Genomic DNA, 115,343 nt, shown 5'->3' with positions numbered 1-115,343 from the left:
ACACAAAGCGGCGGTTACCGGCGACACCGTCGGCGATCCGTATAAGGATACGGCCGGCCCGGCGGTGAACCCGTTGATCAAGATCATCAACATCGTGGCGCTGCTGCTGGTGCCGTTGCTCTGATCGGGCGCTGACCCGATCGGGCGCCATCCAAAAGGCCGGAGAAACCTGACGTTTCTCCGGCCTTTCTTTCGGGTGCGATCTACGGACCGGCGCCCGACTTCGCCCGTCCTGTCCCGAAAGTCATGGGTAAAGCAGGTGGGGTCTCCGCTATTGTTGGAATTCCGCTCGAATACGGAGTCACCATGCACCGACGCTGGATTGCGCTGGCCGTCGCCCTTACCTTGGGTGGCATGACCCACGCACACGATGCCCCGAAAACCTCCTCCGCCCCGGCGGCCACGCCCGCGAGCGACGATCCCAACCTCTGGCTCGACGATATCGACGGCGCGAAGCAGCTCGACTGGGTCAAGGCACGCAATGCCGACACCGTCGGCAAGTACGCCTCCGGCCCCGAATTCTCGACATTGCAGTCGCGGCTGCTCGAAGTGCTGGACTCGGATGCGAAGATTCCGATGGTCAACAAGGTCGGCGACCATTTCTACAATGTCTGGCGCGACAAGCAGCATCCGAAGGGACTGTGGCGACGCACGACGCTGGCCGAGTACCGCAAGGACAAGCCCGCCTGGGAAACGGTCGTCGACATCGACGCGCTCGCCGCCAGCGAGAAGGAAAACTGGGTATGGCACGGTGCGCAGTGCCTGAAGCCGGATTACCGCCGCTGCCTGGTATCGCTGTCGCGCGGCGGTGCCGACGCAGACGTGGTGCGTGAATTCGACCTTGTCACGAAGACCTTCATCGCCGACGGCTTTACGCTACCCGAGGCCAAGAGCCAGGTCGCATGGATCGACGAAGACCACATCTACGTGGCCACCGATTTCGGGCCGGGCTCCATGACGACGTCGAGCTATCCGCGCATCGTCAAGGAATGGAAGCGCGGCACGCCGCTCGCGTCCGCCACGACGGTATACGAAGGCAAGCCGACGGACATGTCGATCTCCGCCTTTCGGGATCGTACGCCTGGCTTCGAACGCGACTTCGTCCAGCGTGCGCTCGAGTTCTACAACAGCGAGACGTATGTTCGCGGCAAGGACGGCAAGCTCACGCGCATCGACGTGCCGAACGATGCGACCACCGACGTCCAACGCGAATGGCTGTTGATCGAACCGCGCACGGCATGGACCGTGAACGGCAAGACGTACGCGTCCGGCTCGCTGCTGGCGGCGAAATTCGACGATTTCATGGCCGGCAAGCGCGATATCGCCGTCCTGTTCGAACCCGACGCCCATAGTTCGCTGGCCGGCTATTCGTGGACGCGTCACCACCTGCTCGTCAACGTGATGCGCGATGTGGTCAGCAGCATCGAGGTACTCACGCCGGAAGCGAACGGCCCGTGGAAACGCGAAACGCTGGGTGGCGCGCCCGCGCTCAGTACGGTGCAGGCGGGCGGCATCGACGCTGACGATACCGACGAGTATTTCCTCACCGTGAGCGGCTTCCTCCAGCCCACGACGCTGTACTACGGCACGCTCGGCCAGGGCAAACAGGAAGCGCTGAAGCACAGCCCGGCGTTCTTCGATGCGTCGAAGTACGCCGTGAGCCAGCACTTCGTCACATCGAAGGACGGCACTCGCGTGCCCTATTTCGAGATCGCACCGAAGTCGATGAAGGCCGACGGAAACAATCCAACGCTCGTCTACGGCTACGGCGGCTTCGAAATTTCGCTGCAACCCGCCTATTCGGGCAGCGTCGGCCGCGCGTGGCTGGATAAGGGCGGCGTCTACGTCATCGCCAATATCCGCGGCGGCGGCGAATACGGTCCGCGCTGGCACCAGGCGGCGCTGAAGGCGAATCGTCCGCGCGCCTACGAGGACTTCGCGGCGGTGTCGCAGGACCTGATCGACCGCAAGATCACCACGCCGAAGCACATGGGCATGATGGGCGGCAGCAATGGCGGCCTGCTGGCCGGCAACATGCTGACGAAGTATCCCCAGCTGTACGGTGCGGTGGTCAGCCAGGTCGCCCTGCTCGACATGAAGCGTTATACGCACATGTCGGCGGGTGCCTCCTGGATGGCCGAGTACGGCGATCCGGACAAGGCCGACGAATGGGCCTATATCCAGACCTTCTCCCCGTACCAGAACGTGAAAGCCGGCACCAAGTACCCGCCGGTCCTCTTCACAACCTCGACCCGGGACGACCGGGTAGGGCCCGTCCACGCCCGGAAGATGGCCGCGGAAATGCAGTCCATGGGCTTCGACGCCAGCCTGTACGAGAACATCGAGGGTGGCCATGGGGCCGCGGCGGACAACAAGCAGGCCGCATTTATGTCGGCACTGGCGTACACCTATCTGTGGGATCACCTGAAGTAATCCGCCCCCCGGATGGGTCCTGTGCGGGGCGCCAGACGGCGCCCCGCCTTGTTTTGGTATCCTTGTCGGCCAACTTTTCCCCACCGAATCCAAGGAATGCCCATGGGCCTCCATCTCGTTCCAGCCGGCCGTGACGTGCCGAACGAAATCAACGTCATCATCGAGATTCCGAAAGACGCCGAGCCGGTCAAGTACGAAGTCGACAAGGAAAGCGGCGCCATCTTCGTCGACCGCATCCTTTCGACCCCGATGCGCTATCCCTGCAACTACGGCTATGTGCCGGGCACCCTGGGTGGCGACGGCGATCCGCTGGACGCGCTGGTCATCCTTCCCCTGCCGCTGGTCCCGGGCTCGGTCATTCGCTGCCATCCGGTCGGCATGCTCAAGATGACCGACGAAGCCGGCGCCGACGAGAAGCTGGTCGTCGTGCCGATCTCCAAGGTGTTCGCGGGCTATTCGCACATCAAGGACATCAAGGAAGTTTCCGGCCACTGGCTGGAGCGCATCGGCCACTTCTTCGAGCACTACAAGGACCTGGAGAAGGGCAAGTGGGTCAAGATCGACGGTTGGGTCGGCGCCGACGAGGCGAAGGCCGAGATCGAAGCCGGCATGAAGCGCTATATCGCCGACAACAAGTAATGGAAAGGCGTCCCTCGGGGCGCCTTTTTTAGGTTCTTCTCGCATTAGCGGGGACGGCCTGACGTGTCTGGCCGCTCTCCGGTTAAAGATGGCCGCCTCACGCTCGTGCGTCGGGGAAGCCGTGGCCGGGTTGGCCCTTGGGGCCTTCGGCGCCGTCCCTGCGGGAGCGGGCCGTAGCGCCGCCTCCGCTCCGTCACTAGGCATCGCGGCCCTCGGCTAAGGCGGCCCCAAGGGCCAACCCGGCCACGGCACCGTCGATTGCGGTTGGCTGTGGGCAGAGCACGAGCCGAGCACGTGGGTGTAGCTGACCGGCATGCGGTCAGCTACACCCATACGTCGACGCCATGCTTTCCTCCACGTGACCGCAGCGTTCGGCAGAGCCGTCGGCCACCACCCTCGACGCGACTTGCGCAACCGAGCGCGGCGGGCGGAAAAGGCCCGCAGGGGGCGGACCTGGACGGTCCGCCGTTTTTGCTGAGGCAGGGAGGCCGAATCAAAAACCCCCGCCCACAGCGCGGGCGCGACGGGGCGCAGCCATCAGACAAAAGCCGCAAAGCGGCTCTCCCTTCCCGAGCGACGGTGAAGCCGGAGCGTCGAGGGTGGTGGCCGACGGCTCTCCCCGAGGCGTCCGAGCGCTACCGCGATGGCAAAGCCGAGCCGCCCCCCGAAAAGGCGTGAAAAACCTGCTTTTAGGTTCTCAACGAAAGTCCGGGGACCAGAGAGAAGTCACCCCCGCGCCAGCAACGCCCGCAAGTCGATGATCGCTGCATTGGCCCGCGAGATGTAGTTCGCCATCACGAGCGAATGATTGGCGAAGAATCCGAACGGCGAACCATTCAGCACCACCGGACTGCCCAACGCTTTCTGGGACTCTTCCAGTTCGCGAATCACCTGCTGCAATCCGGCATCGGCATTCTTGCTGCGCAGGATCGGTCCGAAGTCCTGGCGTATGGCTTTCAGTTGTTCGAGCAATGCCCAGGTATAGCCACGGGCTTCATAGAAGTTGTCGTCGATCTTGCTCCACGGCGTCCGGACGATCTGACCGCCCGCGGGTACCGGCTTGCCGGACGCATCGACGCTGGGTGCCGCGTCGATCTGCAACTGGCCCACGCTCGCCGAAAGCCGCTGCGACAGCGAGCCCAACCGCGTGGAGACGATCTGCAGGTAGTCGGCGAGATTGTCGGCACGTGCATAGAAATGCGCGCCCGCACCTTCCGCGTCGCCCAGGCGGGACAGATAGCCTTCCAGCCGGTCGATCGCTTTGCCGTATTGCGATTCGGAACTCGGAAGCAGCCAGCGATCGTTCGGACTGGACAGCAGCGGATCGGCTTCGCCCAGATCCTTGTCCTCGATGGACTGGGTCTGCGAACGGCTGAAGTCGTTGCGCAGCGCCCGGACGAGATCGCGCGAGGCGGTCAACGATCCGAATTCCCAGTTGGGCATGTTGTCGAGGAACACACCGGGCGGCAGTTTATCGTTGCTGATGTAGCCGCCACGCTTGTGCAGCAGCGTATCGACGGAGCGGATCAGCGTATACGTCGTCACCGCACCGGTACTCACGGGCCGGTCGATGGATTTCATATGTTCCGTCGTGACGGCTACCGGGTCGAACTGCGGCGGCTCGGTATCCCACCACCACATGAATCCCAGGGTGAGAATCGCGAGGACGAAGATCGTCGCAACGATCGCTGTCGCCAGCGGACGACGACGGCGCGGAGCTGCGGGATTCCGGGTGGACGCTTCCATGGGTCTTCCTTAGCTATGGTGAGGTCGACCGGAAGCTTATACCGTGGAGCCCCGATCGGCGCTTCGACAACGGGGTCGACACGTCCCCGGCCTGCTCCCGTGGGAGCGCGCAAGCGCGCTCCCACGAAAAACCCGGCTTTACGCCTTGCGGTAAACCTCAGAGCCCATCGCGCGGAACTCGGCCGACTTCTCCGCCATGCCTTCGTCGATGGCCTCGAACGCTTCCGTGCCGTGTTCGGCAGCGTAGTCGCGGACGTCCTGCGTGATCTTCATCGAACAGAATTTCGGTCCGCACATCGAACAGAAATGCGCCGATTTGTGTGCGTCTTTCGGCATCGTTTCGTCATGGAATTCGCGCGCCTTTTCCGGATCGAGGCCCAGGTTGAACTGATCTTCCCAACGGAATTCGAAGCGGGCTTTGGACAGCGCGTTGTCCCGTACCTGCGCACCAGGGTGGCCTTTGGCCAGGTCCGCGGCATGGGCGGCGATCTTGTAAGCGATGATGCCGTCGCGAACGTCCTGCTTGTTCGGCAGGCCAAGGTGCTCCTTCGGCGTGACGTAGCAGAGCATCGCCGTGCCGAACCAGCCGATCATCGCCGCACCGATCGCGCTGGTGATGTGGTCGTAACCGGGAGCGATGTCGGTCGTCAGCGGCCCGAGGGTGTAGAACGGCGCTTCGTGGCACTTCTCGAGCTGCCGGTCCATGTTCTCCTTGATGAGATGCATCGGGACATGCCCCGGGCCCTCGATCATCACCTGCACGTCGTGCTTCCACGCGATCTGGGTCAACTCGCCAAGCGTATCGAGTTCACCGAACTGCGCGGCGTCATTCGCGTCGGCAATGCAGCCGGGACGCAGGCCGTCGCCGAGACTGAAGGACACGTCGTAAGCCTTCATGATCTCGCAGATATCTTCGAAGTGCGTATAGAGGAAGTTCTCGCGGTGATGCGCGAGGCACCACTTCGCCATGATCGAACCGCCGCGCGAGACGATGCCGGTGACGCGTTTCGCGGTCAGTGGCACGAACCGCAGGAGCACGCCGGCGTGGATCGTGAAGTAATCGACGCCCTGCTCCGCCTGTTCGATGAGCGTGTCGCGGAAAATCTCCCAGGTGAGGTCTTCGGCCACGCCGTCGACTTTTTCCAGCGCCTGATAGATGGGCACCGTCCCGATCGGAACCGGCGAGTTGCGGACGATCCATTCGCGCGTTTCATGGATGTGCTTGCCCGTCGACAGATCCATGACGTTGTCGGCACCCCAGCGAATCGACCACACCAGTTTTTCCACTTCCTCGGCGATACCCGAACTCACGGCGCTGTTGCCGATGTTCGCGTTGATCTTGGTGAGGAAGTTGCGGCCGATGATCATCGGCTCCGCTTCCGGATGGTTGATGTTGGCGGGAATGATGGCGCGACCGCGGGCGACTTCGTCGCGCACGAACTCGGGTGTGATCAGCTTCGGTAGCGCAGCGCCGAAGGCTTCGCCCGGGTGCTGGTTGCGCAGCGCACTGTCGCGCAGCGCTTCGATGCGCTGGTTTTCGCGAATGGCGATGTATTCCATCTCCGGCGTGACGATGCCGCGCCGCGCATAGTGCATCTGCGTAACGTTGGCACCGGCCTTCGCACGCAAGGGCGCGCGCAGACCGGTGAAACGGAAGGCGGCCAGCTTCGGATCGACGGCACGGGCGCGGCCGAACTCCGAGCTCAGGCCGGCAAGGCGCTCGACGTCGCCGCGCTCGGCGATCCAGACGGCACGCAGCGGGGGCAGGCCCGCGGCCAGATCGACGGCGTAGTCCGGATCGGTATACGGACCGGACGTGTCGTAAACGGTGATCGGGGGATTTTCCTCGCCCCCGAACAGCGTCGGGGTCTGGGCCTGCGAGATCTCGCGCAACGGCACGCGCAGGTCCGGACGGCTGCCCTGGACATGGATCTTGCGAGAGCCCGGTATCGGGCGGGTGACGGCTTCGGAGAGTTCCTGCGCGGCACGCGCGAGATCGGAAGGCATGGCATTCATCGGCTTGCGTCCTCTTGGGGAGTAGACGAAGCGACGGCACCGCGCACGGCCTTACCGCTGGGGCGCGGGCCGTGGACGAAGCTCCCTACACCGGTGCTAACCGGATCAGGTTCGAAGGGACTCTCTCAGCCTTGGTAGGCACCCCCGCTTCGGCGGGTATTCAAGCACGAAGCGGGTGGCGTAAGCGAGCGCCACGGGAAACGCCTAAGCGTCGTCGCGGGGCGCGTAGGCTCGCAGGAACATATCGACGGCGGCCATGGCGTTGGAGGTCACCTCATCGGCGAACTGAACCACGCAGTCCTCGCAACCGAACAGACGGCGCAGAACCAGATCGCCCTTCAAAAGGGAGAGAAACTGCGTGGTTGCGCGAGGAACGTCGGCGATCTCCAGCTGCCCGGCTTCGACAGCGCCCTGGATGAGCCGCTGCAACAACGCATGCATGCGGGCCGGACCTTCTTCCCACAGCAGACGCCCGAAGCGCGGATTGCCGCCCTGCTGGCAGTCGGACAGGATGGCCCGGAAGGTACCCACCGACTCGGAATTCGTCTCCATCGCGGAATGGCGGCGTGCGATGCCGGTGAGCGTGGCCCGGATGTCGGTACCCGGCGGCGCGGAGAACAGGTCGTCGGGCAGGCGATCCTGCACGTGCGAACGGATCACCTCGCGGAACAAATTGTCCTTGTCGCCGAAGTGACTGTAGACGGTGAGCTTGGAGACGCTGGCTGCCGCGGCCACCGCATCCATGCTGGTACCGGCGAAGCCACCCTGCGTGAAAAGCGCTTTGGCGGCTTCGAGAATGGCCGCGCGCTTCTCCATATCCTTTGGACGCCCCGGACCCTGGGTCTTCACTTTCGGGCTGGCGTTCATGGTCGCACCTTCACAAACAGGAAACATGGTTTTATTATACGCGTCGGTTTAGTTATTTCCATAACACCAGCCAAACAGCCTGGCGACCTATTCACTATGTCCAATACCACTTCGGAACTGACCTTGAGCCCGGCCTACCGCCAGTCGCAACGCGCGCTGTCGGCTTGGATCGAGCAGACCGGAGCGGGCGCCCGCCGCCATGCCTTTACAGCGCGGTCCAGCCTCAGCGGACTGGCCGCTTTCGAGCGCGGCCGGCTGGCGAGGTGGATAGCGTGGCTCTGTATCGCGGGCGAATCCCGCGGCGAGCCCTCGCTTATCGGCCGGTTGCGCCGACTGGACGGCGCGCTGTACACAAGTGTTTACGAAGCACTCGACCGGTTGCCTGGGGCAGTGACCGGCATAGCCGGACGGGTCCGGCTGAGTGCCTGATTACCTTATCATTGGTGGGGGCGTTCACGGGCCGCTTCCATAGGTCGGCGTTTCGCCCTACAACTCCGTTCAGGTGTCTGACGCACCTCTCGGACCGCCCCATGAGTACAGGCATGACTTCCGTCAGGTTGCTCCGATGACTTCCGGCACTTCGTCGAGAGTGTTGCAGGCCGCAGCCTTATCTATAGGAACTCGTGCCCTAAGCGCTTATCCTTTCAGCCCTTTTTTCCGATTTCGCAAGGCACCGACATCATGGCGATGAATTTCGAGCAGGCACGGCAGAACATGGTGGAAAACCAGGTTCGTCCGTGGGAAGTACTGGATTTCCGCGTGCTCGACGCGCTGTCCCACGTGCGCCGCGAAGATTATGTGGCTGCCGGACATCGCAATATGGCGTTCGCGGACCTCACCCTTCCGCTGGGCCACGGCGAAGTAATGATGAAGCCGGTCGTCGAAGGTCGCGTGCTTCAGGCCCTGGAACTGCAGCCGACCGACGAAGTGCTGGAGATCGGCACGGGCTCGGGCTTCCTCACCGCCTGCATGGCGCACCTGTCGCAGCGCGTGACCACGATCGACATGCACGCGGATTTCGTCGAAACGGCACGCGAGCGTCTTGGCCGTGCCGGCTTCGCTAATGTTCGTTTCGACGTCGCCGAAGCCGTCAACGGTTACACGCCGAACGCCGTTTTCGATGCCATCGTCGTCACGGGCGCAATGCACGTCGTTCCTGAAAAATTTGTCCGGTGGCTGAAGGTCGGTGGCCGGATGTTTGTCGTACGTGGCGATTCTCCCGCGCAGACGGCGGTTCTCCTCACCCACGAGGGTGATGGCCGCTATCGCGAGGAGTCGCTCTTTGAGACGGACCTTCCCTATCTGGCGCATGCTGCGCCGGTGAAGCGCTTCGTGCTTTGACCCCACGATTTCCCTACACCATTCACGAGGCGACCCCATGCGTTTGAAGCTCCTTACCGTCGCGCTGGCACTGGCCGCGAGCCCGATGCTGGTTCACGCGGAAGATCTGCTGGACGCCTACCGTCAGGCCCGGGCAAACGATCCGGTGCTGTCGCAGGCCGATTCCACCCGTCTGTCCGTTGGCGAAAACGTCGTGCAGTCGCGCGCGTTGCTGCTTCCCCAGGTCTCCGCCCAGCTGTCGCTGAACCAGACCCAGATAGCCGGGCCCACGCCGAGCACCGATGCCGCGGGCAACATCGTGACGCCGGACACCGGTAACTCGCGCAACCGCAGCCTCAACGCAACGGTGTCGCAGAGCGTCCTCGACTTCAGCAAATACGCCAACCTCAAGGCGGCTCATTCGACGGCGGATGCACAGACGGCGACGTACGAAGCGGCGGTACAGCAGCTGTCGACCCGTGTCGCCACGGCGTACTTCAACGTGCTGACCAATGACGACGCGCTCACGTTCGCCAAGGCGAACGAGCAGGCGCTGGCCCGGCAGCTCGAGCAGGCCCAGCAGCGCTTCGACGTGGGTCTGTCCGCCATCACCGACGTGCAGGACGCGAAAGCGCAGCACGATTCGGCGGTCGCCTCCGTCATCACGGCGGAGAACACCCTTTCCGACGCCCGCGAAGCCCTGACACAGATCACCGGCAAGCCGGCGGACAACCTGAAGAAGCTGCGCGAGCAGCTGCCGATGGACGCCCCGGCGCCGAACGATGCGAAGGCATGGGTGGACCAGGCGGTCCAGCACAACCCGACGATCCTCGCGTCCCAGTTCAGCGTCGAATCGGCCGAGCACAGCATCAGCGCCGCGCGCGCGGGTCATCTGCCGACCATCGATGCCACCGCCCAGTACGGCAAGTCGAGCACCTGGAATGAGAACGGCGGCCTGAGCTCCGTTGCGCGGGCCTCCAACGGACGCGGACAGACGACCGTCGGCCTGACCCTCTCGGTGCCGATCTTCTCCGGTGGCGCCACCCAGTCGCGCGTCCGTCAGTCGATCTACGACCGCGATTCGGCGCAGGATTCGCTGGAATCGACCCGCCGCCAGGTGGTTCGCAACACGCTGAACTATTTCCGCTCCGTGGTCGCCGGTATCAGCAAGGTCGAAGCCACGAAGGCCGCCGTCGAATCCGCCGAAAGCGCACGCGATGCCACGCAGGCCGGCTTCGAAGTCGGTACGCGGACCATCGTCGACGTGCTGATCGCGCAGCAGAACCTCACGCAGTCGCTGAGCAACTACTCGCAGGCCCGCCACCAGTTCATCCTCGACAAGCTGCTGCTGAAGCAGAACGCCGGCTCGGTGGACATCAAGGATCTGGAAGCGATCAATTCGCTGCTCCAGTAAGCCCGCCAGTCATGGCAAAAAAAACGGCGCTTTTGCGCCGTTTTTTTTTGCTTGAGATCGATGGCATCCACCCCCCATGACCTCATCCTTTTCACATGGCGAAACGAGTGCCCCACCTACGCACAAACGCCTGCTTCGACGATGCCGCCCCTCCGGCAAAGGAAAGAAACTGACGGCACCTTAAGGGCTCTTCCTTACAGGTGTCCCTCACTTATTCCCATGGAGACAACATGAAGAAGATTTCGCTTATCGCCACCACATGTCTGGCGCTCGCGTTCGCAGGAGCTGCCTGTGCAGCCACCAATAGCCAGGATGGCGTATCGGGCGGCAACGGTAACGGCTTCTCCGGCGGCAATGGCGGGAACAGCAATTTCTCCGGCAGCAACAACGGCTTTTCCGGCGGTAATGGTAACAACGGCTCCGGCAATAGCGATGGTTTCTCCGGCGGCAACGCCATCAGAAACGCATTCACCTATCAGGTGATGGGCCTCGGTAAGACGGAATCCCAGGCATTCCTCGACATGCAGAAGAACCTCGCCAACGAGTGCGTGGCGGTCGACGGTGCTATTACCAACATCGGTGTTGGGTACTTCACGGATTTCAGCGGCAACCCGACGATCCATGCGACCGGGTCGGTGACTTGCGAAACCCCGACCGTTAAGGTCTCCCCGATCGGCCCGGTCAAACCCTGACCAAGGCAGGCAACCGTAAACCGCGGCAGGAATCTTTAGATCCTCGCCGCGGTATCGGGGCAGGCTTATTCCTGTAGCAGGTTATCCACGAGTTTCATCACGCGCTCGACAGAACCACGCTCGCTGTCGAACACCTTACGCGCGGCCTCGCCCATACTTTTGCGACGGACCTCGTCGCGCAACAAACGAAGGACGTCCTCACCGAGCGACTCGGGCGTAGCGACACGCTCGCCGCCACCGGCATCCAGTAGCGCCTGAGTGATTTCTTCGAAATTGAACGTATTCGGACCGACCAGGACCGGCTTGCCCAACGCAGCGGGTTCCAGCACGTTGTGTCCGCCGATGGGTACCAGACTGCCGCCGACAAAGGCGACATCCGACGCCGCGAAGAAACGAAGAAGCTCGCCCATCGCATCAATGACGAAACATTGGGTGTGCAACGACGGCACGCCGTCGCCACTACGGGTTCCCGTCTGGAAGCCCAGGCTACGTATGGACGCCTCGACCGCGCGGAAACGTTCCGGGTGTCGCGGAGCGATCAGCAGCAATGCATCGGGTATGCGCCGGAGCACTTCCAGATGCGCCTGCAACACCGCCAGTTCCTCGCCCTCATGCGTACTGGCTGCGATCCAGACAGGCCGTCCCGCACCCCAGGTCGCACGCATCGTCGTGCCATCGGCGAGGGCATCGCAGGGAACCGGCATGTCGAACTTCAGGTTGCCGCATACGGTGAGCTGGCTGGGTTCGGCACCCAGCAACCGGTAGCGGGCGGCGTCGGTACGGGACTGGGCGGCGATATGGCTCACGCAGCGCAACGCCTTGCGCACCAGCGAACGCATGCGCGCGTAGCCGCGCAGGGATCGTTCGGACAAGCGTGCGTTGGCGATAAGCAGGGGGATGCCGTGCCGGCGACAGGCAAAATAGAGATTCGGCCATATCTCGGTTTCGACGATGATAGCCAGCCGCGGACGTACGCTTCGCAGGAAACGCCGGACCGCGAATGGCAGGTCGTACGGAAGGTAGACGCTGTAAACCGAATCGCCAAAAAGCTGACGCACGCGTTCGGATCCGGTGGGCGTCACGGTCGTCACCAGCATCGGCGCCTGCGGATAGGCCACCATCAAGGCCTTTACCAGGGGCTCGGCGGCATTGACCTCGCCCACCGATACCGCATGCACCCAAAGACAACCATTCAGCCGGGGCGTCGAGAACGTGCCGAAGCGCTCGCGCCAGCGCAGGTGATAGTCGCCGTAACGCATGCCACGCGCCATCAGCCGCAGCATGACCAGCGGCGTGAACAGGTACATGGCGAGGTTGTACAGAAGGCGCAAGAGGACGTTCCGCGTCAGGAGCCATGGATTATAGCCCGAGGGTGGGACCGTACCCGTCCGAACGCGGCACGTTACAATGACAGGTCATGCCCGGTACTCCACGCCCCACGTTCGATCGCCGCCTGCTCGCGCCCCGTCACTGGCCGGCGTGGATCGGTGTCGGCGTCATCTGGCTTATCGCCCACCTGCCCTTTCGCGCGCTGCTGGGACTCGGCCGGATGGCCGGTAGTCTTGCCCTGCACCTGAACTCCGGGCGCCGGCGCATCGCGGCCATCAACATTGACCTGTGCTTCCCCGGACTCGGTCCCCCGGAACAGAAGGCGCTGGTCACGGCGAACCTGCGCGACGTGGGCATGATGCTCGTGGAATTCGCACTGGGATGGCTGGGCACGGATCGCGCCATCGCGAAGGTGCCCGTGACCATCGAAGGACTGGAACACCTGGAAGCCGCACGCGCCGCCGGCCGCGGCGTGCTTCTGGTCGGCGGCCATTTCTCGCATCTGGAGCTGTGCGCACGGCTGGTCTCCCAGCGCATCCGCATCGCGGGCATGTATCGCCGGATGGATTCGGACGTGTTCGAGTGGACGGTGTTGCGTGCCCGCCTGGGTTACGCCGACGCCATGTTCGACAAGGACGACCTGCGCGGCACCGTGAAGTACCTGCGCGGCGGCGGCACGCTCTGGTACGCGCCCGATCAGGACATGCGCAGCAAGGACAACGTCTTCGTCCCGTTCTTTGGCGTGCCGGCGGCGACGATCACCGCCACCCATCACTTAGCGCGCCTGTCCGGCGCGGCCGTCATTCCTTTCTTCCATCGCCGCCTGCCCGGTACCGGCGGCTACGTGCTTCGACTTGGTGCGCCGCTGGAAGATTTCCCCGGCCCGGACGCCGCGATCGATACCGCTCGCGTCAATACCGCCATCGAGCAGATGGTACGGGAAGCCCCGGAACAATATCTGTGGGTACACAAGCGCTTCAAAACGCGACCGCCCGGCGAGCCGTCCGTTTACTGAATCGGTGTCGCGACAGTTTTCTAAAGAAAGTTTCATGAAAACTTTGGCGCGTAAAACGTTCATGTCCCCCTTTGGTTGACGGATCTTCCAATGTCGTCGCTCTCCCGTTTCATCCGCTCGCTACGTGGCAGAAGCCAGTGGCACAGCACCCGCCTGCGCGGCGCGGAAGCTGCTGTCAAATATGCCGCCCGTTGCCTGCGTGCCTGGAAGCCCCATGGCCGCTGGCTGGCTTTCCTCGATGAGACGCCCGGCATGGCCGGCGTCGTTGCCGTGGACCCGACGCTGGTCGAACGCTACCAGCACCGCTTCATCAGCCGCAGCCTGCGCACCCGTCGCAGGCTGGCGATCCTGAGCGATCACTACGCCTTCGCCGCCCAGCACTTTCCGCGGGAACTGTTCGACGCCATTTATCTGCGTCGTACCGTGGACATCGGCGCCATCGCCCTGCGCGACGGCGGAGCGCTCCGGATCGTACTCAAGGCTCCCGCGCTGCGTGGACGCGAGGGCGAGCTATCCATTTACCTGTTCGACGAAAACGGCCTGCAGCTGTCCTTCGCCACCGTGACCATCGCGGACGACGGAAGCACGCTGCTGATCGGATGCATTCAGGGCGCGGCGGCGGGCGCGGGGCGCGAGGTTATCCGCGATCTGACGAAGCAGTGCCACGGCCTGCGTCCGAAGAATCTGCTGCTGTCGCTGATCTATGCGCTCGCCGAAGGATTCGGCATCAAACGCATTCGCGCCGTGGGCAACGCGGTGCATCCGTTCGCCGGCATCGCGAACAAGATCAAGGCCGACTACGACGGGTTCTGGTCCGAGAATGACGGGATTCTTTCGGACGACGGCCTGTTCGACCTGCCGCCTTCCGAACCGGTGCGCTCGGAACTCGACGTGGAAAGCAAACATCGCAGCGCGTTCCGCAAGCGAGAGGCATTGCGTCGCCAGGCGTGCACCGTGGTGGCCATGGCTTTCCAGCATGCCGTCCGCGACATATCGATGGCGGCGTGATCAGCCGCGACGCCGGCGCTCGTACAGCTTCGCGTACTTCAGGAACGCGTAGAACGCATGCACCCGGGCGGCGACGAAGCCCGCCCAGCCTGCGCGATAGTGACCGCGCAGCACGTAGTAACGGATGAACGCGACGGCGGGATAAAGCACCATGCGCAGCCTGAGGAAACGTGGCGCGCGGGTGTGTCGGTCATCGACCTGCAACGTGGAGTAGCGGTTGGCTTTCTCGACGCGGCCGGCGATATCGCGTTCGCCGTAATGATCGATGGTGGCGTCCAGTTGCGCGACGGGTCCGTCGACCACGACGCTTTCGTGCACTTCGTGGCCACTCATGCGCGCACGGGTACGATCGAACAGGCGCACATAGTGGTTCAGGCGTGTCCGCCCGGCCTGCCAGCGCCAGAAAACCCATTCGCGCCGCCACAGCTCGAACCCGGCCACGGCAGGGTCGGCCAACGCCTGCTGGATCGCCTCGACGGCAACCGCGGGAAGCGCTTCGTCCGAATCCAGCAACAGCACCCAGCGATGACTCGCCAGATCGATAGCCGCCTGCTTCTGCGCGCTGTATCCCGCGAAGGGCTGCGCCCGGACCCTGGCACCGTACGAATCGGCGATGGCGAGCGTGCGGTCGGTAGAACCCGAATCCAGGACCACGATCTCGTCGGCCCAACGTACCGACGCAAGGCACGCGTCCAGCGTGTCCTCGTTATCGAACGTGGTCACGACAACGGACAGCGGCTCACGCATGCGCCGACTCCGCATCCGGTACATCGGCATAGAGCGCCGCGCACCACACCGCCAGCAACCACCAGAACAGCAATCCCCACCACGCGGAATAAAACGCCATGTGCGTATTGAGCGGGAACAGGATGGATGCCAGCGCGACGGTTGCCGGGAAAGCGCGCTCACGCCCGGCATAGCCAACGCGCCGCCACGCGCGCCATGCCATGACGACACCGGCCAGCCAGCACGCCAGACCGATAACGCCGGTTTCCGTCGCTACCTCGAGGATCACCTGATGGGCGTGACACGCGCCCTCGCCCTCGCTGCATTTTTCGGCCGTGACGAAATGATCGGTCGCCGTCGTATAGGACGGATAGGCGTAGCGGAACGAGCGAACCCCGACACCGTTGATGGGGTGATCCGCGAACATGCGCAGGCTGGTTCGCCAGATATCGAGACGCCCGGTCAACGCGGCATCGAGAGACGCGGTCGAGCCCTGCGCGACCACCAGTGTGCGTTCGATGCGGTCGTGGACGCGAGGCGACACCTGCCAGGCAAGTGTCCCAGCCAGAAGCAGGGTCACGAAGCCGCCGGCGCAGAACACCAGGAAACGTAACGGCGTACGACTTTCGCGCCACAGGAACGCGAGACCGACCAGTCCGTAACAAAGCCATGCGGCGCGCGAACCGGCGAGCAACACCGGTCCCAGGGTCAACAGGTAAGCGACGACAAGACCGCGCCAGCCCCAGCGTTCGCGAGCGGCCCACAACAGGAACGGTGCGCACGCCGCCAGCGCGGGACCGAGCTTCAGGTTATCGGCACCGAACAGCCCGGACAGGCGCTCGGCATTCGACAGACCGCGCAGCCCCCAGCCCGTCAACGCCTGCACCCACGCGTCGAGCACCCACAGCGCGACCACGGCGGCCGTAGCGATATACAGCGCCCGCACTTTGGACGGTCGCCGCATCGCGAAACACGTGTAGATACCTAGCGGTGCAAAGCGCAGCAGGCCCGCCACGGTGCTCCAGCTACGGCCCGGCGCCACGGCATCGACCGCCGAGACAAGCGCGGCGACAACGTATGCCCCGAACAGCCAGAGGAATAGCCGGGCACCGGCGTGGGTTTCCAACGCACGCGGCTCGCGCACCAGCAGCAGGACGGCGCCCACCAGCGCAAGAAACACACCCAGCTCGGCGCTACGGCCGAACGGCAGGAGCGCCGGCACCAGCCAGATCGGCAGAAGGGGCGAACGGAGCGCGGCTTTCAGCGTCATGGGATGACCGGGGTGAGGAGCGGTCGATTATAGGGTGCTTGCCGCGATGCGACCCCCTGCTTGCTCTCTAGTGGGAGCGCGCCCGCGCGCGAAAGCCCACGGAGCGAAGAAACGGACCGGTCGCAACGCAAGCCGATACTCCCGGCTGCGAAAGCTTCGCACAGCGTCACCGTTCCATAGGCTTTCGCGCGCAGGCGCGCTCCCACAGAAGCCGCCCTGATCGACGGGGATTACGAGCCAACCACCTCGGCATACAACGCCAGCGTCGCCGTTTGCATATCCACCAGGCGATAGCTGCGCGGCGGTGGGATCGGCGGCGCGAAGCGCAGCAGTTCCGCCGCGCGCTCGACCAGTTTCTCGCGATCGCCCAACGGCACCCGGCCCGCCGGATAGAGCTCCGCCAGCAGCTCGCCGACGCCGCCGTGGGCATAGCCCATCACCGGCCGGCACAACGCCAGGGCTTCGACCACCGTCCGCCCGAAGGACTCGGGCCGGATCGACAGTTGCAGGATCAGGTCGGACATGGCGTAAACGTCGCGCACGTCCGAACGGGTCGGCGAGATGACGACCTTGTCGTCGAGTCCGCGCTCGTGGATCAGTTCGCGAAGTTCCGCGATATAAGCCTCGCGCCCCGGCTCGTCGGCCCCAAGCAGGAGCAGGCGCGCATCGATGGCACGGTGTTCGAGGTCGGCCAGGAGTTCGATGGCATCGCGATGCCCTTTCAGGCGTGTGCCACGGCCGGGCAGCGTCAGCAGCGGCGCGCCGGCCAGTTGCGGATACTGCTCGAAAAAGGCCTGCTGCCAGCTGTCGTCGGGACGATAGCCATAGGGAAAGGCTTCGGTGTCGATGCCCCGCGGAACGACGGCGATACGCGCCGTATCCAGTTTCGGGTAATGCCGCAGCACGTAGTCCCGCAGGGTCTGCGACACCACGATGACCCGCTCGCCGCGCATCAATACGGCACTGTAGTGCCCCGGACTGTTGAGTCCATGCACGGTGGTGACGAAGTGCGGACGCGGTTTCACCCCGCGCATCGCCCACCAGCCAATCCACGCCGGCAGGCGCGAGCGCGCGTGGACGACATCGGGTTTCAGCTCGCGCAGAACCCGGCGCAGCTTGCCGACGGTAAACAGGGTGGAGAACGCCTTCCGGCCGATCGGCAAGGCGATGTGCCGGCTGCCTTCCGCCTCGAGCTGGTCGACCAGCCGTCCGCCAGCCGACACCACGACCGAGCGATGCCCCGCCTGGACGAGCGCCCTGGCGATTTCCAGCGTCGAGCGTTCCGCTCCCCCGGCATGCAGCGCGGGGATCAGCTGAACGACCGTCATCGCCTTCGGGCTTTGGGTAACTTCGGCGGCCAAGGTGGGGTATCCGGAATGGTCTGCCGAAACGGCAAGCAGGTTACGTGCCGACTTTCGTCGAATCAGTCACGCAGGATGTAGCGGGCACCGCAATAGGAACAAACCGACTCGCCGCCATCGTCTTCGATAGGCAGATACACCTTCGGGTGTGAATTCCACAGATGCATGCCCGGCATCGGGCAGGACAACGGCAGATCCGCGCGCGTCACTTCGTAACGATTTTCGGCGTTTGCCAGTTTCAGCGGCAGCGCCGCGTCGGTCGTAGTCATGAAAAATGCTCCGAAGAAAGCGATTCGGTCAGGGCGCAGATGTTAGCAGGGCCGGATGGCCCTGCGGGGCAGGCAAAAAAAACCCGCGCCGTCGCCGGCGCGGGCTGAAGCTGAGGCTACGGGAGCCCCTGAAACTTACTTACCGCCCATCTTCGCCTTATAGGCTGCCGACTCGAGACCCTCGGTCGTGATGCGGATCTTGATGTCGTCGGAGACGTTCGGCACATAAGCGCCGACGCCGAAGTCGGAACGCTTGATGGTGGCGGTGGCGTCGAAGCCGGCGGCCGGGGCCTTCAGCATCGGGTGTTCGCCGACCTTGTTCACCGTCACGGCGAGGACAACCGGCTTGGTGACACCGTGGATCGTCAGGTCGCCCGTGACGTTCAGCTTGTCTTTGCCGGCTGCCGCGACCTTCGTGCTCTTGAAGGTAACGGTCGGGTACTTGTCGGCGTCTAAGAAGTCCGGCTTCTTCAGGTGCTCGTCGAGGGCCGGCACGTGGGTGTCGAGGCTGGTCAGCGGCAGGGTGACCTCAACGGACGACTTGGTCGGCGCGGCGGCGTCATAAACCAGCGTGCCCTGGACGCCACCGAGATTGGCGGTCGGGTTTGAGTAACCGAAGTGGTTCCAGCTGAACAGGACCATCGTGTGGCCCGGGTCGAGCGTGTAGGTAACCGGAGCGGCCTGAGCCGAACCGGCGGCGATCAGACCGGCGAGAGCGAGGTAACGGATTGCGCGCATGGTTTTCTCCAGCTGCGGGTGGGTACTGCCAGGGATGGGCGGATGCCGGGAGGCGCCCGCCTGGAATCAGGCGATGGTAACGGCTTCGTCGAAATCCAGACGCGGAAGGCGTCCGAAAAGATTCGTACTGGCGTCGCCGTAGCCGATATTAACGAGGAAATTGGACTTGATCTGGGTGCCGGCGAAGAACGCCTTGTCCACGGTTTCATTGTCGAAACCGGACATCGGACCGCAGTCCAGACCGAGCGCACGGGCCGCTACGATCAGGTAAGCGCCCTGCAGCGAGCCGTTGCGGAAACCGGTGGACTGGATCGACGCGTCGTTGCCGACGAACCAGCTCCGAGCGTCCGCGTGCGGGAACAGCTTCGGCAGCTTTTCGTAGAACTCGAAGTCCGTGGCGACAATCGCCGTGACGGGGGCCACCATCGTCTTGGCCTTATTGCTCTCCGAAAGTGCCGGCTCGAGCTTCGCCTTGGCTTCTTTCGACTTCACGAACACCACGCGCATCGGCGACGAGTTGGCCGCGGTCGGACCGAATTTCGCCAGTTCGTACAGACGATGCAATTGCTCGTCGGTCACTTCCTTCGGCAGCCACGCGTTATAGGTGCGGGCGGCCAGGAACAACTGGTCGAGGGCGGCATCGTTCAGCGGAGCACTCATGGGTATCCTTTGGGTCTGGTCTGTCGTTGCCGATCCAGTCGGCATCCGGACAGTGTAAGCGCGACAATGCCATCGTGAACCATGGCTCCAGGGAACGTAGTGTGCGAAATACGATAACAATCGCCCTGCGAGCGGGGCCCAGAGGGTGACGATTCCGGGCGAATGCTGGGTGGTCACCGACGGTGCGGCGGGTAACCGGCGCCAGGCGCTGGCGCTGGCCGAAGCGCTGAAGATGCCTGTGCGCGAACTCATCGTCACCCTACGGGCACCCTGGTCGTGGTTCGCCCCGCGCATGCTCCCCGGCGTCGACATTGCCTGCCGGCGCGACGGCTCGGGCTTCTCCCCTCCCTGGCCACCGATCGTCATCGGTTGCGGGCGGGCTTCGGCCTTGCTCACCCGGCGCCTGCGCGCCCGCTCGGAGGGGCGAACGTTCGCCGTCCAGATTCTCGATCCGCATATTTCGCCCAGGCACTGGGACATGGTGGTCGCCCCCCGCCACGACGGGCTCGAGGGGCCGAACGTACTCACGCCGATAGGATCGCTCAATCCGGTCGACGATGCCTGGCTCGACGACGGACGCGAAGCGTTCGCCTACCTGACCGACCTCAAGGGTCCGCGCCTGGCCGTACTCCTCGGAGGCCCCCGTCGCGGCATGCCATTCGACGGACCTGCTATCGCCGGATTTGTCGATGCCGTCACCAGACGGCATATTCTCGATGGTGGCAGCGTCATGGCCGTCGCATCGCGGCGTACGCCGCCCGACGCCATCGCCGCATTGCGCGAAGCGCTCGACGGAGTGCCGGGCTTCATCTGGGCTAACGAAGGCGACGGTCCGAATCCTTATCCGGGCGTGCTCGGCTGGGCCGACCGGTTTCTGGTGACGCCCGATTCGGTGAACATGCTGTCGGAAGCCTGCGCGACGGGGCGGCCGGTGCATACGATGACCCACGGGACGCTGCCTTCCAGGATTGCGCGGTTCCACCGCGAGCTACGTGAAAGCGGACGACTGCACGACGTGGGCGCTGTTACGCCGGCGAGCCAGCCGGCGTTGAGAGAGACCGAAGCTATCGCCGCAACGGTACGAACGAACCTTCGGACGCGACATGGGGCGACCCCGCGTTAGACACGACGGCTACAGGCACCTGGTCACGTACACGATCCGAATCGCGCCGGACGTATATTCCCGGGCGCCTGCCTGCACCCTTTCGAAAATCGATCTCGACGATGTGGAGAGGGTCGACGGGAATGTCTTCGAGTTCACTGTCCCGACCACGGTCGATCGGCTGTTCGTAAGAATCGCGTCAACGACACTGCTTCCGGACTACCGATAGCACCCGCGTCAGCGTGAATATCCAAAGCGGATACCGCTCTCCGTACTTTCCAGAGGACAAGTTCGACGTACAGGACTTTTACCTGATGTGCAGCGAAGCCTGACTGAGTAAGGGAGTCGTCGCGAACGACTCCCGTTGCCGGTCAGGCATGGACGTACCGCGCGGCATCCCCCACCCAGCGCTCGATCAACCGCTCACACCGCGCAGGATGATTTTTCATCATCGCCTCCGCCACCCGCTGCACTTCCGGCATCAGATGCGCATCGCGGGTCAGGTCGGCGATACGGAACTGCAATTGCCCCGTCTGCCGCGTGCCGAGCACTTCGCCCGGACCGCGCAGTTCGAGGTCTTTCTCGGCGATACGAAACCCATCGTTCGTCTCGCGCATCACCTGCAATCGCTCCTTCGCCAACCGCGACAACGGCCCCTGATACAGCAACACGCAGTTAGACGCGATGGCACCGCGCCCGACGCGGCCACGCAACTGATGCAGCTGCGCCAGACCCAGGCGCTCGCTGTTTTCGATCACCATCAGGCTCGCGTTGGGTACATCGACGCCAACCTCGATCACCGTGGTAGCCACCAGTACCGCCAGTTCGCCCGCCTTGAAGGCATCCATGACAGCCTGCTTTTCCCTGGGCTTCAGACGTCCATGGATAAGTCCCACCGCCAGGTCCGGGAGCGCCGCCGTGAGTTCGGCATGCGCAACTTCCGCCGCCTGCGCGTTCAGCTGCTCGGATTCCTCGATCAGGGTACAGACCCAGTAGACCTGCCGCCCTTCGGCGCACGCGGCATGGATACGTTCGATCACTTCGCCGCGGCGGCTGTTCGACAGGGCGATGGTATGCACGGGCGTGCGCCCCGGAGGCAGTTCGTCGATGGACGAAACATCGAGGTCGGCGTAAGCGCTCATGGCCAGAGTGCGCGGGATAGGCGTGGCGGTGAGTACGAGTTGATGCGGCACGAGATCGGCTTCCGCGCCTTTATCGCGCAGGGCCAGCCGTTGGTGCACGCCGAAACGATGCTGCTCGTCGACGATGACGAGTCCGAGCTTCGAGAACGCGACACCTTCCTGCATCAACGCATGCGTACCGACAACGACGTGCGCGCCACCGTTGGCGCGTTCAAGCGCGGCTTTACGCGCCCTGCCCTGCACCTTACCGGCCAGCCAGACGACCTCGAGACCCAACGGCTCCAGCCACGCGCGAAAGTTGCGCAGGTGCTGTTCGGCCAGCAGCTCGGTCGGTGCCATCAGGGCGACCTGATAACCGCTTTCGACGGCCGCCAGCGCCGCCAGTGCCGCGACGACCGTCTTGCCGCTACCCACATCGCCTTGCACGAGGCGAAGCATCGGATGTGCGCGGGAAAGATCGCGTGCGACTTCTTTCGCGACCCGATGCTGCGCGCCGGTGAGCGCGAACGGCAACGCATCCAGAAGACGATCGCGCAACGTTCCGGCACTCTTGAGCGCGGGTGCGCGACGCCGCTTCACGGCCGCACGCATACGCCGCAACGTGAGGTGCTGGGTCAGCAGTTCTTCGAATGCCAGGCGTTGCTGTGCTGGATGACGGCCGGTGCCGAGCTGGCCCAGATTGGTATCCGGCGGCGGCCTGTGCACGTATAGCAGCGCTTCGCGCAACGAGACCAGGTTGAGCGGACGACCGATATCCTCGGGAATAAGCTCCAGACGATCGTCTGGAGGCAGGCGGCTCAACGCCTTGCCGATCACGCCCGCCAGACGTTTCGGACCCAGCCCCTCGGTCGTCGGATAAATAGGTGTCAGCAGTTCGTCGACGACAACCGCTTCGTCCGCCTCGATGCGCTGATATTGCGGATGGACGATCTCCAGCCCCTGCGCGCCATAACGCACTTCGCCGAAACAGAGGATGCGTGCACCGACGGCGAACTGGTCGATCTGCGCCTTGCGGAAATGAAAAAACCGCAGCAGCAGCGAACGCCCGGAGTCGTCGCTTATAAGGACCTTCAGCTGCGGGCGATAACGAAACCCGCGCTCGACCGCCTCAACCCTCCCTTCGACCTGCGCCCGATCGCCCGGGCGTAGATCGGCGATGGGCAACACGTGGGTTTTGTCCTCGTAGCGCAGCGGCAGGTGGAACCAGAGGTCCTGCACCTCGCGCAGGCCAAGTCGCCCGAGCGTTTCCGCCAGCGCCGGTCCGACACCGCCCAGCGACGTGAGCGGTGCGTGCCCGGAATCGCCGGACAGGGACGGAGACGGCGGCACGCGCGCGATCAAGCGATCAGGGCAGGACGAGAATCGCGTCCACTTCGACCTGCGCACCCTTGGGAAGGCCGGAGACTTCGATCGTGGAGCGCGCCGGATACGGCTGCTGGAAATAGTCGGCCATGACGGCGTTGACCGCGGCGAAATTGCCCAGGTCGGTGACATAGATGCCAACGCGCACGATGTCGGAAAGCGAGCCGCCAGCAGCCTGGGCCACGGCGGTCAGGTTGTCGAATACGCGACGGGTCTGCGCAGTGATATCGCCCGCGACGAGTTCGCCGGTCGCCGGATCGAGGGGGATCTGACCGGAGAAATACACGGTCTGCCCCGCGCGTACCGCCTGCGAGTAAGGGCCGATGGCGGAAGGAGCTTTGTCGGTGGCGATGATGCTGCGGGTCATGGGGGGCTCTCGAAGCGGCGAAAGATGCCTGAGTTTAGCGGAGAGCATAGCCTTCTGTGGGAGCGCGCCGGCGCGCCCCCACAGAGATCGCACTACCCAATCCTCAGAGAATCATCGGCTCTGTTTACAACGGATGCCGATACACGCCGCTGACGACGCCCGTGCGGCGAACCCGGCGCATTACGTCGGCCAGATGCTTACGGTTCTTGACTTCGATCGCGAACAACAACGTCGCCGCCGTACTGTCGCGCTCGATGTATTCGACGTTCTCGATGTTCGAGTCGGCGGCCGCGATCGCGGCCGCGACCGTCGCGAGCACACCGGGACGATTGAGTACTTCGATACGCAGTTCGGCACGGTAATCGCCGGTAACGTCACGGTCCCACTCGATGGCGACGCAGCGTTCGGGCGATTTGCGGAATTCGACCACGTTCGGACATTCGACGCGATGGACGACGATACCCTTGCCGGACGAGAGATAACCGATGATCTCGTCGCCGGGCAACGGATGGCAGCAGTTGCCGAAACTCAACACGCCGCGTTCCGCGCCACTGATGCGAATCTTTTCCGCCACGTGCGTGGACGTATCCACTTCCTCGCGAGGCCCGAGCAAGGCGACCAGTTGCGCGGCGACCTGATCGGGCATGCGATTGCCGAGAGCGATTTCCGACAGCAGTTCCTCGAGCCGTTTCAGCTTGGCTTCCTCGAGGAAACGATCCAGCGTTTTCGCAGGTACGGCGTCGAGGTTCATGCCGCGCGCATCGAGCGCGCGATCGAGCATGCGATGACCGAAGTCGACCGCGTCCTCGTGCTGCAGATGCTTCAGGTACTGGCGAATCGCCGTACGGGCTTTGCCCGTGACCACGGCCTCCAGCCACGCCGGATTCGGCACGGCGGACGGCGCGGTAATGATTTCGACCTGCTGACCCGATGTAAGACGCGTGCGCAGCGGCACCAGCTTCTTGTCGACGCGCGCGGCGACGGCGTGATCGCCGACGTCGGTATGCACGGCATAGGCGAAGTCGAGCGCGGTGGCGTTGCGCGGCAGCGAGAAAATTTCGCCGCGCGGCGTGAACAGATAAACCTCGTCGGGGAAGAGGTCGATCTTTACGTTTTCGAGGAACTCGGACGCCGACGGCGTATTGGCCTGGCTATCGGCCAGCGCGGAAAGCCATTCGCGGGCGCGCGCCTGCGCGCTGTTCGCGGGACCCGAATCGCTCTTGTACGCCCAGTGCGCCGCCACGCCGCGTTCGGCGACCGACTCCATTTCCGACGTACGGATCTGGATTTCGATCGGCGCACCGAAGGGCCCCAGCAATACCGTATGCAGCGACTGGTAGCCGTTGGCCTTGGGAATGGCGATGAAGTCCTTGAAACGACTGTCCACCGGCTTGTACAGGCCATGCACGGCACCGAGTGCCTGGTAGCAGTGCATGGCCGAATCGGTAATCACACGGAAGCCGTAGACGTCCATGAGTTGCGCGAACGTTTTGTGCTCGTTGCGCATCTTCGAATAGATGCTCCACGCCGACTTGATCCGGCTGACCGCGCGACCGGGAATTTTTTCCGCGGCAAGGCGTGCTTCCAGCGCCATCTCGATCTTCGCCATCGCCTCGCGACGATTGCCCAGCGCGGCGCGGATGCGTTCGCCGATCACGCGATGACGATCGGGATACAGCGCACGGAAGCCCAGGTCCTGCAGCTCGGCCTTGAACTTGTTCATGCCGAGGCGTTGCGCGATGGGTGCGTAGATTTCCAGCGTCTCGCGCGCGATGCGGCGGCGCGACTCGGCGTCCTTTGCTCCCAGCGTGCGCATATTGTGCAGACGGTCGGACAGCTTGATCAGGATGACGCGAAGATCGCGCGCCATGGCCAGCAGCATTTTGCGGAAACTCTCCGCGTCGGCCTCCTGCCGGCTGCTGAAGCGCATCTTGTCCAGCTTGGTGACGCCGTCGACCAGTTCCGCGACCGCCACGCCGAACTCGCTTTCCAGCTCCGCGCGTCCGAGCTTGGTGTCTTCCAGCGTGTCGTGGAGGATGGCCGCGATAATCGTTTCGGCATCGAGGCCGAGCTCGGCCAGGATATGCGCCACGGCGACGGGATGAGTGATGTACGGCTCACCCGACTTACGCGTCTGCCCCGCGTGTGCTTCGGCGCCGACGATATACGCGCGGCGGATGCGCATGACCTGCGCGTGCGGCAGATAACCGCCAACGCGTTCTTCCAGTGCCTGCACATAGGGCGGCACGGGTATGTCGTCGACGGGAACGATGGCGGGGATAACTTCCACGGGAGGCCTCGCGTCGCCCGTCAGGCGACGGCCTCCCCGGATGCGCGCGACGGATCGCGCCGCGCGTCGAGATGTCGTGCGGTATTAAATGAAGTCCTGGGTCGACAGCGACCCGGCGTCATCAGTCATCTCCGCCCTTCGAGAGGTCGTCGTCAACTTCGGTCGCGGCCCACTCGAGAGCTTCGCGCTCGGCACGCTCGCGAGCGGCCTTGTCGATTTCCTCGATCATTTCGTTGGTGACGCGACCCTCGGCGATCTCGCGCAGCGACAGGACGGTGGGCTTGTCGTTGTTCGGATCGATGGTCGGCTCCGCGCCCCTCGACAGCTGGCGGGCGCGCTTCGTCGCCATGAGCACGAGCTCAAAGCGGTTGTCGACTACCTCGAGGCAGTCTTCGACAGTAATACGGGCCATTTCAAATCCTTGACAATAAAGATACTTCTGGCCGTGCAGTTTAGCGGTCCGGGCCGTTGGCTGGCAATTGGCCTAGGCGTATGATGCCCGGTTATCGCTCGCCAGGACGGCATCAGTGCAAATTAAAGAACCACGCGGTACAATAAAGTGGTCCCCCTCCCCCATTCAAGCCGCCAGAATGCCAGCCACCGCCATTTCGAAAGCCTTCCGCGCCGCTTTACCCCTATTGGCGATAGCCCTGCTGGCGGGCTGCACCATCGCGAAGCCCCGTACGGACGATCCGGCCCAGAAGTTCAACCGGACGATGTACAACTTCAACGATTCGGTCGATAAGGCGGTCATCCGCCCGGTCGCCGTCGGCTACCGGAAGATCACCAATCCCCCGGTGCGTCGCGCGTTCAGCGATTTCTACACCAATATCCGCCTGCCGATCACGGTGGCCAACGACCTGCTCCAGTTCCGCCCGAAACAGGCGGTCCAGAGCACCGGCCGCTTCCTGGTCAACCTGACGATCGGTGTGGCTGGCTTCATGGATCCCGCGAGCCAGCTCGGTATTCCGCTGGAAGACAACGATTTCGGCGTGACCCTGGCTCGTTGGGGCGTCCCCGAGGGCGACTACCTGGTCCTGCCGCTGGTCGGCCCGACCACGGTTCGCGACGTCTGGCGCTTGCCGGTCGACAGCTACTTCTTCGACCCGCTCAGCATTTACGCGCGTAACCATGACTACAAATTCGGCCAGCAGTACCTGCCGCAGGTGCTTTACCTCGTAACCCTGCGCGCACGCGCCATCGACGCCGAGAGCTTCCTGGCCTCCGCGTACGATCCGTATGTCTTCATGCGCGACGCCTACCGCCAGCAGCGCCTGTACCAGATCTACGACGGCAACCCGCCGGCGGAAGTGATTGAACAGATGCAGGGCCTGAACGAAGAAAACTTCGATCCCGACAAGCTGCTGGACGAGCAGCACAAGTGGGAACAGAAGAACGACAAGCCCTAAGGCCCGTGTAGGAGCGCGCTTAGGCGCGATCCGGCCGGAGCGAAACGCAGGAAGAAACGAAAAACGCCGCCGGCCCGAGAGGACCGGCAGCGTTTTTCGTTTAAGGGGTGAATCGGCGATTCTTCGCTTCGGATCGCGCTCGGGAGCGCTCCTACAACAACACGGGCTCAGACCAGTTGATCTACGCCCGAGACCTGCGCCAGGGCATGCAGCCCGGCCGGCACGTTCGATACCGTCAAGGTACGACCCTGCGAACGGGCGCTGGCCAGAACGGCCAGCAGACAGGCCAGCCCGGCGCTATCGGCGTGGGTAACCCCCGCCAGATCCAGCGTCGTCTGGCCGCCCCGCGTCAGTTCGGCGGTGGTGGCTTCCAGCACCGCCGCGGCGGTGGTGAACGACAACGCACCGGTCACCGCAAGGGTGTCCGGTGCGCTGGTTTCCAACGAGAAAGCGCTGGCGCTCACTTGCCCTGACCGCCTTCCTTCGACAAGGTGTCGATGGCCTTGGCGCCCTGGGTTTCCAGGTCGGTCGTCAGCTTATCCAGACCTTCCTTCTTGATTTCCGCATCGACCTGGTTGCGGTAGTTGGTGACGTAGGAAATGCCTTCGATGATCACATCGAAAGCCTTCCAGTCGCCCGACCTGCTCTTGCGGAAGGCGTAGTCGACCGAAACCGACTTGCCGTCGTCGAGCATGACCTGCGTGCGAACGATGGTGCGCTTGTCGTTCATGTCGCCAGTGGTCGGCAACACCTTCACGCGGCCACGCGTGTAGTTGACCAGGCCTTCCGCATAGCGGTGCGTAATGGAGTTGTAGAACGCCTTGGCGAAGCGCTCGCGCTGGGCCGGGGTAGCCTTCGAGGCATTCTGGCCAAGGACCAGGATCGACGCGTAGTCGATGTCGAAGTGCGGCAGGAAGACGTCGTCGATGACGGCGATCATCTTGTCGGGATCGGCCTGCAATTCCTTCTGATGGCCTTCGACGGCCTTCGACAGCTGATCGGCGATGGCCTGGACGATCTGCGTCGGCGCCTCCTGAGCGCTGGCGGCGGCCGGAGCCGGGGCCTGCGCAAAGACCGGAGCGGCAACCGCGCCGCCAAGGGCAAGCGCGAGGGCCAGAGTAAGTTTACGCACCATTGAATCTTCTCCTGGTACCGGCTTTCTACTTGCCGGAGGATGCATCGGGCTGGCCGCCGCTCTTACCGGCGCCATTCTTGTTGTCGCTCGGCGAGCCGTTCACGAGGAACTTGCCGATCAGGTCTTCCAGCTGCAATGCCGACTGGGTAAGGACCATCTCGTCGCCGTCCTTCAGGAACTCGGGCGAGCCGCCAGGCTGGATCGCAACATACTGGCTGCCGATCAAACCGCTGGTGAACACCGCCGCTGCCGAGTCATCAGGTATCTGGGCATAGCGCTTGTCGATAGCAAGGGTCACGAAGGCATCGAGATGACCCGGCTGGATCACCACCGTGTCGACGCTGCCGATCGGCACGCCGGACATTTTCACGGCCGCGCCGGCCTGCAACGAGCCCACGTTGGTGAAATGGCCGGTGACCTTATAGGTACCGCCCAGGCGATCGGCAGCGCTGCCGCCGCCGAAGAACTTGCCGATCATCTCTTCCAACTGCTGCGCCGGGCGGGTCAGGCCGATGATGCCGCCCTCGGCGAGCGCCTTCTTCGACTGGCCGAACTGGATGCCCACGTACTGGTCGCCGAGCAGGCCGCTGGTGAAGATCGTCGCGACGGAATCGTCGGGAATGTCCTCGTGCGCCTTGTCGATGGACAGCGTGACCTTCGCCTCTTCCTTGCCCGGAACGAGGTCGATGGCCTGCACCGAACCGACGCGGACGCCGGCGATTTTCACCGGCGCGCGGGCTTTCAGCTGCCCGACATTGGCGAAATGGGTTTCCAGCGTATAGCTGTCGCCCTGCCGCGCATTGGCCACCGAGGTGGTCTGCGTCGCGAGATAGGCGAGCGCGGCAAAGCCAAGCACGATGAACAGACCGGTGCCGACGGCATAGGAACGTCTTTGGGTCACGGCACGATCCTCGAATGGGAAAACGGAAGAAGGGTAGGCGTCATGGCGAGGTCTCCGTCGCTCAGATCAGGAACGAGGTGAGGACGAAGTCCAGCGCCAGGATGGCGATGGACGAGGCGACCACGGTGCGGGTGGTCGCATAAGCGACGCCTTCGCTCGTGGGTGGCGTGGTGTAGCCCTGGTACACGGCGATCAGCGATACCACGATGCCGAACGCGATGCTCTTGAGCAGTACGCCATTGATGATGTCTTTGTGGACGTCGACCGTCGCGGTCATGTTGGACCAGAACGTGCCGTTGTCGATGCCGAGCCAGGTCACGCCGACCAGATGTCCGCCGAACACGCCCATGGCGCAGAACACGACACCCAGTAGCGGCAACGCCACGATACCGGCCAGGAAACGCGGCGCGGCGACATAGGCGATCGGATCGACCGCCATCATCTCCATCGCGTCGAGCTGGTCGGTGGCGCGCATCAGGCCGATTTCAGCGGTAATCGACGTGCCCGCGCGACCGGCGAAAAGCAGCGCGGTCACCACCGGCCCCAGTTCGCGGTAAATGGCGATGGCCACGACCGTACCCGTCGCCGACGTACCGCCGAAGATCGACAGCACGTCGTACAGCTGCAGCCCCAGCACCATGCCGACGAACAGGCCGCAGGTCATCACGATGGTCAGGCTCATCGCACCCACGAACCAGATCTGCCGCACGGTTTCGCGGCCGTAGCGGAAGCTGCGCGGAATGGCCGCCAGCAGCGTCAGCAGGAACAGTCCGCATGCGCCGATCTGCGCCAGGCTCTGGGTGACGACGCCACGATCCATACGGGCGCTCATAGGGAACCTCCGGGGAAACCGAGTGCCGTGCCGTAATCGCCGGCCGGATACTGGAACGGCACGGGACCGTCCGCTTCGCCGCCGAAGAACTGCCGCGTCCACGGCGATCCGTCGTTGGCCAGCGTGGCCGCGTCGCCCTGCGCCACGACCTTGCCGTTGGCGATCAGGAATACGTGATCGGCGACGTGCTGCACGGCGGCCAGTTCGTGCGCCACCAGGATGCTGGTGATGCCGAGCGTCTTGTTCAGTGTGCGGATCAGTTTCAGGACCTGGTTCAGGGCGATGGGATCCAGACCGACGAAGGGTTCGTCGTAGAGAATCAGCGCCGGGTCGAAAACGATGGCGCGCGCCAGCGCCACGCGCCGGGCCATGCCGCCGGAAAGTTCGGTCGGCATCAGTCGCGCCGCGCCGCGCAGACCCACGGCCTGCAGCTTGGTCAGCACGATATTGCGAATAAGCACTTCCGGCAGCTTCGTATGCTGGCGCAATGGAAAGGCGACGTTTTCGAAGACGTCGAAATCGGTCAGCAGAGCCGAGTTCTGGAACAGGTAACCGATGCGCTCGCGCAGACGGAACAGGTTTTCGCGGGACAGGTCCGGCACGTTCTGGCCATCGACGGACACCTCGCCGCGATCGCCGCGCATCTGGCCCGTGATGTGCTTGAGCAGCGTCGTCTTGCCCGTGCCACTGGGGCCCATGATGGCCGTGATCTTGCCGCGCGGAATATCGAGATCCAGCGAATCGAAGATCGTCTTGCCGTTCAGGACCGTGGTGAGCCCGCGCACGCGGACGATCGTGTCGTCGGAACGGGAACTGACGGGGTCGGTCATGGGCAGGTCATTCGCATGGCAAGAGGACAAAGTAGCGGAAGCCGCCCGGGCAAGCTATCCGGCCGGTGATGAGACAGATCAGGGCGCAAGCAATTCCTCGATCAGCGTTTCGTGGCGGCGCCACTGCAATGGCGCGCGTTTGCGCACCGCATGCACGATGGAGCGCAGGTCGCCCAGGGCGTCCTCGAAGCGATCGTTGATGATGATGTAGTCGAATTCGTTGGCGTGCGCGATTTCCTCGCGCGAGTTGAACAAGCGGCGTTCGATGACTTCCGGCGCGTCCGAGCCCCGTCCGCGCAGGCGGCGTTCCAGTTCCGGACGCGAGGGCGGCAGGATGAACACGCTGACACAGTCGGGTTTGCGGGCGCGCACCTGACGGGCACCCTGCCAGTCGATTTCCAGCAGCACATCGGCGCCCGACCCGAGCTTGTCGTGCACTACCGTGCGCGACGTGCCGTACAGGTTGCCGTGAACCTCGGCATGCTCGAGGAAGATGTCCTCGGCGATCTCGCGCTCGAACTCGGTGCGCTCGACGAAGTAGTAGTGCCGGCCGTATTCCTCGCCCACGCGCGGCGGCCGCGTCGTATGGGAGATGGACAGCGAAATATCCGGCTCGCAGTCGAGCAGCGCATTGACCAGCGTGGACTTGCCGGCGCCCGAGGGGGCTGCGACCACGAAAAGGGTGCCTTCGATCATTCGATATTCCGCACTATCCGGGGTCGGGTTTCGTGGGTGGCCATGGATTATAGCGGGAGATGGCCCGACGGCGCCCGGATAGCCTCAGTTCGCTTTCCGCTTTCTGTGGGAGCGCGCAGGCGCGCTCCCACAGAAAGCAAAAAAAGCAGCCCCGGCAACCGACTCACTCGATATTCTGCACCTGCTTAACGTTGAGACGCATATACCATTGTTCTACCTATGGAAATTTAGTTTGTTCCAAACTGGGTACGCGCTAGGGTACACCACGTAATCAATGCGCTTTCAGGACTCGATCATGAATGCGAATCCCGTTGTGGGCGGGGTTCTGGAAGAAAGATATTTTGTCGCCGATCGTCGGCTGAAGTCACGCTAGATGCCTCCAGATCGCACCGAGATCGCTTTCCGCTGCTGAAGGCAAGCTCCGCCACTCCGTCGACGGGTTGCGCTCCACCAAGCAATGCCAGCGCCTGGGGCCTGAACGCTGATTCGGAGCGCTATGCAAACGGAGGGCGGCGCTGATTACCATGGCGAGCTCGCACACCGGAAGCTACGAATATGCCCGATCAAACTAAGCAGCACCGATTTCTTCGAATACGGCATGTGCTCGAAAAAGTGGGCCTCTCCCGCGCTCAGATCTATAAATTGATGGGCCTTAGCGAGTTTCCCAAGCAGATCAATTTGGGCGGGAGATCGGTCGCTTGGTTAGAGCAGGATATCGATTTGTGGATGGCCGAACGGCACCACGCTTCCCGACAGCCGAAAGCAGATGCTCTCCGCAAAAAGTGGGAAGAAGGGCTTCGAAAAATTTCGTTAGCCACTCCAGCCAGCCAGGCTGTCAGGCTAACGTAGGCTACGATGGCGAGTTATCTATGTTCTTCTAGTGGGGTTCTGCGCCGCATCCGTCAAACGCTTGAAGACTCGCGACACTGCCCTTCCAGTCCAGTGATGTCCCCTACGGGTCCGATAACCATGCTCGTTGAGCCAGGCGGCATATGCTCCGTACGTTCGCTCACCTACGAGCTCTTTCATCGCATCCACGAGCGCGCGACCAATCACCATATTGTGATGATTGGCGAGCGCCTGGCGATGCTCATTTGCAGCCGATGTGTCCGTGTTTCTGACATCGTGAAGCCGAGGGTTGCCGCGAGGCCTAGTCATGAATTAGCGAAATGACCGGGGCATACAAAAATACTCCGAAGCAGCAAGTAACCGCAAGCTGCCGGGAGATGGATATGAGTGAGGAAGTGACGCGCACAACGCAAACAACGCTGCAGACTGCCTTGGGAAATTGGCTCCAGGGGGCCGAGCCAAATGCATTCATCACGTACAGCTTTAGAAGGGCTGTCAGTTACGACATGGCCTGCAAAACGTTCGGAAGCCATGCGTATAAGCTGAAGTGCCACTTCTTTGGAAGAAACTCTAAACGACGCCTCGCAATGATCCCTGTTATAGAGAAGTACTACGCGGGGAAATCTTATGGCGCACTGGAGACTGACTCCGAGGGCATCCACATTCATTGTCTAATTCATCTCCCAGAGCAGCCAAAGGATCACATGGAATTGATTCGTGAGACGTGGATCAGTGCCAATCCGGCTTGCGGCGATCCTCTCGTCTACTGTCCGAACAGTGATGAATGGTTCAAAGAAATCCGTACTGACGATACAGCAAATATTCTGATCAATTATGCGCTAAAAACATGTACGCGAGACACAGAATCAGTGCTTTGGAAATTTGTGTCGCTCGGACAGTGATTTAAGGGCTCGACCCACTTCATTTGCATGACATAATAAATAGGCCGCAGAAGGGGGTAAAGCACCTCCTTGATTAATTATTATCAAAATAATAAATCAATATTACTAATAAAATGAGGGCGCAATGAATGTTGATAATTTCAATGTGAAAATGCCTACCTCGATATTATTTCTCTATACAGAAATCATCCATCTTATTTTTAATGCCTAAAATATCATAAGAATACGTTATTGAAAATTCCGTATTATGAAAAAATTCAGTAACTTAATCCCATACAAACATACTGAATAGGAGCTAATTTCTCGCCAATCGAAAACACAGAATGACATCACTAAAATTTAGCTAGCTTATTATTCTTGGCCTGCCTTGAACCTCTAAGTTCAAGGTATGTTTCCAGGAAAGTTATCGGGTTAACAGATAGCGCCTCGCATATCTCGACTGTCTCAACCAGATCCAGTCGTCGTTCGCCACGTTCAACTTTGGACACAAAGGTCTGGGTGTTGCCTATGCGGTCCGCCAACTCCGACTGCGTGACATCCGCCGCCAGCCTTGCTTCCCGCAGGGCGGCTATGAATAGCTGGTAATCGTGATGGTGCGTGGAGGCGGCCATGACCTTGCCTGAAGTGTCATGCCTACGCTAAAGTCCGTTCTGGAATAGTCCAAAATCGACTTTATGGGAATTGGCAATGGCTGGCTCGGCAGGCGCGAACATCAGTGGTCATCTTCGGCTGCGGCCATATTCATCATCGCTTCGGTTCACCCGATGCCTCTAAGGAACATGGGACACATGCGACGATTCATTGGTCCAGTTATAGCTTGTGCAACGCTGTATGCGTGTGGTCACGCCGCACCGACCGATAACGAGCTAAGGCAAGCCTTACAAGAGCCGCTTCTCGATCACGTATCCGTTAATGGGATCACACTTCCAAAAGACTCCTTTACGGTGGATGCCATCAACGTGGTGTCGATAAACAAACACATGGTGTCCGATACCCCGCATTTTACCGTAGCCGCTAATGCCACAGTCACTCTAACCAAGAATGGCAACGATATTCTTCTTGAAATCAAGCAAGGAATCGATGGATCGGATATCGGGGCCATTCTGCAATTACAACAGTTTGTCCGAAGCCTCGGCTTTACTCTGAAGCGTGGCAGCAAGCTCAATTACAAAATTGAAGCTGATGTCATTTCAGAAAATGAAAAGTACGTTGTTGGTAGTGACCACATAATCCCACAGTGAGTACTGCTGGAACGAAATCAAGAACACATGCGATATTAGGGGGAAGATATGCTTAGGAAGAAAGCTATTGCGGTACTTGTTTTTTCTTTGATGGAAGTAGCATGCCAGTCATCCATGCAGGGCGACTCTGTAAGTAATGCGGCGGGCCTAACGATTGCTCCGAGCGGCGCCGTAACTGCCAGTAGCCGCACAGTGTTTGAAAGTTATCCGCTTACGTTTCGAGGCGTGACAGGAGCGAGGTATAGCGGACCAGTTCCCAGTGCCGATATATTGATAGTGGTCCGTAGACATCGCCTCGGCATATGCACGCGAATCGAAGCCTCTTCGGAATATTCATGCGCGATGAATCCCATTAACGACAGATCATCCTCGTTCGTTGGCTCTAAGACCACAATGATAAACGGTGCTGACTTGCTCTACGCCTTGGCCTTTGCGCCGGCTCCTATAGTCGTTTCTACTCTACATATTCCAAAGGGCGAGCTATATTTGACCGCCGGCCAGCCAACAAGTAATGGGTGGACAAACGTCGTATCCTGGTCATTGCATTATGTTCCAGCCCAAGAAGTGGCAAAGCTAAAGTTGATAACCAATGATGGTTTGATTCTTTAGTGATCCAACACCGTATTTGTGAGAGCGTGCAGCGAGCAATGTGAATGATAAAATTTATTTCTCGCCTGTGTTTCGGTGCTTCTATTCGTGCCCCCTGGTGGCATCATTGCTTCTGAGCGAAGTTGGCAATAGCTCGCCGATACCCAAATAAAGCTATGGGTGCGGGATAAGAACGAGGGGGCCTCATACGACGAGGCCTTCCGAGTCACGATGCCCGATCACCGCTCGGTGACCTCAACGATACGGGTGGCGGACGGCAATGTTGGCGAAGTTACTTTTCCGCAGAGCTTTGGACTGTATCTGCCGCTGCCCCAGGGTACCTACCATTGGGACGCCCTGGTCGCAGGAAAAGCGGTGGTGTCCGATGATTTCGGTCGGTAGTGGGGATGGCATGCTCGACGAGTCCGCATATTTTTTGTGCGTCTATGAGCTCATCAAGAAAACAAGTTTGGGGTATTTTCAACCAACCTTTCTTCGACACTTTCCGGCACGATACGTAAGCCCGCTGATCGAGGACGTGTCGAACCGCCCACGAAGGACTTCGCGGCTAATGTGTATGGTTGACGTTCCTCGGCGACCACTTCGGCCTACTGTCCCATTGGTCCAAGGCGTCGATGGCAAAGAATAGGTCAGCGATAACCGTATCGAAACCATCTAGTGGTGCATCGCATTCATTCCCGAGATAGGGTTTCAACGAAGCAGCAGCTTCCGCTAGAGCCAATAGATCATTGGCTAGTGCGTATCCTGATATAAGTCGCGTGCGAAGCAGGGCCTCGTCGCGGTCTTCGCTCAGGATTGCGTTCAGGAGCTCGACGGCGGCACAGATGATGCACCCAGTAAGTCTCTCCTGCATGACGATCGCTCCGTGTCCAACCCCGTGTGACGAAACCTATCTCTGTCCCTGGGTAACGGTACATCTGCCTGAGCCTGGGCACACCCAGCCATTGGTTGTAGGGGAATGCTTCTGGGGCGTGAAGATGAATACTCCATAATGGGCAGGACCGAACACTAGACGTTCAAACCGGACTAATGAAGGTGCCGTGGCATTGATGAGCTGGTACAAGTGTTGATGGAACACGCACGTATCTCTCTAACCGGGAGGACGTACAACAATTCTCGTTTCAACTTTGCCAACACTAATCGGGCACACGATAGGCTAGGGCACTGGCCCAGTGCTCGATCATTGTGCATATGAAGTCGATAAACCCATCCCATCTTCCATGGATCTCTGCCTCTCTCAGCCGGATGTGAAAGCCGCCGCGCGCTTGGGCTGCATATTCACGCAGAGGGACATACGCATCGTCACTGGTATATGAGAAAAGTACATGGTTAAAAATTATGCGGGAAAGGCGACCGTTTCCATTCGGAAGCGCATGGGCATTTGTAATCATGGCCATGGCAACCGTCGCGCGCAGCACGGTTGATGGATATCTTTGCCAAACGAGCAGGTCAAGTACCCGAGCTAGCGCCAACTGGGCCTCTTCCGCAGAAAGAAATACGACCGTTCCACCATGTGATGGCATGGTTGTGGCCATATCCGAGGCACGGTAGTCAAGTCGTCGTCCGAATGCGACCGACGCTAAATCAGATACGACTCCTTTGAAGACTGCCTCTTTGCCCGTAGCAAGGCAGAATCGCAATGCGTTCTCATGCCTGCGAAGTGCGGCAATTTCTCCGGCTGTTCGTCGACTCCAGTCCTTGTCAAGAGTGGGTGCCTCGGGGAGCGCCCAAGATAGCTCGTGCCTTAGCCGGTTCCAAAATGGATCTTGCTGCACAGGAAAGAACATCTTCGGCGAAGCATCTACTGGAAAAGCCGGAAAGTTTCGAAGCAATGAATCCGTTGTCGCCAGCCGTAAACGAACGTTGGCAGGCAAGTCATCCCAATGCGGAAGAGCAATTGGTGTCCGCCAAAATCGCTGGATTGCGCTCCCTTTGCCAGGGTTTCCGTGTGAGCGATCACTTATCTGATTCCCCCCCCCAGCGTGCATCGTCTCTCTTTGTTGGGTATGCATGGCAGTGATGATCTCAACGTCAGCTAGATACGGGCAATTTCCGCAGCCGCGAGTGTTTGTGGCCTAGTGGTGGAATATTGATAGTTGTCCCACTGATTTTTTAGCGATTAGCTGTCACCAGCAATATCTTTTCTCAACCTGCAGTTCCATCGGTTTCTTGTGCGCGGCTGAATCACCAAGAGTCACTACTTCCAAAGAGGCGGGCTCTTCGCAGAGCCCGCCTCACCTACCTGTGGCGCCCACTACCGCAATCTGTGCGTCACTGGAAACATCATTACTTCCACCGCAGAAGGCGCAGCCGATTATTCAACTGAGATTCAGGAGCTTGGTCTGTTGTACGTGACGCCGCTGCAAGGTGCACCACGTACATGTTCATTTCGAACAGCTGACAAGCTTGAAGAATCCTTGATCGATCTGCAGAGGAGGCTTTGCGGTATGACGTAGAGATTCAGTCAGATCAGGGACAAAGAATGTCTCAGGGGCCTGGCCTTGTGCCTCAGGAACGGTATCAGCGATGCGCATATCCTTGTTCCACATGAATATGTGCATTGAGCCTAGTGGACGGATACCGCCGTCCGGACTAGGTGGCGTCCAGCCCTTTGCGGTAACGTCTGCCGTCGATATCAAGCTGACGTAGGAACTAGCGCCTGCATCGAAAAGAAACCAAAACGATGTCGACGTCTTCTCGTCACGAATGTCCAGCGCCAAGTCGGTGGGCCATGCTGGACGCAATTTCAGTACCTTGAAACTTGCATGTAGATTCGCATCAGCAGAGTGCTGATAACGAGCCGATGCAAAATCACAGGCAGACGCGCTTGTTGCGATCAAGCAAAAGGCGAGCGATATAGTGGTTGCTAAAGATTTCATCATGATCATTATCCTTAATCGCCCCAGAAACCAAGCGTTGTCGTTGAGGACTCATAGCCCGCAATATATGAAGAACCCCAATCCACACTATTAGGGCCGGCGTGGTGTTTTACTTCCACGTAGTCAGAGAAGTTCAGACTTGCAGGTATGTCGCCGCTAGCTTGACCAGCTGCATATCGGCTCGCAAACGTCGCGATGTCTTGATACATGGCTACGATTTGGTCATCGACGCTGTTGATATTGGCCCCACCATGTCCAAGGTAGCTCCAGGTGGAACTGTCGTACTGGAACAATCCTTGATGGCTACCATTCTGCATCTGCGTACCCAAAGAGCTTTCGTAGAAAGCTTGGTTTTCCGCGATAACCTGATACGCCCAAGGGAGGTTGTGTTGAACTGCGTAATCAGAAATTTTTGCGGCGACCTCAAGCTGGGTTTGATTGAGGTCCGCGCGATAGGTGAATACGGAATTGCCCGGCGTGGTGTACTGGTGTGCCGGACGGCTATCATCGGCGGCAGGCGCATGAATCCCACTTCCTTCGTCACCACCACCGCTACTGCCGCCACTACCACCGTTGTATCCGCCCCATGGATTGCCGCCCCAACCATACCCGCCTGTTGGATCGTAGTTCGGATCTCCAGGACCAATAGGGGCTGTTACGGTAATTCCCGTGTCGTAACCACCAGCGACCAACTCAAGCTCTTCAGGCCTCAACGTCCGCATTTCGTATTCCCTTTCAGTGGCACCAGGATTTCACCGCCCTGGCATCGCGGTTTCATGCAATCTATTTTCAAATGGCTCCGTCTGATCCGGCCACCTTTTGTCCATCCGTAAGATTCATCGGTCGATCTAGCAGCATGCCGCCAGCGAGAACAAGGACGCGCGCTGCCGTGGCCACCGTCTCCGGACGATGCGCGACAATGATGCGTGTGATGGCCATGTCCTGAAGAAGACTTGCTATCTTGCGCTCACGTGGAAGATCGAGGTGACTCGTCGCTTCATCAAGAATGAGGATGCTTGGCTTCCGGTAGAGTGCGCGAGCAAGAAGCAGCCTCTGCTGTTGCCCGCCGGACAGGGTCGACCCCATGTCGCCAACCAGGGTGTGGTATCCCATGGGCATCGTGCAAATGTCGTCATGCAATTCCGCTGATCGAGCTGCATCCTGGATGATCTCGGGACGGGCGTCGTCGTCGAAAAAACAAATGTTGTCCGCGACAGAGCCTGCGAACAGCTTGTCATCCTGAAGCACACTACCCACCATGTCGCGGTAGGTACTTTTCCCAAGCTGGGCGAGTTCTACGCCTCCCACATAAATTTTCCCAATCTGGGGATCCACCAGACCCAACATCAGCCTCAAGAGTGTGCTCTTCCCACTTCCAGATGGACCAACGATCGCGACGGACTCGCATGCTGAAACTTCGAACGAGCAGTTGTGAATGATCCACGGCTCGCTATCCGCGTAGCGAAAGCTAACTCGCTCAAAACGAATAGACGGATTGGGTGTTGGCCCCTGATAGCTACCTTGTGCAAAAGGCTCTGGCGCAGAGAGAACAATGTCGGCAAGACGCTCACCCTGAAGGCGCAGTAGGCGAAGTTGGATAACGTAATCGGCGAATGCCGTAGCACGGGTAGCGAATTGATCGCTGTAAGCTGCGAAGGCCATCAGCATGCCCGCACTCATATCTCCACGAAGCGCGAGCCAAGCGCCCAGCCACAATACACCGACACGCTGGAGCCCTGAGGTCAGGCCATTCATTGCGGTGAACACTAGGGTGAGTCGCTGAACCTGAACTTGGGTATTCAACGCCTCTGCAGTTTGATTGAGGTAGCGCGCTGAACGGGCTGGCCCTTTATTGTTAAGACGAATTGTCTGAACACCGCGCACCGACTCCATAAGACTTGTCTGTTGTCGGGCGTTAACGACGATCTGACTGAGGTTGGCCTCTTGGAAGGACTTGAAGTAAGCCATCCGGAGCACTGCATAGATAGCCGTTCCAGCTGCAACAAGACAACTGAGCAGAGGACTGTAGATGGTGAGCATGATGAACGTGGCGACTGCCATCATTCCATCGATAATTGCACCTACGAGCTGGCTTGTTAGGCTCTGTTGTATGGCCGTAATGGCACCCAGTCTCGAAACGATGTCACCAAGATGGCGTTTGAGAAAGTAAATTTGCGGCAAACGCATTAGATGTTGAAAAACGTTACCCGTCCAATTCATCGTGAAATGCGTGCTAAGCCAAACCACGGACCATGTTCGGAAGGCAGAGATAGCGGTTTGCACGATAACGAGTAGCACAAAGCTCGTTCCGAGAAGCATCAAGAGGTCGTGATCCGAGTCCGCTAAGACCTGATCGACGACGATCTGCATGAACTGCGGCATCAGTAGTGAGACTATCTCCAGCACAACAGCGAAACCGAAGATATTTCGTAAGGACGACCCAATCCCTCGTACGGAACCAGCAAGTGCGCGCAGAGACAACGCCGGTGCGGGAGCTTTACGCTGAAAGGAAGGCCCCTGTCCTAGTTCCAGTGCCACACCTGTAAACAGGCTGATGGCATCTTTGAGGGCAATGCGGCGCGCACCGTGTCCCGGATCGTGGATATGAAGGTACTCGCGCGAGACTTCTTTGAGGACCACAAAGTGATCCATATTCCAATGAAGAATGCATGGTGTTTGCACCTCCTCGATCTCATCGATCTCAAGCCGAACAGGTCGGGCCGTCAAGCCGAGTGCATCCGAGTACCTGATCAATTCAGATAAGGTGCTTCCCTTGACTGAAATCGAGAAACGTCGACGAAGCTCGGCAAGTGAAACGTGATGTCCGTAATATCCAAGTACCATTGCAATGCAAGCAAGCCCACATTCGGCTGCTTCGATTTGCCGAATAATTGGCAGTTTCTTCCTTCGGCTCATTCGCACCAAATAAGATAGATCAACATCTTCCCCGGAGTAGGACTGATCATTCTTGGCGGCTTCGTCCATGTTTTCGGGCTGAGTCATCCATGCTCCTCTACATAACGCTTTCGCATGCCAAGTAGCGGCTCAAAAAGCCACTCGATGATTCGTCGCTTATCCAAAAGCAGGTCCGCATCAACCGCCATGCCTGCTTTGAATTGCTGTGGTATGCCGTAAGCGACGACTTGCTGGTCAGCAAGTTTTACGTTGATTCGAAATAACGGCTGCTGTTCAACCTGCGGCTGGCCCAGAACTACCATCACTTCCTGTGGTGATAACGCACTGTGCGAAATGTCTTCGATCTCACCATGCTGCGCACCGAATTTTTGATACGGAAAAGCTTGCAAGTGCACCATGACTCGCGTTCCGATTTTCAGAAAACCCACGGCGTCGCTTTTAACTAGAAGCTGCGCTTGAAGACGCGAGTCCTGAGGAATGAGATTGAGAACTGTCTGGTTCTGCGCAGCGACCTGTCCTTCCTTGATGAGAATCGAAGATACGGTCCCTGACTGAGCCGCGCGAAGTACAACGGAGCGCTCTGCCTCTGCTTGAGCTAGCGCTTGAACACTTGTTGACAGTTGACCACGAAGCTCGCTCAACCGAGTTTCGAGCTGCAAGGGAAGTTGTGCCAACTGCGCACCGCTAGTGGTCACTTGTTGAGCGGCATCAGCACGCTGACGAAGCAATCCTTGGAATTCTGCTTGCGCCGATATCAGCTGCGACTGCTGTTGCTGAACCTGAAATGCGGAAATATAGCCCTTGGCCAGGAGCGGGTTTACCTTCTCAAGCATTCCCTCTTGCAGCTTGATCTGGGATCGCTGTAGCTCCAATTGTTTGTCGATCTGCGCAATCTGTTGCGCTCCGGTGTCCTGCTGCTTACGAAATGCGATGGCCTGGTCGTCATTCAGTTGTCTAGCACTCACCATATCTGCCCGAATACGGACTGCGTCTGAGCGAAGCGCTTGAACAATGCTTGCCGAAGTGTCGCCAAGCGCCTCACTACTGCGCTCACCAGAAAGGGTTACAAGAGGCTGGCCCAGGACAGCCATCTGCCCTTCTTGCACGAATATCTGGGTAACGATTCCGCTAGCTTTGGATGACACGTCGATGAGCCCAGCGCGGGGCACTAATGTTCCGGTCGCGTGGACGCGCCGCGTGTATGTGCCGAAGCTAAGCCAGCAAATGAGTGCCACGCCAAACGAAAGGGACGCGAGCATTGCATAGCGATGCGAGATGGGAGGTACAAGGCGTACCGAGCCGAGTGATCGTTGCGTGCGCTGCTGAAGCGCCTCCTTGCGGAAGAGTGCCTGTTGCATCCTTGCGACCAGCGATATTTAATGTGATGAATGTATTCTAAACAGATATGATGATTTTTCGCTACCGCCGATCGTAAGTTATTTGCCGCTCCATCTGCTTGTAATTTTGGGGGGACGAAATGACTAAGACTGCCCTGTTTCGGTAGCTTCGGCCCGAACCCGTTGTGGTTGGCGTCAAGCGGTCTATGGGACACTTCGCGCAGGAAGCAGCTTTGGCCAATGCCAGACGTTGCGATCGTACGGAAATTACTCGGACTGACGATGGTCTATGTAAAAGACCTATAGATGGTTGCCACGCCTACGCCAAAGCGCTTGGCAATGTCCGGCACCGACATACCCTCCTCATCGCGAAGGATTTTTATGCGGCCGATCTGTTCGACGCTAAGGGCTTTCTTTCGTCCAAACTTCACGCCCACTGCCTTGGCCTTGGCGATACCATCGCTCTGCCTCTCGGCACGGATGTCGCATTCGAATTCTGCGAAGGCACCCAGTAGGGAAAACATCAGCTTTCCCTCGCTCGTCGAGGTGTCGATCGACTGATCCAAGACCTTAAGGGTTACGCCTTTCCGCTTCAGCACGTCAGCGATCTTCGCCAGATCCAGCACGGACCGAGCCATGCGATCCAGGCGGGTGATGACGAGCATGTCCCCTTCTCGGAGAAATTCGAGACAGGCTTGGAACTGGGGGCGGTTGTCTTGTTGTCTGCCCGATTTCTTCTCGGAGTAGATCCGGGTGCATCCGAAAGCCGTCAGCTTTTCATCTTGGACGGCAAGGGATTGACCCTGACTACTAACCCGCCCATACCCTACGACCTCGCTCATCTATCAAATCTCCTAAGATAATTTGATCTTACAATATTGATATGGGTTTTGATAGAGGTTTTCGGAGATTCCGAAAGGTATACATTTTGGCGGTTGAGGGCCAGTCGCGCGCTGCCGAATTCACACGCAATCGGGCACGATGCCCGGGTATCCTAGCCGTCACGCGGGAATCACATTTGGGCAGACCCTGATGGCTCGGCCGCACGCCCAGGTTTCCGCCACGGTGAATCCCGCGTCGATTGCAAACCGCAGTCCAACCAGGCCTCGACAGGGAAATCACCATGACACTGAATCGCGAACCACTACTTGCCGCGCACAACCCAGAGCTTGAACCACTGCTGCGGCGGATAGTCAACGGCGGCGCGATGCTGTTCCTCGGATCAGGCTACTCGTCCGACGCTCTCGGCTTGGCGGATGAAACGCTCGGCACGGCAGGGGCATTGGCCGACAAGATTGGCGAACTCGGCGGGTTCGAAGCGGGTGGTGAGCTGCGTTATGCAGCTGATCGATATCTCGATCGCGGCGGTCCAGGCCCGTTGATCGACCTTCTCCACACGCGGTTTACGATCAAGAAGCCGCTGGACCATCATAGGCAGATCGCCGCAGCACCATGGCGCCGCGCCTATACCACCAACTACGATCTTTGCTTCGAGACTGCTGCTACGGAACAGGGACTACTGATTCGTTCGGTAGACCTTGAAGCACCTCCCGCTGACTTTCAGGCAAAGAAAAATGTGTGCGTGCACATCAACGGCTCGCTCAAAAACCTGACGTCCGAAAGCCTGAATAACGCATTCAAGCTGTCCACCTCGTCCTATCTAGACGCCAATTCCTTCCTCGACTCTCTGTGGGCGTTTCCTTTCAACCGAGATCTGGAACTCTCAAGCGCAATCGTTTTCGTCGGTTACTCTATGTATGACATCGAGGTTCAGAAGATCCTTCATGCGAACAGCCACTACGCAGCGAAGACATATTTTGTTACGCGCGAGCAGGTAAGCGAGAAGGATATCTTCACGCTTTCGAAGTTCGGAAAGATTTTACCAATCACTGCCGCCGGCTTCGGCCACGCTTTGGCAAGTGCGATGGCAGACTCAGACTCTGCCGACGACGACCAAACCATCCTCGCAAGTCTCGCTAAGTACGAGGTTACAGAACTAGGCAAGGAGGCACGGGACGGCGATGTCTTCTCTTTCCTACTGCGGGGAGAAGCGACGGACGATCTAATCGATTCAGCCGTGACGCACGTTAAAGGTGCCCCGCTTCTAGTGACCCGAACACGGCTTCAAGAGGCTGTAGCTCTAGTCAAATCAGGCTCAAACATTGTTGTTACGGCTGACTTCGGAAATGGCAAATCGGTCTTTCTCCGCGCATTGCGGACGTTGCTAGCAATCGATGGCTTGTCCGTTTACAGCGCCGACGATATTGACCCTCATCAACATGATGACCTTGAACGACTGGTCCAATCAGCCAAGCCGGGGGTGCTATTGGTTGACGCGTACGAGCAGAACTTTGACTTCGTCCGTCATTACGCCGAGCTGAGCCCGAAAAATATCACCCTTGTCCTTGGAGCCAGGACCAGCAACCACGACCGCATGCGTCCCGCGGTGAAGGCTGCCGGCCTCAGGTTGCACGAGGTCGAGATTGATGAACTCGATAGCAGCGAAATCGAGGAGTTCATTAAGATCGGCGACAGCATAGGGTTCTGGGGCGAAAAGACAGGCCATTCGGATCGGACTAAGTTCGAGATCATCTGGCACGACAACCACAGACAGCTTTCTCTCGCACTCCTGAGCGTCCTATCGTCTCCACAGATGATTGAACGCGTAAAGGGCCTGCTCGCAAACCTCTTGGTAAAACCTCGCTATAGAGACACTGTGTTTGCGATCGCATTGCTTTCCGCGATCGATTCACAGCTCACTTCGAGTCTGATCAGGGAGATCGCCCTCAATGATGAGATCTATGAATCAGACTTTAGAAACGAGGCTGGATTCAAAGATCTCTTCCGCCTCGAAGGCTCGAAAGTAAAGACAAAGTCCAGCCTATTTGCGACATCCATGATCTCGCATCAGTTCCCCGCGACCTACATCGTCGACCAAATGTTGAAGATCGCGGCATCGATTGGCGACGGACGCGGAGAGCTTCCTGAGAAGAGGAATGTGCAAAGGGCGCTGCTAAGGTTTTCAGTCGTCGAACGCCTGCTTCCCGAGGCCAAACGCAAGCAGAATCTCGTGCGGTACTACGAAACTGTCAAACGTGACGTCACGTGGCTCAAGGGTGATCCACATTTCTGGCTGCAATACGGCATGGCTCAGATCACCTACAAAGACTACGACCTTGCGCAGAAGTACTTCGACAACGCCTATTCCCTAGCCCAGAAGAAACGCAATTACCACACAGTGCAACTGGACACCCAGCAGGCCCGGCTTTATTTGTTCCGAGCGACTGCCGCTGCTACGGCGTCCGACGCCCTAAAAGCATTTAGCGATGCTCACCAGCTTCTCCGCAAGGTGCCGAACGACATTCACAAGTTCCGCCAAGTGGAGCTATACGGGCGGGTTTTCGAGGTTAATTATCCAGAGTTCAATGGATCGGGCAAGGCAACTTTTGAGCAAGCGTGCCGTGCCCAGCTCAGCGAGATCGACAAGTTGCTGAATAGCGGCGATGTCGAGTTTTCGGGTCATCGCGGAACGAAGCGAGTTCGCGAATTGCTGGAGCGTATTCTCGACACCGTAAAGCAAAGCCGCTCAGCTTCGGTATAGCGATCTCAATTTGTGCTCCCCGGATCAGTTGCAATCCGGAGATACTTCACGGCGGCTCAGCCTCGCTGTGCTGTCAAGCCGATCAATGAGATCTCGCCATTCCCGCGATGCGGCCTTCCGCTCCTCGAAATAGTGGTGCCTGTTGTAGATCCCAGTCACGCCTGCGCTTTAGGGTTCGGGCAGCGCTCTGCTACGTGGGGAGCGACACCTTTCGAGGACAGGGAGCTGGTCGATTGAAGTACGGCTTCGTAATTCGTCCAATCGATGACTATCGGGGTTACCCGACCACAAAGGACTAAAGCTTGAACCTTCAGGACCTCCCCGACTTTCCGAGCCTTCAACAGCTAACCGGTGCTCTCTGGCGTCAGCCTCTAAGCGGAAAGGGCGCCGCAGTTCTCGTTGGCTCGGGATTCAGCCGAAATGCAACGCTCGCTACGGCGGACACCCCGGAACCGCCGCTCTGGGAGACGCTGAGGCATGCGATGACTAAGCGGCTTTACCCGAAATCCCCGTCATCCGCCACCTTCGACCCGCTACGTTTAGCTGAAGAGTTTCGTGCATATTTTGGACAGAGCGCGCTTGATGACTTCATCCGCGCGTCTATTCCGGATGACTCGTGGTATCCGGGCGAAGTTCACAACCGTCTTTTGGAACTACCCTGGTCGGACGTCCTCACAACAAATTGGGATACGCTTCTCGAACGGTCAGCGCGGTCAGTTCTCACACACAATTACGACGTTGTGCATGCGGCGACGGACCTTGCGCACACCCGCTCGCCACGCATTGTTAAGCTGCATGGCACCATTAACGGTAGAGAGCCGTATACCTTCACCGAAGAGGACTACCGCACTTATCCTGCACGCAATGCCGCCATGGTAAATTTCGCGCGTCAAGTCTTCATTGAGAATGAACTATGCCTCGTTGGCTTCTCAGGCGATGATCCGAATTTCCTACAATGGTCTGGTTGGGTGCGCGACCATCTCGCGACTTCATCTCGGCGTATCTACCTCGTCGGCGTCCTCGGACTCGCTCCCGCGTCGAGGAAGCTTTTAGAGTCCCGGAATGTTGCTCCCATCGACCTGGGTCCGCTAGTGGAGCATCTACCCGCTCGTGATCAGCATGCAGCAGCAAACGAGTTGTTTGTCACGCATCTTGAGAATTCTCGCTTGCCCGCTAGTCACGAGTGGGCCGTGAAAGTAACCGTTCAAGACACTTTCATTCCTGCCGCAGAGGCAGAGCTGAGGAAAAGCCCTGAGTACGCGCACGCGAAACTTCTCGGCGCATACGTCGACCTTAGGGCAGAGCGCGAGGGTTACCCGGGCTGGCTGATTTGTCCATCCTCCCAGCGCCGCCAACTCGGTTATCAGATCAACGGGATTGAGGAGCGGATTCGCGTCGCCCAACCTAAATTGACGAGCGAGGAGATTGTTGAGCTCGCTGCGGACCTTGCTTGGCGTTACGAAGCGTCACTGGGAACGTTAAGCCGCTTCGCGTGCGAGTTCCTTGCAAATACTGTCCTCACGCAGGACATGTCGAGCCTACCCCGCTCAGCGCACCGCAGTTTACTTTCAACTCTCCTCCGAGACTCGCGTGAGCGTGGAAATTTCGAAGCTTTCGAGAAATGGGCAGCCATCCTAAGGACGCTCGGCCGCCACGATAGGGACGCCCTTGCCGAGTTAGCCTACCAACAGTGCCTTCGTCTCCGTGACGGTATGGAACTTGAGGCACTGGAGACCAGTCTCGATGCGATCGAAGGGGCCGATCCCGTTTGGCTCCTCCGAAAAGCATCCTTGCTGGCAACGCTCTGCCGATGGACAGACGCCGAGGCCCTCCTAAGAAAGGCACTCGACGATATCCGTGAACGAACGGCGAATGCGCGCGACTCCATCTGGCTAAGGTCAAGGCGCACTTGGGGTCAGTGGCTTCTATCGGCAACACTTTTTGTTAGCAAGGACACGAGACGAGACGCCGACTTCTCTCGCGATACGGCATACCATTGCAACCCCTGGGACGAAATTCAGACACTTCGTTCCGAAGTTGAGTCAGCGGTACGTGACCGAGCATCTCGCTCTGCGACTATTGTGACTCCGTTATTCAGTCCGGGCGCCTACCGCGACAACAGCAACACGATTCACTTCCGATCGGCTCCCGTTGACGCACCGTTGCGCACACTTGTACGTTTCATGGAGAGCGTGGGCATGCCAGCCGCCTCAAGGCGGGTAAATTTCGTCGACTTTTTCGCCGATGCCCTCTCGCTCGCCGAGCCGGAAACGCTGCAGTGGTACTCGCAGGTACTGCAGTACACCACTGATGACAAGAAGACGGTCGTCAATTCACATCTTGGCCGCATATCGATTGCTCGCATGGACGCGAGCTTGGTCAACGCTTTGTATGCCTCGATACTTCGGTCCATCGACTACTGGCGTCAGCGCACTGTCCGTCGGAGTGAGGACGAGCTTCGGGCACCGGCAGAAGAGCTGACTAAGTTAATTGCGTTACTCTTCCGCATCACGCCGCGACTGAATAGCGAAGACGCATCGCGGTGCTTCGATTTAGCTATGAAGCTAGCCCTCGAAGTTACGTCTGATCGTGATAAGTTTATCAAGACGACTTCGGACCTGATCACCCATGCCGCTAAAGCGATGTCGAAAGACGCGCGGAAAGATGCATGCCTCAAGGCATTTGAATTTCCGGTTGACGGAGAACATGCCGCCGCCACGCGTGACGATGACTGGCCCGATCCGTTCGAAGCGCTGGAAGTCGATGACTTGATGCCGATTAGGCTCAATGACCCGGAACGTTGGTCCGCACGCGTAAGTAACCTACTCAAGCTGTCCACCATTGAAGGCCAACGGCGGCGAGCTGTCGGAAGACTCACCAGTATGTGCCTCGCTGGCGAACTCACTAGTCTCGAATGTGAGACATTTGGTGAAGCCATATGGGGCCTAACAACGCCGGTATTCGGCTTACCGGCTTCGACGTCTCTGCACGCCGCCGTCTACATGCGCCTCCCTCACCCAAGGGCCATCGAACCTCTGGCCTTGCTCCGACGGTGGCTTTTCGGCGACCTGGCCGCGACCGCGCGAGATAAACATCGACTAGCGGCAGTCGGATTCGCCGCGCACGAACGATGGGGGTCGATTCGACCAACGCCTAGTGAGGCACAGTCGCTAATCGTCGAAATTCTCTCGGATGCACGAACCGTCGCAAATGACGATAGCCTAGCGGCGGCTTTCTCTTCTTCGAAAGATAGGGTCCAGAGGTTCTCCGGAATAGCGCTAGCGATGTCGGCGCTTCCCGCTACGCGAGAGATAACGACGCAACTATTCTCCGAACTCCTTTCCGCGATAGAAGAGATTCCCCTTCCCGCTGCGATGGCTGGCTTGCCATACCTCGCAAACAGCTCTCGCTCAGAATCGATTGTGACCTCAATTCAAAGAGGCTTATTCGGAACCAATTTCGCACAAGTTGCATCAGCCGCTGATGCCATATGGACGTGGGCCAAGCTTGGCAAATCGAGGGCGCGTGAAAAGGTGCCAGCGCGCTTGATCGACTCGCTTCTTCTCGTGCTCGAATCGCGGCTTAGCATAGGGCTATCAGCTGTTATGCATGCATGCCGACTACTGTTAGAAGGCGGCCACTTAGACAAGCCGTCGAAGCTTAAGGTTGCGGGCGCAGTGGCGGCGATTGCGCGGGAGTACAGCTACGAGAGCATCGACCCACTTGACAGGCGAGCGGTGTCAGCCTCGATGATTCGAGAGGAGTGCGTACGTCTTGCGCTAACCCTCAACCTCGAGCCGGAGCACGGCTTCTTGTATGACTGGCTTAAAGAATCGGTCAACGATCCGCTGCCCGAAGTCCGGCGCGCGGCGGGGAGTCTTTGAGATCCCAAGCATACAGCAAGCTACAAGGTGCGCCTTGTCGAAGCAAAAGGTTACGCCACACCGGCACGCCCCGGCTGTCGCCGGCCACCCCTAGTCGCCGGAACCAACCAGGAGGATCAATTGGCCGATAGCCCACTAAACGCCGCACTACGGCACTTCGAGGCCGCAGAGGCAAATCTTCTTAAAGCTGAAAGGATCTTAGGCGAGATCGATGCCGCGATCCCTAAGGGAATCGTGTTTGGAGAGGACTCGGTTTACGAGAGCAACTGTAGGCATTTTGACGTTTTAGTGAACGCTTTACCGAAGATCGATGGATGGAAGCCAACCATCGCACTCATGGATTTGGACGAGATTGCTCAGAATCGCTTAGAGCGAAGGAAGTTGGGGAGATTGAGTGCTTCATCTCGGTCGAGCGCCAGATAGGGGAGCCAGCCCGTCTCCTCAGGGACTATCGATTTCGCTTTGATCAGAAGCGTCGCGAGTTGATTCGTAGCTCGGTCGTCGAACTTGTGGACGCAATCGATGCAAACCTGCGCACGATGACCGACCTTGCGTCCAACAAAGATCAATGGAGCAAGAAGATTGAACATGGGGAGTTCGATCAGCTAAAGCAGCACGTTGCTGAAATCAACACGCTACTTGGTAGTAGCGTAGGCAGGCCCGGCCGATGGATGGATCTGCAACGTCACCTGCATTTTGGGATGATCGGGGACCTGCACGACATCATCGAGAACGATTGGCCGAGCGTCAAAGCCGGCTTGCGCAAGTCCCTGTACGGCGAGAAGGAACCGGTCCCTATGGGGATCGAAGACTTGGGCGAGCTGGTTAGCCAAAAACCGAGAAGGCCAGTTGCAACAAAGCTACTTTGGTCGGTCTTGACCGACGAGGAGTTCGAACGCCTTATCTTTGTTCTCCTGTCGCTGGAGCACCACTACGAGAACCCCGAATGGCTGATGAAGACTAGCGCCCCGGATCGCGGTAGAGATCTTTCAGTTCATAGGATTCATGATGATCCGCTTGGAGGAAAGTTTCGGCAGCGCTTAATCATTCAATGCAAACATTGGCAAACGAAAAGTGTGAACCTTCCGGATATTGCATCTCTTAGAGAACAGGTAAAGCTTTGGCAACCGCCTAGGATCGATGTATGCGTAATAGCAACGTCTGGGCGATTCACATCGGATGCTGTGGCATGGGTAGAAGCACATAACATGTCAGATAGCGCCTTGAGCATTGAAATGTGGCCAGAAAGCCATCTTGAGCGGCTGCTCGCCAGCAGGCCTGCGGTGATAGCGGAGTTCGGACTACGGTAGGGCGCGGTGTAAAATCTGTCCCCATGGTGTCAGCAGGGAGCGAAGCTTCCTCGCCTCACTTCGACCTTTCGAGGCCATGCAGGTATCGACCTAGAAAAATGCCTGCATGCGCCTAAGGAAGCGGCACGTCAGCAGAAATGACAGCGAACAGGACGCCGCGTCTATGAAGAACATTGAGGACTTGCGGGCGACGCGAAGATCTTGTAAATATCTGCGCCCGCTCCCCGTCCACGAGTTGGACGACGTACGTCGCTACAGCGCCGTCGTTCAGCCCGCGATACGGTACGGGACACCGTTTTCAATGGTTATTTTTTATCGAAGAATATCCGTAGATTTGATGCTACCACTTGGTGGCTTGAGGGTTATCAAGCGCTTCTGTTTCAACCCGACTAAGAAAGTCGGCCCAGCGCTGTAACGCCTCGCGCCGCTCGTCGATATAGTCGTAACGGTTATATACGCCAACGAGACCCTTGATCGAATGATTCAAGCACCGCTCTGCGACGTGTGGAGCGATGCCCAGTGCCTCTAGGTGTGTCCGGGCGGTGCGCCTGAGGTCATGCAAGGTGAAATGGTCCACCGATGCCATGAGAGGCCTTACGCACTTGGCAAGCGCTGCATTGATGGTATCCGCACTGATGTAGGGAACCATACGGCTTTGCATTTTCCTAGCCGGCAGGAGCCACTCACTTCCCTCAGCTAGTTCTATTAGCTTTTTCACAGCTGCAACCGCTTGGGTCGGCAGCGGAATACTGATCCCTCTTTCCGACTTCGTGCGAACTGCCGGAATTCGCCAGAGCGACTCAGCAAGGTCGAATTCGTCTATGCACGCCTGAATCAACTCAGATTTGCGCACCGCGAGCATCAGAAGCAAGCGAACAGAAAGGCCGTTCTGAATGGTCCATCCATTCGCCTTGTCCATTGCAGTCAGCAGCGACCGGATCTCAGAGACCGATAACCATCGAGTCCTCGATCGCGCCTTGCCTCCGGCATCCGAAGAATCGAACATCGATGCCGGGTTGCTCTGCATCCGCCCCAGCTTCATACCGAAATTAAAAATCTGCGTAAGACACCCAAGAATCTTCGTCGACGTGGATGGCGCATCCTTCGCAATCCCGCGAATGAACTTATCTACGTGCGAAGGCCTAATATCGGCAAGAGACAGAGCTCCAATGGCCGGCTTGATCCTGTTGTTGATCCACGATCTAACGATTTCAGGATGTTTCAGCCGGCCCGCGATATATCGATCGTAGAAGTTGTCGGCTAGCGCCCCGACAGTGAGGCCGTCACGCTCCGCGAGGACCCTTTCACTCACGGCCTTGACCCGATCTTTTTTAAGATGCGCGACATCGTGGCCGAGTGCAATCTCGGCCCTAAGCTTTTTCGCCCGTGCTCTCGCTTCAGCGAGCGAGAGATCACGGTAGCTGCCCAGGTGAAGAGTCCTAGGCTGTCCACCGATGCTGTATCGCAGAAACCACCGGGGATAGAGATCCCGGCTCCGATATCGAAGCCAGAGATTGTCGCCATCCCCCCGAGCTTCGAATCGCTCAGCGTTCTTCATCCAATCGTTGATGAGCGTTTTTGAAAGCTTCCCCACAAGCATTCCTCTGCGTGTACCCAATCAAGGAACTAGTCCTTGGGTACACGCTAGGGTACACGAGGTTCATGACTATCCGAGAGACATCCATAGACAACGGTGGACGTGTAACTGCCCTGAAAGCAGGCAACTACTTAACTTTCTTCTTGAAAGAGGCGGACGTAGATCACCCGAGACATCACTCGATGTTCTGCACCTGCTCGCGCATCTGCTCGATCAGCACCTTCAGCTCAACCGCGGCATTGGTGGTGCGCGAATCGATGGACTTGGAGCCCAGCGTATTGGCTTCGCGGTTGAACTCCTGCATCAGGAAGTCCAGACGGCGACCCACCGGCTCCTTCAGCGCCAGCACGCGGCGGGCCTCGAAAATATGGGTTTTCAGGCGATCCAGCTCTTCGTCGACGTCGACCCGGGTGATCTGGAGTACCAGTTCCTGCTCCAGCCGGCCCGGCTCGACCGGCTGGCGCACATCGGCCAGACGCGTCTCCAGGCGAGCGCGCAGGGCGGTGCGGATCTCCGGCAGCCAGCCGCGCACGTCGCCGACGATGCGTTCGATCTGGTCCAGGCGCTCGGCGATCATTTCGCCCAGCTTCTGGCCTTCGCGGCCACGGGTATCGGCCAGCACGACCAGCGCGCGGTCGAGAACGTCCATCAGCGCCGCCTGCAACGCGTCGGTATCGGTTTCCGTCTGCTGGAGCACGCCCGGAAAACGCAACAGTTCGGTGAACTCGATCGACATGCGCGGAAACCGTGCCTCCATGTCCAGCGCCAGCTCGGACAGGCGCGCCAGCACCGAGCCGTTGATCTTGAGGGTATCGGCGGCCAGGCCCTCGCTGCGCAGGCGCACGGTCACGTCGACCTTGCCGCGCGACAGGCGACTGGCGATCCGCTCGCGCAGCGCGCCTTCGAAGTTGCGCATGTCCTCGGGCAGCCGGGGGCTGATTTCGAGGTAACGGTGGTTCACCGTGCGAAGTTCGCAGGTCAGGGAACCGGACGGGCCGGCGTGCTCCGCGGAGGCGTAGGCGGTCATGCTGCGAATCATCGGGAAGCCTGCTTGCACGGAGGGAAAGGTGGCAATGGTAAACTTTCCCACTCGCCGCCCCAACTCAAGCCATTCCTATGACCGTCTCCCGACCCAGCGGACGCGCCGCCGACCAGCTGCGCGCCGTCACCATCGAGCGCCACTACACCCGCCACGCGGAGGGTTCCGTCCTGGTCTCCTTCGGCGACACCCGCGTCCTGTGCACGGCCAGCATCGAAGAACGCGTGCCACCCTGGCTGCGCGGCAAGGGTGAGGGCTGGGTCACGGCCGAATACGGCATGCTCCCCCGCGCCACCTCCGACCGCACCCAGCGCGAAGCCGCGCGCGGCGGCCAGGGCGGCCGCACCATGGAAATCCAGCGCCTGATCGGTCGCTCGCTGCGCGCCTGCGTCGACCGCGCCGCTCTCGGCGAGCGCGTCATCACGCTCGATTGCGATGTGATCCAGGCCGATGGCGGCACCCGTACCGCCGCCATCACCGGCGCGTACGTCGCACTGGTGGATGCGGTCGCCACGCTGACCAAGCGCGGTGCCATCAAGCGCAATCCGATCCTCGGCGCCGTGGCGGCCGTTTCGGTCGGCATCTACCAGGGCATGCCGGTACTCGACCTCGACTACGCCGAGGACGCGAACTGCGATACCGACATGAACGTTGTCATGAACGACGGCGGCGGCTTCATCGAGCTGCAGGGCACCGCCGAAGGCCATGCCTTCCGCCGCGACGAACTCGACGCACTGCTCGAACTCGCCGGCAAGGGTGTCACCGAACTCGTCGTCGCCCAGCGCGCCGCACTGGAACTGCCGTAATGGTCGATATTCGCGCCGCTACACCAGACGACCTCGAAGGCATCGCCGCGGTACACCGCGCCGCGTTCGGTCGCGATGGCGAGGCGAATCTCGCGGTTCTTCTCCATGAAGCCGGCCGGGCCACCGTTTCGCTGGTGGCCGACGATGACGGCGCCATCGTGGGGCACGTGCTGTTTTCACCCGTGACGATCGAACACGGCGACGACGGCAAATCGCTCGGCCTCGCGCCAGTCGGCGTGTTGCCCGAACTCCAGCGCCAGGGCATCGGCCGCATGCTGATCGAAGAAGGCATCGGCGCCTGCTTCGTCGCGAATGCGCGTGCGATCTTCGTGCTCGGTTCGCCTGTGTATTACTCGGGCTTCGGCTTCGGTAAAGCGTCCGCGCACGACCTGCACGACGCCTACGAAGGCGGCAACGCGTTCCAGGTCATGCCGCTGACCGTCGACGGTCTCGGCGACTATCGCGGACGTGTCGAGTACGCGCCCGAATTCGCCTCGCTCGGAACGTAAGCGCATGCGTATCGTCCTGGGCTCAAGCAATGCCGGCAAGGTCGCCGAACTCAATCAGCTGCTCGAAGGCAGCGGCATCGATCTGGTCACCCAGTCTTCGCTCGGCGTTTCCGACGCCGACGAAACGGGCCTGACCTTCGTCGAGAACGCGCTGATCAAGGCGCGTCACGCGGCGCGCGTCACGGGTTTTCCCGCGCTGGCCGACGACTCCGGCATCTGCGTCGACGCACTCGGCGGCGCTCCCGGACTTTACGCGGCCCGCTACGCCGGCACGCACGGCGACAACGCGGCGAATAACGCAAAGCTGCTACGCGAACTCAACGGCGTGCAGCCCGAATTCCGTCGCGCGTACTTCATCGCCGTACTGGTCCTGCTGCGCCATGCCGACGATCCGGCGCCGCTGATCGCCGAAGGGCGCTGGCATGGCCGCATCCTCGAAGCGCCGCGCGGCGAACAAGGCTTCGGTTACGACCCGCTCTTCCTTCCCGACGGCCACGATATCAGCGCCGCCGAACTCGATCCCGCCAGCAAGAACCGGCTGAGCCATCGTGGCCAGGCGCTCGAGATCCTTCGCGCGCGCTTCGCGGAATTCTGATGATCCTCCAGCCGCCGCCGCTTTCGCTTTACGTCCACATGCCGTGGTGCGTAAAGAAATGTCCGTACTGCGACTTCAATTCGCACGGACTGCGCGGCACACCGCCTTACGACGATTACATCGACGCACTGCTGGCCGATCTGGACGCCGATCTTCGCGACTTCGGCGAAGCGCTGGAAGGCCGCCCGATCGAAACGGTTTTCTTTGGCGGCGGCACGCCGAGCCTGTTCTCTCCCGAGCTGGTCGCGCGCTTCCTCGACGGTGCGCGCGAACGCCTGCCCTTCGTCGATGCCGCCGAAGTGACACTGGAAACCAATCCCGGCACGGTCGAGCACGGTCGTTTCGACGGTTATCTCGCCGCTGGCGTGAACCGCATTTCCTTCGGCGTGCAAAGTTTCGACGACGACGCATTGCGTCGCCTCGGACGCATCCATTCCTCGGACGAAGCGGCCGATGCGGTTCGCAAGGCGCAGGATGCCGGTTACGACAACATCAATCTCGATCTGATGTACGCGTTGCCGAAACAGACGCTGGATGGCGCACTGAACGACGTCGAGCGCGCCATCGCGCTCGCACCCACGCATATCTCGCATTACCAGCTCACGCTGGAGCCGAACACGGCATTCGCGGCCAATCCGCCGCCCCTGCCCGACGACGACGACGCATGGGCGATCCAGGAAGCCTGCGAGGCACGACTGGCCGCGGCAGGCTACGGTCAGTACGAAATTTCGGCTTATGCCCGGCCGGATCGACGCTGCGCACACAATCTCAATTACTGGCGCTTCGGCGATTACCTCGGCATCGGTGCCGGTGCGCACGGGAAGATCAGCGATGCGAACGGCGTACGCCGGCGCTGGAAGACGCGCCATCCGAACGCGTATCTGCAGACTCCGGGACAGCCGGGGCGGATCGGCGGCGACACCGTCATCGATGCATCCGACCTGCCCTTCGAATACATGCTCAACGCGCTACGCCTGATCGACGGCGTGCCACTTGCCGATTTTGCGCAACGCACAGGCCAGCCCGCGGACACCATCGCCGCGGATATCGCCGCATGCGTCGCCCGGGGCTGGCTTCAGGACAATCCGGAAGCGCTGCACACGACGGCCCTCGGCCAACGTTTCCTCAACGACGTCATCGGCGCGTTCATGCACTAAGCGGTCCGGTCTAGGCCGGATGGTGGATGCTGGTCGCGCTGGCGCGCCCACGGCGACGCCCTTAGACTGCATCGAAGGTCGGGGAGGACCTTACGTCATGAGCGCAGAGCCGCAGGCCCCCTCATACAGGCAACGGGCGACCCGGGTCGCTCTTTCCGCGCGCGCGGAACACGAGGTCGGCGAAGGACTGAGCCTATGCCTGCACTGGTTGCAGATGCCATTGCGCGAATCGTTGCGCGACTTCGATCAACGCCTGTTTTCCCGCGCCGAAAGCATCCGCGACCATCTCGATCAGCAGGCATGCTTCGACAGCCGTGCCGCCATCCAGCGTGAAGCCAGCGGTTTCCAGGAGCGCTTCGCAGCGCATGTGATGCAGTGTTTCCGCTCCCTGGGCGATACGCCCGAAGAGCACACCGCTCCCACCGAACACCTGGCCCTGAGCCTTGTCGACCCCGTCGAACAGGAACAGGGCGACGCGCTGGCCAGCATTGCGGCGCGCGGCGAAGCACGCAACGCCAGCACGCTTTTCGAACTGGGCTACCGCATGGCCGTTCTGGCGGGTACGCCACCGCTGGAAGGCGATGCGTTGCCGGTCGGCCCCCGTGCGCTTGCTGCCGCCCTGCGTGTCGCCGCCGCACCGATCGAGCTGTCGGCCGCACACAGAATCCTGCTTTTCCAGGCCGTCGACAGTCGCCTGATAACTGCGGCGGATTCGCTCTACGGCGCACTCAACGAGCACTACAAGACGCGAGGCATCCTCGCCGGGTTTCGTATTTTTCCGCATGCGCGCGTGGCTTCCACGTCACGAACACGCGTCACGGAAGCCACGCCGCCGGGCGATAACGCGCATACGCCCCTCGCGGACGCAGTAACCAGTCAGAACATCGGTGTGCTGGAAAGCCTGCGCGATCTGCTCGCACAACGCGCGCAGCACGGCCATGCGCCGGTAGCGACACAAGCTCGCCTGGCGACCGACGACGAACTGCAGACCGCGCTTTCGGCCTTGCAAGGCCATCTGACCGATGTGGCCGACAAGGCGTCGCGCGAAATTCGCAGCGCCCAGCGACTGCGCGACGAATTGCTCGCCCAGCTCGACAGCGTTCGTCCTGCCGGATCGGCGCCCGCCGAACTGACGCCGGAGCACGGCGATACCGTCGAACTGACCGCGATGCTGTTCGAGAATCTGGCGCGCGAACTGCAGACGCACGGCGCCGGCCGTTCGGTACTGGGCGGTTTGCAATGGCCGATCCTGCGGGCGGCCGTGAACGATCGCGGTTTCTTCGACCAGCGGGAACATCCCGCGCGTCAGCTTCTGGACACCGTCGCGGAAGCGGCCCACGACTGGCTCGATCCCGCCGACGGCGAAGCCGACCGCGGGCTGGTCGACCGTCTCGAACGTCTTGTCCTCGACGCCGGACAAGGCCAGGTCATCGATCCGGCCTGGCGCGCCGATATCGAACAGCAGGTCGCGCAGCTGAAGCGCAAGGCGCATGTCGCCGAACGTCGGCAGATCGAAACGATGGAAGGACGCGACCGCCTGGATCGGGCGCGGCGTCGCGCCGGCGAACTGATGCGCGAACGTCTGGGCTTCGGCCCGGCCGCACCGCGCGGCGTGCTGCGCATCCTTCTGGAACGTACCTGGTCCGACGTGCTCGCGCTGCACATTCTGCGCGGCGGAGAAACCGGCGAGGCCTTCGTCGCCTGCCTCGATGTCACCGATCAGCTGCTTGGCCGGCACCCGGTCGTCGATGCCGAGCGCCTGCGCGCGGATGTCGAAGCCGGGCTGGAACATCTCGGCATGCATCGGGACGAGGCGTCGCAGGTAGCCCGCGGCCTTCTGGAAACACCCGACGCGCCCACGGGGAATGCCGAACGGCTGACGCCTACCGATGTCGCCATGCGGCTGAAACAGCGGCCGCGCCTGGGCGAAAGCAGCGCCCCAGGACACGAGCCCGCGCCGGAGGTTCGTCCGACGCCTCTGGACCCGCGATCCAAACGCATTTACGACGGCTTCGCGGACCTTCGCTTCGGCACCTGGTTCGAATTCCACTACGCCGATGGCACCTCCACGCATCGCAAACTCGCCTGGTTTTCGCCGGCAACGGGACGCTGTCTCTTCGTGAATGCGCGCGGCGTGCGCTGCGACGATATCGACCTGACCCGGCTCGCCCGTCTCGTCGCCAGTGGCGAAGCAAAGGAATGGACCGACCGGCGCGCGTCCTTCATCGATCGCGCCTGGGCGGCCGTGGCGCGCAACCTCCGCAGGGCGGGCCTGCATACCGATTCCATGGCGGACTCCGCATGAACGAACTCGAACAGCGTCGCGCACCGCGAAAACGCGCCACGTCGCCCATGCCCGTGGTCGACGTCATGACCGATCGCGTCGTCGGCCAGCTGGGCAATCTTTCCGCCACGGGAATGATGCTCATCGGACTCGAAGCGCCGCGCATGGCCGGCATTTACCAGGTCGCCTTCGCGCTGCGCGATGCCCAGCATCGCGAGCACCGGGTCGAGATCGGCATACAGGAACAATGGAACGAACCCGCCGCCACGCAAGGCCAGTTCTGGTCGGGCTTCCGCATCGTGGCGGCCAGCGAAGACGATATCCGCGCCATCGACGAGTGGATCGGCCCGGCGACGGACTAGACCGGGCGCACTCGCGCGCGCACCATGGCGCGCCTGATGTTACGTATAGCGCCATGACCGACGACACCACGATCCTCGTGGACACCCAGCTCGAACGCGAAGACGCTGCCGCCGCCGCGATGGATCTCTATCGCCGGCTGGTAGGCGACGGCACCCTTGGCGCGCAGCCAAGCGACGAGGTGTCGCCGAGATTCAGGACGCTGGACGACCGGCTCGCGGGAACCGGGACCGGCATCCATGCCGTGACCATCCACGCGAATGGCCATCGATGGGTCGCCGACGATCGGGGCGGCGCCCGGCTGGTCGACGGCGGTCGGGAGAACGGGATTTTCTGTCGCTACGATGGCGGCTTCGTCGTGCAATGTCCCGACTGCCATTACGATCTCTCGCTGGGCGACGAAGGCAGCGAAGCGCTGGAAGAAGCGCTTGCGGTCTGGTGCGACACACCCGATTCCGCCTATGTGGCCTGCCCCGCCTGCGCCACCTGGACGCCGCTCACGACATGGCGTTCGCCCCGGCACGACTTTGCCGTGGGGCACTTCGGCATCTCGTTGCATGGGCGGCAACTGCGCGAACTGATCCATTCCGGAGGCACCCACGCCAGCTTCGCCCTGCGCCACCAACTGGGCGATCTGGCCGGCGAATACACCGTGATTTTCAGCCGGGGTTAGGCCCTGACGCTTGGCTCCGGCGGCCGGGAGGCGCACCATTAGCTCTTTGCCTTTCGCCCACTTCCCCCGGAGTCAGCCATGATCGATACGCTTGCCGCGCTATATCCCCAGCACCTTGCCACGCTGCGCGAGCGCACCGACACCGCCCTGGCGCGCGGCGGCTTCGACCATCTCGTGGTGCCTGCCGGCCGGCCGATCACCAAATTCCTCGACGATCTGGACTACCCGTTCATCGTCAACCCGCATTTCAAGCACTGGCTCCCGCTGACCGATGCGCCGGGCAGCTGGCTGGTCTATACACCGGGCGAAAAACCGAAACTGATTTTCCTGCAGCCGCGCGACTACTGGCACGTGGTGCCCGAAGCGCCGACCGGCTACTGGGTCGATGACTTCGACATCGTCATCGTGCGCAAGCCGGCCGATGCCATCGCCGAGCTGCCCTCCGGCACGGCCCGGAGCGCGATCATCGGCGACGATCACTGCGCCCTGCAGGACGTCCGTCCGAATAACCCGCAGGCCGTGATCGACCACCTGCACTACCACCGCGCATATAAGACACCCTACGAACTGGAGCTGATGCGCGAAGCCAACCGCCGCGGCACGCGCGGCCATCGCGCCGCCGAACAGGCGTTCCGGGCTGGCGAAAGCGAGTTCGGCATCCATATGGCGTATCTGAAGACGGTGGTCCAGACCGACGCCGAGCTGCCTTATGCCAGCATCGTCAGTCTCAACGAGCATGGCGCCGTGCTGCATTACACGAATTTCGATCGCTCGGCGCCCGCGCGCGGCCGTTCGTTCCTGATCGATGCGGGCGCCAGCGCCAGCGGTTACGCCAGCGACATCACGCGCACCTATGCCAGCGCGGATGCCGGCGAATTCCAGGCCCTGATCGACTCCGTCGATGTCGCCCAGCGTGGTTTCGTCGCGCGCGTGCGTGCAGGACAGAGCTATCCCGAACTGCACGTCCATGCCCACCACGTGCTCGCTGGCGTGCTGCGCGAGCATGGATTTATCCGCATGAGCGCCGAAAGCGCCGTGGAGTCGGGCGTTACGTCCGCATTCCTGCCGCACGGCCTGGGTCATGGCATCGGTATGCAGGTGCACGACGTCGGGGGGTTCCAGGCATCGGAAACGGGCGGCACGATCGCCAGGCCCGAAGGCCACCCCTTCCTGCGCCTGACGCGTCGCCTGGAAACGGGCATGGTCGTCACGATCGAGCCGGGCATCTATTTCATCGACATGCTGCTGGCCGAACTGAAGAACAAGCCGTTCGCCGGCGACATCGACTGGGCGAAGGTCGACTCGTTCCGCCAGTACGGCGGCATCCGCATAGAAGACGATGTGGTGTGCACGGACGGCGAGCCGGAGAACCTGACGCGGGATGCGTTCGCGCAGCTGTAACGGAACATCTCTGTAGGAGCGCGCCTGCGCGCGAAGGGTGCTTGCGGCGGGGCATATCGTTGCGCCGTCGCAACCTGGTTTTCGCGCGCAGGCGCGCTCCCACAGAAAGCAAGGGACGCCAGCTCCGATCACACTTTCAGATAGATCTTCCGCGCATCCATCGCGCGCACCACGATCCACCACACCGCGACAAACGCCAGCCCGTACGCCACCGACGGCACATACGGTCCGAAGCGCGGCGTCATCCAGCCGGCGAAAACGTGCTGATACAGCGGGCCGTTGATGCCCAGTCCGATCAGCAGATAAACCATCAGGCCCGAACCCGCGTACGCCGCAATGGCATTGACGCCAAACGCCCTGCCGACCGCGGGCCAGCCACGACGGTCGATCAGCACGTGGGCCGCCGCGAGCGCCAGCATCGCCCAACCGCCGGTCCACAGGACGTACGACGACGTCCACAGATTTTTGTTGATCGGCACCCAGAACGACGCACACCAACCCGCGATCAGCGCAACGACCGCCCCGGCCAGCAACGCGCGCAAATTGCCGCGGCGCAGCCATTCGCCGGCACGAAGTCCGAGCAGGGTTGTCGCCAGCGAGGGAATGGTGCTCAGCCATCCTTCGGGATCGTGCCCACGGCCGGTCGCCGGATCGGTCGCATAGACGAAGTGACCCAGCACCGCACTATCGAACCGGCTGACGATGTTCGACCAGGGTTCGAGCGAACCGCCCGCCCACAGCAACAACGCATAGCCCAGCAGCAGCACCGCAGCCAGCAACCACTGCGTACGCGGCCGGGCATAGATGGCGAGCATGGCCGCGGCAGCGAAACACAGTCCGATCCGCTGGAGCACGCCGGGCAAGCGCAGATGGCCGTCGGGTATCGCGATCCACGCGGCGACATTCAGTAAAAGCCCTAACCCGACGATGCGCGAAGCACGCCAGAGCGCGGCCCGGCGGATGGGTGCGCGATCGGCATCCGCCTCCAGTCTCGGCACGATCGCCAGCGTGATCGATACGCCGACGATGAAGAGGAACACCGGAAAAATCAGGTCGGTCGGCGTGCAGCCGTTCCACTCCGAATGTTCCAGCGGCCAATAAACATGACCCCAGTCGCCCGGGTCGTTCACCAGCAACATGGCTGCCACGGTAAGACCGCGCAGGGCGTCGACTGAGGCGTAGCGCACAGCACGATCGATCATGGACAGACAATCTTCGGGTCATGGAATGAGATAGGTTAGCTCGCGGACGGTCGCTTGCGACAATCGGCCATACCGCGAATTTCACCTGCCGGCGTTAGGATGTCGGCCAAGGGGAGACAACCGGAGCCGTTCGATGGACGCATGGGTTCAACGACGTACGCGACGCTGGCGCGATGGGCGTCCTCTTCCAAGGCTTGCTCTCGAGCTGGCCGTCATCGTCGTCATCAAACTCGCCGCTCTCATGCTGATCTGGTACGTCGCCATCCGGCCACTGCCACGCGCCGACACGTCGCCCGACGCCATGGGCAAGGTGCTGGCTCCCGCCTCTTCCGCTACCGTCATCCAAGCCAAGGAACACCAACCATGATCGTCGATCCCGATGTCGTCGGGTTGTCGCGGCTGCAGTTCGCGCTGACCGCGCTTTATCACTTCCTTTTCGTGCCGCTGACCCTGGGCCTGGCCTTCATGCTCGCCATCATGGAGAGCGTCTACGTCATGACCGGCCGCGAGGTCTGGAAGAAAATGACGCAGTTCTGGGGCGTGCTGTTCGGCATCAACTTCGCCATGGGCGTCGCCACCGGCGTCACGATGGAATTCCAGTTCGGTACGAACTGGGCGTATTACTCGCACTACGTCGGCGATATTTTCGGCGCGCCGCTGGCCATCGAAGGCATGATGGCGTTCTTCCTCGAAGGCACGCTGGTCGGCCTGTTCTTCTTCGGGTGGGATCGCATTTCCCGCGTGAAACACCTGCTCGTCACGTGGTTCCTGGCGCTGGCGACCAGCCTTTCCGCGCTGTGGATCCTGATCGCGAACGCCTGGATGCAGAATCCCGTCGGCGCCGCGTTCAATCCCGAAACAATGCGCATGGAGGTCACCTCGTTCAAGGATGTGATCCTGAATCCGGTGGCACAGGCGAAGTTCGTGCACACGGTAAGCGCCGGCTACACGATGGGTGCGATGTTCGTGCTGTCGATCAGCGCCTGGTACCTGCTGCGCGGACGCAATGTCGATTTCGCGAAACGCTCGATGACCGTCGCCGCCAGCTTCGGGCTGGCCGCCGCGCTATCGGTCGTCGTACTTGGCGACGAGTCGGGCTATTCGGTCTCCGAAAACCAGAAGATGAAGATGGCCGCTATCGAGGCCATGTGGGAAACCGAACCGGCGCCTGCATCGTTCACGCTATTCGGCCTGCCCGACGTGAAAACGCACGAAACGCATCTGGCCGTCCGCGTACCCTGGTTGATGGGGCTGATCGGCACGCGCTCCATCGACACGCCGATTCCCGGCATCCGCAACCTGGTGGACGACGCGAAGATCCGCATCGGCAACGGTATCCGCGCATACGACGCCATGCTCGTCCTGCGCGAAAACAAGAACGACGCTCAGGCACGCGCCATTCTGACGCTGCACGACAAGGACATGGGCTATGCGCTGCTGCTGAAGCGCTTCATGGACGATCCGCGCAAGGCCACGCCCGAAGATATCCAGAAGGCCGCGGACAGCACCGTTCCGAATGTGCCCGTGCTGTTCTGGGCGTTCCGCATCATGGTCGCGTGCGGCATGTATTTCATCCTGCTTTTTGGCTACGCCTTCTGGCGCGCCAGCAAGCGGCGCCTCGACGGCCGGGGCTTCCTCACCATCGCCTTCTGGAGCCTGCCGTTACCCTGGGTGGCCGCCGAACTCGGTTGGATCGTCGCCGAATACGGTCGCCAGCCCTGGGCCATCGAAGGCGTACTGCCGACGGCGCTCGGCGCCTCGTCGCTGACCGCCGGCCAGGTATGGATATCGCTGAGCGGCTTCGTACTGTTCTATACGGCGCTGGCGATTATCGACGGCTACCTGATGCTGAAGTTCGCGCGTAAAGGACCGGACGGGCTGGGCCTCTGGCCGCCACGCCCGGATGCCATTCCCGTCACCGCAGCCACGACCTGAAGGAGAACGTCATGTTCGACTATGAAGTGCTACGCGTGATCTGGTGGGCGCTGATCGGCGTGCTGCTGACCGGCTTCGCCATCATGGATGGCTTCGATTTCGGTGTCGCGGCACTGCTGCGCGTCCTCGGCCGCACCGAGGAGGAACGCATCGTGCTGCTGGAAACCATCGAACCGACATGGGAAGGCAACCAGGTGTGGTTCATCCTGGGTGGCGGCGCGGTATTCGCCGCGTGGCCGCTGCTGTACGCCGCATCGTTCTCCGGGCTGTATGTCGCGATGTTCGTGTTGCTGCTCGCGTTCATCGTGCGACCCGTCGGCTTCAACTTCCGCGAGAAAGTGGAGAACCCCCGCTGGAAACTGGTATGGGACAGCGCGCTTATCGCGTCGGGCGTGATCGTGATGCTGGTATGCGGCGTCGCGTTCGGCAATCTGTTCCTCGGCCTGCCGTTCCGTTTCGATGCCGACCTGCGCATGACATGGGATGGCGGTTTTTTCGCGCTGTTCAAACCGTTCGCGCTACTGACCGGACTGGTCAGCCTGTCGATGCTTACCGCGCATGGCGCCACATGGGCGGCGATGAAGGCGGATCACACGATCGCCGCGCGTGCCGCTCAGGTGGCCCGTATCGCATCGCTTGCCTATGTCGTGCTGTACGTCGCGGCGGGCATCTGGCTGGCCTATGGCATTCCCGGCTTCGCGATCTCCGGTCCCGTGGTTACCGACGGCGTCTCCAATCCCCTGGCGAAGCAGGTGGCGATGGGTGGCACGTGGTTTGCCGGCTATCTCACGCATCCCTGGTTCTGGCTCGCCCCCGTCGTCGGCATTCTCGGCGCTATCGGCGTGCAGCTCTTCGTCGGCCGCCGTGGCTTCGCGGGGTTCGCGTCGAGCACCCTGGCCGTCGGCGGCACGATTGCGTCGGCGGGTTTCGCGCTGTTCCCGTTCCTGATGCCGTCGACGCTGGATCCCGTATCCAGTCTGACGATATGGGACGCGTCGTCGAGCCGGGGTACCTTGCTGACGATGCTTGTCCTTGCCGCCATCTTCATGCCGATCATCATTCTCTACACCAGTTGGGTGTATCGGGTGATGCGCGGTCGGGTCACGCTTGAGCACGTGCGCAAATCGCACGGCATGTACTGAAAGGAGCACGATGCCATGTGGTATTTCGCCTGGATTCTCGGACTCGGACTCGCCTGCGCATTCGGCATCCTGAATGCGATCTGGTTCGAGGTAAACGCGGACGATGAGGCACACGCGGCGAAGGATCGCCGCTAGCTGCTCTGTGCAGGAGCGCGCTTCAGCGGCTTAGCAGACCTTCCAGCTCTTCCGGAAGCTTCGGTACCGCCGCCGTCAGCACTTCGGGCGCGGACTTCGTCACCGCCACATCGTCTTCGATGCGGATGCCGATGCCGCGCCAGCGCTCGTCCACCTTGCGGTCGCCGGGCGGCACGTAGATGCCCGGCTCGACCGTGACGACCATGCCTTCTTCCAGCACGCGCGGTTCGCCGTCGATGCGGTAGTCGCCGACGTCGTGAACGTCCAGACCTAGCCAGTGACCAGTCTTGCTGGGGAAGTATTCGCGGTACGAACCGTCCGCGATCGCACGGTCCACGCTTCCCTTGATCAGACCCAGCGAGCACAGGCCCCGGGCGATGACACGAACGGCCGCATCGTGCGCGGCACCGAACGAACGTCCCGGGCGTACCTCGTCGATAGCGGCAAGCTGCGCGTCCAGCACAATGTCGTACAGCGCACGCTGTTCGGCCGAGAAATGCCCGTTGACCGGAAAGGTGCGGGTGATGTCCGAGGCATAGCACTCGACTTCGGCACCCGCATCGATCAGCAACAGGTCGCCCGAACGCAGCGTGGCCCGGTTGGCCTGATAGTGCATGACGCACGCATTCGCACCGCCCGCGATCGTCGGCGGAAACGCCGGCACCGCGCCGCGACCGCGCATGACGCGCAACATTTCACCCTCGACCTCGTATTCCGCGACGCCAGGACGCGCGACATCCATTGCCGCCAGATGCGCCGCCGAGGCGACTTCCGCGGAACGCCGCATCAAGGCCATTTCATCGCGCGACTTGAACAGCCGCATGTCGTGGAGCAAATGTCCCAGCGCAACCAGATCCTTCGGCACCACCCCGCCGCCACGCGCGGTGCGCAAGCGGCGCATCCACGCCAGCAACCGCGCGTCGAAATCGGGCTCGCGGCCAAAATGACAGTACACGCGCGCCCTGCCCTCGATCATGCCGGGCAGGATGTCGTCGATATCGTCGATGGGGAACGCGTCGTCGACCCTGAACTCGCGCACGGCGCGGTCGGTGCCGATGCGCTCGCCGTCCCAGCGCTCGCGTTCCGCGTCGCGTTCCCGGCAAAACAGCACCACTTCCCCATGCGCACGGCCCGGCATCAGCGCCAGCACGGCCTCGGGCTCCGGAAAGCCGGTCAGATAGTGGAAATCGGAGTCCTGCCGGTACGGCCAGGGTGCGTCGGCATTGCGCATGCGCTCGGGCGCGGCGGCCACGAGGAGGACGGCGTCCTCCCCCGCCATGCGCATCAGTTCCCGGCGTCGCCGGACGTATTCGGCAGGAGCGATCAATGCAGCGTGTCGCTGGCCGGCCGTTCCACGTTGCTCAGTTCCGCATGCAGGAGAAGCGCCCCGACGCGGACGAACTCGGTGATTTCGATCAGCGAGTCCTCGTCTTCCTCGGAGTCCTCGGCGAAATCGAATTCGGTGCTGGCGATCGTGGCCATGTCCTTCAGGACTTCCTGCGCCTCCTTGCTGAGCTTTCCCTTGGCCCGGGCCGCGCCGCCCAGACCGAGACCGCCCAGGAAGCCGCGCGTCCATTCCACCAGCGCTTCGGCGCGCTCGGTCAACGACGAATCGTCGTCGGGCAGCCAGGGCTGGAAGACGAGGTCGGAATCGTCCAGGTCCTTTTCCGTTTCGTCACGAAAACGGCTCAGTAGCTTCAGGTCGTCTTCCGAGGCTGTCGTGCCGGCTTCAAGATGAAGGGCTTCGAGTACGCCACCTGTATGGAAACGGCCGCCGCCGCTGATGAATCCCGCGAGCGAGCCATGCAGTTCGCTTACCGTGGTGGCGAGCTTCAGGCGATTCACGAGGTCGAAGATGTCGTCGGGTTCGACGGACGGATTGGCCGGCATGGCACGGCTCCGGTTAGGGCGAAAGGGAGAGTTTAATCCACCCCCGGACGTGGTGCCTTCGCTACCTGCTGACAAGCCCATACGTCCTGTTATAGTTCGGCGCATGACGACACCGGACACGGTCAAAGCAGAAATCGAGGCCCTGAGCTCCACGCTCGACCGGCTCGTGGAAACCGTTCGGCGCCTGACCGAAGAAAACCGAAGCCTGCGACACAGTCAGGAACAACTGGCACATGAACGTGCCGGCCTGATGGCGCGCAACGAGCAGGCTCGCAGTCGCGTCGAAGCAATGATCCAGCGCCTCAAGGCGCTCGAAAACACCGGCTGAGAGATCTCATGAGCACTACGACGAGTACCAGCGAGCCGGTCGCCCTGCGCCTCCTCGACCGCGAATTTCACATAGCCTGCGCTCCTGAAGAGCGCCCGGGCCTGATCGCCGCCGCCCAGTTCCTCGACGGCAAGATGCGTGAAGTGAAGTCCAACGCCAAGGTCCCCGGTTTCGACCGCGTGGCCGTTCTGGCGGCCGTCAGCATCGCCCACGACCTGCTCGTGCTCAGAAAGGAGCACGACTCCCAGGAACAGGTGCTGACTGACGGCCTGGCTTCTTTGCGCAGAAAACTTGATGGCATGCTCGACGCGTCTGTAAAATAGATTCCGGGCGTTCCCTGCGGTGTTCGCCAGCGCACTTTACATTTGCCTTGTTCCTACATACGACCCCGGGTCGGCTTTTCATGACGGTTGTGCATGTCCGCCACGTGCGGAAAGCCTCGAAGTCATGTGGTCCTCCCACCTGATCCTTTGGATCAAGGTCGTTTGGTGCGCAGCGGCATCGCGGAGAACGCCTCTCCTTTCAAGGCCGACCGGCCACCCACATGGCCGGTCAGCGCTTCATCCGTCCTCTGGATGCGGCGGCTAGACGGCAACCCCACCTCTCACCCCGGGTAACCGACCCATGCCAAAGCAGTCCGAGAGAGGCGAAATCCGCGGCGATCTCGTCCAGCGCCGTCGTCAGCTGAAGCCCGCCGAACGCGTCGCGGCCGCACAGGGCCTGCGCCATTCGCTGGAACAGCTCCCCGAATTCCTCACCGATGTCCACGTCGCCGGCTACTGGGCGACGGGCGGCGAACTGCCGCTCAACATGGCCATCGCGCCGCTCGCCGGTCGCGGCCAGCAGTTCTATCTGCCGGTGGTAGGCACCGATAAGCGCCTGACGTTCGAACCCTGGGCAACCGGCGACGACATCAAGCCCAGCCGCCTGGGCATTCCCGAGCCAACGCCCAGCGACAAAGGCGTGGGGCCGGAGAAGCTCGACCTCGTGCTCGTCCCGCTGCTCGGTTTCGACCGTCGCGGCAATCGCCTTGGCTTCGGCGGCGGTTATTACGACCGCAGTTTCGCCTTCCTGCGCGGGCAGACGCGCCCGACGCAGCCGCTGCTGGTCGGTATCGGTTATTCGTTCCAGGAGCTGGACAAGATCGTCACGGCCGAATGGGACGTCAAACTCGACTACATCGCCACCGACAAAGAACTGATCGACTGCACCGGTACCGCCGAATGAAATACTGGTTGATGAAGTCCGAACCGGACGCGTTCTCCATCGACGACCTCAAGCGCAAAGGCAGCGAACCCTGGGACGGCGTCCGCAACTACCAGGCGCGCAATTTCATGCGCGACGGCATGAAGGTCGGCGACAAGATCTTTTTCTACCATTCGAACTGCGACATTCCCGGCATCGTCGGCATCGCGACGGTGGCTTCGCCGGCTTATCCGGACGAAAGCCAGTTCAATGCGAAGAGCAAGTATTACGACGAAAAAGCCACGCGCGAAGAACCGCGCTGGGTGCATGTGGACGTGAAGTTCGAACGCAAGCTCGCGCGCATCATCTCGCTCGACGAACTCAAGGGTCGCGACGAACTCGCCGATATGGCCCTGGTGCGCAAGGGCAACCGTCTGTCCGTCATGCCCGTCGCCAAGGGCGACTGGGATTTCATCCTGTCACTGGAAAAGAAATGAACCAGGCGAACGAGAAGCGACTGGCCGGCGAAGCCGCGATCCGCTTTGTCGAAAAAGGCGTCATCGGCGTCGGCACCGGCTCCACGGTCAACTACTTCATCGACGCGCTGGCCGATGTACGCGAGCGCATCGAAGGTGCGGTTTCCAGCTCCGAACAATCCACCGAACGTCTGAAGAAGTATGGCATTCCGGTGCTGGACCTCAACGCCGCCGGCCCGCTGGCGCTTTACGTCGACGGTGCCGACGAATGCGATCCGCACAAGCGCCTGATCAAGGGCGGCGGTGCCGCGCTGACGCGCGAGAAGATCGTCGCCGCCGCGTCCGAGCGCTTCGTCTGCATCATCGATTCGACCAAGCTGGTGGACATACTCGGCACGTTCCCGCTACCGATCGAAGTCATTCCGATGGCACGCAGCCATGTGGCGCGTGAGATCGCGCGTCGCGGCGGTCAGCCGGTCTGGCGCGACGGCACGCTCACCGACAACGGCAACTGGATCATCGACGTGCACGGCTGGCGCATCACCGATCCGCTCGCACTGGAAGCCGATATCAACCAGATTACCGGCGTCGTCGCCGTGGGCCTGTTCGCGAAGCGTCCTGCCGACGTCGTGCTGGTAGGCAACCGGGAAATCTGATCATGGCCCGTCCGAACTACATCGAATTGCCCGCCGCCGATATCGAAGCCGCCAAACGGTTCTATACGGATGTGTTCGGCTGGGACATGACGTCGTTCGGGCCGAGCTACGCCGCCACCACGACCGGCGATGTGGATGTCGGACTTCAGGGCGATACCGCTGAAGCTACACGTGCGCCGCTACCGGTGATCGAAGTCGACGATCTGGAAGCGACGCTCGCCACGGTGGTTGCCGCTGGCGCGACCATCGTCCGGCCGATCTTTGCGTTTCCGGGCGGGCGGCGGTTTCATTTTCTCGACCCGAACGGGAACGAACTCGCCGCGGTGGTTGCTGCGCACGGGTAAGAGCGGTTGGGAGTTATCGCCTGCCCTGCGTGGTCGCTGCGGATCCCGGCGTGCGCCGGGATGACGGCGAGGGATTGGGTTACGTCGAGGGTTTGAGCGGCGCAGAAGCAACCCACAATGCATCTGAAACCCTCTTCGTCATCCCGGCGCACGCCGGGATCCGCAGCGAGGCGACCGGTTATCGCCCCACCGCCGCATCACGTTCTCACCACCGATACCTAATAGAAGCCGTCATCGTGCGCGGATACCCGTAATAGCACCAGATCCCGCTGTTACACGCAGTGACATAATTCCGGTCGAACAGATTCGCCGCCGTCACCTGGAACGTCCAGCGATCCTTCGTGTAATGCGCGCTCGCATCGAACAACACATAACCCCCGGTACGCCAGTCATTGGGCGCATCGCCGTAATGCTCGCCGATATAGCGAATCCCGCCACCGAAACCAAACCCGTCCAGCACGCCGCCGTGCAGCGAATAATCGGCCGATACCGACGCCTGCCGCTTCGGCACCAACGCCACCTGCTTGCCACGCGACGCATCGTTCGCTTCCACGACCTTCGCATCCGTATAGGCATACGCCGCGGTCATCGAGAAGTTATCCGTCACTGCGACATGGGCTTCGATCTCGCCGCCACGCGTACGCGTCTTGCCCTGCTGCAACGAGAAAAACAGGTGATCCGGATCGACCGTCAGCGCGTTGCGCTGGGTCAGCTGATACACCGCCGCGCTGATCAGCGTACGGCCGTTCGGCGTCTGATATTTCACACCCGCTTCGTACTGGTCGCCCGTCGTCGGTTCGAACGCCTTGCCGTCGAAGGTCTGGCCGACGGTCGTTTTGAACGAGTGCGAATAGGCCAGATAAGGAACGATGCCGATATCGGTTTTGTAATTGACGCCAAGACGACCCGAGAACGCATTGTCCTTCTGCGTGCGCGACGTATCGGCCAGCACGTCCTTGATGTCGTTGGTCACCCAGTCCTTGCGGCCACTGGCAACGATGCCCCACTTGCCGACCTCGATCTGGTCCTGCGCATACGCACCCAACTGCTTCAGCGTCGTATCGGTATGCGTCGACACCGGCGCATCGGGAATAGGCGCGCCGTAGACGGGATCGTAGATATTGAGGGACGGCGCGCTGCCGAAACCCGAGCGGTAATTGTCGTGGTTGCGCTGATAATCCACGCCCATCAGCACCGTATGTGTGACGTTGCCCGTGGCGAATCTCGCTTCGGCCTGATTATCGACGGCGAACAGATGCGTCTGGTCGACCAGCGGGAAGTTGTAACGCGAGATCGTGGTCAGGCTGCCGGGCTCGAAGCCCAGGCTGCCGATCGACTTGTGATCGACGCTGGCGCTCTGCACGCGAAGATCCTGTCGCAACGACCAGACATCGTCGATGCGGTGGGTGAATTCCCAGCCGATCGATTTGTCCTTCTTGCGATACGAGTCGTAACCCGGCTCGCCAGGATTCACGTCGCGCGGAATCTGGCCGTTCGGGTTCGGATAAAGCGTGCCGACGGACGGCAGGAACCCGCCCACGCCATCGGAATAGGTCTGGTGCCAGCGCGCGAGCAGCGTCAGCGACGTGTCTTCGTCCGGCTTCCACGAAAGACTGGGCGCGAAGTAGTAGCGATTGTCTTTCGAGTGATCGAGCGCAGCGTCGCCTTCGCGCCCCAGGCCGACGAGGCGATAGAGAACCTTGCCTTCGGCATCCAGCTGACCGCCCACGTCGGCGGCGAGCTGACGCTGGTCGAAACTGCCGACCGTGGCCTCCACTTCGCGCGGCGCCTCAAGGCTCGGACGTTTGCTGGTCATGTCGATCATGCCGCCAGGCGGCAGCTGGCCGTACATGGCCGACGACGGACCCTTGTTCACTTCGATGCGTTCGAGACCATACGGCTCGACACGCGAGTCGGCCGTCCAGCTACCGCTGGGCATCGGCAGGCCATCGAGATAACGGGCCGGATCGTAGCCACGCACCAGAATCCAGTCGCTGCGCGGGTCCGTGCCATAGCCACCGCTGACCACGCCGGCCAGATAGCGCACCGATTCGTCCAGGCCCTGTACGCCATAGGCATGCATGCGATCGGGCGTCACGGCGCTGACCGATTGCGGAATATCGACAGCGGCGGTGACGGTCTTGGTGCTGGAATAGACCACGTTGACGGCGTCCAGCGGGACGGCGGTCTTGCTGTCGTCCTTCTTCTGCTGGGATGGCTCGTCCGCCGCGGCGGCGGCCTGGGCGAATGCAAGCGTGAGCGCGACAAGGAGCGCGCGCTTTGTGAGCGATACGGGCATGGATGCGACCTGATGAGACGAAACGGTGGCTATCCCTGCCCCTGAGCCGCCCGGAGGCAGCGAAGTAACGAATGATAATCGTTCTTATTCACCACGCCCAGTCCCGTTTCGTCTCATCCGCCCATCGCGCCCCGCTCAGCCCATCAACGGACCGAACAGCGCCTTATCCGCCGGGCCCAGCCGATCGCTGGCCGTCAGCAGCTGATGCCAGTACGGATAGAGGATCGGTGGGGCGCTGACGTCGTCGAGGCGCTGGCGCTCCTCCGCCGTGAGTTTCAGGTCGGCAGCGGCGAGGTTGTCCCGGAACTGGACCTCGGTCCGGCCGCCGATAACCAGCGACGTGACGGCGGGACGTTCCAGCAACCAGGCCAGAGCGACCTGCGCCGCGGAAACGCCGTGCGCGTCGGCCACCGAAACCAGCGTATCGACGATGCGCCACAGACGCTCCTCGTCGCGGATCGGCGGCTCGGTCCAGCCGGAAAGCTGACGCGAGCCTTCGGGCGCCTTGGCATCGCGACGATGCTTACCGGAAAGCAGACCACCGGCCAGCGGGCTCCATACCAGTACACCCAGCCCCTGGTCGACGGAAATCGGCAGCAGTTCGTATTCGGCTTCGCGCGCTTCCAGCGTGTAATGAATCTGCTGGCTGACAAAGCGCTGACGATGTTCGCGCTCGCTGATGCCGAGTGCCTTCATAAGATGCCACCCGGAATAATTCGAGCAGCCGAGATAACGCACCTTGCCCTGACGCACCAGCGTATCGAGCGCTTCCAGCGTCTCTTCCAGCGGCGTCTGGCCGTCCCACTGATGGACCTGGTACAGATCGATCACATCGGTGCGCAGGCGTTTCAGGCTCGCCTCGCACTCGCGAATGAGGTGATAACGCGACAGGCCGCCATCGTTCGGGCCGCTGCCCATCGGAAAGCGCGCCTTCGTGGCAATCAGCACGCCACCGGGGCGCTTGCCACCCAGTACTTCGCCGATAATTTCTTCCGACGCGCCGTCGGAATAAACATTCGCGGTGTCGATCAGGTTCACGCCAGCGTCGATGCACATATCGATCAGACGCCGCGCTTCGTCGACGCCCGAACTACCGACGGATGCAAACTTGCCCTGGCCGCCGAACGTCATCGTGCCCATGGTCAGCGTGGAAACTTTCAGGCCGGAGCGGCCGAGTAGTCTGTACTGCATGGTTGTCACCTTGGGGGGGGAGAGATGGATCTCCTACCTTAGGCGTCCGAATGTGCATCGTAAAATGAAGAATTATTACAAGAGGCAACCGCAAGTCCCTTGTTACGCGCGGGAAGAAGCCAGTCGCGCAACCGGAGGAACGGCCTTTCGACGGCGTAATGCAGGGCCGCACCCGCCAGCAGCGATGCAATCGCATAGGCCAGAAATGTGACGAAACCACGATGCGCCAGCCATTCGGGCATCGACGCGGCGACCATGCCGAACACCGCCTTGTGGACGAGGTACAAGCTGTACGACGTCAGCGCGAGCCAGCTCGCGCCGGGAATCCGGATACGCGCGACAAAACTTTGCGGCGCTGTCGCCGAGGCAACCAGTAACGCCATACCCAGCGACAGCAGCGGGTAACCGATCAGGGTGGCGAACAAGCCCGCGCGATCCGAGAACACAATGCACGACGCCACGAACACGGCGATGCCGACGGGCAACAGCACCGTATTGGCGCGCGCCCGCATCCACATCCAGGTGCGTGGCCGGAACAGTTCCAGTGTCGCCAGCAGCACGCCCGCGAGCAACCCGTCGAGCCGGTTATAGGTCGGGAAATAAATCAGTTCGACGAAGTGGTCGCTGCCCTTCCAGAGCAGGCCACGAAGCAGCATGCCGCCAAGTACGATCATCACGCACGTGACGACGACGGCGGTGGCGGAACGTCGCCGCACCAGGAACCATGCCAGCCATGGAAAGACCAGATAGAAATGTTCTTCCACGCACAACGACCAGACATGCGAGAACGCCTGGTTGTGTTCGTAGTCGATCAGGAAATTGACGGTATAGGTCAGGAACTGCCATAGCGGCTGGATACCGTCCTTTTCGCGAAACCCGGGCACGCAGAAATACAGCGTCAGCACCACGAGATAAGCAGGCAACACACGAAATGTCCGGCGCAGATAGAAACCGCCGAAATCCAGCGGCGCTCCAGCGGCGAGCGGTCGCAGAAGCTGCGCTCCGATCAGATAACCGCTGAGCACGAAGAACAGGTCGACACCCATCCAGCCATAGTTCTGCACGCCCTCGAACAGCGCGCCAAGGCCACCCACGAGCCACGAATGAAACAGCATCACCCATACGATCGCGATCGCGCGCAGCAGGTCCAGCCCCGGTAGTCGACTCATCATGCCCCCTGACAATCGAACCGATTCTACGCAGGGGTATGTCGTGCGGCGGGCGATATGAGGCAGCCCGATGTCCTGATGCGGCAAGCCGTGTGGCAGCCTACAACGGTGCGATATCGCGCAGCGTCAGCGTCCGTTTCGCGCCATCGGCCATCGTCAGTTCGACCTTCGTGCCCGCATCGCGGTGATTGATGATGTCTCGCAGCGTCCAGCCACCCATTGCGCGGGCACTCTTGCCGTCGACCGCGACAATGGCGTCATCTTTCTTCAGGCCAATCTGATCGGCCGGACCGCCCGGCACGACCCAGGTCACGATGAAGCGGTCCGGCGCATCCTCGCGCCTTTCGACACGCAGACCAGCCGTCCCGTTGTGCACGACCTGCGCCTTCGCGCGTGGCGCCAGATACATCGTGCCGCGACGGTAGTCGATGTGCACGATAAAGCGCGCCAGCACGTCCTGTCCGATGTTGCCCGCTTCCGAGGGATTGGCCGTTGCGCCTGCGTTTTCGGGTGTCAATTGCGCGACCACGTCATCCACGCGGGTCTTTCCAAGTTGCATGGAGCGCGTATGTGCCACGTGCGATACGAATGAACCGCCCACGCCACCGCCGGACGCCGGATAACCCGCCGCGTAGCGTGCCGCCAGGCCTTCGCGGCCGGCCCATTGTGGAAAGACGAGCAGATTTCCCGAGTTACCCGTATCAATACCGAACACACCCTTGCGATCGTCAATCGCTCCGTCGACCAGCGGCATGTCGAAGGAAAAACTCAGTGGCAACGCGTCACCGCCCCCGGCCGGCGGCGCAGTCCCCCGATCGTACGGCTGGAGCAGCAACCGGGCGTGGTCGTAATCGAACGTCACAGCGAAGCGTTCGAACAATTCCAGGCCAAGGATGCCAGCGATGGGCTCGCCCTCACCGCGCTCATAGAACGGATATGGATAGGGCATGACCAGAAACGTCTGATCGTGAATTACCGCGTCGCCCATCGTCAGCCGATCGATCCGCGCATACGATGTCGTCATCGAACCCGGACCGGAACCGGTGCTGACACCCTGCCCCGCGCCCTTGATACCCAGCTTGCGTGCCGCATCGTCCGTCAGGATCGCGTGACCGCCCGTGTCCAGAATGAACGGCATGGGACGACTGCCGTTGATCGACGCATTGACCAGGATGGCACCGCCTTCCAGCGACATCGGCGTCTGCGCCATGCTCGCGTTGTGCAGCATCGTCACGTCGCGCACCACGCCATCGGGCCGGCGCAGCTGTTTTGCCAGATCGGCGGGAGAGGGGATCGCATAGCTTTCGACCTGCACCACCTCGTCGCCGTCGACCGTGCCGGATGACGTCATCGGGGTCGTCGCGATGCGGAACGGCAGCTCCGCACCCTTCACCGTCCGGTAGTCGGCGTAGCGTCGAGTGAAAATCAGGAACGAAGCATTCCACATCGCGCGATCCACGCGATGCGTCGCCGGATCGATCCACAACGTGACCTCGCGACCGCCCGGAGGCGTCGCTTTCAGCTGTTCGTAACGCTTACCGGCCGCGACGATATCGGGAAGTCGCACATACGTCGCGTCGTCCCGCGCGTCGAGCCAGCCGAAACGCGCCAGCCAGGCCTCGCTTACGCCGACCGGCAGCGCTTCGCGCGAGTCGAGCGGATGAACCAGCCCCGACACATCCACATGCCAGCGCCCCGCTTCATCCCGGCCATCGGCAAACGATCGTGCCGGGTTCTGCACTGTCGCCACATACCGGTTGCCCGAACCGTCGACAGCGGCTTTGTATACGCTGTCGATGCCATCGCTACGAAGGCTGCCATCGACCGTGAACGCGGTCATGGATTTCCACGCGTCGCCTCCCGCAGCCTTGCGCACCTGCACCAATGTGGCGATGGCCGTGCTCGTGGTCGCCGCGTCGACGGACGACACCACGAGCATCGAGAAAACCAGGTACAGCGGCTGGAGGCGAAAAGTCATGGCCGGAATTCCGTGGAGGTACGGCCACGATAATAAGCGGCCATTCCCTCCCTTGCGCATGACTAAAGTCCCATAGATCGACTTTTCTTACGAACGTACCCGACGAGATTTCTTCCGGCGGAAGATCAGCCAGACGATCAGCAGAACGACGATCGCCGCTGCGGCGAGAAGATACGGCGTCAGACGCAGCAGCAACGGTGTCGGACCCCCGGCACGTATCTGTGCCACTTGTGCTGTCGTGGTGACGACACCCGGATTTCCGAAGTGCTGGCTGACATAGTTCGCGACTGCGGCGATCTGCGCGTCGTTCAGATCGCGATCGAAGGCGGGCATGAGCACATGCATGTCGGCACCCTCGCGATCGATGCCATGCAGGATGGCCATCACGAGATTGTCGGACGTCGACATACCCACCGCGCGGTTGTGGCTGAGCGACGGAAAGTACTGATCCCCGGTGCCCTTGCCGCTGGGCTGATGGCAACTGGCGCAGGCGCCGCTGTAAAGCACGGAGCCGTCGGTAGAGCTGGCATCTTTTGCGAAGTTCGGATCGCGGGTGACATCGGGGCGCTGCGGCTCGAGCTTTGTTATCGACGGTAACGGCGTGCCGCCCGCGTATTCGTATGCTGGCTTTTCATCGGAGGCAACGCGAATGGCCGGCACCGATTTCAGATACACGCCTATCGCATGAAGATCGCTGTCGGGCATATAGCGAAGGCTTTGCTCGACCGCCTCGGCCATGCCGCCACCCGCCTGCCCTTTGCCGTTGACGTGACCATTTTTCAGATACGCCGCGATCTCTTCGGCCGACCAGCCACCGATGCCGCTCACGGGATCGGACGTAATATTCGGAGCGATCCAGCCGTCGACGTTCGCCCCACCGAGATACTTGCCCGACCGTTCCGCCATCAGCAGATTGCGTGGCGTGTGGCACGAACTGCAATGCCCGAGCGTATCGACGAGGTAACGGCCGCGATCGATCTCCTTGCTGTCCGGAGACGATCCTTCGACCGTACCCTTCTTGAGGTACAGCGCGTTCCAGATCGCCATCGTCCAGCGCATGCTGTACGGAAACGACAGCTTCGTTGGTGGAACAGCGTTGTCGACCGGCGGCACCGCCTGCATGAAGTAGACATACATCGCGTGCATGTCCTCATCGCTTATTCCCGCATATGCCGTATAGGGCATCGCCGGATAGAGATGACGACCTCTGGCGTCGACGCCGCGACGCAACGCGGCGGCGAACTGCTCCTCGGTGTAATTGCCGATGCCGTTCGTCTTCGAAGGCGTGATGTTGGAGGCGAAGATATTGCCCAAGGGCGAACCGATGGGCCGGCCGCCCGCGAAAGGCGTGGCTTTATTGTCCGTGTGGCAGGCCGCGCAATCGCCGGCAATGGCGACGGCCTTGCCGTGCGCCACGAGTGCGTCGTCGGCTGCAGCCTGTGCGTGAACCATCGACACGAAGCCCACGGTGGCCAGCATCAGGCCCTTCAATATCCATCCACGGGTGTGCACAATCGAAATAATCGTCATGGCGGGCCCTTAGATTTCTTTGTTGATCGTGTCGGCGATCCGGATGGACAACGCCACTCCGGTCAGCGTCGGGTTGATGACACCGGATGCCGGAATCACGCCCGTGGTCGCCAGGAACAGGTTGTCGTGATCGTGCGTGCGGCAATCGCCGTCGACGACGGAATCCTTCGGATCGGACCCCATGATGACCGTGCCCATGATGTGGTCGCGGTTCTGCCAGCCGGTTTCGTCCTCCACGATCTCCGCGTCCAGAAGTTTCGCGAATTTCGCGAAGTCCTGTTTTGCAATCACCTTGCCGGCTGCCGCGTAGTCGTCGACATCGTAGTTCACGCGAAGCATCGGAATGCCGAGCGCATCCTTCTTGTCGCCTGGCGTTATGCGATTGTTCGCGTGCGGAAGCATTTCGAAGACCGTCGACACATCGACCCAGCGCGACGCATCGTGGCGAATGCGCTCATCCAGTTCCGGGCCGATCACGCCTTGCTTCAACAGGCGCTCGGTCACGGCCGGGTTCGGCACCATATTGGTCATGGCATGCTTCACCGCCGAATGATTCTTGCGGAAGTCGCCGTCGCGCCAGTTGAAAATGCCGCCCTGCTGCACGGCGCCGCGGCCGGGCCATACCGGGTCCTTCGCGATCATCGTGAGACCGATGCCGGTGTGATCCATGAGGTTGCGGCCGACCTGATCGGAAGAATTGGCCACCTCGGAGATCAGCAGCAGCTTGGGCGTTTCCAGACCGTGCGCCGCGACCACGAAATAACGCGCGGTGATGCGGACATCCTCACCCGTGGGTTTCTTGTAATGCACCGCAACGATCTTGCCCTTCGGACCTTTTTCGAGCTTGTACGCGGTGGCTTCGGTGATGAGCTTTACGCCGGCGCGCTCGGCCTGCGTCGCATGCACGTCGCCGCTATACATGGCACCGATGGGACAAACCGGCATGCAATTGTTATTACCGCAACACGCCGGCCGGCCCTCGTACGGCTTCGACGCACGTCCATTGGGCTCGTGGATATAGTGGTATCCCTCCGGCGCCAGACGCTCGTTGATGCGCTGGGTCATGAACGTCGTGCCCTCGGGGGGCAGTGGATAGGGTTTCGACCGCGGCGGCCATGCCTTGCCGCCCTGCCCGCTCTGGTCTTCCTGATCGTTTCCCGAGACACCCAGCGCTTCTTCGGCACGCTGGTAATACGGCTCCAGCGTGTCGTAATCGATCGGCCAGTCGCGACCCACGCCATACAGCGTTTTCAGCTTCATATCGTTCGGCAGATAGCGCCAGCACGCGGCAGCCCAGTGCCAGGTCGTACCGCCCACCAGTTTCAGCATCCCCGGCAGGAACTTGAACGAGCCGGTGTTCTCGATGTAGTCGGGCTCTTCGGTCGTATGCGCCCATGGCTGGTTCGGATACGGATCGTTGAAGTTGTGCTTGCGCGGCGACGTACGGTAGTTCTCGACGATCTTCCAGCGAGGAATGCGCGAACCCGCTTCCAGCATGATGACCGAGCGGCCCTTCTTCGCCAGCTCGTAAGCGGCGTTACTACCGAGTGCACCGGAGCCAATGACGATAACGTCGGCGTCGTATTGAGTATCCATGGGAACCTTCGGTCTGTGGATAGATAGAGAGGCATGGCACGGCTGACGCCGGGACGAAAGCCCGCCGCCACGTGCGATCCGTTGCTCGTGGCGACCCTTAGTCGGTAGCGATGCTTGCGGGCGCTTCGGTCCAGTAATTGGTACCGGCGCGGGCATAGGTAGGTATCACGGTGACATCCTGCGTCGACTCGTACATGAGCGCGCCGGTGTACGTGATGAACGTCGCATCGTCGGTGGTGCCGCTACCGGGCGTACCCGTGTAGCCGAGATACCATGCGTGCACGATTTCGATGGCCAGCGCCTTCATTGAAGCATCGCTGGCAACGGCGGATTCGTTGAACTTGCGCATATCGGAGATGTTCGCGTCATCCATCGCTTTGGTAAGCGCGGCGACTCTGGGACCAAACGCCCGGTCGCCGGCACTCAGCGCGACATAGATACGTTCCGACACACCGGCGTCGAGGTTCGGACGCGATGTCAGACGCTTCGAAAGGGCCAGGAAGCCGGCAAGTTCGGCGGCACTCGCCTGGGCAGGTGCCTCGGCGTAGGCCATTTTCGCCCAGGGCAGCAACGCAGCGGCTGCGGCGATCATGCCAGCGGAAACAAGAACGCGGCGACGACCCGGATTGGCGAGATCAGACCCGCCCTGCGGAGATTGGGGGGATAAGGACATCGATAGCTTCCTCTTGGCGATGGCTGGAGAAAGAAGCGCACCGGAACGGCGCTCATAAGGTTTTACCCCAAAACCAGGCCGCTGTCCTGTCCGGACAGACTCAACACATGCGACGCAAGATCTTTACAATGCGCCCCCTCGCCGCTTTCCGGACCCCGCGCCATGGACATCGTCATCAATGAAGAACTCAAAGCCTATATCGATCCACTGACGCCGGACGAACACGCATCGCTCGAAGCCAGCATCCTCGCCGAAGGCTGCCGCGATGCACTGGTGCTGTGGGGCGACGTCCTCGTCGACGGCCACAACCGTTACGGCATCTGCAAGAAGCACGACATTCCGTTCCAGACCGCGCAGAACACCCACTTCCAGTCCATGGACGACGTACACCTGTGGATGATCGACCAGCACCTGGGCCGACGCAGCGTGTCGGACTTCCAGCGCGGCGTGCTCGCGCTGCGCAAGCGCGAAATCCTCACCGAACGGCGCGTTCGTGCCGCGGAAGCCGAAGCTCCGGTGGAGTCATCCGCCGATCGCGAAGATGGAGCCACCAGTGCGGAACCCGCAGCCACTGCCAAGGTAGTGAAACCCGCGCCGCTGCCCAGCCGCGAAGATCTCGCTCGTGTGGCACGCCTCAGCAGCAATCAGGTCGGCCTGATCGAGAAAATCCAGAAGGAAGCAACACCGGAAGTCGTGGCGGCCGTGAAATCCGGCACGATCTCCATCAATGCGGCAGCGGCCGTGGCGACCCTGCCGGAAGAAGAACAGCGCGCCGCCGCCATCGCCGGCGGCGATGAGCTCAAGCAGGCGGCCAAGCGTGTGCGCGATGCCAAGCGCAAGCCGCGCGAGAAGGTTCCTAAAGAGGAAACCATCGAAGAGCACGAGGAAATCCACGAGCTGAAACTGCGTGTCGCGGAACTGACGGCCGAGAACGAAGCGCTTCGAAAAGAACTGGCGGAACTGCGGGCAACAGAGAGCGCCTGAACCCGTTGTGCGACAAGGGGCCGGTGCGTCATGCACCGGCCCTTTCCGTTATCTCAGCCCTCGCAAGCCGGTTCCGGTGCAGGCGCCGCTTTAACGGGACGTACCGCGTGTCGCGTCGCTGCGGTACTGGTGGCGGCAACGCCGGTTTTGACAAGCGGACGGCGATGCGCCGCCGCTGGCTTTTTATTCCCTGCGCTCGCCACCGTGGCCGTCTTCGCGTGCCTGATCTTGCATTGGCCGCCCGGAGCGGCCGAGCGCGGCACAGGAGCGGCGGCGACCGGCGAAGCCGTCGCCGCACTGGCGACCACCGCTGACGCCGCGCCCACGGCAATCGCCGTCTGCGGCGGGTTCGCGACCGGTGGGCTGTAATGCGTAGCGACGCCATTGGCCGGTACGGCGGTGGCATCGACGATGGCGGGTGCCGGTTGCCGGTTCGGCCTGAAGCTCAGCCCGGCCGCCGGTGCGCCGAAGGTCCAGCGTACGCCGAGGTTCACCGCATTGCCCGTGCCGTGACTGGCGATGTCCGCGTTGTAGTAAACGAAGGCGCTGGCTGCCGGCGTGATATCGAAACTGAAACCAAGCGCGGCTTGCCAGTGGTTCTTTACCGGCTGCAGGCCATCGGCGGTGAAGCTGCCGATGGTGCCGCCATTGACGAACGCATTGTTGGCCGTGGCCGGCTGGTCCTTCGTATTGTGCAGATAACGCACCTGAAGGATCGGATGCAGCTGGGTGCCGTCGGGATTCCTTGCGAAATCGCCGACCAGTCGCGCACCTACGCCGTACTCGAGACTGGTTGCACTGGTGCGGCCGACGGAAAGCGCGGCATCGCCGGCGCCTTGCTCGGTGAAGCCGTCGTATTTCACCTTGGCGTAGTAGGCTCCGACGAACGGCTCCAGGTGCCACTGGTTGAACTGGAAGCGATAACCGCCCTCCAGTGCCGCATTGACCGATGAGCCACTATAGCGAGCGTTGGCATTTGCGGCGAACAGCGAGCCCACCTGTATCCGGCGATCGCTTTCGGCGCGCTGGTGGCCATAGGACACGATACCTTCCGCCCACCATTGCTGCGGATTGAAATAAAGCGCATGCAGGCCGACCGCATACTGATCGACGTCGACTCTGTCGTCACGCTGATTTACCGACGTACGCGAATTGGCGAAGCTGGCATGGGCACCCAGGCGCAGATCCTGTGCAACCTGCGCATCGGCGCCAACGATCAGACCACGGATGCGGTAATCGGTCTGGGCGACGTTGTTGGTGCCGTCGAAACTGGTCGTGGCGGTGAACGGTTCGGCCCAGACGGCCGTCCCCTGCTCGCCGGTGTCGCGCGCCAGTTTCATCCGATAGAGCACGGTGTCCTGATACTGGTTCTGGCCGTACAACTCCGCTTGCGACGCCGAAGCGTAGGTTTCGCCGGTAAGCGAATCGAACGATCCGATCACCTGATCCGGGGTAAGGCCGCGCGCATAGCCGAGCAGCGTCGGCATGCGCGTCGAGTTGGTGGCGATGTTCTGTAGCGCGGCGGCCATCGCGACCTGATTGCCGTTGAGACCGGGGAACTTGTCGAACGGCGTACCGCCGGGATTGCCGGTGGGATCGCCGCCCGGATTGCCACCGGTACCCGCCTGCGTAAGCGTCAGCACCAATTGATTGCCCTGGCTCGTCACGCTGGCATTGAGGAAGGGCAGTACGTTCTGCGTCACGCCGGCATAGGCACCGGTGATGCCGCCGCTGGCGTTGAGAATCGTGTAGTTGGTAACCGCCGCATACGAACCCGCCGAGGGTAAGGCGACCAGTTGACCGCCCAACGAAGCGGTGCCGTTGACCTGGATATGGTCGCAGGTGCCACCGCCGTTGGCACGCACCTGCGTGGTCGAGCCAGCCGTCGTCGTGAGGTCTCCGACGGTAAGCGTCGTACCCGGTGCGCCCGTGCCGGCGGCCGCGCCGCTGCCACTCGTTCCGCTCGGCGACAACGTGCCGCTTACGGTGACGGGACCTGAAATGCTGCCACCGCCCACCAGCGCGCCGCCGCTGCCTATCGCAACCGGTCCACCGAGATTGCCATTGACCACCAGGTTGCCGCCCGCCGTCGTGCCGTTCGAGAACGTGGCGTTGGTACCGGTGCCGACCACCAGCGTACCGGCGCCGACATTGAGGTTCGAAACATTGGTAATGGACGCACCCGGTAACGTGGCTTCACCACTGCCGGTGATGTTCAGCGTGGTACCGCTGCCCGTGCCATTCACTGCGCCGGTGACACCGGCCAGGTTGCCGTAATCGACATTCAGGCTGGTGCCGGCACCCAGGTTCAGCGTGCCGGCGATCGGACCGTCCGCAGTGGCCGCGCCACCGCTTCCGTTGAGATTGGCCGTGGCGCCGACGCCAACCGCGATGCCGCCGTTATACGGATTGCTGGCATTCAACACGCCGCCGTTGACTGCGAGCGAACCACTGAAACCGCCGAGCGCACCGCCCAGAGTCAGTGTGCCGCTGCCCTGCTTATTTACGATGCCGGTGCCGGCAAGACTGCCGTTCAGATCCAGATTCTGCGTGCCTTCCACGGTGAGGCCGCCCGCACCGACGGTGACGTTATTGCCGACCGTCAACGCGGCACTCGTTTGCAGACTGCCACCGTCGACCGTCAATCCACCGCTGCCGAGTGCCGACGCATTGCCCAGGATCAGGCCACCGCCGCCATTGACCGTCGTGCCGCCGCTGTAGTTATTGGCACCGTTCAACGTCAGCGTGGCCGGACCATCCTTGATCAGGCTACCGCTACCGGAGAGTTGACCGTTCAAGGTCAGCGCCTGACTGCCGGTGTCGGTCAGTGCCGCGCCGAGTGCGATGTTGTTGGCGAGATTCACCGCCACGTTCGCATCCAGCGTCCCCGCATTCGCTACCGTCAGCGTACCGGTGCCCAGCGCGGCGTCGTTGCCGAGCACGAGCCCGCCGCCCGCCAGGGTGACGCCACCGCCGAAGGTGTTCGCGCCAGTCAGCGTCTGCACACCGGTGCCGGTCTTGGTCAGGCCGCCGCTACCGCTGATGACGCCGCCGAAAGTCAGATTGCCCGCATCGCCAAAGCCCAGTGTATTCGCGCCGAGATTCACCGCGCCCGCACCGGCGAGTGAACCGATGGCCTGATTGCCACCCGGCGACAGATCCAGTGTTCCCGCCGCGCCGATCGTCACCGCACCGATGTTCGACAAGCTGCCGCCGGCGCCGAGCGCCAGCGTGCCTGCATTGATTGCTGTGCCACCGCCGAACGTATTCGCACCGGTCAGCGTCAACGTCGAGGTGCCGTCCTTGGTCAAACCGCCGGCACCGGAAATCGCGCCGCCCAGCGTGAGCGCACCACCGACACCGGCCACGTCCAGATTCGCGCCTGCATTAAGGGTGACGTTGTTGGCGAGAGCGACCGGTCCGTTCGCATCCAGCGACACCAGACCGCCAACACTCAATGCGCCGCTGCCGAGAGCAGCATTGTTGCCGACCACCAATCCACCGGCATTCAACGCCACGCCGCCGCCGAATGTATTCGCACCGCCCAACGTCTGCACGCCGGCGCCGGTTTTGATGAGGCCACCACCGCCAGCGATGCTGCCGCCAAAGTTGGTATTGCCCACGCCACCGAGCGTGAGCGTATTGCCGCCGAGATTCACGCTGCCGGAAACGCCATCGATCGCACCGATGACCTGATTGCCACCCGCGGAAATATCCAGCGTGCCGGTACCGCTCACGTTGACCAGGCCCGTCGACAACAGACTGCCGCCGGCGCCCAGGGCCAGTGTTCCGTCGGTGATGCTGGTGCCGCCGTTGAAGGTATTCGCGCCCGTAAGCGTCAAGGTCGAGCCGCCACTCTTGCTCAGGCTGCCGGTACCGCTGATCGCGCCACCCAGGGTAAGCGCGTTGCCGCCAAGCACATTCAGGCCCGCGTTGCCGGTCAGGTTTACATTGTTGCCAAGCGTAACCGCCGCATTCGAATCCAGCGTCGCCGTACCGCCGACCGTCAGTGCGCCGGTACCGAGCGCGCTGTTGTTGCCGACGATCAGTCCACCCGCATTCAGTGCCACGCCACCACCGAAGGTGTTCGCGCCGCCGAGCGTCTGTACACCTGCGCCGGTCTTGATCAGGCCGCCGGCACCGGCGATGACGCCGTTGAAGCTGGCACTGCCCACGCCACCGAGCGTCAGCGTGTTGCCGCCCAGCGTGACGTTGCTGGCCAGCACACCGTTCAAGGCGCCGATGGCCTGGTTGCCACCGCCGGCGATATCGAAGCCCGCGCCACCCGCGGTCAGATTCACGGCACCCACGGCCGACAAACTGCCTCCCGCGCCGAGAGCCAGCGTGCCCGCGCCGATCGTCGTACCACCGGTGAAGCTATTGGCGCCGGTCAACGTTTCGATGCCGCTGCCCACCTTGGTCAGAGCACCGGTGCCTGCGATCGATCCGCTGAATATGCCGTTCGTCGCGCTGCCCAGCGTGAGGTTGTTGGCACCTATATTGACCGTACCGCCACCGATCAACGTACCGAACGTCTGCGTGCCGTTACCCGCGGAGAGATCGAACGTAGCGCCCGTCGCCAGATTCACCGTGCCGGCGCCCGCCAGGCTGGCACCGGCGCCCAGCGCCAGCGTGCCGCTGTTGATATTGGTGCCGCCGGTATAGGTGTTGGCACCGTTCAAGGTGAGTGTCGCCAGACCATCCTTGGTCAGGCCGCCGCCGCCCGACAGCGCGCCATTCAAGGACAACGCATTGCTGCCCAGGAACGTCAGTCCGCCGTTGAGCACGATGTTGTTGTTGACGGTAAGCGCGCTGCTCGCATCCAGCGTGGCGTTCGCACCTGCACCGACGTTCAATACGCCGGTACCCAGTGCGCTGTTGTTGCCGAGGATCAGGCCGGCGCCAGTGTTGAGGGAGACACCGCCGCCGAATGTATTCGCACCGCTAAGCCCCTGTACGCCACCGGCGATGGTCAAGCCACCGGCACCGCCGATCGCGCCACCGAACGCGGTACTGCCCGTACCGTTCAGGGCCAGCGTGTTGCCGCCCAGGTTCACGTTGCCGGACGCACCGTTGAGCGAACCGATAGCCTGATTGCCGCCAGCGGAAATATCGAAGGTACCGGTACCGCTCAGCGATACCGCACCGGTCGACAGCAAGCTGCCACCCGCGCCGATCGCCAACGTACCCGACTGGATGTTGGTGCCGCCGCCATAGGTATTCGCGCCGGTCAGCGTCAGTGTGGACGTGCCGTTGAGCGTGAGGTTGCCGCCACCTGAAATGGGGCCGCCGAGTGTAAGTGCGTTAGCCCCTTGCACCGTCAGACCGGCGCCCGCCGACAAGTTGATGGCATTGCCCAGATTGATCGCGCTATTGGAGGCAAGCGTCGCCGCACCCCCAACGGTCAGTGCACCCGTGCCAAGTGCGTTGTTGTTTCCGACGATCAGGCCGCCGCTGTTCAATGCAACGCCGCCACCGAAGGTACTGGCGCCGAGCAAGGTCTGCGTACCGGCACCTGTCTTGATCAGTCCGCCAGCGCCGGCGATCGCACCATTGAAGCTGGCATTCCCGGCGGCGTTGAGAGTCAGCGTATTGCCGCCCAGTGTGACGTTGCCACCAGCGATGCCGTTCAACGCACCGATGGTCTGGTTGCCACCCGCCGCAATGTCGAATCCGGCACCGGCACCGCCGAGGGTCACCGCGCCGCTCGCCGCCAGACTGCCGCCAGCACCGAGTGCCAGCGTGCCCGCCGCGATGTTGAGGCCGCCAGTGAATGTATTGCCGCCGGTCAGTGTCTGGGTACCGGTACCTAGTTTGACCAGCCCGCCGGTTCCGCCGATCGCGCCGCCGAATGCTGCGTTGCCCGCGCCGCCGAAGCTCAGTGTATTGCCGCCCAGCAACAGGTTCGTGCCTGCCACGCCCGACAGATTGCCGATGGTCTGGTTGCCGCCCGCCGAAAGATCGAACGCCGCACCGATACCGCTCAGGTCCACCGCACCGGCCGCCGCAAGGCTGCCGCCCACACCAAGCGCCACCGTGCCACCCGCGATTTGCAGGCCGCCCGTAAAATTATTCGCGCCGTTCAGAGTCGCAGTGCCTGCGCCGTTCTTGATCAGGCTTCCGGTACCCGACAGCACACCATTGAACGTCAGCGGTTGACCGCCCAGAAGATTGAGCGAACCACCGGCACCGAGCGCGACGTTGTTGCCCAGCGTCAGGGCGGCCGTGCCATCCAGATTGATCGCCGCGCCGGCGCCAATCGTCAACACGCCCGTTCCCAGCGCTGCGTTATTGCCAAGCAGCAGGCCGCCGCCATTGACCGTCAGACCACCGTTGAATGTGTTGGCGCCATTCAAGGAAAGCGTCGAAGCGCCACCTTTGATCAGGTTACCGGCACCCGACAACACACCGTTGAACGTCAACGGCTGGCCGCCCAGAAGATTGAGCGAACCACCGGCACCGAGCGTGACGTCGTTGATCAGCGACAATGCCGCCGCACCGTCCAGCGTGGCCGCACCACCCACCGTCAACGCGCCGGTACCCAGCGCACCGCTATTGCCCAGCAACAGACCGCCACCGTTGAGCGAAAGACCGCCACCGAACGTATTCGCGCCGTTCAAGGAAAGCGTCGAAGCGCCACCTTTGATCAGGTTACCGGCACCCGACAGCACCCCGTTGAACGTCAACGGCTGGCCGCCCAGAAGATTGAGCGAACCACCGGCACCGAGCGTGACGTCGTTGATCAGCGACAATGCCGCCGCACCGTCCAGCGTGGCCGCACCACCCACCGTCAACGCGCCGGTACCCAGCGCACCGCTATTGCCCAGCAACAGACCGCCACCGTTGAGCGAAAGACCGCCACCGAACGTATTCGCGCCATTCAAGGTAAGCAGCGACGCACCGCTCTTGATCAGGTTGCCGGCACCCGACAGCACCCCGTTGAACGTCAACGGTTGACCGCCGAGCAGATCGAGCGAACCGCCTGCACCGAGCGCGACGTTATTGGCGAGAGCGAGGGAACTGCTTCCATCCAACGTAGCGGCGCCACCCACGCTCAGGGCACCGGTGCCGAGCGCGCCGGCATTGCCCAGCACCAGGCCACCCGCATTCAGCGCAACGCCGCCGCTGAACAGGTTGCCACCGCTCAGCGTCTGCACGCCCGTCCCGATTTTGATCAGGCCACCGGTACCGGCGATGACGCCGCCAAAACTGCTATTGCCGACACCGCCCAGGGTAAGGGTGTGCGTGCCGAGGTTAACGTTGCCACCGAGCCCACCCAGCGAACCAATGGTTTGATTCGCCGCCGCCGAAAGATCGAGGTTGGTACCCGCGGAAAGATTCATGGCCCCCGTGGGGGAAAGACTGGCGCCGACGCCCAGGGCCAATCCGCCACCGGTGATGGAGAAACCGCCACTCAGACTGTTTGCGCCGCCAAGCGTGAGCACACCACTACCACTCTTGATCACGTTGCCGACGCCGGACAGCGTGCCGTTCAAATTGAGCGCACTGTTACCGATCAGATTCAACGAGCCGCCAACATTAACGACGATATTGTTGCTGAGGCCGGTCACCCCCAAAGTATCGAGGGTAGCCGAGCCACCTATCGACAGGTTGCCGCTACCCAGCGCACCGGCATTGCTCAGCAGCAGGCCGCCCGCGTTGAGCGCAACGCCGCCAGCGAACAGGTTGGCACCCCCCAGCGTCACGACACCGGTATTTGTGATCTTCAGTCCACCCCCGCCCGACAACACACCGGACAGCGAAAACGCATTGGTGCCGCCAAGGGTAAGGTTGCCCGTATTGAGCGAAAAACTATTGGCCAGCGACAGACCGGCCGTCGTGGCGGCGATAGCACCGCCGTTGACGTTGAACAGGCCACCGCCGAACGCACCGGCATTATCGAAATTCACCAGGCCATCGTTGAGCGTGGTGTCGACACCGGCGACGGCGCCCTGCAAATTCCAGGTGCCGCTGTTCACCGTCAGGTGCTGGAAATTCACATAGGTGCCCGCGCCAATGACGGTCGTGGCACCACCGGTGCCCGAACCCACACCTGTCGCCGAGTTCTGCAGGATCAACTTGTTGGCGGTGCCCGTGCCCCCATCCACCTTGCCGGCAGCTGCAAGCTTCACATTGATAACAAGAAGGGAGCCCGCGACGCCGACGCCGTTGTTGTTTACGCTGGACCCGGACACCGCCGTGAAGGTATTGCCTACGGTGCTGTCGCCCAGATACACGCTGCCGTTGATGGTGCCCGCATTGAGAAAGGTATTGCCGAGGCTGACCGTACCCGGTGCGTTAAAGCCGATACGTCCGGTAATGCTGGCGCCGCTATCGTTGGTAAAATTCGCCTGGCCACCGCCATAGGACACGATGGCCGGCGCATCCGCCGCAGTGAACAATCCGATACCGAGAATCGACATGCCCACGGTGCCACTGTTCTTTATCGTAGCGACACCGCCGGTACCGTTCTGCACCACCAGCGCCTGACCGCCGAAACCGAACAATGAAGCAATATTGACCAGGCCATTCATGGTGCCGCCGGCCAGGTTGTTCACATTGATCGTATTCGCACCGCTATTGCCAAGGATGGCACCTGACGCCGCCAGACTGAGGCCACCGTTGATCGTCGGATCGATCGAGCCCTGGTTGTTCAACGTGATGCCATTGCCGCTGAGTGTCAGCGCGGTACCGCCGAGAAGAACCGGAACGCTGACAACCGCACCGGTTTGTACATTCACCGTCACGCCATTGGTGGCATCGACAACCGTATTCGTATTGGACCCGGTAGCGCAGGTGATCGTGGTTCCAGCCGTAGTGCAGGTCGCATAGGCCGTACCCGTGAGTAAAGGCATAGCCATGATCGGTGCAAGGGCCAGAAAAATCCCTCTGGCCAACGAAGTACGACGAACACGATCAAGACGATGCTGATGCATGACAGCCCTCCGGTTCAGTGCGTGCAATTCCATCTACCTGACGAAGCAACCCGACAGTCCTTCGAGAAAAACGCATACGCCTCCCGCCGTCATGAAAGACGACTAAGCGGACACCTCGGGCGAATCCCTTAAGATGGTTTGAAATATGTCTCGGTATTTCGACTGGCAGCGTACGACTGCTATCGATTGCGCGGATACACAGAACCGGCACCATCATGTCGACGTAAATCGTTGTGCGACACGCTATTTGTAGTGCGAACGAACGTGCACGGCGGTACCTGACAAGTAGCTCGCAAGAACCCTTTATCCGTCGGACGCCGCAGCCAGGGCCGATGTCCGCGTTCCCGGTCGCGGCACCAGACAGACGAATGTCACCAGTGCGGCGACGAAAGTAACGACCGCGACGATCAGAAGCAGCGTTTGGAAAGCATATGCAAATTCGGCGATCATCGATCCGCTACTCAGTTCCGGGAATATCCGTTGTGCGCCGACAAGATCGCCGGCGGCAAGTTGAACGCCCGCCTCACCCGCGCGAGCCATGGTGTCGTCGCTGGCGGCTCTTGCGGTTGTCATCAGCTTCCCCTGCGTCAGCGTCGCAAGTACGGCGGTGACAATCGCCAGCGCGATGCCCTCGCCCGCCACACGCGTCGTACTGAAAATGCCGGTGGCCATGCCCGCCCTGTCTTTCGGAACCACGGTCATCGACAAACCGTCCATAAGACCCCACGGAAGGCCCGTACCGCAGCCGATAACCAGCATCGGAAGCATCAGCGCCTGTCCCGTTTCGGTCATGGGCACGCGGCTAAGCAGATAGAGACCGAAGGCCGCCGCAAGCAATCCGGAACCCGCAAGAACGCCCGGTGCGATCCACCGGGTAAGCCATGCCGCAAGCGCGGGCACGACGAGCATCGGCGCGCTGAGCGAGAGCATCAGCAGACCCGCGTCGATTTCGCGCATGCCGTTGATCCCGATGAACCGAAGCGGCAACAGCACCAGCAAGACGATGTAGCAGTAGCACGTCCCGATCGGCAGGACTTGCACGCCGACGAAACGTGCATAGCGGAAAAGGCTGAGGTCGAGCATGGGTCGGGCGACGCGAAGTTCTGTCCAGACGAAAGCCGCCGCAAGAACACACGACGCGCACAGCAAACCGACGACAGGCGCACTATTCCAGCCATTGGCGGGCCCCTGTACTACGGCATACGTAAAGCACGCCAGCGCCGCGGTAAACGTAAGCGCACCGGGCCAGTCGAGACCGGAGGCGTCCGGATTGCGGGACTCGTGCATCCGTCGCGCACCGAATGCGAGCGCCACGGCACCGACGGCCGCGATGCACAGAAAGATCGATCGCCAGCCGAAGTGACCGATCAACACACCGGCAAGTAACGGCCCGAAAGCGAGTCCGATGCCGAAACTGGTACCCAGCGCACTGAAAGCACGCGTCAGAGACCTGCCGTGAAAGACCTGGGCCAATGCCGCCGAGCCACCGGAAAGTGCCGCCGCCGCAGCGAAACCTTGCAGGCCGCGAAGCACGTCGACCACCAGCACGCTCGATGCGAAACACAACGCGAGCGACAACAACGTAAGCGCGCCGACGCCTCCGACGAACAATCGCTTGCGTCCGAACTGATCGGCGAGAGCGCCCGCCGCCATCAACGAACTGCCGAAGGTCAGCATGAAGGCGTTGGTAATCCAGGCGAGATTCGCCGCGCTTCCGCCCAGCTGCCGGCCGATCGCGAGCGTCGCGACGGCACCGGCCGAAAAATTCAACGGAAGAATCAGGGCGGCAAGGCAAACGGCAGCCAATACGGGTAAGCCGCGCGTGGCGGCTGGGGTGGTTAAGTCAGTCATGGGAATCCGGTCGCGTAGAGGGCATCGGCGGGGCCGGTCTTGTGGACGGCCCAGGGTTGCGTCCATGCTACGGATGCCGCAATCGAAGATAATCAGCCCCGAATTCCACGCATACCGGAATCTGACGCTTGAATCCGTCCGCCGAAAACCTGGCCCGCATCGTTACCTTCGTCCAGACAGCGGAGTCGCTCAGCTTTGTCGGCGCCGCGCGCCATCTGGGCGTCTCGGCATCGGCTGTCGGCAAGACCGTGGCCAAACTGGAAAAGACGCTCGGCGTCCGCCTGTTCCAGCGCAGTACCCGAACGGTTCGCCTCACCGACGAGGGCTGCCTCTTCTACGAACGCTGCCGGAAAGTACTGGACGACCTGCACGACGCCGAAGCCATGGTGTCCGAAGCGGCGCAGACGCCGCGCGGACGTCTGCGCGTCAGTCTGCCCACCATCGGCTACCGCTTCCTCGTTCCGCACATCGCGGAATTCCATCGCCTGTATCCGGATGTCGAACTCGATCTGGACTTCAGCGACCGCCTCGTCGACATCATCGAAGATGGCTTCGACGCCGTCATTCGCAGCGGCGACCTGCCCGACTCGCGATTGATGTCCCGATTGCTGGGACCGTTCCGCTTCGTGTTGTGCGCCGCGCCGGCGTATCTCGCCATACACGGCATGCCGAAGAACATCGCCGACCTCGCCAACCACGCGTGTCTGCAATTCCGCTTTCCCACCAGCGGCAAAATCCGTGGCTGGCCCTTCGCCGACGCCAGCCCCGGCACGCAGGCAAACAGCCCATTGACATGCAGCAACATGGAAGCGATACGCGCGGTCACCGTCGAAGGTCTGGGCCTTGGCTACATGCCGGACTTCCTTGCCCGCAGCGCGATCGCGGACGGCACACTGAAACACGTACCGCTGAATCTTCCCGCCGATGAAGGCCGCTTCTGGGTGCTATGGCCTTCCAGCCGGCAACTGTCGCCGAAGATTCGTGTGTTCGTGGATTTCGTGTGCGCGCGGTTGTTCAAGGACTGAGCCACCACTCAGACTAATCTGAAAATTCGCGAGATAAATCCCCAACGGGTTGACCCTTCGCTTCCTTGCCGCGATTCTCTTCGCGTCGCCGCACATCGGCGATCGGGAATAGCCTCCTGTGCTTTGCAACTGACGCGAAAAAGTATCGTCTCAAACGCTGCTTTTTCGCGTCGTCTAAGCTCGCCTTTTTTGAGGCGGGCGTGTCGGGCGGACTTCGGTCCGGCCGGTTTCAGTTGCACCGGTAAGGCTATCTCGGCACGCCCGCCACCCGCGCCCCGCGGGTGGCGGTCATCCCACGGAAGAGGATGCCGCCATGAGTAAGCACAGTTCCACCATCATCACCACCCACGATATCCCCGTCGCCTGCCCGCTCTGCAAAGGCGAACGCAAAGTGCGTCTTGGCGATATCCACGAGAGAATCACCGAACACCTTTCCGGCATGCGCGGCGCCACCGATCTGTTGATCGATGTGCCGATGATCGATGCGGAAGAAGGTTCCGTCGCGCAGACCGCGCGTTTGCTGCGGAATCTTATCGACGAGGTGACAGAGCTTTATCGGGCGATGAGCTTGAGTGTCACGCGCGATACGGGAGTGCAACTTCAGTAACACCCGAAGGTTACAAGCGCGGACACAATCGTTCGACCTCTGATTTAACTGGCCAGATTGTCAGTTCCAACACCGCACGCAGTCAGCCGAGGCACTATGAAGAAAGCTTGGCCTCATGATAGAAGAAGGTTAATACTTTACGGATACAGGCCTGGCTTTCTGCGCAGGAAGTTGGCTAACACCAGGTAAAAAAGGGGCCCGGGTGTTCTTTCAATGCTGGTTAAAGTCAAATCCAATCAAGCTCTGGATTGCATTTATGTGTCTAACGCCAAGCGCTTATGCGCAGGAAAAGGTCACCTACTTTTACACCGACCCTCGGGGAACGCCCCTTACAGAAACAGATGGCAACGGAGCGACTACGGCAATATTCGACTACAAACCGTACGGAACTGCAGTGTTGGGAGGCGGCCTGAGCGGCCCAGGCTTTTCCGGCCACTTCAACGACGACGATACGGCATTGGTCTACATGCAAGCTCGATACTTCGATCCATCCATCGGACGATTCCTTAGTATCGATCCGGCGGGATTTTTGCCAGGCAATATTTTTAGCTTTAATCGAAACGCATATACGAATAATAATCCGCTAACAAACATCGATTTAGATGGGAGGGTAGTAACCTCAGTCCATTCTTCGAACAACGTCAATCTTGCAGCGGATATAAACGCCAACTCCGCAACCCAGTTCGCATTCGACAAAAATGACCAACTCGTTGCAACGACGGCTCCCATCAATCCGAACGGATCGAGCTACTACTCGTCTAAACTTGTCGGCATGATCAACGCGTCAACAAGCAATGTGGCAGATATTTCAAGTACTGCGCCTGATGCAAATGGCGTCATAGTCGATGTCGATCGGGACAGCGGGGGTGGAATGACAGTCCTTAGAGCGGATGGCAGCGTAGCAATAACTATTTCAGGCAATGCAAACACGTCTCTTAAAGACATTAGTGGCGGCCAGCTCCGCGATACTCCCGCAGATATTCTTACCCACGAAATCGTAGGTCACGGCGCGCCCATGACAATCGGCATGGATAGTGGAAACGCGGTAATTAACGAGAACGAAGCGAGGGCTCAGATACCTGGCGCCGGCCAGCGCGCACCCGAGCCGAACCACGTTGAAAGTAAAGCGATCACGGATTGTGGAATGTTATGCACCCATTGATTTCTATCCTTGCTACAACCTCGTTCCTCGTCGCATCGACGAGCATAAGCGCCAATCAGGTAGTCGAGCATTCCCTGGAAAAGAAGGTTGCCGATGCCGATGCCGTATTCATCGGCACGGTAAGACAGCTCGATTATGTTGATCCGAGAGAGCCCAACTCCAGCCATATCGCCCTAGTGCATGTGGACACGCCCTTGAAGGGTGAAAAAATCGAAAATGTCAGCGTGTCGTATGACAACGGCATTGCCGAATTCGCGCCACTTTGCTGTGAGAACGGCCGTATTTACGTATTTTTTCTGAAACGAACACCAAGCGGCGTCTACGAATCTGTCAACGGCCCCTATGGGATCTACCAGGTGAAAGGCGTGCTGCCGACGTTCGAATGGCAGACTGAACGTTAGGTTGACTGCACCAACGAGAGGTTCGGATACGGCGCCTGAAAGTGGTACGTGCACTCAGAGGAAATCAACGCCGTTTAGGGAGAGACGAGCCAGAGACCGCTAGTCCTCATTGACTACCTCGTTCGCTGATGCCGACCCTTTCCATCCGCCTGCCCAGACTACCGGACGATACCGCTAGAATCAGGTCGGGGAAATGGGGAAGGGGCGGCAATGAAGCGAATGCTGGTGGGACTGGCTTGTCTGGTGGCGGGTTTGGCTTTCTTGCTCATTGCCGCTTTTGCGTGGGGGCGCTTGCGGCCGCCGACTGAAGAACAGGCCCGGGCGCTGTTCACGCTTCACGTGGACTTAAAACCCAAACAGGGAAGCAATGCCTTTCCCCTGCAATGGTTTACTAACTTTGACGTCCCCTACGACCAGCTCGACTCGCTTTATGCGAAAGATAGCGAGCATGCGCGTGCCTGGGTGGTCAGCCTGCCGAAGAATGACATCTTGTCCGTCCCCGCACCGACAGCCAGTCCGCCTTTTCCGGCTCTGGAACCGTTAGGTAAAGACAAGAATGTGCTCTGCGCGACACGCGAAGTCGATTGCCTGGGCAAGGTCCGTGCAAACCGCGAAGCGTTACGTGCCGTACTGATCAAGCATCGCGTGCGGCTTGAGCGCGATGAAGCGCTTAACCGTTATGACTACACGTGGAGCGACTTGCCGGCGCATCCTCTTATGTCCATCCCTGCCTACGGCCACTCAATGGGATTGTGGTCGAGCGCCGCCGCACTGGATTTTGTCGATGGCAACGAGCCGCATGCACTTGATCGCATATGCACCAATGTACTCACGACGCGCCGTCTCCACGCACATAGCAATACCCTTATCGGCACAATGATCATGGCCGCCCGGTTGCGTAGCGCCACCCAGCTTTTCCTGCAAATGCTGGATGAGGTACCGCCTGAGCAAGCCCTCCCGGAAAGTTGCGCCACGGCCTTTGCACCAATCATCACCGACGATCTGGATATGTGCGCCAGCATGCAGTCGGAATTCGGGATGTTGCTTGGATCCGGTTTACTGGATATGGATACGCCCTGGTACAGGCGCTGGATGCTATCGAGCAAGGGTACGCTGCGTTTGGGCGCACCGGCTTACGCCGCCTACTGCGCGGACGCGACGCGCAAGCAGTTGATAGCCGATCGCCGCTTCCCTGCCAATCCGATGAGCACAGCGCCCGATGTATTCGATTGGATATCCAATTCGGCCGGTAGCGTACTTATACAAATGCCGCCGCCGGTCTTCAGCAGATACCTGAATCGACAACAGGACGCTGCCGCCAGTCTTCGCCTTGGCGCGACCATACTGTGGTTACGTGAAACGCGCGCCGATGGCCGCACTCTGTCCGAGCGGCTGGCTCAGCGACCGGATTGGATGCACGTGGCCGATGATCGCGCACTGAGACTGTCGCCGGACAATCGCAGTCTTCTCATGGGATCGCATGATGAAGATTCGGATTGGCACGAGAGATGGCCGCTGCCCAAGGGCATCTGAACTCGGTCCATAGCGGCAAGCTGGCACCTCCGGGCACCATGGACGAACATGGGGAGACAAGTTGGACGCAATAACGAACGACGTGTCGCTGGCACGCTCGGGAGATTCTGGCGGCGACTTTTTGCCTTTGTGGATGTATGGCTACGACATCGGATTCATCCAGGGCACGAAGTATCGCGATTACGTTCTCGATCGATAACTAATCGCCACGTAGCGCCCGGTCTTGTTTTGACGGGCAAGACCACACTCATGAAGCCAGCGGCAGTACATCCGACGCGGCGCGATAGCGCCCATAAACGCTGGACAGGAAGTAAAAGGTCCGGGTCGTCCGCTCAATTCGCCAAAGGCTCGGAGACCAGCGCCCGGCGTACGCTCAGGGCTGTGCCCGCTGCCGCCACGATGATCGCCACAATCGCCAGCCATTGCAGCACGCTCAGATGCTCGCCCAGGAAAACCACGCCAGCCACCGCGGCGACGGCTGGCTCGATACTCAACAAGGTGCCGAACGTGCGAGCCGGCAGCCGGGTCAATGCGATCATTTCCAACGAATAGGGCAACGCGGAACTGAGTACGGCCACACCAAGTGCCAGAGGCAGCAACGCTGGCGAGAACAAGGCGGTGCCGGCATGCGCCACCCCGAACGGAATCGCCACCAGCGCCGCGATCGAAGTACCCAGCGTCACCGCGTCCGCGCCATAGGTCGCTCCCGCCTTCTGCCCGAACACGATATACAGCGCCCAACCCACCCCGGCGGCCAGCGCATACATCACCCCCACCGGGTCGAGCGTCTGCACCTGTCCGCGCAGCGGCAGCAGCAAGGCAAGTCCCGCCACCACCAGCGCGATCCAGACGAAATCCAGCAACCGGCGCGAACCGAACAGCGCGAGTACCAGCGGCCCGGTGAATTCCAGCGCTACCGCGATACCCAGAGGGATCGTGCGCAGCGACATATAGAACACCAGGTTCATCGCCCCCATCGAGAGGCCGTAACCCCATAGCGCGCGCCAGTCGCTCGCCTGCCGCGACGATCGCCATGGCCGCCGCAGCAGCAACAGGATCAACGCCCCCAGGCCCAACCGGAACGCGGTCGCCCCCTGCGCGCCAACCAGCGGAAACAATTGCTTGGCCAGAGCCGCCCCACACTGGTACGAGACCATGCTGATCAACAACACGCTAACCGCTAGCAGGACCGGGGCAACGGTGGCGCGTGAGGACATGGGGGAGAGTCGCAGCGAGAAGGAAAGGGCACTCATGATGCCCGCAAGCGCGGGTTAAACCCACCGTACAGGTCATCTTGCCGCCATCGCTGCTGACAGAATCCGTTCGCACAAACTAGAGAGGCATGGACTAGAGGGACATGGAATCGTCCGCGTGTTGTTTCGCTTCGGATCGCGCTCTGGCGCGCCCTGCACAAAACCGGTGGCGGGCGGGCTGTGGAGGCCCGCGATCCCAGGGCGGGATTGGGGACTTGGACCCCTGCACTGCCGCTGCGTTATGGGGTGGTGCTACAGTTTGGTTCCTGCCGTGGGTCGGCACCCTCGAATTAACGCTGGTAGTCAACAGCCGATCCCGACCGCCGTTACCGGCGACAGCCATATTGCTGGGCGCCGAATCGGCAAAGTTATAAAAACTGCTAAGGAGTTGGCGACGTCATGGCGCTCGTTAAGGCCAGACTGGCAAGGATGCGGGGCCGCGACAGCGACCCGAGCAGCTCCATCGCGCCATAAACAAATCCGGATCCGGATCCGGATCCCCCAGACAGCGTGCTTTTCGCAGAACCCAGGAGGTGAGTGTGGAAGGAGCCAACAGCAATCACGTTTCCTGGGCGCGCATGGCAGCCGTGGCAGCCGCTTATGCCGCCTGCTATGAACTGGCCCGATACTTCTCGTTCTCGCACTGGATTCTTCCGGCCGGCCTGCGGCTGGCCTGCCTGTTCCTTGTCCCCAGACGGTTCTGGCCCGCGCTGGCCATCGGCGAGACGCTTCCCGTCGTCGAAAGCGCCGCACTTCACATACCGGACTTCGGCGTGCCCTGGGCGTTTGTTGCCTCGATCCCGCTCATCGTGGTGTGCATGCCCATCGTCGCGAAGATCAAGCAACAGGCGGACCTGTACCGGGACAACGGCGACCTCAATATGGCGATGATCCTGGCCGCCACCGTGGTCTGCGCGCTGCTTACCGCTGTCCTTACCTGTGCCGCGCTGATGGTTGCCCTGGCTACGGCGCCGCCAGGGGCCTGGCCGGAAATCGCCGTGGTCCCTTATTTCTTTGCCTACCTGCTGGGTGCCTACCTCGGGGCGCTGACGTTGACCCCGACGGTACTCGCGCTACGCGAGCGCGCCGCGCGGTACGAACGCGTGACGTGGTCGCTGGTCCGGACGAGCCCGCTCGCCATCGAGGTGGTGCTTGGCGTCACGCCTGCCCTGCTGGCCATGGCCGCGCTCGCATCCACTTCGGACGGGATCATGCTCCAGATTTGTCGCATGGCCATGGTCATGCCGGTCCTCGTCCTTACCCTGCGGCATGGCTGGCACGGCGGAGCCGTCGCCGGCATGCTCGCCAGCATTGCCATGGCATCGACCTCGACCGTCCTTCTGGACCCGGCCATGATTCACGCCCAGGTCGTGCTCGCGTTTGCGATCTCCGGTGCCCTGATGGTGGGCGTACCCATCACCCGTCGCGCCAGAGCGCGCGCGGCGGGTGCGGGCATGACCGACGCAAGTCACCGCTGACGACCGGACGGCTTCCGGCTCGTCATGGAGACCCCGTCACTGGAAGTGGACACTGCACTCCGCGGGGTTCTTGCAGTCGTTGCTGACGGCTTGCATCAAGGCGGTGCCATCGGCCTGAGGCTGCACCGAAATCGTCACGCTGGCGTCCCGATAGACGATTTCGCCGGCGGTGGTGCCAGTCGCTGGCGGCGCGGACAGAGGTTCGGTGGGTGTGGCCAGACGCGCCGCGTCGACGCCAATGGGCAACCCCATAATGTCGCTGCCTGAATAGGCAAATGCGCCATGCACGGTGCCGTTGAGGTCATTGACCTGCACATAGCGCACGCCCAGACGCTCGAAGACATAGACGTGGTAATGGGGACTGGCGCTGACATCGGCCGCATTGGGCCACGCTTGTCCGAGACCGGTGGACGGAGGCGCCCCATCCGCCATGGCGGGAAGGACGATGATCGGCAGTGAGAGCAGGCCGGCGAGCAAAAGCTGGATTGAGCTGCGCATGTTAGTCCCCTAGCAGGATGGAGGTTGCCGCCGCACCCTATCTCAGGAAGGTGACGGCGATCACAACATTACTTGCATCCTGTCGCACGGACTGTGCCTGAGGGCGTCCTTACACCTGCCGGCGTAAGCCTTGGAAACGCTCCTTTATCGACATGTCGTCCGAATGGATCGTCGAGCACAAAAAACCGCCCTCGTGGTGGTTTTTTTGTGTTCGGCCGGGAGACCAGGATTCAATCGGACTCCCCGCCAATCCGCGCCATGTCTAAACCTGGGGCGATTAGCTCCCGGGAGGCATTGACCTCATGAGTTGACCAGGACGCCGCACGTTATCGCGCCTCCGGCCCGAGCCTGCCTATTTGGGACGGCCGTTGTAGGACGATTGGTTAGTGGACCCGGCGAGATGCTCTGCTTACTCGCTTGGCCGCTCATTACTGCCGGTGTCCGCCCCATCTTGAGCCCGATGATCCGTACCGGGGGCTTCCTTCCCATCCTGAAATCGGGACCGGCAGCACCAGCGTGTGAGCGAACCACCTCTCTACATGTAGGCATACACCTACACGATCAGCATGTTATGCCTCGAATGTATCGCAATATGTTACGAAATGTAGCGATATATTGCGCATCGTTCCGACTGAGGCCGCCATCTGACTGTTAGCTCGTGATTGTGACGGGCGTCCCATTCGTATAAAGCTGCGATCCGGGCGTCCAAGCCAACTCCTCCGCGGCCTGCCACCCATCATTCGTGCGCTTCGTGACTCGCTGTCCGGCAGGCAACAGGGGAATGTCGATGATCCGATGTGATGTGCTGCGGCTTGCCCGTAGCGTGCTGGTGGTCGTGTTTGTACTTGGCGCCTCGGTTACCCTTGGGCAAACCGTCTCAATCGAGTCGGAATACAAGAAGCTCCTCCGTGTAAACGAGGACATCCAACCCCTGGGGCCGAACGCCTTCGGCGAGTCCATCAGCACCTATGACGGGACGGTGTCCTTCACGCAGATCGACGTGGAGGCGAAGGGTACGGGGCTGCCCATCATCGTCGAGCGCACGATACGCGGCCGGCCAGAAGGTGGTCCCAATGCCTATGTCTTCGAGCTAGCCCACAACGCTTTCAGCGACTGGGACATGTCCGTGCCGCAGATCGAAACGCTGTCGGCGGAAGCCAAAGGCAGTTTCGGCCCAGGGCAGAACTTCGATGTGTGGTACTTCCTGGACGAGCCGAATCGGTGCAGCGCTCTGGATGCGGCCGGTCCCATCGATGTGGCAACCAAACCCGGCGAAGAAGGCGTGACCTGGGAGGCGGATGTCTGGTGGCATGGCATCCAACTCAAGATTCCCGGCGCGGGGACGCAAGACGTTCTCAAGCGTGATGCAGGCAACAACAGAATCCCTCAGATGACACTGCCGAACGGCAGTGCCATGACGTTTTCGGGTGTGACGAAACAGAATTGGGTGCTGGGATGCCTGCCGGCCACGTCGAATGGGCAGCCAGGCGAAGGATTCCTTGCGGTCGCACCCGATGGCACGAAGTATTGGCTTGATCGCCTCGTGTACCGCAACGCGGCGGGCATTGCTCACCCGGGCGGCGGCGCACTTAAACGTCGCATGGTTTCCCTGCTAGTCACCCGCGCGGAAGACCGCTTCGGGAATGCACTGATCTATAGCTACGACGCGAACAATCGCCTGACGTCCGTTACAGCGAGCGATGGGCGGAGTATGACGTTCACGTATGCGCAGTGGCAGCATTCGGCCGGTATTTATCCGCTCGGTGAGCGCATCACGGACATTACCCAGAACGGTGCGACCGGCTCACGCACTTGGCACTACACGTACGGTGGCACAGTCGATGAGCCGGTCCTATCGGATGTGACCCTCCCGAATGGGTCCAAGTGGACGTTCGCCAACATGATCGCCCTGTCGCTATCGTCAGGCGATCTTCGACCCAACTACGACGGATGCCTGTATTCCGTCCAGGGTGCCTCACCGCAGAGCACGGCGACGCTAACGCACCCTTCCGGGCTTTCCGGAACATTCACTCTTGGCGCCACCCTTCGCGGGCGTTCGGACGTGCCGAAGATATGCATATTCGAGCGCGGTGCGCAGTTCATTCGCACACCACATGCCTACTCGTCACAAGCGCTCATCCAGAAGCAATACACCGGTGCGGGCATTGGAACGCAGAGCTGGTCGTTTGCCTATTCGCCGCCAAACCAGAGCTGGCATGACGACTGCGTCGCGAGCGGCTGCGCAACCACGGTATGGACCGATGAGACCGATCCGGACGGCAGCGCCATCCGCCATACCTTCAGCAACCAGTTTGGCGCGACTGAAACGCAATTGAAGCAAGAAGACACCTACGCACAAGGCATAGGCTCAACACTCGTTCGTGCGGAAATAACCGAGTACGAAAGTGCCACCGCCGGTCCATGGCCAACACGGTTGGGTGACAACCTTCAAGCCGGCGCGAACAAGGATCAGGCGGAAACCATCTCACCCGTCAAGAAGCGCACGATCCAGCAGGATGGCGACAGCTACATCTGGGAGGTTCCTCCGGGGATGTTCGATGTGTTTGCGCGCCCTGTCCGGGTCATTCGCGGAGGAGGCATGGCGGGGCAGATCGCGATGACCGAGCAGACAACGTATCTGGACGACGCCCCTCACTGGGTACTGGGGCTGGAAGCACAGAAGGACAACCTGACTGCGACTGCGAGCGAGACAATCTCGAGAACGGTTTACGATCTGGCGCGAGTGACGCCATTGGAGCGCTATACGTTCGGCCGAAAGGTGATGACCTATGCCTTCGATGCACTGGGGAATCTTGCCGGTTTTACGGACGCCAACAACCGGTCTACCAGCTTGGGCAACTACAAGCGCGGCATTCCGCAGAGCGTGACGCATCCAGACAGCACCACGCAGAGCGCGATCGTCGACGACCTGGGACAAGTCACCTCGTTGACCGACCAACTGGGCAACACGATCAGTTATGCCTACGACGGTATTGGCCGACTGACGCAAATCACCTATCCGGCCGGTGACGCGGTCGCCTGGGCACCGAAGATCATTACCTACGAGTTTGTCGGTACCGAGCGCGGTGTTGCAGGGGCGCATTGGCGCCGGACAAGCACGCAGGGCGAGCGCGCCGACGTATCTATCATGGATGCCATGCTGCGGCCCGTGCTTTCGGGGCGCTATCGCGCGAGCGATGGGGCGCTTCATATCGCCACGCGGACGGCCTATGACTGGCGCGGCAACACGACGTTCGAGTCCTACCCGGTCAACGGGGCAGTGGACCTCGCGGCGATCGGGATGGGCGTCGCGCATACGTTCGACGTCGTTGGCCGTGAAACGCAAACCCGGCAATCATCCGAGCTTGGCGATTTGACGACGGCGACCGCTTATCTTTCCGGCGCGCGCAAACAGATCACCGATTCACGCGGCAAGGTCACCGTCTCGACCTTCCAGGTGTTCGATCAACCCTCCTATGAGACGCCCACGAATGTGTTGGCGCCCGAAGGCATCGAGCAGCGGATCGTTCGTAATATCTACGGCGACCCCACCAGCGTGACGCAGCTCGGCGGTGGCCAAAGCGCCACGAAGTCCTTCGTCTATGACAGCGCGCACCGGCTGTGCCGCATGGTGGAGCCGGAAACAGCGAGCACGGTTCTCAATTACGATCCGGCCGACAACGTGACATGGACGGCCAAGGGTGTAGCCATTTCTGGCACCGATTGCGGCCAGGATCAGGTCGCTACGCCAGGGGTAAAAATAACGCGAGGCTTCGATGCCATGAACAGGCTCACCTCGGTCTCCTACCCGGATGGCTCGCCGGCGCGGTCGTTTACCTACGATGCCGCAGGCAATCCAGCGACTGCTACGTCCGGCCTGGTCTCATGGACATTCGGGCGCAATAAACTCGGACTGCTTACGACGGAGAATCTCTCCATCGACGGCTACAACTGGCCTCTGAGCTATGGCTATGACGCAGCGGCGTCAATGAACAGCGTTACTTATCCCGACGGAAAAGTCGTCGCATACGCACCCGATGCGCTGGGACGGCCGAGTCAAGTCGGTGCCTACGCGGCCGGCGTGACGTATTTCCCCAACGGCGCGGTGCAGTCATTCACGTTGGGTAGCGGGGCGACCTATGTTGCGCAGCAAAATCTACGAACCTCACTTTCGAATTTCACCTACGGCAAAGGGGCCGCGCTGGCCATCAGCGAGGACCTGACCTACGACCCGGCCGCAAACATTACGGCCATCGCCGATCTTACCGTCGGAGGCCAACGCAGCCGCACGATGACGTACGACGATGCGAACCGCCTTGCTGGGTCAACGTCGCCGAACCTCTGGGGAACCGACACGTATGGCTACGACTCGATCAACAATATTGTCATGGTCCTGACGACGAAGCCCGGAGCGGACGTCTCCAGGGCGATCTACTACTACGACACAGTCACGAGCCGCCTCTCATCGGTCCTGCGCGACCGGGTAAGTACGCCTTTTACCTACGACGACCGCGGCAATACGACCGGACGCGGCACCTCGACGCTGCAGTATGACCTTGGCGAACGTCTTACCTCGGTGGATGGTGTGGCCAGTTACCTTTACGACACCGCCGGCAGGCGCGTGCGACAGACCCGCACGGGCGCATCCGCGTCGACCTATTCGGCGTACAACGGCGCGGGTCAGTTGATGTGGGAATTCGACCCGGCGACAAAAAAAGGTACCGACTACATTTATCTCGGCAAGAAACTGCTCGCCTCAACGCAGAATGTCATCGATACGATACGCGGTCGCGTCGACGGCGTTGCGATGGCGGGCACCAACGCGACGCTCAATGGCTGGGCGTGCTCCGATGGAAGTACCGCCTCGATTTCGGTGCGCGTCTACGTGGGTGGCGGTCCTGGCACGGGAGCGACTCTCGGCACCTATCTGGCTAACACCGCAAGTGAAGCGTCTATTGGGCTGGAATGCCACGCGGCGGGGACCGCATACCGCTATGCCATCGACCTCACCGACGCGGTACGAACCACGCATGTGGGCAAGACCATTTACGTGGAAGGCTTGTCGTCTCTCGGTGGTGACAGCGTTGTGCTTCAGGACTCGGGGGTCTATGTCGTCCCTCCGCCGGCAGCCGCACCTTCCGCCCCGGCGAGCGTCACGGCCACCGTCTCGTCGGACCTTGGGTCCATTGGTGTGTCGTGGACGGCGTCAGCGAACACGACGCGGTACGAAGTCGAGCAGCAGTTCAATGGGGGCGCATGGAGCACTGTCTATAGCGGTACCGCGCTGACGACGACGATCGCAAACCCCGCCGACGGGAGCTATGTTTACCATTCGCGTGCGTGCAACAGCGCCTTTTGCAGCACCTGGACACAGTCCAGCGCCGTCATGGTGTCCCATCTGCCGCCCGCGCCGACATCGATAACCGTGCCGGCAACCAGCAATGGTCCGATCGCCGTCTCATGGGGAGCAACTGCCTATGCTTCCAGTTATGGCCTGGAGCAGAGCATCAATGGTGGCGCCTGGACCACGGTCTATGCGGGCGGTGGAACGTCGGCAACGTTGACTGCGGCGAGTTCCGGTAACTATGTGTTCCGCGCCCACGGTTGTAACTCGAATGGCTGTGGTGCCTACGTCACCAGTACGACCACGGTCGTCACCCTGGCTCCAAGCGGTGCGCCGGTAGTGAGCGCGCCGTCCACCAACACTAGCGGAAGCTACGCGGTTTCCTGGACGGGTGTGTCAGGCGCGACGAACTATCCCCTTTACGAAAGTATCAACGGTGGTGGCTGGACGCTCGTGCAGCAAACTGGTGCAACGTCCTGGTCAACCAGCGGCAAAGGGAATGGCACCTACTCGTACTACGCCCAGGCTTGCAATGCGGGTGGCTGCGGTCCTGGCAGCACTTCGGCCACCGTCACGGTGTCGCTGATTCCGCCCCCACCGACGAACGTCTTCGCGATAGACGCATTCCCAAACCCGAAGACCGAGACCCTAACCGTGACATGGACTGCTTCGCCGGGTGCCACGCGGTACGAGGTCCACTGCTACACCAATGGACAGCTGTGGAATACGACCACCACCTCGCAACTGGTCGAAAGGGGTCCCACGGGTGAAATTCCGCTTATGGGCTATGAGGTCCGCGCTTGCAATGCGGTGGGGTGTTCGGCATGGGCCCTTGCGGACTCTGGTTTCTAACAACGCTATCGGCTGGAGATACATCCTATGGATTACTCGAGTTTGTTACGGCGTGCATCGAACATCGGCGCAAACCTGTTCCATCGACGGTTGCTGATCTGGATCGCCGCGCTGACGGCATTCGCCACCGTACAGGTCGCTGCCGCGGCCGAAACGGTGACGTACTACTACACCAATCCGCAAGGGACGCCGCTCGCCACCACCGATAGCGCGGGGAATATCACGTCCGCATCCGAATACCGACCTTACGGATCCCAGGTATCCGGTGTGGCAGCGGCAGGGCCCGGGTACACAGGCCACGTCAACGACCCCGATTCCGGGCTCGTTTACATGCAGGCGCGCTACTACGATCCGGCGATCGGCCGATTCCTGAGCGTGGATCCGGTCAGCGACCAGGCCGGTGATCTGTTCGCCCTGGCCCGCTATACGTACGCCGGCAACAACCCGGTGGTGAACATCGACCCCGATGGTCGGCAGATGTTCGGGCAGCCCACGCACATAGACTGGGACGACCCGCAGATGCAACGCGGGGCAGCCGTCGTCATGCCGGAGCTGGGCTCGATGATTCCCGTGGTCAGCGTTGGGATCTGCGTGGCCAACGGGTGCAGTGGCGGTGGGTGGGCGTCGGCGGCCATCACCACGGTCATCCCCGGAGAAGGGACGGCCGCCAAGGGCCTCACGCTTGGGAAGCGCGCGTTCTCGCAGCTATTTGAAAATGCCTCACGAGGCAAGAAGTTCGAGAATCTCGTCCGAGATACAATTACTATTGGTGACAAGACAGCGCTTCGGATGAATGGGGCGGACCGGGTCCCGGACGGTTTTATTTTCGATGTCTCTATCAGCGAAGTGAAGAACGTTTCCAAATTGAGCTATACCAAGCAGCTACGTGACTACACCCAATTCGCCAAGGGAAGTGGTATCAAGTTCAATCTCTACACGCCGCCGGGAACGACCATGACGAAGCCCTTGCTTGAGGCAATCAAGAACGGCGATATCAATCATGTTGTCATACCGTTTGGATAACCATGGCTAAGATGACCAAGACGCCCACCGAAGACCGCGCGATGACGCCCGAGGAGCGTGCGGCGCAAATGCGGGCTTACGAGGATGTTGTCAGGGAGCGGATTGCCAAGGCCAAAGTGGAACAAGCGGATCTGATTCGCGAACTCGCCCAAGAAGGGGTCGACGTGGAGTTGGTTCAGGACTTGATGAACCGACCGAATAACTACGTCCACGTTCTGCCGATCCTCGCCAAGCATCTGCAACTGCCGTACTCGCAGCTGACACGTGAAGCAATCAGCCGAACCATGGCCATGCGTGAAGCCCATCCGTACTGGGACCTGTTTGCGCGCTTGTACAAAGAACTTCCACCGACCAACTCGGCTGAGCGAGGTCGGCCGGACGACGGTCTCGCCGTAGCGCTATCATCCAGCATGCCCAAAACGAAGTTGCTGGAGATGATCGATCTCTTGTCGGATCAGGGTCTCGGCGATTCGCGGGTCTTGCTGCTGCGCGCGTTGAGACGTAGTCGAGAGCCGCTTGCCAAAGAGGCGATCGATCGTTTGAAGGATGATCCCGCCCTGACCAAGGAAATTCATTCTTGGCGACGCCGGAAGAAACCTTGAGGTGCGTATCTCTGTTCAATGGGCGATACGGTTCGTCTGGTCGTCGGGAACGATGCCAGCTCGATTCGGATGACCATGGCTAAAGCGACCAAGACACCCCCGGAAAGTCGCGAAATGACGCCGGAAGAACGTGCGGCGAGGTTACGTGCGTACGAAGACGTCGTCCGGGAGCGGATCGCAAAGTGGAAAGTGGAACAAGCGGATTTGATTCGCGAACTCGCCCAAGAAGGGGTCGACGTGGAGTTGGTTCAGGACTTGATGAACCGGCCCAACAACTACGTCCATGTTCTCCCGATTCTCGCCAAACATCTGCAGCGGTCATATTCACAACTCACACAGGAGGCGATCAGCCGAAGCATGGCGATGCGGGAAGCCCATCCGTACTGGGACTTGTTTGCTCGCCTGTACAGGGCGCTTCCTCCCACAAATCCCGCCGAGCAGGGCCAGCCAGAGGACGGCCTTGCCGTCGCTTTGTCATTCAGCATGCCCAAAGAGAAGCTGCTGGAAATGATCGACCTCGTATCCGATCCGCATTTCGGGCCGTCGCGGGTTCTGCTGATCCAGGCGTTGCGACGGAGTCGAGATCCTCGTGCTGCTGAAGCGATCGAACGCTTGAGGGATGATCCGGGCTTAAGCAAGGAAATTGCAACCTGGCGACGCCGAAAGAAACGGTGACGTGCGTATCTCTGTTCAATGGGCGATACGGTTCGTCTGGTCGTCGGGAACGATGTCGGCTCGATTCGGATGACCATGGCTAAAGCGACCAAGACACCCCCGGAAAGCCACGAAATGACGCCGGAAGAACGTGCGGCTCGGATGCGTGCGTACGAAGACGTCGTCCGGGAGCGGATCGCCAAGGCCAAAGTGGAACAAGCGGATCTGATTCGCGAACTCGCCCAGGAGGGGGTCGACGTGGAGTTGGTTCAGGACTTGATGAACCGACCGAATAACTACGTCCACGTTCTGCCGATCCTCGCCAAGCATCTGCAGCGGCCGTATTCGCAGCTGACACGGGAAGCAATCAGTCGAACCATGGCCATGCGGGAAGCCCACGCGTACTGGGACTTGTTCGCGCGCCTGTACCGAGAACTTCCACCGATCAACCCAGCTGAGCGAGGTCATCCAGAAGATGGTCTTGCCGCCGCGTTATCTTCCAGCATGCCCAAAGAGAAGCTGCTGGAAATGATCGACCTCGTATCCGATCCGCATTTCGGGCCGTCGCGGGTTCTGCTGATCCAGGCGTTGCGACGGAGTCGAGATCCTCGTGCTGCCGAAGCGATCGAACGCTTGAGGGATGATCCGGGCTTAAGCAAGGAAATTGCAACCTGGCGACGCCGAAAGAAACGTTGACGTGCGCACCTCGGCTCAATGGGCAACGCGATTCATCTGGCCATCGGGAGCGATGCCGGTTCGATTCGGATGACCATGGCTAAAGCACCAAGACACCCCCGGAAAGCCACGAAATGACGCCGGAAGAACGTGCGGCTCGGATGCGTGCGTACGAAGACGTCGTCCGGGAGCGGATCGCGAAGTGGAAAGTGGAACAAGCGGATCTGATTCGCGAACTCGCCCAGGAAGGGGTCGTCGTGGAGTTGGTTCAGGACTTGATGAACCGGCCCAACAACTACGTCCATGTCCTCCCGATCCTCGCCAAGCATCTGCAACGGCCGTATTCGCAACTCACGCAAGAGGCGATCAGCCGAAGCATGGCGATGCGGAAAGCCCATCCGTACTGGGACTTGTTTGCTCGCCTGTACAGGGCGCTTCCTCCCACAAATCCCGCCGAGCAGGGCCAGCCAGAGGACGGCCTTGCCGTCGCTTTGTCATCCAGCATGCCCAAAGAGAAGCTGCCGGAATTGATTGAACTCCTGTCGGATCAGAGACTCGGTGAATCGCGGGTCTTGCTGCTGCGCGCGTTGAGACGTAGTCGAGACCCACTGGCCAAAGAGGCGATTGATCGTTTGAAGGATGATCCCGCCCTGACCAAGGAAATACATTCTTGGCGACGCCGGAAGAAACCTTGAGGTGCGTATCTCTGTTCAATGGGCAATACGGTTCGTCTGGTCGTCGGGAACGATGCCAGCTCGATTCGGATGACCATGGCTACGTGAAGCCCGATTCCGAAGATGTCGCCGGTGTAGCCGACGCCTTCTGGGCACTGCATAGCCAGCCGAAGGATAGCTGGACAGCGGAAGTTACCTATTCCCGCTGAACAGCAGACACGTCACGGGCCGGCCGCTGCCATCTTCGATCAATCCAGTCGCAGATGTTGCAGAAAGGACAGGTCCGCGCCATCCCGATCCGTCGACTTGTTGACGTGCTCCCATGCCGGGGCGGCCTTGTCGCGGACCGCCTCGGCCATGCGGTCGGCGAACAGCGCATCGACGTAGCGCGCCTGAAAATCTGCAAGCAGCTCAGCTCGGTTCTTCTCGCTGTCGCGACAAGGTCGCACGGACTGCGCCTGAGGGCGTCCTTACACCTGCCGGCGTAAGCCCTGTCTGCCTGGAACCGGGAGTCACGAATCGGTTCCGAGAACGTGACATCCAGAGTCGGCACAACGCGATCGAGCCTCCGACGCCCAAAATCTCACACGCACACCGGGTTGCGTTCACCGTGCTTTTAGTTGCGTGATCGCGTAACCACGGGCGGTGTCGTATTCCCATAAGGCAGCACGGGATGATCGTCGCTGGTGAGCAGGCGAATGAAGTTCGGATGGGTGAATACCTTTTCCCGCCCGATCCTGGTCTCGCTCAGCATCCCGATCTCGGTGAGCTGCTTGAGATATACCGATGCGGTCTGGCGCTTGGCGATTCCCGCCTCGGTGAGATTCTGGATACGCGCATAGGGTTGTACGAACAGCATGTCGACCAGTTCACGCGAGTAAAGCTTGTTAGCGCGCGCTTTGACGAAGGTCACCGCCGCCGCCTGTAGTTGCTGGATAGCCTGGATCTTTGCCGTTGTCCAACGAGCGGTTTCAGTGATAGCGGCCAGCATGAAAGCAATCCACTCTTCCCACGCTCCCTCGGCGGTTACGGCCAGAAGCCTTCGGTAATACTCTGCGCGATGCCGAAGGATGTAACGCGACAAGTAGAGGACGGGAAGGTCGAGAAGGCCCTGCTCGATCAGTATCAATAGATTGAGCACGCGACCTGTGCGTCCATTTCCATCCGCGAAAGGATGGATGGCCTCGAACTGGTAGTGCGCCACGGCCATACGGATGACCGGATCGATGTCCTCGGCCTCGTGGATGAAGCGCTCCCAGTTCGACAGCTTGTCCATGAGTAACGCCTCGCCTTCTGGCGGTGTATAGATGACGTCGCCGCTGGCTGCGTTTGCTAACGCGACGCCAGGCACCCGGCGTATCCACATGTCCTTGTGCTTGATCCGGGAGCAAATCAGAACCGCCGTGTTCGTTCCAAGCGGACGATCCGCCAATGAATGGAATCCGTCGTACAGAGCACCGCGATACCGCAGAGCCTCTTTGGTCGCAGGATCGGCCGCCTGACTTTCGAGCTGGGCGAAACGAAAGAGCTCATCACTGGTCGTAACGATGTTTTCGATTTCGCTACTTGCCTGGGCTTCAAGCAATGGAATGGTATTGATCAGCACGGCCTGATTGGGGATCAGGTCTCCGGCGCTCTTCAGCTCTGCCAATGCCGCTCGCGCCGCGATGCACGCTTTGAGTATCGGCTTACTCTCGATATCGGTCATTGGCGGCAATGCCGGCAGGTCGTTGAATGGCTTGCTGGGATCAAAGGCCATGGTCAGGGATCGCTTCTGCATCGACATATCGGCATCGATATGTCGTTCGCGTCGACATTAAGCCTCTATATGTCGAAAATCAATGAAATAATCGACATGTTCAATCGAGATGTCGATGGCGTCGACATCTCACTGGAACATGTCGATAAAGTGCTCTTTTATCGACATATCGCCCTAATGGATCGCCAGAAACAAAAAACCCGCCACGAGGGCGGGTTTTTTGTGTTTGGCTGGGAGACTAGGATTCGAACCTAGATAAACAGAGTCAGAGTCTGTTGTCCTACCGTTAGACGATCTCCCAATAAACCGGGAATCGGCGCGCTCTGACCTTGGAGCGCCGAACCTTGAAGCGCTGGCCCTAAAACAGAGATTAACGCTTCGAGAACTGCGTCGCGCGGCGGGCTTTGTGGAGACCGACCTTCTTACGCTCGACTTCGCGGGCGTCGCGGGTCATGAAACCAGCCTTGCGCAGCGGCGACTTCAGCGATTCGTCGTATTCGACGAGCGCGCGGGAGATGCCGAGGCGAATGGCGCCGGCCTGGCCCGTAATGCCGCCACCGGCGACCGTCACCATGATGTCGAACTTCTCGGTGTTCTCGGTCAGTTCGAGCGGCTGGCGCACGATCATGCGCGAGGTCTCGCGGCCAAAGAACTGGTCGAGAGGCTTGCCGTTGACCACGATGCCACCGGTGCCCTTGCGGAGGAACACGCGGGCGGCGGAGGTCTTGCGACGGCCGGTGCCGTAATTCTGCTGAGTCGCCATCATGATTCCTTAGAGTTCCAGCGCCTGCGGCTGCTGTGCGGTATGCGGATGCTCGGAGCCGCCGTACACCTTGAGCTTGCGATACATCGCACGGCCCAGCGGGTTCTTCGGAAGCATGCCCTTAACGGCGATTTCAATCACGCGCTCCGGGTGCGTTGCCAGCAGGTCCTTGAGACTCGTGGTCTTCAGGTTGCCGACGTAGCCGGTGAAGCGGTGGTACTTCTTGTCGTCCAGCTTGGCGCCGGTGACGGCCACCTTCTCGGCGTTGACCACGACGATGTAATCGCCGGTATCGACGTGCGGGGTGAACTCCGGCTTATGCTTGCCGCGAAGGCGACGCGCGATCTCGGTCGACAGACGGCCGAGGGTCTTATTCGTGGCATCTACCACGAACCAATCGCGCTTGACGCTTTCAGGCTTGGCGCTGAACGTTTTCATTTCGGAATACCTAGTCTGCCGCCGTGGGGCGGAACACGAAATCGGTGAATCAAAGGCGCGAGAGAATAGCTGAACTTTCCCTCATCACGCAAGCCCACCGATCGGTGAGCTTTGGGCCGACGATGATAACATGACTTTTATGCCTGTCGACAACCGCGGAAACATTCTTGCTCTCGCGGACCAGTGCGTCATGTGCGGACTGTGCCTGCCCCAGTGCCCCACCTACCTGCTGGATGCACAGGAAGCCGAGTCGCCGCGGGGCCGGATAGCCATGGCCGCCGCGCTCGCGAAGGGTACGGTAAGCGCCACACCGGCGCTGCGCCTGCATCTGGACCACTGTCTCGGCTGCATGAGTTGCGAGAAAGTCTGCCCCGCGAAGGTCGAATACGGCGAACTGCTCGTGGAGACGCGCGCGCTGCTGGGCCCCTCGCAGGAACGTCCGGATACGCTTATCGGTGTACTGAAGCGCCCGGCATTGTATCGCGGGTTGCGTGCCGTCGCACTTATCGGGACGGTTCGTCGGGGGCTGGCGCGGATGGGCGGGTGGCTTCCAGCCCGATCGCCCTGGCGGGTCGCTCTGGGGATGCTTCCTCGCAGGAACGTGGTGAGGGGAGGTTCTGAGCCTTTCGCTTCGCAGGGATCGCGCCCCAGTGCACTCCTACAGGAGCAGGCTCCTGCCCGTGGGCATGTGGCGTTGTTTCCCGGGTGTGTCGCCAGTGTCGAGGATGCGGCCGCTCAGGTGGCCGCCCAGCGGCTTCTGGTCGCGGCCGGGTTCACGGTTTCCGCGTTGCCCGCTTTTTGTTGTGGGGCGATGGATGCGCATGGCGGAATCGCCGCTGGCGCCGAGACCTCGGCGGAGGCGGTGCGGCGGGCTTATGTGGCATCCGGCGCCACCACGCTCGTCACGGCGACACCCGGCTGTCTTTCGACGCTTCGCCGGGCCCTCCCGGGCGGGGTCGCCCAGGACGTCATATCGCTGCTCGCCCGGCACGCCGACGATCTGACGTTCCGGCCGCTGACCGAGCGCGTGGCGCTGCACATACCCTGCACCCAGACCAACATCGCCCGCAGCGATGCCGACCTGCGCCGTCTTCTTGCCCGCATTTCCGGCCTGGACGTCGCCACCCTGCCCGCCCAGCCGACCTGTTGCGGCGCGGCCGGCACGCATATGCTCGAATTCCCCGAACGCGCCGCGACATTGCGCGACATGAAGCTGCGACAAGTGACCGCGTTGGCGACCTCACGGTTGCTGTCGTCAAATGTGGGCTGCCGCCTGCACCTGGCGGCGGGCATGACCCCGGAAACCGCCATACCCGATCTGCATCCGCTTATCCTGCTCGCCGAACAACTGGAGTCCCCATGACCGTCCGCACCCTGAGCCCCCTCGACCGACTGCTTTCCGGTATCGAACGTGCGATGGAAGCGGTTGCGGGCTCGCCGGAGGCGGGGCGCCGCTCGCCCGGCGACGCGGTGGCGGATGTCGATATGAACGACGCGGATCGCCGGCATGCCGCGGGACTGATGCGAATCAACCATGTGGGCGAGGTCTGCGCACAAGCCCTCTATGTCGGCCAGGCCGCGCTG

98 protein-coding genes, 1 tRNA gene, 1 other RNA gene and 1 riboswitch (2 of these 101 cut by a window edge) are annotated in these 115,343 nt (G+C 61.2%); of the genes, 51 read left to right on the top strand and 49 right to left on the bottom strand.

Annotated features, from left to right (window positions below; genetic code table 11):
- The 3 genes from EC912_RS17115 to ppa all read left to right on the top strand — a co-directional run.
- A protein-coding gene (locus tag EC912_RS17115; protein WP_132146495.1) for a sodium-translocating pyrophosphatase crosses the window boundary here: on the top strand, positions 1-124 show its end. Its footprint begins 1,925 nt before the window's first position; the window shows 124 of its 2,049 coding nt (coding positions 1,926-2,049); the start codon falls outside the window, past its left edge; it ends in the stop codon at positions 122-124.
- 230 nt (positions 125-354) lie between these two features.
- Positions 355-2,433, top strand: a complete 2,079-nt coding sequence (locus EC912_RS17110) for a prolyl oligopeptidase family serine peptidase (RefSeq protein WP_243649338.1) — start codon at positions 355-357, stop codon at positions 2,431-2,433.
- Positions 2,434-2,535: 102 nt separating this feature from the next.
- Complete coding sequence (gene ppa / locus EC912_RS17105) at positions 2,536-3,072, top strand: inorganic diphosphatase (RefSeq protein WP_132146490.1); 537 nt, start codon at positions 2,536-2,538, stop codon at positions 3,070-3,072.
- 726 nt (positions 3,073-3,798) lie between these two features.
- Here ppa and EC912_RS17100 read toward each other — a convergent pair.
- The 3 genes from EC912_RS17100 to EC912_RS17090 form a co-directional block, all read right to left on the bottom strand.
- Positions 3,799-4,818 (bottom strand): DUF2333 family protein, encoded by a 1,020-nt coding sequence (locus EC912_RS17100; protein ID WP_132146487.1) that lies wholly within the window; start codon positions 4,816-4,818, stop codon positions 3,799-3,801.
- 138 nt (positions 4,819-4,956) lie between these two features.
- Complete coding sequence (gene thiC / locus EC912_RS17095) at positions 4,957-6,834, bottom strand: phosphomethylpyrimidine synthase ThiC (protein ID WP_132146484.1); 1,878 nt, start codon at positions 6,832-6,834, stop codon at positions 4,957-4,959.
- A 65-nt stretch (positions 6,835-6,899) separates the two neighbouring features.
- Positions 6,900-6,990, bottom strand: a riboswitch (TPP riboswitch).
- 48 nt (positions 6,991-7,038) lie between these two features.
- The gene (locus tag EC912_RS17090) at positions 7,039-7,701 is read right to left on the bottom strand and encodes a TetR/AcrR family transcriptional regulator (RefSeq protein WP_132146481.1); all 663 of its coding nucleotides are present in this window, start codon (positions 7,699-7,701) and stop codon (positions 7,039-7,041) included.
- A 96-nt stretch (positions 7,702-7,797) separates the two neighbouring features.
- Here EC912_RS17090 and EC912_RS17085 point away from each other — a divergent pair, with 96 nt between their 5' ends.
- From EC912_RS17085 to EC912_RS17070, 4 genes are all read left to right on the top strand, one after another.
- Complete coding sequence (locus EC912_RS17085) at positions 7,798-8,130, top strand: hypothetical protein (RefSeq protein ID WP_132146478.1); 333 nt, start codon at positions 7,798-7,800, stop codon at positions 8,128-8,130.
- A 252-nt stretch (positions 8,131-8,382) separates the two neighbouring features.
- A complete protein-coding gene (locus EC912_RS17080; protein WP_132146475.1) occupies positions 8,383-9,042 on the top strand; it encodes a protein-L-isoaspartate O-methyltransferase family protein in 660 nt (219 codons plus the stop codon).
- A gap of 37 nt (positions 9,043-9,079) precedes the next feature.
- Positions 9,080-10,435: a TolC family outer membrane protein gene (locus EC912_RS17075; RefSeq protein WP_132146472.1), complete on the top strand. Its 1,356-nt coding sequence runs from the start codon at positions 9,080-9,082 to the stop codon at positions 10,433-10,435.
- A 230-nt stretch (positions 10,436-10,665) separates the two neighbouring features.
- Positions 10,666-11,127 carry a hypothetical protein gene (locus EC912_RS17070; RefSeq protein ID WP_132146469.1) on the top strand — a complete coding sequence of 154 codons (462 nt, stop codon included), beginning with the start codon at positions 10,666-10,668 and terminating at the stop codon, positions 11,125-11,127.
- 65 nt (positions 11,128-11,192) lie between these two features.
- Here EC912_RS17070 and waaA read toward each other — a convergent pair whose 3' ends face one another.
- Positions 11,193-12,458, bottom strand: a complete 1,266-nt coding sequence (gene waaA / locus EC912_RS17065; protein ID WP_132146466.1) for a lipid IV(A) 3-deoxy-D-manno-octulosonic acid transferase — start codon at positions 12,456-12,458, stop codon at positions 11,193-11,195.
- 86 nt (positions 12,459-12,544) lie between these two features.
- On the opposite strand from waaA, the gene lpxL reads away from it, so the two are divergent.
- Positions 12,545-13,471: an LpxL/LpxP family Kdo(2)-lipid IV(A) lauroyl/palmitoleoyl acyltransferase gene (gene lpxL / locus EC912_RS17060; RefSeq protein ID WP_132146463.1), complete on the top strand. Its 927-nt coding sequence runs from the start codon at positions 12,545-12,547 to the stop codon at positions 13,469-13,471.
- Positions 13,472-13,561: 90 nt separating this feature from the next.
- Entirely contained in the window at positions 13,562-14,479 is a 918-nt protein-coding gene (locus tag EC912_RS17055; protein WP_132146460.1) for a VirK/YbjX family protein, read from the top strand.
- Here the strand turns inward: EC912_RS17055 and EC912_RS17050 are convergent, their stop codons facing one another.
- The 6 genes from EC912_RS17050 to EC912_RS17025 form a co-directional block, all read right to left on the bottom strand.
- Entirely contained in the window at positions 14,480-15,226 is a 747-nt protein-coding gene (locus tag EC912_RS17050) for a glycosyltransferase family 2 protein (RefSeq protein ID WP_132146457.1), read from the bottom strand. It abuts the gene before it with no gap.
- Positions 15,219-16,475 (bottom strand): O-antigen ligase family protein, encoded by a 1,257-nt coding sequence (locus tag EC912_RS17045; RefSeq protein WP_132146454.1) that lies wholly within the window; start codon positions 16,473-16,475, stop codon positions 15,219-15,221. The genes EC912_RS17050 and EC912_RS17045 overlap by 8 nt, the downstream gene beginning before the upstream one ends.
- 230 nt (positions 16,476-16,705) lie before the next feature.
- Positions 16,706-17,803 (bottom strand): glycosyltransferase, encoded by a 1,098-nt coding sequence (locus EC912_RS17040; RefSeq protein ID WP_132146551.1) that lies wholly within the window; start codon positions 17,801-17,803, stop codon positions 16,706-16,708.
- 95 nt (positions 17,804-17,898) lie between these two features.
- On the bottom strand, positions 17,899-18,105 hold the full coding sequence (locus EC912_RS17035; RefSeq protein ID WP_132146451.1) for a zinc-finger domain-containing protein: 207 nt from the start codon (positions 18,103-18,105) through the stop codon (positions 17,899-17,901).
- A gap of 135 nt (positions 18,106-18,240) precedes the next feature.
- Positions 18,241-18,843, bottom strand: a complete 603-nt coding sequence (locus EC912_RS17030; protein WP_132146448.1) for a YceI family protein — start codon at positions 18,841-18,843, stop codon at positions 18,241-18,243.
- Between the two features lie 66 nt (positions 18,844-18,909).
- Positions 18,910-19,503 carry a malonic semialdehyde reductase gene (locus tag EC912_RS17025; protein WP_132146445.1) on the bottom strand — a complete coding sequence of 198 codons (594 nt, stop codon included), beginning with the start codon at positions 19,501-19,503 and terminating at the stop codon, positions 18,910-18,912.
- 145 nt (positions 19,504-19,648) lie between these two features.
- Between EC912_RS17025 and EC912_RS17020 the strand changes: the two genes are divergently transcribed.
- Positions 19,649-20,626, top strand: a complete 978-nt coding sequence (locus EC912_RS17020; RefSeq protein WP_132146442.1) for a mitochondrial fission ELM1 family protein — start codon at positions 19,649-19,651, stop codon at positions 20,624-20,626.
- 350 nt (positions 20,627-20,976) lie between these two features.
- Here EC912_RS17020 and recG read toward each other — a convergent pair whose 3' ends face one another.
- The 4 genes from recG to rpoZ form a co-directional block, all read right to left on the bottom strand.
- Positions 20,977-23,085, bottom strand: coding sequence for an ATP-dependent DNA helicase RecG (gene recG, locus EC912_RS17015; protein WP_428993109.1), 2,109 nt, complete (start codon positions 23,083-23,085; stop codon positions 20,977-20,979).
- 7 nt (positions 23,086-23,092) lie between these two features.
- The gene (locus EC912_RS17010; protein ID WP_132146436.1) at positions 23,093-23,476 is read right to left on the bottom strand and encodes a RidA family protein; all 384 of its coding nucleotides are present in this window, start codon (positions 23,474-23,476) and stop codon (positions 23,093-23,095) included.
- Positions 23,477-23,600: 124 nt separating this feature from the next.
- A complete protein-coding gene (locus EC912_RS17005; RefSeq protein WP_132146433.1) occupies positions 23,601-25,766 on the bottom strand; it encodes a RelA/SpoT family protein in 2,166 nt (721 codons plus the stop codon).
- A gap of 121 nt (positions 25,767-25,887) precedes the next feature.
- Positions 25,888-26,178 carry a DNA-directed RNA polymerase subunit omega gene (rpoZ, locus tag EC912_RS17000; protein ID WP_132146430.1) on the bottom strand — a complete coding sequence of 97 codons (291 nt, stop codon included), beginning with the start codon at positions 26,176-26,178 and terminating at the stop codon, positions 25,888-25,890.
- Between the two features lie 178 nt (positions 26,179-26,356).
- Here rpoZ and EC912_RS16995 point away from each other — a divergent pair, with 178 nt between their 5' ends.
- Positions 26,357-27,175 (top strand): MlaA family lipoprotein, encoded by an 819-nt coding sequence (locus EC912_RS16995; RefSeq protein ID WP_132146427.1) that lies wholly within the window; start codon positions 26,357-26,359, stop codon positions 27,173-27,175.
- A 167-nt stretch (positions 27,176-27,342) separates the two neighbouring features.
- Here the strand turns inward: EC912_RS16995 and EC912_RS16990 are convergent, their stop codons facing one another.
- From EC912_RS16990 to gmk, 6 genes are all read right to left on the bottom strand, one after another.
- On the bottom strand, positions 27,343-27,639 hold the full coding sequence (locus EC912_RS16990; protein ID WP_132146424.1) for an STAS domain-containing protein: 297 nt from the start codon (positions 27,637-27,639) through the stop codon (positions 27,343-27,345).
- On the bottom strand, positions 27,636-28,310 hold the full coding sequence (locus EC912_RS16985) for an MlaC/ttg2D family ABC transporter substrate-binding protein (RefSeq protein WP_132146421.1): 675 nt from the start codon (positions 28,308-28,310) through the stop codon (positions 27,636-27,638). Before EC912_RS16985 ends, EC912_RS16990 begins: the two co-directional genes overlap by 4 nt.
- A 25-nt stretch (positions 28,311-28,335) precedes the next feature.
- Positions 28,336-29,211: an outer membrane lipid asymmetry maintenance protein MlaD gene (gene mlaD, locus EC912_RS16980; protein WP_132146418.1), complete on the bottom strand. Its 876-nt coding sequence runs from the start codon at positions 29,209-29,211 to the stop codon at positions 28,336-28,338.
- Positions 29,212-29,272: 61 nt separating this feature from the next.
- Positions 29,273-30,043, bottom strand: coding sequence for a lipid asymmetry maintenance ABC transporter permease subunit MlaE (gene mlaE, locus EC912_RS16975; protein ID WP_132146415.1), 771 nt, complete (start codon positions 30,041-30,043; stop codon positions 29,273-29,275).
- Positions 30,040-30,873, bottom strand: a complete 834-nt coding sequence (locus EC912_RS16970) for an ABC transporter ATP-binding protein (protein ID WP_132146412.1) — start codon at positions 30,871-30,873, stop codon at positions 30,040-30,042. The genes mlaE and EC912_RS16970 overlap by 4 nt, the downstream gene beginning before the upstream one ends.
- Positions 30,874-30,951: 78 nt before the next feature.
- On the bottom strand, positions 30,952-31,569 hold the full coding sequence (gmk, locus tag EC912_RS16965; RefSeq protein WP_132146409.1) for a guanylate kinase: 618 nt from the start codon (positions 31,567-31,569) through the stop codon (positions 30,952-30,954).
- 555 nt (positions 31,570-32,124) lie between these two features.
- Here gmk and EC912_RS16960 point away from each other — a divergent pair.
- Positions 32,125-32,418 carry an AlpA family transcriptional regulator gene (locus EC912_RS16960; protein WP_132146406.1) on the top strand — a complete coding sequence of 98 codons (294 nt, stop codon included), beginning with the start codon at positions 32,125-32,127 and terminating at the stop codon, positions 32,416-32,418.
- An 18-nt stretch (positions 32,419-32,436) separates the two neighbouring features.
- Here EC912_RS16960 and EC912_RS19870 read toward each other — a convergent pair whose 3' ends face one another.
- The gene (locus tag EC912_RS19870) at positions 32,437-32,598 is read right to left on the bottom strand and encodes a recombinase family protein (RefSeq protein WP_428993108.1); all 162 of its coding nucleotides are present in this window, start codon (positions 32,596-32,598) and stop codon (positions 32,437-32,439) included.
- Positions 32,599-32,801: 203 nt separating this feature from the next.
- Here EC912_RS19870 and EC912_RS16950 point away from each other — a divergent pair, with 203 nt between their 5' ends.
- Complete coding sequence (locus tag EC912_RS16950) at positions 32,802-33,320, top strand: hypothetical protein (RefSeq protein ID WP_132146400.1); 519 nt, start codon at positions 32,802-32,804, stop codon at positions 33,318-33,320.
- 332 nt (positions 33,321-33,652) lie between these two features.
- On the opposite strand, the gene EC912_RS16945 is transcribed toward EC912_RS16950, so the two are convergent.
- Positions 33,653-33,931, bottom strand: a complete 279-nt coding sequence (locus EC912_RS16945; RefSeq protein ID WP_132146397.1) for a helix-turn-helix domain-containing protein — start codon at positions 33,929-33,931, stop codon at positions 33,653-33,655.
- Positions 33,932-34,108: 177 nt separating this feature from the next.
- Between EC912_RS16945 and EC912_RS16940 the strand changes: the two genes are divergently transcribed.
- Positions 34,109-34,561 carry a hypothetical protein gene (locus EC912_RS16940; RefSeq protein WP_132146394.1) on the top strand — a complete coding sequence of 151 codons (453 nt, stop codon included), beginning with the start codon at positions 34,109-34,111 and terminating at the stop codon, positions 34,559-34,561.
- A gap of 1,745 nt (positions 34,562-36,306) precedes the next feature.
- Here the strand turns inward: EC912_RS16940 and EC912_RS16935 are convergent.
- From EC912_RS16935 to EC912_RS16910, 6 genes are all read right to left on the bottom strand, one after another.
- Positions 36,307-37,044: a Fic family protein gene (locus tag EC912_RS16935; RefSeq protein WP_132146391.1), complete on the bottom strand. Its 738-nt coding sequence runs from the start codon at positions 37,042-37,044 to the stop codon at positions 36,307-36,309.
- 510 nt (positions 37,045-37,554) lie between these two features.
- A complete protein-coding gene (locus EC912_RS16930; RefSeq protein ID WP_132146388.1) occupies positions 37,555-38,052 on the bottom strand; it encodes a hypothetical protein in 498 nt (165 codons plus the stop codon).
- An 11-nt stretch (positions 38,053-38,063) separates the two neighbouring features.
- The gene (locus tag EC912_RS16925; RefSeq protein WP_132146385.1) at positions 38,064-38,771 is read right to left on the bottom strand and encodes a hypothetical protein; all 708 of its coding nucleotides are present in this window, start codon (positions 38,769-38,771) and stop codon (positions 38,064-38,066) included.
- A 67-nt stretch (positions 38,772-38,838) separates the two neighbouring features.
- Positions 38,839-41,052 carry a peptidase domain-containing ABC transporter gene (locus EC912_RS16920; RefSeq protein WP_132146382.1) on the bottom strand — a complete coding sequence of 738 codons (2,214 nt, stop codon included), beginning with the start codon at positions 41,050-41,052 and terminating at the stop codon, positions 38,839-38,841.
- The gene (locus EC912_RS16915; RefSeq protein WP_132146379.1) at positions 41,049-42,323 is read right to left on the bottom strand and encodes an HlyD family secretion protein; all 1,275 of its coding nucleotides are present in this window, start codon (positions 42,321-42,323) and stop codon (positions 41,049-41,051) included. The genes EC912_RS16920 and EC912_RS16915 overlap by 4 nt, the downstream gene beginning before the upstream one ends.
- Before the next feature lie 266 nt (positions 42,324-42,589).
- Entirely contained in the window at positions 42,590-43,144 is a 555-nt protein-coding gene (locus tag EC912_RS16910) for a recombinase family protein (RefSeq protein WP_132146376.1), read from the bottom strand.
- 281 nt (positions 43,145-43,425) lie between these two features.
- On the opposite strand from EC912_RS16910, the gene EC912_RS16905 reads away from it, so the two are divergent.
- From EC912_RS16905 to EC912_RS16895, 3 genes are all read left to right on the top strand, one after another.
- A complete protein-coding gene (locus EC912_RS16905; RefSeq protein WP_132146373.1) occupies positions 43,426-45,903 on the top strand; it encodes an SIR2 family protein in 2,478 nt (825 codons plus the stop codon).
- 482 nt (positions 45,904-46,385) lie between these two features.
- Positions 46,386-49,787: an SIR2 family NAD-dependent protein deacylase gene (locus tag EC912_RS16900; protein WP_132146370.1), complete on the top strand. Its 3,402-nt coding sequence runs from the start codon at positions 46,386-46,388 to the stop codon at positions 49,785-49,787.
- A 314-nt stretch (positions 49,788-50,101) separates the two neighbouring features.
- On the top strand, positions 50,102-51,097 hold the full coding sequence (locus EC912_RS16895) for a restriction endonuclease (protein WP_132146367.1): 996 nt from the start codon (positions 50,102-50,104) through the stop codon (positions 51,095-51,097).
- A 340-nt stretch (positions 51,098-51,437) separates the two neighbouring features.
- On the opposite strand, the gene EC912_RS16890 is transcribed toward EC912_RS16895, so the two are convergent.
- Positions 51,438-52,691 carry a tyrosine-type recombinase/integrase gene (locus tag EC912_RS16890; protein WP_132146364.1) on the bottom strand — a complete coding sequence of 418 codons (1,254 nt, stop codon included), beginning with the start codon at positions 52,689-52,691 and terminating at the stop codon, positions 51,438-51,440.
- A 178-nt stretch (positions 52,692-52,869) separates the two neighbouring features.
- Positions 52,870-53,733: a YicC/YloC family endoribonuclease gene (locus EC912_RS16885; protein WP_132146361.1), complete on the bottom strand. Its 864-nt coding sequence runs from the start codon at positions 53,731-53,733 to the stop codon at positions 52,870-52,872.
- A 77-nt stretch (positions 53,734-53,810) separates the two neighbouring features.
- Between EC912_RS16885 and rph the strand changes: the two genes are divergently transcribed.
- The 8 genes from rph to pepQ all read left to right on the top strand — a co-directional run bounded on the left by rph (position 53,811) and on the right by pepQ (position 61,518).
- Positions 53,811-54,539 carry a ribonuclease PH gene (gene rph / locus EC912_RS16880; protein ID WP_132146358.1) on the top strand — a complete coding sequence of 243 codons (729 nt, stop codon included), beginning with the start codon at positions 53,811-53,813 and terminating at the stop codon, positions 54,537-54,539.
- Entirely contained in the window at positions 54,539-55,048 is a 510-nt protein-coding gene (locus EC912_RS16875; protein WP_132146355.1) for a GNAT family N-acetyltransferase, read from the top strand. Before rph ends, EC912_RS16875 begins: the two co-directional genes overlap by 1 nt.
- A 4-nt stretch (positions 55,049-55,052) precedes the next feature.
- A complete protein-coding gene (gene rdgB / locus EC912_RS16870) occupies positions 55,053-55,643 on the top strand; it encodes an RdgB/HAM1 family non-canonical purine NTP pyrophosphatase (RefSeq protein WP_132146352.1) in 591 nt (196 codons plus the stop codon).
- Positions 55,643-56,800, top strand: coding sequence for a radical SAM family heme chaperone HemW (gene hemW / locus EC912_RS16865; protein ID WP_132146349.1), 1,158 nt, complete (start codon positions 55,643-55,645; stop codon positions 56,798-56,800). Before rdgB ends, hemW begins: the two co-directional genes overlap by 1 nt.
- Positions 56,801-56,897: 97 nt before the next feature.
- Positions 56,898-59,105, top strand: coding sequence for a DUF1631 family protein (locus EC912_RS16860; protein WP_165973654.1), 2,208 nt, complete (start codon positions 56,898-56,900; stop codon positions 59,103-59,105).
- The gene (locus tag EC912_RS16855; protein ID WP_132146343.1) at positions 59,102-59,446 is read left to right on the top strand and encodes a PilZ domain-containing protein; all 345 of its coding nucleotides are present in this window, start codon (positions 59,102-59,104) and stop codon (positions 59,444-59,446) included. The genes EC912_RS16860 and EC912_RS16855 overlap by 4 nt, the downstream gene beginning before the upstream one ends.
- Before the next feature lie 53 nt (positions 59,447-59,499).
- Positions 59,500-60,117: a hypothetical protein gene (locus EC912_RS16850; RefSeq protein WP_132146340.1), complete on the top strand. Its 618-nt coding sequence runs from the start codon at positions 59,500-59,502 to the stop codon at positions 60,115-60,117.
- A gap of 78 nt (positions 60,118-60,195) precedes the next feature.
- A complete protein-coding gene (pepQ, locus tag EC912_RS16845; protein ID WP_132146337.1) occupies positions 60,196-61,518 on the top strand; it encodes a Xaa-Pro dipeptidase in 1,323 nt (440 codons plus the stop codon).
- A 128-nt stretch (positions 61,519-61,646) separates the two neighbouring features.
- On the opposite strand, the gene EC912_RS16840 is transcribed toward pepQ, so the two are convergent.
- Positions 61,647-62,720: an acyltransferase family protein gene (locus tag EC912_RS16840; protein ID WP_132146334.1), complete on the bottom strand. Its 1,074-nt coding sequence runs from the start codon at positions 62,718-62,720 to the stop codon at positions 61,647-61,649.
- A gap of 133 nt (positions 62,721-62,853) precedes the next feature.
- Here EC912_RS16840 and cydP point away from each other — a divergent pair, with 133 nt between their 5' ends.
- From cydP to cydX, 4 genes are read left to right on the top strand one after another with little or no spacing between them, the layout of a single operon-like run.
- Positions 62,854-63,087: a cytochrome oxidase putative small subunit CydP gene (cydP, locus tag EC912_RS16835; protein WP_132146331.1), complete on the top strand. Its 234-nt coding sequence runs from the start codon at positions 62,854-62,856 to the stop codon at positions 63,085-63,087.
- Positions 63,087-64,655: a cytochrome ubiquinol oxidase subunit I gene (locus tag EC912_RS16830; protein ID WP_207906884.1), complete on the top strand. Its 1,569-nt coding sequence runs from the start codon at positions 63,087-63,089 to the stop codon at positions 64,653-64,655. Before cydP ends, EC912_RS16830 begins: the two co-directional genes overlap by 1 nt.
- A gap of 11 nt (positions 64,656-64,666) precedes the next feature.
- On the top strand, positions 64,667-65,797 hold the full coding sequence (cydB, locus tag EC912_RS16825) for a cytochrome d ubiquinol oxidase subunit II (protein WP_132146325.1): 1,131 nt from the start codon (positions 64,667-64,669) through the stop codon (positions 65,795-65,797).
- A gap of 15 nt (positions 65,798-65,812) precedes the next feature.
- Positions 65,813-65,932, top strand: a complete 120-nt coding sequence (cydX, locus tag EC912_RS16820; protein WP_132146322.1) for a cytochrome bd-I oxidase subunit CydX — start codon at positions 65,813-65,815, stop codon at positions 65,930-65,932.
- Positions 65,933-65,954: 22 nt separating this feature from the next.
- On the opposite strand, the gene EC912_RS16815 is transcribed toward cydX, so the two are convergent.
- Together EC912_RS16815 and EC912_RS19695 are read right to left on the bottom strand one after the other, a co-directional pair.
- The gene (locus EC912_RS16815; protein ID WP_279389043.1) at positions 65,955-67,259 is read right to left on the bottom strand and encodes an aminopeptidase P N-terminal domain-containing protein; all 1,305 of its coding nucleotides are present in this window, start codon (positions 67,257-67,259) and stop codon (positions 65,955-65,957) included.
- Positions 67,256-67,822: a UPF0149 family protein gene (locus EC912_RS19695; protein WP_243649334.1), complete on the bottom strand. Its 567-nt coding sequence runs from the start codon at positions 67,820-67,822 to the stop codon at positions 67,256-67,258. Before EC912_RS19695 ends, EC912_RS16815 begins: the two co-directional genes overlap by 4 nt.
- Positions 67,823-67,925: 103 nt before the next feature.
- On the opposite strand from EC912_RS19695, the gene EC912_RS16810 reads away from it, so the two are divergent.
- The 7 genes from EC912_RS16810 (at position 67,926) to EC912_RS16780 (ending at position 70,811) form a co-directional block, all read left to right on the top strand.
- Positions 67,926-68,150: a TIGR02449 family protein gene (locus EC912_RS16810; protein ID WP_132146316.1), complete on the top strand. Its 225-nt coding sequence runs from the start codon at positions 67,926-67,928 to the stop codon at positions 68,148-68,150.
- Between the two features lie 8 nt (positions 68,151-68,158).
- Positions 68,159-68,473, top strand: coding sequence for a cell division protein ZapA (locus tag EC912_RS16805; RefSeq protein WP_132146313.1), 315 nt, complete (start codon positions 68,159-68,161; stop codon positions 68,471-68,473).
- Between the two features lie 8 nt (positions 68,474-68,481).
- A non-coding RNA gene (ssrS, locus tag EC912_RS16800) (6S RNA) lies at positions 68,482-68,664 on the top strand.
- Positions 68,665-68,774: 110 nt separating this feature from the next.
- On the top strand, positions 68,775-69,377 hold the full coding sequence (locus tag EC912_RS16795) for a 5-formyltetrahydrofolate cyclo-ligase (protein ID WP_132146310.1): 603 nt from the start codon (positions 68,775-68,777) through the stop codon (positions 69,375-69,377).
- Positions 69,374-69,832 carry an EVE domain-containing protein gene (locus EC912_RS16790; protein ID WP_132146307.1) on the top strand — a complete coding sequence of 153 codons (459 nt, stop codon included), beginning with the start codon at positions 69,374-69,376 and terminating at the stop codon, positions 69,830-69,832. Before EC912_RS16795 ends, EC912_RS16790 begins: the two co-directional genes overlap by 4 nt.
- Entirely contained in the window at positions 69,829-70,467 is a 639-nt protein-coding gene (rpiA, locus tag EC912_RS16785) for a ribose-5-phosphate isomerase RpiA (RefSeq protein WP_132146304.1), read from the top strand. The genes EC912_RS16790 and rpiA overlap by 4 nt, the downstream gene beginning before the upstream one ends.
- Positions 70,468-70,469: 2 nt before the next feature.
- Positions 70,470-70,811, top strand: a complete 342-nt coding sequence (locus EC912_RS16780) for a VOC family protein (RefSeq protein WP_132146301.1) — start codon at positions 70,470-70,472, stop codon at positions 70,809-70,811.
- A gap of 205 nt (positions 70,812-71,016) precedes the next feature.
- On the opposite strand, the gene EC912_RS16775 is transcribed toward EC912_RS16780, so the two are convergent.
- The 7 genes from EC912_RS16775 to EC912_RS16745 form a co-directional block, all read right to left on the bottom strand.
- On the bottom strand, positions 71,017-73,110 hold the full coding sequence (locus EC912_RS16775) for a TonB-dependent siderophore receptor (RefSeq protein ID WP_132146298.1): 2,094 nt from the start codon (positions 73,108-73,110) through the stop codon (positions 71,017-71,019).
- Positions 73,111-73,245: 135 nt separating this feature from the next.
- Complete coding sequence (locus tag EC912_RS16770; protein WP_132146295.1) at positions 73,246-74,301, bottom strand: aldo/keto reductase; 1,056 nt, start codon at positions 74,299-74,301, stop codon at positions 73,246-73,248.
- Positions 74,302-74,339: 38 nt separating this feature from the next.
- On the bottom strand, positions 74,340-75,470 hold the full coding sequence (locus EC912_RS16765; protein ID WP_132146292.1) for an acyltransferase family protein: 1,131 nt from the start codon (positions 75,468-75,470) through the stop codon (positions 74,340-74,342).
- Positions 75,471-75,570: 100 nt separating this feature from the next.
- On the bottom strand, positions 75,571-77,448 hold the full coding sequence (locus tag EC912_RS16760) for an aspartyl protease family protein (RefSeq protein WP_165973653.1): 1,878 nt from the start codon (positions 77,446-77,448) through the stop codon (positions 75,571-75,573).
- Positions 77,449-77,535: 87 nt separating this feature from the next.
- Positions 77,536-78,978 carry a cytochrome c gene (locus tag EC912_RS16755; RefSeq protein WP_207906879.1) on the bottom strand — a complete coding sequence of 481 codons (1,443 nt, stop codon included), beginning with the start codon at positions 78,976-78,978 and terminating at the stop codon, positions 77,536-77,538.
- A gap of 9 nt (positions 78,979-78,987) precedes the next feature.
- The gene (locus tag EC912_RS16750) at positions 78,988-80,574 is read right to left on the bottom strand and encodes a GMC family oxidoreductase (protein ID WP_132146286.1); all 1,587 of its coding nucleotides are present in this window, start codon (positions 80,572-80,574) and stop codon (positions 78,988-78,990) included.
- A 97-nt stretch (positions 80,575-80,671) separates the two neighbouring features.
- Complete coding sequence (locus EC912_RS16745; protein ID WP_132146283.1) at positions 80,672-81,247, bottom strand: sugar dehydrogenase complex small subunit; 576 nt, start codon at positions 81,245-81,247, stop codon at positions 80,672-80,674.
- Between the two features lie 162 nt (positions 81,248-81,409).
- On the opposite strand from EC912_RS16745, the gene EC912_RS16740 reads away from it, so the two are divergent.
- Positions 81,410-82,231, top strand: coding sequence for a plasmid replication/partition related protein (locus EC912_RS16740; RefSeq protein ID WP_132146280.1), 822 nt, complete (start codon positions 81,410-81,412; stop codon positions 82,229-82,231).
- A gap of 53 nt (positions 82,232-82,284) precedes the next feature.
- Here EC912_RS16740 and EC912_RS16735 read toward each other — a convergent pair whose 3' ends face one another.
- A complete protein-coding gene (locus EC912_RS16735) occupies positions 82,285-91,092 on the bottom strand; it encodes an autotransporter-associated beta strand repeat-containing protein (RefSeq protein ID WP_243649333.1) in 8,808 nt (2,935 codons plus the stop codon).
- Positions 91,093-91,470: 378 nt separating this feature from the next.
- Entirely contained in the window at positions 91,471-93,018 is a 1,548-nt protein-coding gene (locus EC912_RS16730) for an MFS transporter (protein ID WP_132146274.1), read from the bottom strand.
- Between the two features lie 128 nt (positions 93,019-93,146).
- Here EC912_RS16730 and EC912_RS16725 point away from each other — a divergent pair, with 128 nt between their 5' ends.
- The 5 genes from EC912_RS16725 (at position 93,147) to EC912_RS16705 (ending at position 97,746) form a co-directional block, all read left to right on the top strand.
- Positions 93,147-94,043 carry a LysR substrate-binding domain-containing protein gene (locus tag EC912_RS16725; protein WP_132146271.1) on the top strand — a complete coding sequence of 299 codons (897 nt, stop codon included), beginning with the start codon at positions 93,147-93,149 and terminating at the stop codon, positions 94,041-94,043.
- A gap of 313 nt (positions 94,044-94,356) precedes the next feature.
- The gene (locus EC912_RS16720; RefSeq protein ID WP_132146268.1) at positions 94,357-94,650 is read left to right on the top strand and encodes a hypothetical protein; all 294 of its coding nucleotides are present in this window, start codon (positions 94,357-94,359) and stop codon (positions 94,648-94,650) included.
- Positions 94,651-94,852: 202 nt separating this feature from the next.
- Positions 94,853-95,812, top strand: coding sequence for an RHS repeat-associated core domain-containing protein (locus EC912_RS16715; protein WP_207906878.1), 960 nt, complete (start codon positions 94,853-94,855; stop codon positions 95,810-95,812).
- The gene (locus EC912_RS16710) at positions 95,800-96,213 is read left to right on the top strand and encodes a hypothetical protein (protein ID WP_132146265.1); all 414 of its coding nucleotides are present in this window, start codon (positions 95,800-95,802) and stop codon (positions 96,211-96,213) included. The genes EC912_RS16715 and EC912_RS16710 overlap by 13 nt, the downstream gene beginning before the upstream one ends.
- Positions 96,214-96,423: 210 nt before the next feature.
- Positions 96,424-97,746, top strand: a complete 1,323-nt coding sequence (locus EC912_RS16705) for a hypothetical protein (protein WP_132146262.1) — start codon at positions 96,424-96,426, stop codon at positions 97,744-97,746.
- A gap of 332 nt (positions 97,747-98,078) precedes the next feature.
- Here the strand turns inward: EC912_RS16705 and rhtA are convergent, their stop codons facing one another.
- Positions 98,079-98,963 carry a threonine/homoserine exporter RhtA gene (gene rhtA / locus EC912_RS16700; protein ID WP_132146259.1) on the bottom strand — a complete coding sequence of 295 codons (885 nt, stop codon included), beginning with the start codon at positions 98,961-98,963 and terminating at the stop codon, positions 98,079-98,081.
- A 575-nt stretch (positions 98,964-99,538) separates the two neighbouring features.
- Here rhtA and EC912_RS16695 point away from each other — a divergent pair.
- Positions 99,539-100,477: an MASE1 domain-containing protein gene (locus tag EC912_RS16695; protein ID WP_132146256.1), complete on the top strand. Its 939-nt coding sequence runs from the start codon at positions 99,539-99,541 to the stop codon at positions 100,475-100,477.
- Between the two features lie 36 nt (positions 100,478-100,513).
- Here EC912_RS16695 and EC912_RS16690 read toward each other — a convergent pair whose 3' ends face one another.
- Positions 100,514-100,975 carry a hypothetical protein gene (locus EC912_RS16690; protein WP_132146253.1) on the bottom strand — a complete coding sequence of 154 codons (462 nt, stop codon included), beginning with the start codon at positions 100,973-100,975 and terminating at the stop codon, positions 100,514-100,516.
- A gap of 781 nt (positions 100,976-101,756) precedes the next feature.
- On the opposite strand from EC912_RS16690, the gene EC912_RS16685 reads away from it, so the two are divergent.
- From EC912_RS16685 to EC912_RS16660, 6 genes are all read left to right on the top strand, one after another.
- A complete protein-coding gene (locus tag EC912_RS16685) occupies positions 101,757-107,171 on the top strand; it encodes an RHS repeat protein (RefSeq protein WP_132146250.1) in 5,415 nt (1,804 codons plus the stop codon).
- Between the two features lie 27 nt (positions 107,172-107,198).
- Entirely contained in the window at positions 107,199-108,194 is a 996-nt protein-coding gene (locus EC912_RS16680) for an RHS repeat-associated core domain-containing protein (RefSeq protein WP_132146247.1), read from the top strand.
- A 2-nt stretch (positions 108,195-108,196) separates the two neighbouring features.
- Positions 108,197-108,796: a hypothetical protein gene (locus EC912_RS16675; RefSeq protein ID WP_132146244.1), complete on the top strand. Its 600-nt coding sequence runs from the start codon at positions 108,197-108,199 to the stop codon at positions 108,794-108,796.
- Between the two features lie 18 nt (positions 108,797-108,814).
- Positions 108,815-109,471 carry a hypothetical protein gene (locus tag EC912_RS16670; RefSeq protein ID WP_132146241.1) on the top strand — a complete coding sequence of 219 codons (657 nt, stop codon included), beginning with the start codon at positions 108,815-108,817 and terminating at the stop codon, positions 109,469-109,471.
- Positions 109,472-109,489: 18 nt separating this feature from the next.
- Positions 109,490-110,146 (top strand): hypothetical protein, encoded by a 657-nt coding sequence (locus EC912_RS16665; protein WP_132146238.1) that lies wholly within the window; start codon positions 109,490-109,492, stop codon positions 110,144-110,146.
- A 113-nt stretch (positions 110,147-110,259) separates the two neighbouring features.
- Positions 110,260-110,820, top strand: coding sequence for a hypothetical protein (locus EC912_RS16660; RefSeq protein WP_132146235.1), 561 nt, complete (start codon positions 110,260-110,262; stop codon positions 110,818-110,820).
- Positions 110,821-111,047: 227 nt separating this feature from the next.
- On the opposite strand, the gene EC912_RS16650 is transcribed toward EC912_RS16660, so the two are convergent.
- The 5 genes from EC912_RS16650 to rplM form a co-directional block, all read right to left on the bottom strand.
- A complete protein-coding gene (locus EC912_RS16650) occupies positions 111,048-111,248 on the bottom strand; it encodes a hypothetical protein (RefSeq protein WP_132146232.1) in 201 nt (66 codons plus the stop codon).
- Between the two features lie 167 nt (positions 111,249-111,415).
- Positions 111,416-112,558 (bottom strand): protein adenylyltransferase Fic, encoded by a 1,143-nt coding sequence (gene fic, locus EC912_RS16645; protein WP_132146542.1) that lies wholly within the window; start codon positions 112,556-112,558, stop codon positions 111,416-111,418.
- A 227-nt stretch (positions 112,559-112,785) separates the two neighbouring features.
- A tRNA-Gln gene (locus EC912_RS16640) sits at positions 112,786-112,859 on the bottom strand.
- Between the two features lie 69 nt (positions 112,860-112,928).
- Positions 112,929-113,321 carry a 30S ribosomal protein S9 gene (rpsI, locus tag EC912_RS16635; RefSeq protein WP_132146229.1) on the bottom strand — a complete coding sequence of 131 codons (393 nt, stop codon included), beginning with the start codon at positions 113,319-113,321 and terminating at the stop codon, positions 112,929-112,931.
- A gap of 9 nt (positions 113,322-113,330) precedes the next feature.
- The gene (gene rplM / locus EC912_RS16630; RefSeq protein WP_132146226.1) at positions 113,331-113,759 is read right to left on the bottom strand and encodes a 50S ribosomal protein L13; all 429 of its coding nucleotides are present in this window, start codon (positions 113,757-113,759) and stop codon (positions 113,331-113,333) included.
- Positions 113,760-113,889: 130 nt separating this feature from the next.
- On the opposite strand from rplM, the gene EC912_RS16625 reads away from it, so the two are divergent.
- Positions 113,890-115,122 carry a (Fe-S)-binding protein gene (locus tag EC912_RS16625; protein WP_132146223.1) on the top strand — a complete coding sequence of 411 codons (1,233 nt, stop codon included), beginning with the start codon at positions 113,890-113,892 and terminating at the stop codon, positions 115,120-115,122.
- Positions 115,119-115,343 carry the 5' portion of a 2-polyprenyl-3-methyl-6-methoxy-1,4-benzoquinone monooxygenase gene (coq7, locus tag EC912_RS16620; RefSeq protein ID WP_132146220.1) on the top strand. It continues 417 nt past the right edge of the window, so only the first 225 of its 642 coding nucleotides appear in the window; the start codon lies at positions 115,119-115,121; its stop codon lies beyond the right edge, outside the window. Before EC912_RS16625 ends, coq7 begins: the two co-directional genes overlap by 4 nt.

It is taken from the genome of Luteibacter rhizovicinus, assembly GCF_004342265.1.
In the GTDB taxonomy this organism is placed as follows: domain Bacteria; phylum Pseudomonadota; class Gammaproteobacteria; order Xanthomonadales; family Rhodanobacteraceae; genus Luteibacter; species Luteibacter rhizovicinus_B.
This window is presented reverse-complemented; position numbering and strand designations above follow the sequence as displayed.

Excerpts from the sequence above, each read along its gene's own strand:
- EC912_RS17110 (WP_243649338.1), top strand. The coding sequence starts at position 355 with ATGACCCACGCACACGATGCCCCGAAAACCTCCTCCGCCCCGGCGGCC.
- ppa (WP_132146490.1), top strand. The coding sequence starts at position 2,536 with ATGGGCCTCCATCTCGTTCCAGCCGGCCGTGACGTGCCGAACGAAATC.
- EC912_RS17100 (WP_132146487.1), bottom strand. The coding sequence starts at position 4,818 with ATGGAAGCGTCCACCCGGAATCCCGCAGCTCCGCGCCGTCGTCGTCCG.
- thiC (WP_132146484.1), bottom strand. The coding sequence starts at position 6,834 with ATGAATGCCATGCCTTCCGATCTCGCGCGTGCCGCGCAGGAACTCTCC.
- EC912_RS17090 (WP_132146481.1), bottom strand. The coding sequence starts at position 7,701 with ATGAACGCCAGCCCGAAAGTGAAGACCCAGGGTCCGGGGCGTCCAAAG.
- EC912_RS17085 (WP_132146478.1), top strand. The coding sequence starts at position 7,798 with ATGTCCAATACCACTTCGGAACTGACCTTGAGCCCGGCCTACCGCCAG.
- EC912_RS17080 (WP_132146475.1), top strand. The coding sequence starts at position 8,383 with ATGGCGATGAATTTCGAGCAGGCACGGCAGAACATGGTGGAAAACCAG.
- EC912_RS17075 (WP_132146472.1), top strand. The coding sequence starts at position 9,080 with ATGCGTTTGAAGCTCCTTACCGTCGCGCTGGCACTGGCCGCGAGCCCG.
- EC912_RS17070 (WP_132146469.1), top strand. The coding sequence starts at position 10,666 with ATGAAGAAGATTTCGCTTATCGCCACCACATGTCTGGCGCTCGCGTTC.
- lpxL (WP_132146463.1), top strand. The coding sequence starts at position 12,545 with ATGCCCGGTACTCCACGCCCCACGTTCGATCGCCGCCTGCTCGCGCCC.
- EC912_RS17055 (WP_132146460.1), top strand. The coding sequence starts at position 13,562 with ATGTCGTCGCTCTCCCGTTTCATCCGCTCGCTACGTGGCAGAAGCCAG.
- EC912_RS17050 (WP_132146457.1), bottom strand. The coding sequence starts at position 15,226 with ATGCGTGAGCCGCTGTCCGTTGTCGTGACCACGTTCGATAACGAGGAC.
- EC912_RS17045 (WP_132146454.1), bottom strand. The coding sequence starts at position 16,475 with ATGACGCTGAAAGCCGCGCTCCGTTCGCCCCTTCTGCCGATCTGGCTG.
- EC912_RS17040 (WP_132146551.1), bottom strand. The coding sequence starts at position 17,803 with ATGACGGTCGTTCAGCTGATCCCCGCGCTGCATGCCGGGGGAGCGGAA.
- EC912_RS17035 (WP_132146451.1), bottom strand. The coding sequence starts at position 18,105 with ATGACTACGACCGACGCGGCGCTGCCGCTGAAACTGGCAAACGCCGAA.
- EC912_RS17030 (WP_132146448.1), bottom strand. The coding sequence starts at position 18,843 with ATGCGCGCAATCCGTTACCTCGCTCTCGCCGGTCTGATCGCCGCCGGT.
- EC912_RS17025 (WP_132146445.1), bottom strand. The coding sequence starts at position 19,503 with ATGAGTGCTCCGCTGAACGATGCCGCCCTCGACCAGTTGTTCCTGGCC.
- EC912_RS17010 (WP_132146436.1), bottom strand. The coding sequence starts at position 23,476 with ATGACCCGCAGCATCATCGCCACCGACAAAGCTCCTTCCGCCATCGGC.
- rpoZ (WP_132146430.1), bottom strand. The coding sequence starts at position 26,178 with ATGGCCCGTATTACTGTCGAAGACTGCCTCGAGGTAGTCGACAACCGC.
- EC912_RS16995 (WP_132146427.1), top strand. The coding sequence starts at position 26,357 with ATGCCAGCCACCGCCATTTCGAAAGCCTTCCGCGCCGCTTTACCCCTA.
- EC912_RS16985 (WP_132146421.1), bottom strand. The coding sequence starts at position 28,310 with ATGGTGCGTAAACTTACTCTGGCCCTCGCGCTTGCCCTTGGCGGCGCG.
- mlaE (WP_132146415.1), bottom strand. The coding sequence starts at position 30,043 with ATGAGCGCCCGTATGGATCGTGGCGTCGTCACCCAGAGCCTGGCGCAG.
- EC912_RS16970 (WP_132146412.1), bottom strand. The coding sequence starts at position 30,873 with ATGACCGACCCCGTCAGTTCCCGTTCCGACGACACGATCGTCCGCGTG.
- gmk (WP_132146409.1), bottom strand. The coding sequence starts at position 31,569 with ATGATCGAAGGCACCCTTTTCGTGGTCGCAGCCCCCTCGGGCGCCGGC.
- EC912_RS16960 (WP_132146406.1), top strand. The coding sequence starts at position 32,125 with ATGCCCGATCAAACTAAGCAGCACCGATTTCTTCGAATACGGCATGTG.
- EC912_RS19870 (WP_428993108.1), bottom strand. The coding sequence starts at position 32,598 with ATGAAAGAGCTCGTAGGTGAGCGAACGTACGGAGCATATGCCGCCTGG.
- EC912_RS16950 (WP_132146400.1), top strand. The coding sequence starts at position 32,802 with ATGAGTGAGGAAGTGACGCGCACAACGCAAACAACGCTGCAGACTGCC.
- EC912_RS16945 (WP_132146397.1), bottom strand. The coding sequence starts at position 33,931 with ATGGCCGCCTCCACGCACCATCACGATTACCAGCTATTCATAGCCGCC.
- EC912_RS16940 (WP_132146394.1), top strand. The coding sequence starts at position 34,109 with ATGCGACGATTCATTGGTCCAGTTATAGCTTGTGCAACGCTGTATGCG.
- EC912_RS16930 (WP_132146388.1), bottom strand. The coding sequence starts at position 38,052 with ATGATGAAATCTTTAGCAACCACTATATCGCTCGCCTTTTGCTTGATC.
- EC912_RS16925 (WP_132146385.1), bottom strand. The coding sequence starts at position 38,771 with ATGCGGACGTTGAGGCCTGAAGAGCTTGAGTTGGTCGCTGGTGGTTAC.
- EC912_RS16920 (WP_132146382.1), bottom strand. The coding sequence starts at position 41,052 with ATGACTCAGCCCGAAAACATGGACGAAGCCGCCAAGAATGATCAGTCC.
- EC912_RS16915 (WP_132146379.1), bottom strand. The coding sequence starts at position 42,323 with ATGCAACAGGCACTCTTCCGCAAGGAGGCGCTTCAGCAGCGCACGCAA.
- EC912_RS16910 (WP_132146376.1), bottom strand. The coding sequence starts at position 43,144 with ATGAGCGAGGTCGTAGGGTATGGGCGGGTTAGTAGTCAGGGTCAATCC.
- EC912_RS16905 (WP_132146373.1), top strand. The coding sequence starts at position 43,426 with ATGACACTGAATCGCGAACCACTACTTGCCGCGCACAACCCAGAGCTT.
- EC912_RS16900 (WP_132146370.1), top strand. The coding sequence starts at position 46,386 with ATGACTAAGCGGCTTTACCCGAAATCCCCGTCATCCGCCACCTTCGAC.
- EC912_RS16895 (WP_132146367.1), top strand. The coding sequence starts at position 50,102 with ATGGAAGCCAACCATCGCACTCATGGATTTGGACGAGATTGCTCAGAA.
- EC912_RS16885 (WP_132146361.1), bottom strand. The coding sequence starts at position 53,733 with ATGATTCGCAGCATGACCGCCTACGCCTCCGCGGAGCACGCCGGCCCG.
- rph (WP_132146358.1), top strand. The coding sequence starts at position 53,811 with ATGACCGTCTCCCGACCCAGCGGACGCGCCGCCGACCAGCTGCGCGCC.
- EC912_RS16875 (WP_132146355.1), top strand. The coding sequence starts at position 54,539 with ATGGTCGATATTCGCGCCGCTACACCAGACGACCTCGAAGGCATCGCC.
- rdgB (WP_132146352.1), top strand. The coding sequence starts at position 55,053 with ATGCGTATCGTCCTGGGCTCAAGCAATGCCGGCAAGGTCGCCGAACTC.
- hemW (WP_132146349.1), top strand. The coding sequence starts at position 55,643 with ATGATCCTCCAGCCGCCGCCGCTTTCGCTTTACGTCCACATGCCGTGG.
- EC912_RS16860 (WP_165973654.1), top strand. The coding sequence starts at position 56,898 with ATGAGCGCAGAGCCGCAGGCCCCCTCATACAGGCAACGGGCGACCCGG.
- EC912_RS16855 (WP_132146343.1), top strand. The coding sequence starts at position 59,102 with ATGAACGAACTCGAACAGCGTCGCGCACCGCGAAAACGCGCCACGTCG.
- EC912_RS16850 (WP_132146340.1), top strand. The coding sequence starts at position 59,500 with ATGACCGACGACACCACGATCCTCGTGGACACCCAGCTCGAACGCGAA.
- pepQ (WP_132146337.1), top strand. The coding sequence starts at position 60,196 with ATGATCGATACGCTTGCCGCGCTATATCCCCAGCACCTTGCCACGCTG.
- EC912_RS16840 (WP_132146334.1), bottom strand. The coding sequence starts at position 62,720 with ATGATCGATCGTGCTGTGCGCTACGCCTCAGTCGACGCCCTGCGCGGT.
- cydP (WP_132146331.1), top strand. The coding sequence starts at position 62,854 with ATGGACGCATGGGTTCAACGACGTACGCGACGCTGGCGCGATGGGCGT.
- cydB (WP_132146325.1), top strand. The coding sequence starts at position 64,667 with ATGTTCGACTATGAAGTGCTACGCGTGATCTGGTGGGCGCTGATCGGC.
- cydX (WP_132146322.1), top strand. The coding sequence starts at position 65,813 with ATGTGGTATTTCGCCTGGATTCTCGGACTCGGACTCGCCTGCGCATTC.
- EC912_RS19695 (WP_243649334.1), bottom strand. The coding sequence starts at position 67,822 with ATGCCGGCCAATCCGTCCGTCGAACCCGACGACATCTTCGACCTCGTG.
- EC912_RS16810 (WP_132146316.1), top strand. The coding sequence starts at position 67,926 with ATGACGACACCGGACACGGTCAAAGCAGAAATCGAGGCCCTGAGCTCC.
- EC912_RS16805 (WP_132146313.1), top strand. The coding sequence starts at position 68,159 with ATGAGCACTACGACGAGTACCAGCGAGCCGGTCGCCCTGCGCCTCCTC.
- EC912_RS16795 (WP_132146310.1), top strand. The coding sequence starts at position 68,775 with ATGCCAAAGCAGTCCGAGAGAGGCGAAATCCGCGGCGATCTCGTCCAG.
- EC912_RS16790 (WP_132146307.1), top strand. The coding sequence starts at position 69,374 with ATGAAATACTGGTTGATGAAGTCCGAACCGGACGCGTTCTCCATCGAC.
- rpiA (WP_132146304.1), top strand. The coding sequence starts at position 69,829 with ATGAACCAGGCGAACGAGAAGCGACTGGCCGGCGAAGCCGCGATCCGC.
- EC912_RS16780 (WP_132146301.1), top strand. The coding sequence starts at position 70,470 with ATGGCCCGTCCGAACTACATCGAATTGCCCGCCGCCGATATCGAAGCC.
- EC912_RS16775 (WP_132146298.1), bottom strand. The coding sequence starts at position 73,110 with ATGCCCGTATCGCTCACAAAGCGCGCGCTCCTTGTCGCGCTCACGCTT.
- EC912_RS16770 (WP_132146295.1), bottom strand. The coding sequence starts at position 74,301 with ATGCAGTACAGACTACTCGGCCGCTCCGGCCTGAAAGTTTCCACGCTG.
- EC912_RS16765 (WP_132146292.1), bottom strand. The coding sequence starts at position 75,470 with ATGAGTCGACTACCGGGGCTGGACCTGCTGCGCGCGATCGCGATCGTA.
- EC912_RS16760 (WP_165973653.1), bottom strand. The coding sequence starts at position 77,448 with ATGACTTTTCGCCTCCAGCCGCTGTACCTGGTTTTCTCGATGCTCGTG.
- EC912_RS16755 (WP_207906879.1), bottom strand. The coding sequence starts at position 78,978 with ATGACGATTATTTCGATTGTGCACACCCGTGGATGGATATTGAAGGGC.
- EC912_RS16750 (WP_132146286.1), bottom strand. The coding sequence starts at position 80,574 with ATGGATACTCAATACGACGCCGACGTTATCGTCATTGGCTCCGGTGCA.
- EC912_RS16745 (WP_132146283.1), bottom strand. The coding sequence starts at position 81,247 with ATGTCCTTATCCCCCCAATCTCCGCAGGGCGGGTCTGATCTCGCCAAT.
- EC912_RS16740 (WP_132146280.1), top strand. The coding sequence starts at position 81,410 with ATGGACATCGTCATCAATGAAGAACTCAAAGCCTATATCGATCCACTG.
- EC912_RS16735 (WP_243649333.1), bottom strand. The coding sequence starts at position 91,092 with ATGGCTATGCCTTTACTCACGGGTACGGCCTATGCGACCTGCACTACG.
- EC912_RS16730 (WP_132146274.1), bottom strand. The coding sequence starts at position 93,018 with ATGACTGACTTAACCACCCCAGCCGCCACGCGCGGCTTACCCGTATTG.
- EC912_RS16720 (WP_132146268.1), top strand. The coding sequence starts at position 94,357 with ATGAGTAAGCACAGTTCCACCATCATCACCACCCACGATATCCCCGTC.
- EC912_RS16710 (WP_132146265.1), top strand. The coding sequence starts at position 95,800 with ATGCACCCATTGATTTCTATCCTTGCTACAACCTCGTTCCTCGTCGCA.
- EC912_RS16705 (WP_132146262.1), top strand. The coding sequence starts at position 96,424 with ATGAAGCGAATGCTGGTGGGACTGGCTTGTCTGGTGGCGGGTTTGGCT.
- rhtA (WP_132146259.1), bottom strand. The coding sequence starts at position 98,963 with ATGTCCTCACGCGCCACCGTTGCCCCGGTCCTGCTAGCGGTTAGCGTG.
- EC912_RS16690 (WP_132146253.1), bottom strand. The coding sequence starts at position 100,975 with ATGCGCAGCTCAATCCAGCTTTTGCTCGCCGGCCTGCTCTCACTGCCG.
- EC912_RS16685 (WP_132146250.1), top strand. The coding sequence starts at position 101,757 with ATGTCGATGATCCGATGTGATGTGCTGCGGCTTGCCCGTAGCGTGCTG.
- EC912_RS16680 (WP_132146247.1), top strand. The coding sequence starts at position 107,199 with ATGGATTACTCGAGTTTGTTACGGCGTGCATCGAACATCGGCGCAAAC.
- EC912_RS16675 (WP_132146244.1), top strand. The coding sequence starts at position 108,197 with ATGGCTAAGATGACCAAGACGCCCACCGAAGACCGCGCGATGACGCCC.
- EC912_RS16670 (WP_132146241.1), top strand. The coding sequence starts at position 108,815 with ATGGGCGATACGGTTCGTCTGGTCGTCGGGAACGATGCCAGCTCGATT.
- EC912_RS16665 (WP_132146238.1), top strand. The coding sequence starts at position 109,490 with ATGGGCGATACGGTTCGTCTGGTCGTCGGGAACGATGTCGGCTCGATT.
- EC912_RS16660 (WP_132146235.1), top strand. The coding sequence starts at position 110,260 with ATGACGCCGGAAGAACGTGCGGCTCGGATGCGTGCGTACGAAGACGTC.
- fic (WP_132146542.1), bottom strand. The coding sequence starts at position 112,558 with ATGGCCTTTGATCCCAGCAAGCCATTCAACGACCTGCCGGCATTGCCG.
- rpsI (WP_132146229.1), bottom strand. The coding sequence starts at position 113,321 with ATGGCGACTCAGCAGAATTACGGCACCGGCCGTCGCAAGACCTCCGCC.
- rplM (WP_132146226.1), bottom strand. The coding sequence starts at position 113,759 with ATGAAAACGTTCAGCGCCAAGCCTGAAAGCGTCAAGCGCGATTGGTTC.
- EC912_RS16625 (WP_132146223.1), top strand. The coding sequence starts at position 113,890 with ATGACTTTTATGCCTGTCGACAACCGCGGAAACATTCTTGCTCTCGCG.